This is a genomic window from Salinicola sp. CPA57 (assembly GCF_003206035.1).
GTDB classification, from domain to species: domain Bacteria; phylum Pseudomonadota; class Gammaproteobacteria; order Pseudomonadales; family Halomonadaceae; genus Salinicola; species Salinicola socius.
Genome location: NZ_PZJR01000010.1, coordinates 1 through 115,343, shown reverse-complemented (window position 1 = coordinate 115,343; position 115,343 = coordinate 1). Strand labels below are relative to the sequence as shown.

The following is a 115,343-nucleotide window of genomic DNA, read 5'->3' as shown; positions in this document are numbered from 1 at the left end:
TGTTGTCGAACGCCTCGTCCATGCCGTAATCGCTCACGGCGCCTTCGGGACCGATGCGAATACCGGTCCATGCCTCTTTCTCCGGATCTTTCTCCTGGCAGTAGAGAATGGCTTCTCCGGCGTCGCGGCCGGGCAGTAACAACAGCAGGGCGTCGGGTTCGGGAAATCCACAGAGATAGTGAAAATCGCTGTTCTGGCGAAAGGTGTATTCGCTGTCGTGATTGCGCGTCTTGAGCGCGGCTCCCGGCAGCAGCACGGCGCTGCCTTCCGGCAATTCGGCCATCAGACGCTCGCGGCGGGCGGCAAACTCTTCCGCCGAGATGGGGGCTGGGCGCGGTAACGGCTCGGGTAACATGCCTCTCTCCTTGAGCGAGGCGCCTCGAGAGTCGAAAGAGACGCCTGGGATATTGGCGATTCGCGTCGCGTCCGGTGGCTTTCGGCCCCGAGACGCGAGCGGCTTCAATGCAGCGACGACGGCTTTTCAGCGTCATTGGCGGCGGGATCACCGCTCTCGGCCTGTTCGCCCTCGGGCTGTTCTACCTGGGGCTGGCCGGGATGTTGCTCGGTGTAGAGCAGCATCGCCGCCATGCGGGCGTGCTCGGTCAACGCGAACAGGTCATTTTCGTTCTCGGGGTCGTCGGTGATCTCGACATCGATCGCCGACAGCTGGCCCAGATCCTCCAGCGCCTCTTTCAGGGGCGACGACCAGTTCCCGTAGGTTTCGCCGTCCACTTCGTTGACGATCTCGAGAAAACCGTGGGTCCACTCCTTCAGGCCCTGGGCCCGCTCGGAGAGCGAGAACAGCTCGTCCGGCAACAGCGGCTCGAAGTTGAGCTCGGCAGCTGACAAGGCGTCCAGCGTCTGGCGACGCCAGCCCAGCAGCACGTCGGCATCGTCACGGCTTTCCGGCTGTTCGACGTTGAGCGCCAGGCAGACTTCCTCCAGCCAGCCCTCGGCGCTTACGTCATGCAGGCCCAGCTCGGCACACAGACGACCGTCGAGAAACGCCGGTGACTGCAGACTGCCATGCACCAGGAAGACGTTGGCAACGGTGGAAAAATCGAGCTGGTCGTTGATGATCGACATGTCGGCATCCATGATTGGGTGATCGCGAGCGTTTGCGGACGAGCAGCGCGGCAGCCAAGGCTGCGCATCGCGTTGACCGCCCATAATCGGCTCTCTATAGTGACGGATCAATCGCGGCGGCGAGCGGCCCGGGCGTTGTCAGGTTGCCCAGCCTGGTCGATCACCGACCGCAGGCAGAGTGTCGAATCCAGGCGATGGCCGCTCGGCTCACGACGCGAATGCCTGCCATCTTACCGCATCGATCTTCACCGCCCACCCCGGAGCGACACCATGAGCGACACGTCTCGCCCGACGACCGAAGTCACCCTGCTGGGCAAACCCTACGTGATCGCCTGTCCACCCGAAGAGCAGGAGCAGTTGAAGCGCTCCGCCCGCTACCTGGACCGGGCCATGCACGGCATCCATTCCCGCGGCAAGGTGCTGGGTGCCGACAAGATCGCGATCATGGCTGCCCTCAATATCACCCATGAGCTGCTGACCGCGCTGGACTCCCATCGCGCCGGCGAACAGAGCCTGAACGACTTGAGCGAAAGACTCGAGCGCGCGCTGGCCCGGGTCGGCGAACCCGGCCAGAACACGCCTTCTTCCTGATTCCTTCAACGCATATCTCAATCCGTCATTGGGCATGCAGGGCCGCTCTGCTACGATGGTGGTGTTTCCTGGAGTGTGCGCCAGTCATTAAAGTCCCTCGAGCCTATGCGCAGTACCCAGGGGGCCAAATGCTAGGCAGGCCCGTGTGCATGTCCGCGCGACGGAAAGCCTGAAGGCCTGCCTGCGGCCACCCACCTTGAACCAGTAGGTTCAGGGCCAGAATGACAGCGGCACTCTGGGGAACTCTCTTGTCTTTCAACGAGACCACCGCAACGATCACCACCGAATCTGCCCGGGCCGCGACGGCATCGTCAATCGCCGTATCCGGCGTCGATGGCAGCTTCGATAGACGCGAACTTCGGCGAGAATTGCGCCGACGTCGACGCGCACTGACCCCGCATCAACGACGCCTGGCCTCCCGGGAACTCTGTCGCCGCCTCACGCGGTTGCCTGAACTTCAACGTGCCCGACGCGTGGCGCTCTATCTGCCGAATGATGGCGAGATCGATCCCCGACCGCTGATCGACTGGCTGACGGCGCGTCGTGCCCAGGTCTATCTGCCGGTATTGCGGCCTCTTTCCGAGAACCGGCTGTGGTTCGTGCGCTATCACGCCGGCACCCGAATGACGCACAACCGTTTCGGCATTGCCGAGCCGGACACCCGATTCGGCGCCCGACGAGCCAACCGGCTGCCGGCCTGGGCGCTGGATACCGTGCTGATGCCATTGGTAGGGTTCGACGATGACGGTCAGCGGATCGGCATGGGTGGCGGTTTCTACGACCGGACCTTTGCCTTCGCCCGGCGCCGTCGCCCCAGGCCGGCACTGATCGGGCTTGCCCACGACTGCCAGCGCGTCGAGGCGCTGCCCGTGGCCAGCTGGGACGTGCCGCTGGATGCGATCGTCAGCGACCGGCGAGTCATCCAGCCACGACGCTAATGACCGCTGACGCCATAACGCCAGCCCGCGCCGGAAATGGAGTCCGAAACGACGACGGCCGGCAGCGTTTCCGCTACCGGCCGTCGTCAGCCACACCCCATTGGCTTTTCACTCTCTTCGCCACTCCCTGATCTCACGTCTGTCACCAGCCGGTGGATGCGGAGTGTTCGCGGGCCTCAGGCGCCCAGCAATGTCTGCGCGTAGCCCGTGGCCACCACGCCGACACCAAAGATCAATACCAATGCCATTACCAAGTCGGGCTTGCGTTTCATGTCGACTCCGCTGCGTTGGGTTCGGCCGCTGCCCCCCGCAGCGACGCGCACGACTATAGGGTCAGGCCAAAAACTTGACAAGAGCGTTTCCGGCCCAGATGACACCTTTTTCGTTACCCGATAGTATCGGCATTTACACAAAAAGATTTAAGTCGGTTTCAGACACTTTTACAGCCTATTTCACACTTTTGTAACCGCTATCGTACGCTGCTAGGCCATGAACAGCCGATACGCCATATTGTCGGTCTCCTTCCAATAACGGTAGCCGATGCGATCGAAATGCTCCTCGGCATGGGCGCGATCGCCATTGGGCATCTGCAGCCCGACCAGCACGCGCCCGTAGGCAGCGCCATGGTTGCGATAGTGGAACAGCGAGATGTTCCAGTCCGCCGGCAGGTGGGTGAGGAAGTTCATCAGCGCACCGGGCCGCTCGGGGAACTCGAAACGATAGACCTCTTCCTCGAAACGCTCCCGCGGTCGTCCACCGCCCAGGTGGCGAATGTGCAGCTTGGCCAGTTCGTTATCGGTGAGATCCTCGACCGGATAGTCCGCGTCGCGTAGCCGGCGAATGACCTCTTCGCGATCTTCGCCGCCCGGCTTGACCTGTACACCGACGAAGATATGCGCGCCGTCAGGGTCGGCGTAGCGGTAGTTGAACTCGGTCACCATTCGCCGCCCGATCACCCGGCAGAACTGCTTGAAGCTGCCCGGCCGTTCGGGAATCTGCACCGCCAGGATCGCTTCGCGCTGTTCGCCCAGCTCGGTGCGTTCGGCAATATGCTGCAGGCGGTCGAAATTGATATTGGCGCCGGAGTTGATGCACATCAGCGTCTGATCATGTGCCCCGGTCTGCTGGATATACTTCTTCAGCCCCGCCAGCGACAGCGCGCCGGACGTCTCCGCCATCGCCCGCGTGTCGTCGAAGGTATCCTTGACCGCGGCGCACATTTCATCGGTATTGACGGTGATGACACCGTCGACGTGATGGCGCAGGATCTCGAACGGCGCTTCGCCAACCTGAGCGACCGCGACCCCTTCCGCAAACACGCCGACCTGATCCAGCGTCACCCGTTCGCCCGCCTCCAGCGCCGCCTTGAGACACGCGGAGTCTTCGGCCTCGACGCCGAACACCTTGATCTCCGGGCGCAGATACTTGACGTAAGCAGCGATACCCGCCAGCAGGCCGCCGCCACCCACCGGCACGAAGATCGCATCGAGCGGACCGGTGTGCTGACGGAGGATTTCCATGGCCACGGTGCCTTGACCGGCGATCACGTCAAAATCGTCATAGGGCGGAATGTAGGTGTAACCGTGCTCGGCGATCAGCTCCCGGGCGTGGCTCAAGGCCTCACCGAAGGCATCGCCTTTCAATACGACCTTGGCACCCCAGCCACGCACCGCAGATACCTTGATATCCGGTGTGACCCGCGGCATCACGATCACCGCCTTGACCCCCATCTGCTTGGCCGCCATCGCCAGACCCTGGGCATGGTTGCCGGCGGAGGCCGCAATCACGCCGTTGGCCTTCTGTTCCTCGCTCAGCTGCGCCATCTTGTTGTAGGCGCCGCGAATCTTGAACGAGAAGACCGGCTGCAGGTCTTCGCGCTTGATCAGGATGCGATTGGAGAAACGACGGGAAAGCGCGGGCAGCGGGGAGATCGGCGTCTCCCGGGCCGCCTCGTAGACGCGGGCCTGGAGGATCTTCTTGACGATGTCTTCGAGTTGCATTCGGGTATGTCCTGGCGAACAGCTGGGGCGCAGCGCTCCCGCCTCGGAATCGGCGGGCACGAGAACGGTGGGTAATAATAGTGGACCCGTATTGTTAGCAGACCCCGACCCCGAGCGTCCAGCGCCATCGGCAGCGCGCCTCGCTTACTCTATACTGGCCGCACCTCGTGAAAATCCACATCTGTCTCCTCTTTCAGCCTGCCGGAACCGACATGACCCAGGACGATCTCAAACGCGCCGTCGCCGCCGCAGCCCTCGATGACATCGACAATCTACTGACACCGGACGCGGTGATCGGCGTGGGCACAGGTTCCACGGCCAATCATTTCATCGACCTGCTGGCCGCTCGCCGACACGATTTCCGCGGTGCGGTGGCCAGTTCCGATGCGACCGAAGCGCGGTTGAAATCCCATGGTATCGATGTGCTAGAGCTCAATCATGTCGGCACGGTACCGGTCTATGTCGATGGCGCCGATGAAATCGATGCCAGACTGCGCATGATCAAGGGCGGTGGCGCGGCGCTGACGCGCGAAAAGATCGTGGCGGCCTGCGCCGAGCGCTTCATCTGCATCGCCGATGCCAGCAAGCGTGTCGAGATACTGGGCGGATTCCCGCTGCCGATCGAGGTGATTCCGATGGCGCGTTCCTACGTCGCCCGCGAAATGGTCAAACTCGGCATCACCCCGGTTTATCGGGATGGCGTGCTGACCGACAACGGCAACCGTATCCTCGATGGCTACGACAGGCTGTTCGACGATCCGGAAGCGATGGAAGCCGCGCTGGACGCCATCGTCGGCGTGGTCACCAACGGGCTTTTCGCCCGCCGCCCCGCCGACGTGCTGCTGCTGGGTACCGGCGGTGGCGTGGAGCGCATGACCCGCTGACCCGACCCGCTACAGCCGATTGGGGCACTCGATGCCTTCGGCGAAGGCCATCAGGTTGGCCCGGGTCACCTGGGCGATCTCGCGCAGCGCCTCGACGGTGAAGAAACCCTGGTGCCCGGTGATCAGCACATTGGGGAAACTCGCCAGGCGCGCGAACACGTCATCGTCGATGATCTCCGCCGAGTGGTCGCGGAAGAACAGTTCGCTCTCCTGCTCGTAGACGTCGATGGCCAGCGCCCCCAACTGACGTGATTTCAGCGCACCGATGACCGCGGGGGTATCGATCAGCGCCCCTCGCGAGGTATTGACCAGCATGGCGCCCGGCTTCATCGCCGCCAGGGTCCCGTCATCGATCAGGTGATGGGTCTGCTCGGTCAGCGGACAGTGCAGCGAGACGATATCGGAGCGTGCCAGCAGCGCCTCGAGCGGGACCGCTTCCCCGTAGGCCTGGAACGCGTCGGCAGGATAGGGATCGTAGCCCAGCACATCGCAGCCGAGTCCCTTCAGGATACGTGCCATGCACAGTCCGATCCGCCCCGTCCCGATCACGCCTGCCGTCTTGCCATGCAGCGTGACCCCCAGCAGCCCATCGAGCGCGAAGTTGCCCTCGCGCACGCGGTTGAAGGCCCGGTGAGTCTTGCGGTTCAGGGTCATGATCATCGCCAGCGCGTGTTCGGCCACCGCCTCCGGCGAGTAGGCCGGCACCCGCGCCACGAACAGCCCGAGCCGATGGGCAGCCGCGAGATCGATGTTGTTGAAACCGGCGCAGCGCAACACGATCGCGCGGATCCCGAGGGCGGCCAGCATGTCGAGCACGGCGGCGTCGAGGCAGTCGTTGACGAATACGCAGACCGCATCACTGCCCGCCGCCAGCGCTACGGTGCCGGCATCGAGACTGGCCTCCTGATAGTGCCACTCGATGTCGTCATCGGCATCTTGCACGACAGCGAGTTCGTCGAAAAAGCGGCGATCATAGGGCTGGGCACTGAAAACGGTAACTCGCATGGCGAAAAACTCGCGGCATCGGGAGACATCTCCCAGCGTAGTGCCCCCTGGCACCGCCGCCAGGGACCAATTGCCGCGGCCCGGCAGCAACGGCGCTTCCATCGACCCAGCGGAGATCACTCGAGCGTGCTACCCATCGTTCATCACCCGGGCTACAGCATCGACTGGCCCGAGCGTCATCCGTTTCCCATGGCGAAATTCCGCGCCCTGCGGGAGCGCCTGTCGGCGCTGGGCTTCGACGACCGTGACGACGTTTGCTGGATCACCCCTGCCCCGGCCACGAGCCAAGCGCTGCTGCGTGGGCACACCGCCGACTACCTGCAGCGTTTCTACCTGGGCGAGATCGCGGCCACGCGGCGTACGCCGAGCGGCTTCCCCTGGTCGCCGGCGCTGGTCGAACGCACCCTGCTGGAAGTCGGCGGGACACTCGTCGCGGTGGACAGCGCCATGCAGACCGGGCTGGCACTCAACACCGCCGGCGGCACCCATCATGCCTATGCCGATCGTGCCAGTGGCTACTGCCTGCTCAACGATCTGGCGGTCGCGACGCATTACCTGCTGGCCGAACATCGTCTCGAGCGAATTCTGATCGTCGACTGCGATGTCCATCAGGGCGATGGTACCGCCTGGATCTTCCGCCACGAGCCGCGAGTCTTCACATTCTCGATCCATGGCGAGGCCAATTTTCCCTTCGAGAAAGTCCGGGGCGATCGCGACGTCGCACTACCCAGAGGGACTGACGACGACGCCTACCTGCGCTGTCTCGCCCGGGAACTCGATCCGATCCTGAGCGACTTCCGACCGCAGTTCGTGCTGTTCGACGCCGGCGCCGACGTGCATGCCGGTGATCGGCTGGGGCATTTCTCGCTGAGTACCGCGGGGCTCTACCACCGGGATCGCTTCGTCCTCGCACGGTGTCGCGACCTCGGCATTCCCGTCGCGGGGGTCATCGGCGGGGGTTACGACCGCGATCTCCAGGCACTGGCGGATCGTCACGCCCAGTTGTTTCTCGCCGCACTGGCGCTGAATCCCGAGTGCTGCCGCAGCGGCAAAGGCTGAGCCGCAAGCTGACCGGACAGCACGAAGTACTTGTGCATCACCAGCAGTGAAATCAGCCGTTCGCGACGCCCATCGAGAAACTGCGCCACGTGAGAGTTGGCATTGCGAACGATCGCTTCCGCCTCCTCGGGATGAGCGGTGTAGTAGTCCATCTTGGCCTCCAGATCGCTGCAGTCATCGGCCAGCGGTACGTAGTGGACATAGGGCTCGAGCGTTCCTTCCATGAACCAGGTCTCGTAACGCGGCGTCGGCATCAGGCAAAGCGAATTCGACGACAGGATCCACTTCAGGTTGGTGGCGACATCCTTGCCTTCGAGACTGAGCACGAACTGGTACTGCAACTGCTCCTCGATCGAGAGATACGGCCGGTAATCGGGTTGATGGCGGCGCTTGGCGTGGCTCTGGCCGATATTCATGCGCGGATGATGGCGATACTCACGCAGCACCGCCGCGCGATGCTCGTGGAAACACTTGCCGCGCCAGACGACCGCCGGTTTCTTGTCGGCGAATGCGAGTTGATCGTCGACGAAATGGAAGTGGCGAACGCTGTTGAGTTTCAGCAGCAGGTTGTTGGCGTTCCGGGGCCGTGTTGACTGGCTGGGCAGCATCGACCGACCGGGCCGCGCCTCGCGGCAGATCGGGCGGCTCTTGACGACCGTCGGCGTGTCGGCCACCCAGGTCACGTCGCCAAAGCGATAGGCAAAGCGCAGATCGGGATCGAAATGGCGCATCACCTGCTTGGCGTCGAGATAGTAGGCGCTCCGCTTCTCGTAGCGGAAATCGTCGATGCGCACGGCAGTCTCGCAGGGATCGAAGGGGCTCGCCAGCCGGTTGTAATAGTCGACCCGCGCCAGAACGGCGTTCATCTCCTCGATAGACAGCGAGGCCATCAATCGATCCAGGCGTCGGCGATAGAGGCCATCGGGAACGAGCAGGCTGGCGATGCCGCCAGCGTAAAATCGCAGCTTGCGAGTCTTGAATCGAAGATCCATACGGGAATGTCCAGCAGCCAAAAGGTCCGTGCCCTGAGAAGAGTGTCGCAGTCATTTCTGACACTTCTCTGACAGGCCGAGCTTTCGATCATTCCGTTGACGACGTTACGAATCGTTCAGCAGTGCAGCGACCTGTTCACGGGTCCGCGCCAGCGCACCGCGGTTGGCGGCAACGACCGCGCGCCCCGCTTCACCCAGCGCATGGCGGCGCTCGTCATCGCCCAGCAAGGCCACGAGAATCTCGCCCAGCGATCGACCATCGCCGACCTCAATCCGCGCATCGCTCTGCGCCAGCGTATCGGCTATTTCGCGCAGGTTATCGAGATGGGGGCCACTGACCACCGCGACGCCGAGCGCCGCCGGCTCGAGCAGGTTATGCCCCCCGATCGGCGTGAGCGAACCGCCGACAAAAGCGACATCGGCACAGCCGTAGAGGCGCATCAGATCGCCCATGGTATCGCCCAGCAACAGCGTCGTTGCATCGGTCAGCGTTGGCTTGGCGCTCAATCGCAGAACCTGCTCCCCGGCGTCGAGACAGCGGGCGTAGACCTCGTCGAAGCGCTGCGGATGACGCGGCACCAGGATCAGCAGCGCATCGGGAATATGGCGTCTGAGCGCAGCGTGCGCGGCGAGTACCTGCTCGTCTTCCCCCGGATGGGTGGAACCGGCGATCCAGACCGGCCGCCCGCCCCAGCTCGCCCGCAGTCGCCGACTGGCCTGGCGCGTGGCGTCGTCCACATCGAGATCGAACTTCAACGCTCCGGTCATCGCCACCCGCGCCGCCGGTGCGCCCAGCGAGATGAACCGCTCGGCATCCACCGGCGACTTGGCCCCGATCCAGCTGATCGTCTCGAGCATGCCGCGGCTCAGGGCTCCGAAACGCTGATAGAGGCGAAAGGCGCCAGCGCTAAGACGCCCGTTGGCCACCACCACCGGCACGTTTCTTCGCCGACAGGTCGCCAGCAGATTGGGCCAGAGTTCGGTCTCGGTGATGATCGCCAGGCGCGGATTCAGCCGGGCGATGAAACGCCGTGCACTACCGGGGAAATCCAGCGGAAGGAAATGGTGGGAGACGCGGTCGCCGAAGGTCTGGCGCACGCGTTCGGCCCCGGTGGCGGTCATGGTGGTGACAACGAGATCGTGATCGGGGTGATCGTCGAGCAGGGCTCGGATCAACGAGGTCGCCGTGACGACTTCCCCCACCGAGGCCGCATGTAGCCAAAGCCGGGGGCGATCTCCGCTGGCCCGGATGAGGCCGAGTCGCTCAAGCCGCGGGTGAGTGGGTGCCCACTCACGCCACACGCGCCACCAGATCAGGGGCGACAGCAGGTAGATCGCCAGCGAGTAGAGCCAGCGCGCGAGGCGCGACGATAGTCCAGGTCGGGCACGCACCGTCGGTCAGCGCTCGCGGTCGAGAATGGTATCGATCATGGTGGTGGTCGACACGCCATCCTCGAAGCCCAGCACCAGAACTTCACCGCCGTTGGCGATGACCGCCTCGCCGCCGGCGATATCCTCGGGCCGGTAATCGCCGCCCTTGACCAGCCGGTCCGGCAGAATCGCCTCGATCAGCCGCGCCGGCGTGTCTTCGCAGAACGGGACGACCCAGTCGACGGCCGCCAACCCGGCCAGCACCTGCGACCGTCGCGCCAAGGTGTTGATCGGCCGCTTGGGACCCTTGAGCCGCGCCACCGAGGCGTCGTCGTTGACCGCGACGATCAGGCGATCGCCGAGGCGCTTGGCCTGCTCCAGATACGCCACGTGACCGGCGTGCAGAATATCGAAGCAGCCGTTGGTCATCACCACGCGTTCGCCGCGGGCCTGCGCCGCACGCACCGCCGCGATGAGCGCACCTTCCTCGATGACGCCGTACTCGGCCAGGCTGTCGCCGTGAAGCGCGGTGTAGAGCTCAGCCACCGAGAGCACGGCCGTGCCGGGCTTGGCCACCACCAGGCCGGCGGCCAGGTTGGCCAGCATCACCGCCTCGCCAAAGCCGTGGCCGGCCGCCAGCGCCAGACCCAGCACACCGATCACGGTATCGCCGGCCCCGGTGACGTCGAACACCTCGCGGGCGTGGGTCGGCAGATGCAGCGGGGCGTGATTCTCACGGATCAGCGTCATGCCGCGTTCGCTGCGCGTGACCAGCAATGCTTCGAGCTCCAGCGCCGCCCGCAGCGTCTCGCCCTTTTCGGCGAGCTCGGCATCATCCGCGCATGGGCCGACGATCGCCTCGAATTCGGTCAGATTGGGGGTGATCACGCTGGCACCACGATAACGGCTGAAATCGCTGCCCTTGGGATCGACCAGCACTCGCTTGCCGGCGGCGCGAGCGGCGGCGATCAGCGTCTCGACCCGGTTGAGGCTCCCCTTGCCATAATCGGAAAGGATCACGACGTCCGCGTCGCCCAATGCCGCCTGAACCTTCTCGATCAGTGGCGCGGTGTCGACGTTCCACAGCGGCGATTCGAAATCGAGGCGGATCAGCTGCTGATTGCGACTCATGACCCGCAGCTTGGTGATCGTCGGTATATCGGGGCTGTGCTGAAAGTGAGCACTCACATTGGCCGCTTCCAGCGCGCGCTCGAGATGGCCGGCGTTGTCATCCTCCCCGACCACGCCGGCCAGGCTGGCCCGACCGCCCAGCGAGGCGATATTGAGCGCCACGTTGGCCGCCCCGCCCGGACGATCATCGGCGTCTTCCACCTTGACCACCGGTACCGGCGCCTCGGGGGAAATCCGTGACGTCGCGCCGTGCCAGTATCGGTCGAGCATGACATCACCCACCACCAGCAGACGGGCATGCTCCAACTGCGAAAGATCAACCTTCATGCGACGGCTCCGTTGCGTCTTCGGCCAGGGCGGTATCGTCCGTCGCGGCCATCAGTCTGTCCAGGTGGTCGACCACGTCGTTCAGCGTGATCAGCGCCATGGCGTCGGCGTGTCGCACGCGCGTGCCCCAGCTGACGGTCTCGACGGTTTTCTTCAGATAGCGGCGTACGGCGTCAGGGTAGCGATTGACCACCTGATTGCGCCAGCAGTACGGCGCCGCACGATCCGGGTTGGTGGTAGCGTAGAGCCCGAGCGTCGGTGTACCCAGCGCGTTGGCCATGTGAACCGGGCCGGAATCCGGCGCGATCACGACGCGGGCCCGATCGAGCAAGGCCAGCAGCCCCTTGAGAGAAGTTCGGCCGATGGCGTCGATGATCTCGATGTCGGGGCACAGCCGTCGTATCTGCTCGCCCATGTCACGTTCCAGGGGGCTACCGCCGCCACTCATGACGGTCTTCAAGCCGTGGCGCTGCCAGGCATGCTCGATGATCGCCGCATAACCTTCCGCCGACCAGTTGCGAAAGTTGCGCAGGCGCGGGTTGGCACAGGGGCTGATGACCAGGTAGGGCTGATCGCCGGTCAACTGGCGGGCCTCTTCATAGGCGGCTTCCGGTACCGGCAGCGACCAGTCGAGACGCGTATCCTCGACGCCCAGCAGCCGCGCGAAATCCATGAAGGATTCGAGCACGTGGGCACGCGGATGCGGGGCCAGCTGGCGATGCGTGAACCAGTGCTGCCAATCCTTGGCCCGCGCCTTGTCGTAACCCACCCGGACGTTGCACTTGAGACCCAGCGACAGCACGCTGGCCCGCAGCGCCTGCTGCATGTGCAGCAGCACGTCGAAACGCACGTCCTCGAATTGACGCCATATCGCGCGCATGCCCTTGAGCCCGGTGGCCTTGTCGTAGACCACCAGGTCGACGCCATCGAGTCCATCCAGCAGGCTGTATTCCGCCTTGCCGACGATCCAGGTGATTCGTGCTTCGGGCCACTGGCGCTGCAACGCCCGTACCGTGGGGACCAGATTACAGACATCGCCCAGCGCCGAGAGGCGCAGGATGCCGATATGGCGCGGGCACGCTGGCAGAGAGTGCTTCATGGGCTTGACTGAATTCCCATTGGATAAAACGCGTAGTCTACCGGAACAGCAGGGGGATTTCGTCCAACGCTCGGCTCAGCCTACAACGACCATCGAGCCAACCGCCCGGCTGGCTAAGTCTGCTTTTTAGGAAACACCTCGATCATTTCCGGATTCAATCGCGCCGTCATTTGGCGCTCGAACGCCCAGGCATGACCATACCACTGCCGGCCACCGCCGCCGTCGGTGAAACCGATCAGCGTCATGGAAAAGTCTAGACCCAGCGCCGTTTTCAGCTCCGCCAACAAGGCGATCATGTAAAAACCCGTGGAGGCACCGCCTCGCTCGGGCAGAGTATCGAACGGATAGTTTTCCAACAAAGAAAGCTTTCCAAGCATAGGGATACCGTAAACGTGCTTGCCATCGGCAGGCTCTGCCTGCCCATCCAACAGTAACGTGGTGGTATCTCTAGCGAAGCGTTCGAACAGGCGAACTCTCAATTTATGGGGATAACCAAAATAGTGCTTGTCCCTGACGCCGTAACGATGAACTAAATAGTGACTGGTATCGAAAGGCAGCTTGTGTAGCTGACGACACTTGTTGAAGCTAAAAACCAGGGACCGGGGAGTTATCTGTGCCTGGCGAATATGGCGTCTGGTGATATTGGGATTACTCGCCACCAGCACGACGCGGTCAGTCGCCTTGAGCCTGGCGATCAAGCTCTCGGGAACTCCGAGCGATTCGGCAAGCGCATCCGTCGTCTTCATGATCTATCCACACTTATGTCTCGAAAGAGGGAATACGCAGATCTGCCGACTCCCGGACGAACGATGAGATGGCGACATCGATCAAACATCATCCTACCGAGCGCCTCAACGCATCGAACGAGTCCCGCAGCTTTTCGGTTTGGCGTCGATAGGAGTAGTCAGTCACCAGGGTAGAGAGATTCGATCCCAGGGCACCGAGACTATCGTCGTTCAACATCGTTTCCAGACGTTCGATCCAGGCAAGGGTATCGCGACTACCCAGAATCAGGTCGGCATGATTCGACTCGAGCAATTCGGCCGCGCCAGTGGTCGATGACAACACCACCGGCGTCCCGCAGGCCATCGCCTCGAGACAGACGCGCCCGAACTCCTCGATATGGGCTGGCAGCACGAACAGATCCAGCGCGCCGTAGAGCGTTTCGACATCGGCGACCGTCGTTTTCCAGATGAAGCTTTCGGCGATATCGGCCTGTTCGGCCTGGCGCTGGTAAGGCGAGAAATCATCCTTGCCCACGACCAGAAAGCGACACTTGCCGGGCAGGCGTTTTTCCACACCGACGGCGATGTCGACGAACCCGGCCACGTTGCGCTTGGTGAAGTTGCCGGACGTGATCAGGCCGATCAAGCGGGTATCGTCATCGACGCCGAGTTCGCGCCGACGCGCCTCTCGGCCTGCCGCGGCCCGTTCGAGATTGAAGATGTGCGGGTCATAGCCGGGATAACTGATTTCGATTGTGGACTCGTCGATGCCGTAGCGATCCCGGAAATCTTCCGCCATCATGCGCGAATTGACCGCCACTCGGCGGAATTTCCCGCTTTTGAGCACCTGGTCGTGAATGGCCGCGACTTCGTGGCCCGCGGGCAGATCCCGGCCGTGGATGCGCTGGCTGGCGAGGTGCACGCAGTTGTGCATGTAGACGACGTCAGGCGTCTCCACATCGCCGTGGCTGACCAGCATGGCGGGGTGATGGCGCCGACACCAGGCCTGCACCCGACGGTTGAACCAGAAGCGCCGGAAGGGACCCTTGAACGGCCAGCGTTTCAGCCGAACCAACTTGGCGCCGGCGGCTTCCGCGAGTTCGTGTCGCCCCCGCTCGGCCAGGATCGCCACCCGATAGCCAAGCGATTTCAGCGCCGCGGCCTGTTCGAAGGCGTTGCGACTGGCACCGGTGCTCTTCTCCACTTGGCGAATGGCAATCACGGCCAACGGTGCTTGCAAATCTTCGGTCACGACAGCTTCCTTGCGGTTAACGATGAATGCCGAGCGGTGAGTAGTGCCCGCATGCGGTGATGGGCTCGCCCGGTTACAATGCGATCCGGCGATCATCACCGTACGCCATGCCTCATTTGTCAGCCAGCACAGGCGGCGCAATCTGGCACAGCCCAATGTAAGGATCGGTCAATGTCGCTCACGACCTACCATCATCGGAACGCGCATATCTTATATGATCCTGCGCGTCTCGCTCAGCTCGACCTGCCGGTTCTGCCGGCGTTCGGTGAAGCGTGGCTCGATCCGGAAGCCTGGGACGAACGGGGCCTGGTAGTCGGCTCCGCACCCGGTCGCGGCGCCAGCCAGTTTCTCACGATCGATGCGCATCAGTGGGTGCTGAGGCCCTATCGTCGCGGCGGCATGGCCGCCAAGGTCAGTCAGGCTGATTATCTCTGGACCGGGCTCGAGCGTACCCGTGGCTTCCGCGAGATGCGTCTGACGCGAACCCTGTTCGAGCGAGGCCTGCCGGTACCGGCGCCAGTCGCGACCATCGTCGTGCGTCACGGCCTCACCTATCGCGCGGCACTGATCACCGAGCGCCTCGCGAGTAGCCAGGCACTGGCAGAACGCCTAGCCGACGCGACGCCACGATTGCTCGCCGATGTCGGCGCCACCATCCGGCGATTCCACGATGCAGGACTCGATCATGTCGACCTCAACGCGCGTAACCTCCTCGTTTCAGCCGACGATAAGGTTTGGCTGATAGATTTCGACCGCTGTCGGCTGCGCCCTCCCGGCGACTGGCGTCAGCGCAACCTGTCACGACTCAAGCGCTCTTTCGTTCGCTTCTCGCCTGCGAGTGCCCAACACAACTATGATCTCGTCGTCGAGGGATATCACGACGCGCCCAACACTCATCCACGCTGAGGCTCTTCCTGTTCATGCATGACACGTTGAAGCGCCGTTGGCGCAGCACTCTGCTATTTGCCCTATTCCAACTGCCGCTCGTCTGGCTGATCGCCTTGCGCTACACGCCTTACCTGGCAATGCCGCACGATGCCATGGGGATCGCCTATCTGATCCTGACCTGGATCGGCCATTTCGGCATGCTGGTCCTGCTTGGCTGGCTACCGCTCGCCCTTCTGGCGCTGGTGATCAAGGCGCGCTGGCTTTGGCTGCCGGCAACACTGCTCGGTGCGCTAGGGCTGAGCGCGCTGCTGCTGGATACGGTGGTCTACGCCCAGTACCGCTTCCACGTGAATGCCTTCATGATCTCGCTGTTCCTGAGCGACAAGAACGGCGAGATTTTCAGCTTTGCCCCCACGACCTGGCTGATTGTCGTCGGTTGCGTGATCGCCGCCCTGGCACTCGAAGGCTGGCTGGCGCGCCGCCTCATCGTGGGCGGCAAGGGACGACATCTACCGGCAGGTATCGCCTGCGGCGTCATTTTGGTGATGCTGATTGCCAGCCATGCGCTGCATATCGTCGCCGATGCCCGCTATCAGCGCAGCGTGACCCAGCAGGTCGGCATCTATCCGCTGCTGTTCCCGGCGACGGCCAAGGACTTCATGGAGGAGCACGGCTGGCTCGACCCCCGCGCCGCCCGCGCCGAACGTGCCGATATCGATGCCAAGCAGGCGCAGAATCTCGACTGGCCCAAGAATCCGCTCAGCTGCCAGGCCGACGACGCCCCCAATGTCATGGTGGTGCTGATCGACTCCTGGCGTGCCGACGAGTACGGCCCCGAAAACACTCCGAATCTCTATGCCGCCCTCAACGCAAGCGGACGTCGCTATCTCGATCACTACAGCGGCGGCAATGCCACGCGCAACGGCACCATGAGCCTGTTCTACGGCCTCACCGGCAACTACTACGCCTATCTGGACAACACCCAGACTCCGCCCCTGTTGATCACCCAGCTGCAGAAGCAGGACTACGCGATGGGCATCTTCTCGTCGGCCAGCCTCGACGGCGTCGGCTTCGATCGCACGATTTTCTCGTCGGTCGACCCGCTGCGATTGAGCACGCCGGGTGACTCGCCAGCGGGCCGGGATCAAAAGATGACCGAGGACTGGCTGAGCTGGCTCGATCGGCAGGAGCAGAAGGACGACGCCCCCTGGTTCGGCATGCTGTTCTACGACGCGCCCCACGGCTACGACGTGCCGGACGGGGCGGAGCAGCCCTATCAGCCGTCGGTCCAGAGAATGGACTATCTCGATCTGGGACCCGATACCGACCCGGTACCCTACGCCAATCGCCATCGCAATGCCGTGCATTACGACGACGTCCTGCTCGGTCGCGTGATCGACGATCTCAAGGCCAAGGGTGAGTGGGATAACACCATGCTGATCGTGACCGCCGATCACGGCCAGTCGTTCAACGATTTCGGCAAGAACTACTGGGGCCACAACAGCAACTTCGCCTCGCCTCAGACCCACGTGCCGATGATCGTCAACGGCCCCGGTGTCGAACCCGAGCGCGTCGAGGGCATGACCAGCCATCTCGACGTCGCACCGATGCTGATGCGTCATGCGCTGGGCTGCAGCAATCCGCTCTCCGACTACGCCCAGGGCGAGGATCTGCTGACACCGGGGATCGATCACCCCTGGGTCCAGTCCAGCAGCTACATCGACTACGGTATCATCGAACCGGATCGAATCACCGTGGTCGACGGCACCGGCCAATGGGATATCGTCGATCGCCAGCTCGATCCGATCGAAGGTGCCGAGTTCTCGCCGGCGGTGTTCGAGGCCATGCAGTGGTTTCGACAGTTTTATCAATAAGCCGACTCGACCCCGGCATGCTTTGCTTCGGTGTTCCGTTCGGGGCCGGGATTTTCGACTTCGTCGAATCTCCCGGCCCCGAAGATCATCGATCGAATGACACCTCGGGGAATCGCTTCTGAAAGTTTCGCAGCGCGATCCTGTAGGCGAGAACACCACTGAAACTACGTTTCCACCGATTGCGCGGTAGCTTTCTCCAAGGTTTTTCCGCGCCATGGTAGTGGACTATCCTTGCCGGCTCCCGCTTGACCTCATCTCCCGAGTACCCCAGTTCTCGAGTCCAGCTGACCTGCTGCTTCTGACGCCCCCAGGACGCGTTCCACGATGGATTGAGATGCAAGATACGTCCTTTGAACAGCTCGTTGATGTAGTCCTGATCCACCAGCGGGTATCGATCGGCATATTCGAAGTCGAGCATCGCCTCCGCCAGGCCTCTCTCGCGTCGAATAGCGCCACAATCGATGAGCAACACACCCGAATTGATATAGCTTTCGACCGGAAGGGGCGCCACGATATCGCCCACCCGCGCGCGATCGACCCAAGACCGACCGGACTGGAATTTGACTTCCTTCTTCAACGTCGAAAAATCCCTGACGCCGGCGATGCAATGGCCATTCATCGACATGCGAAACGCGTCGCCGACATCGCGACGAACCAGCGTGTCGCCATCGATATAAAGGACGCGCCCATCGACGAGCTGAGGCAGATAAAGACGAGCCAACGCGGCGTTGGGAACGTGGCTTCCCTTGGCACCAACGCCTGCGAAGGCAGACTCGTTGATGGCATGAAACCGAATCGGGACCTCTCTATTTTCGGCAACGCGACGGAGAATCGATTCGGCGTTGGCGGTCAGGGATACACCCAGGATCTCGATCTGCGAGATAGCGGTCGTCCGCAGGGCGGAATCCAACGCCAGAGCCGTGGGCGCCAGCAATCCCATATCGGTACCAAAGGCAATTCGGGCGTCATCGTTTAGCACAAGGGTTTCTTCCAAAGTTGACCATGAATGCGATGTCGTGGCGTCTATCGACGCCGTGAGCGAATTCGCCGACGAGAACCTCGGCCATGGACGCTAAGACCGTTAGGTGGTCCAATTGATTCAAAGTCATGTGACACCGCCTTCCTCCGTCCATAAGAGAATCCAAGCGTACCTCGACATGTCACAAATTAGCGGCGTGGTGATCACGCTCGACGAAGCCGATAACATCGAAGCCTGCCTGACTTCGCTCGCCCGAGTCTGCGAGGAATTGATCGTGGTAGACTCCGGCTCCAGCGACGATACCGTGGTCATCGCCGAGAGATTCGGCGCCCGCGTGATCCATCAGCCCTATCTGGGCGATGGGCCGCAGAAGAACGTCGGTCCGCAGGCCGCCAGCCATCGCTGGGTGCTGTCGCTGGATGCCGATGAACGGCTCACCGATGGCGCCGTGGCGGCCATTCAGGCGCTCGACCTGGATGCCGCCGCCAACGGAGAGCGCAGCCACGACGCTTATGCGCTGCGGCGACGCAATTTTGTCGGCAGCCGCTGGATCCGTCACTGCGGCTGGTATCCGGACTACTGCATTCGCCTTTTCGATCGCGAACGGACCGGATTCTCCGACAGCCGCCAGCATGCCTCCGTGCAGGCGCAAACCGCCAAGCGCCTCGATGCCGATCTGGAACACTACTCGTTCGCCAATCTGGGGGAGCTCTTCGGCAAGGCCAGCGGGCGCTTTTCGAATCGCGCGGCCAAGATCATGTATCTCAAGGGCAAACGCGCCAATGCCTTCTCGCCGTTTTTGCACGGCGCCAACGCGTTCGTGCGCAAGTACGTTTTCCAGCGCGGCTTTCTCGGCGGGCTCGACGGCGTCTCCGTGGCACTCTCGGCAGCCGTCAACGCTTACCTGAAGTACGCCAAGCTGCTCGAGCTTCAACGCGACCCCAAGGTTCGCGACGCTGAAGATTTCGACCGGATCTGGTGAAACGACGAAGGGTCGCCCGATGCATATTCGACACGTCAATCTGGCCCGCGGCTTTCGGGGCGGCGAGCGCCAGACGCTGCTGCTGATCGAGGCGCTGGCACGACTGGGAGAACCCCAGGGTGGTATCGATCAGAGCCTGGTGTGTCGGCGCGATTCGCCGATGCGCGCGGCGCTGGCGGGGACGGATGTCGAATTGATCGATGCCGACCATGCGCTGGCCGGGCATGGTCACCGCACCAGGGCGACGTTGACTCACGCTCATGAAGCCAAGGCGGTGCACTGGGCCTGGGTCGAACGCCGCCTGCATGGCACGCCCTACATCCTGACGCGTCGCGTCCCCCAGCCGGTCAAGGACAAGCGCTTCAATCGATTGACCTATCGTGGCGCCGCGACTGCCGTGGCGATCTCGTCGGTGATCGAAACCCATCTTCGTGATCGGCGCTGGTGCCCCGTCGTCCGCATCCCGAGCGTGCTTTCCGGCCAGCCGAGCGATCCGACCCAGGTCGCGGCGCTACGCGAGCGCTTTGCCGGGCGTCGTGTGGTCGGTCATATCGGCGCACTGGTGGATCGCCACAAGGGCCAGCGAGTGCTGCTTGCGGCAGCCCGACGGCTGCGCGAGACGCATCCGGACGTCTGCTTCCTGTTGCTGGGAGAAGGTGAGGACGGCGAGACACTGAAGGCCGAGAGCGCCGGGCTGGACAACGTGATCTGGGAGGGGTTTCGGCCCAACGTCGGCGACTATCTCGAGATCATGACGCTGTTCGCGTTCCCCTCGCGCAACGAGGGGCTGGGCTCGACGCTGCTCGACGCCATGGATCATGGCGTACCGATCGTGGCCAGCGACGTCGACGGCATTCCCGATCTGATCGAGCACGATGTCAGTGGGCTGCTGGTACCGACGGGCGATCCCGAGGCGCTGGCTGCGGCGCTTGCCGCCCTGCTGGACGGTCCAGCGCACCGACAGCGGCTGGTCGCCGCCGCCAGACGACAGCTGGAAGCCTTCACGCCCGCGGCCATGGCGGAGGCCTACCTTGCCCTCTACCGCGGACTCCTCGACCGCTGAGCCACCGGGCGGAAGCGCCGGACACCTCGGCGGCGCCCGGCCCCGGCCAGCGAATGCCGTCAGGATCCGGCGGTTTCGAGGCAATACTTGCATGGCGTGAACGTGGCATCATGACGCCCGATGAGCCGCACCCGAGCGGCGTCGAGATCGTAAGCGAAGTGGAGCAGAACTATGAGCAAGATTCGGGTTGGCGTCATCTGTGGCGGCAAATCGGCGGAGCACGAGGTGTCGTTGCAGTCGGCCAGAAATATCGTCGATGCGCTGGATCGCGAACGTTTCGAGGTCACGGTCATCGGGATCGACAAACAGGGCCAGTGGCACGTCAACGATGCCGACAACTTTCTGGTTCATGCCGACGATCCCCGGCGTATCGCCCTCAATCCTTCCGATGGTGACATCGCCCTCGTGCCCGGTCGTGAACAGCGCCAGCTGATCGCCACCGAGACGTCTCAGGGGACCCTGGGCCAGTTGGACGTGGTTTTCCCCATCGTCCACGGCACCCTGGGCGAAGATGGTTCGCTACAGGGGCTGCTGCGCATGGCCAATCTGCCCTTCGTCGGCTCCGGCGTGCTCGGTTCGGCCGCCGGCATGGACAAGGATGTCGCCAAGCGCCTGCTGCGCGATGCCGGCATCCCGGTGGCGCCTTTCGTCACTCTGACCCGCCGCACGGCAGCCAGCGCCGACTTCGAGGCCCTGCGTGCGGAGCTCGGCACGCCGCTGTTCGTCAAGCCGGCCAACCAGGGCTCCTCGGTCGGTGTCAGTCGGGTGGAGAGCGCCGCCGAATTTCATCAGGCGCTGACACTGGCCCTGACGTTCGACCATAAGGTGCTGATCGAATCCGCCGTCGTCGGGCGCGAGATCGAGTGTGCAGTGCTGGGCAACGATAGCCCGGAAGCGAGCGTCTGCGGCGAGATCGTGGTCGAGAACGGTTTCTACTCCTACGACACCAAATATATCGACGACGAGGCGGCCACCGTTGCCGTTCCGGCCGCTATCGACGCCAGCGCCAGCGAGGCGATTCGCGACATCGCGGTTCGCACATTCCAGGTACTGGAGTGCGCCGGCCTGGCGCGTGTCGATGTCTTCCTCACGGCCGAGGGAAAGGTCGTCGTCAACGAGATCAACACCCTGCCTGGGTTCACCCGTATCAGCATGTATCCCAAGCTGTGGCAAGCCAGCGGCCTGACCTACTCGGCACTGGTGACGCGCCTGATCGAACTCGCGATGGCACGCCACGCCGAAGACCTGGGCTTGCGACATTCCCGCTAGTCCCCGGGAACTCGGCAGTAACCTGCTTGTCTTGGATTCGTCATGATAGAGTCATAACCACTCTTCATGCGGTGCCCGGAATTGGCACCGGTAGAACACGACGTTCACGGATCGAAGCACGGCATGCCCATTTCTCTCAATACTCGACGTTGGTGCGCACTCACTTACATCGGCCTCTGTATCGGCTACGCCATCATGGTGGTCTGGGTGCTGCCATGGTGGACCCCCATCGTGACCACCCTCGCCTGGCTGGCCGTCGGCTACCACTTCCACTGGGGCCATCCGTCGCAACGTGCCACGAAGCGCAAGGCGTGGCCCTGGTCGCTGGTGCCGTTGATCCTGTGGTGGGTCTACATCTATCTCGACGACAGCTTCGGCCAGCTCGATCTGGGGGCGGTGATCTTTCATCTGCAGGCCGGTATCGAGGAGAACGGCAGCACCGACCGCCAGATCGCCGGCGTGATCTACACCGTGGCCGCGATCGTGATGCTGATGGCGGTGACGTGGCTGGTCCGGGCGGATCACCGCTGGCGTTTGTGGGAGCGGGTCCTGAGCCTGTTTCTGCTCGCTTTCAACCCGCTGCTGTTCGGACTGTCATTGCGCGGCGCTTCGGTGATCGACGATGACGAGGCCTGGCTCAACGACCGCTATCGGCCACCGGAGATCGTGGCGGCGCCGCGTCGGCCGCCTAATCTGATCTATCTCTACATGGAGAGCACCGAGCGTACCTACAGCGACACCCGCCGCTTCGGTGACGCCTACGAGGATCTGGCTCAGTTGGGCAAGGAAGGCGTGGTCCTCCAGGGCGTCCAGCAGCTCGACAACACCGGTTGGACGATGGCCGGCATGGTGGCCAGCCAGTGCGGGGTGCCGTTGATGCCGGCGGGCCTGATGCACGACAACCAGTTCGAGCCGCTCTCGGACGTGCTCCCCGGCGTCAACTGCCTCGGCGATCTGCTGCACGAACGCGGTTACGATCTCACCTACATGGGCGGCGCCAGCACGAAATTCGCCGGCAAGGCGAAGTTCTACCGCGGTCATGGCTTCGATACCGTGCTCGGTCGCGATGAGCTGGAAGACAAGGCACCGGCCGGCTATCTCAACGACTGGGGACTCTACGACGATACGCTGTTCGGTCTTGCCGAGAAGCGAATCCGCCAGCTGCATGCCAGTGACAAGCCCTACGCCTTCTTCGGCCTGACGCTGGCGGCACACCCGCCCTTCGGCCATCCATCGCAATCTTGTATCGACAATCAGGGCCCGTTCGATGGCACCGATATTCTCTACTCGGTCAAATGTACCGGCTGGCTGGTGAAGAATTTCGTGGAACGCCTTCGCGCCGAGGGGCTGCTGGACAACACCCTGGTGGTGGTGGCCAGCGACCATCTCTCGATGAAGAACTCGGCGTGGGAGGATCTGATCGCCGAAGACCGCGAAAACACGCTGATGATGCTGGGCAACGGGCTGCGCCCCCGCGTCATCGAGCAGCCGGCGAGCATGGTGGACGTGCTTCCGACCTTGCTGGAGGCAATGGGCTACACCATCCCCGATCATCGGGCAGGACTGGGCGTGTCGCTACTCTCCGCGAAGCCGACGCTGGTCGAGCGCCACTCGCTCGAGGAGATGAACCAGCGCATGCGCAGCGAGAATGTCCTGCAGGAGCGACTCTGGAACGGCGTCAACTGAACCGCCAGACGTGGCCAGTGGCGAACTAACGCGGTGCCGGCCACTCGATGGGCCCCAGATCCTCGCCCGGATCCAGCTCACCCGGCAGGGTTTCCGGGGTGGTGTACCGCAGCGCGTCGGCTACCCGCGCCAGGGCAGCCTCACCTCTTGCCTTCTCGACTACGCGCGCCCACCACTGCCGGTGCACGGCGCGAACGACCACGGGTATCGAGCGCAGGCCCAGCCGTTGTGCCATCGCCAGGCGATGCAGGCCACGATTGATCTTGAGCAGATGCCCGTCGCGCGTGACGGCGACGCCGAGATCGTCCTTGCCCAGTTCGGCATCGAAACCCCGAGTCGCCATATCGTCGAGGAAGCCGAGATAGGTTCGCAGGTAGGCAAGTATCTTCTCTTCCGTATCCAGCAGAATACCCTGCTGGTACGAAGACCAGGGATGCCCGGACTCGAGCCGGGAGCGGTACTGGCGAAAGCGCTCGGTCTGAGTGAGATCGTCTCTATGCTCGTCGAGATCGCTGATGAAACGATAACGCGAGCCGCGGCGCAGATCACCGCGACTCCGGTCCCAATCGCCATCCCAGATGAAAGCAGAGGACGATGGGCGTTTGCCATCGATGCCCTTGGCATTGAGATCGCGGATCAACGCACGCGGATCGACCTGCACGACCAGCGCACGCCCTAACCGCGCCTCGATAGAACGCCGAGGCAGGCCGTGACGCTCGGCCCATTGGCCGCCCGCTTTCTCATGAGCCCAGCGCCGATAGAGCGCCTCTTCCAGGGGCATACCCACGCCACGTTGAAACCCGTCGCGCAGACTCGTCTGCCAGAGCGCACGCCGAATCCCCCATTTCATGCGGGAATCGAGCAGTTCGCTGAACGCCTCATCCTCGGCGGGCAAGCGCAAAGAGGCAGGCGACTGGGGATGTGAAGCGCGCGCCATGGGGAACCTACACATGGGAGTTCAGGAAAAGCGAAGTTATCAAACGCTGTTCGGATTCAACATAGCATAGCACATTAATGAGCATGCTATACAGTTTACCATCAACGGCTGCTGCCACTGACTCCTCTGTCCCCCGTTGACTCTTGTCTTGCAGTTCCTTGTCTCGCAGTCCCGCGTCTAGATCGTTGGCAGGTCGAGAAACTGCTGCATGATGCGTGTATCCCGAAACCGTTCAATCAACTCCGGGTCGGCTTCCAATCGCGGCGGATGCGCCAGTCCTTCGCGAATCTTCTGCGAAAGGCCGGATATGGAATTCTCGGCGATCAGCCGCGCCTGATCGTTGATCAGGACATTGCGAACGCCACCGGGGCAATCGACAGCGGCACAGGGCGTGCCACAGATCATGCTCTCCGCCAGCACGATTCCAAAGGCTTCGCTACGCGAGCTCAGCACGAAAAGACGGCCATGTTTCATCCATGGGTAGGGGTTGGGCCGGCTACCGATGAAGTGAATGCGCCCTCGGGCCCCCAGCTCGTTGACGAGCTGCTCCAGACTTTCACGCTTGGGACCGTCGCCGACGATGACCAGATCCTCGTCGATTTTCGCTTCGAGATACGCGCGAATCAGCCATTCCTGACGCTTGACGTCGGAAAGCCGGGAGACGTGAACGATGAAAGGCTTGGCGGGCAGTTCGACGGGCTCATCAGCCTGGCGGCGGATGGCGTCGATATCGCACGGGTTCATGATGGTTGCCCACTGACGGGGCCGAATCCCATGGTGGTCGAGCTGCTTCTCCAGCTGGGCGCGGACGTTGGGCGTATTGCAGATGACCTGCTTGCCCTCGTAGAGGCGCTTGAGATAGACGCCCTTCAGCCGCCCCCCGTACTCACCGGGCCAGGATACCGTCACCTGCCACAGACGCGGATCCTGCCAGGACCAGACCGTTTCGAACGCGCCCTGTCCGCGCATGATGACGCGGTCGATCGGGCCGCGTTCGCGTTCGAGCCTGGCCACGAAACGCTCGAGATAGCGGCCGCCGTACCAGCCTCGCCACAGGAAGCCGGAACCCGGCAGCAACGGCTTCAATAGCGCCCGCGTGAAGAGGTCGTACACCAACCCCAGGCCCGTCTTGCGAAAGGCCTTGTCGAAATCCACCCGGTGGACCGTAACGCCAGGATCCGGTGCCAGCTCTTCCCCTCCCTTGAGTACCAGCACGTGAACCTCGTGGCCTTCTCGCGCCAGCACGTTGGCAAGGTTCACCGTCACTCGCTCGATGCCGCCGATACTCAGCTTGCGTACGACCAGCAATACTCTCTGGGTCATGAAGTCATCATCCGTGTCATGTCGTTCACTCGCGCTCCGGTGGCCCACCGAAGATCAGCGGCTTGAGCTCGGGATAGCGGGCGAGACAGTTGGCGAACTGCACGTCGTTACCGCCGCGCTTGATATTGTCTTCGTGCAGCGCCGACTCCCCCGCTGCCGGGGTCGGCAGAAAGTCGACGTTACGCGGGTTGATTCTGACGCAGCGCGTGCCGGCCTTGAGAGAGGCCATCTTGAACCAGATGTCGTCGGCGTTGGGCGCCAGCGCCCGAAAGGCCTCGACGTCGAAGACCATGGGGTTCAGTGCGCCAGGCGGGTACAGCACGCCTCCGCTTCCGGTGGGCATCAGCGCGAAGTTGGGATGGATGGCACCGGGGTCGCGACGACTCTTGACCATCTGATAGGAAATTTCCCCCGAGCCCGGCGCACTCTCGCAGAGCATATGACCGCGGTGGCAGACGATACAGCCGGGAAATCGGGTCGCGCCGTCGACCAGCCGCCGCGCCCAATTCGGGGGATAAAGCATATCGTCGTCGGCGGTGATGATCGTGGCTTCCGGAAAAGCCTTCAGCGCGTGCACCAACTTGTCGTAGGAGCGGTAGTCTTCCTCGGTCACGACAATTCTCACTCCCCGTCGCACCAAACGCTGCAGCGATCCTGGCAGGCTACCGATCGCCTCTCTGTCGCGCCGGGAAAGATAAAGGTGGATGTCGAAGGCGTCGAGATCCTGTTCGCAGAGGGATTCCAGTGTAGCGAAGACCTGACGAATACGCGGCGGGTGGGTGGTCAATGAAATGATGAGCCGGTCACCGCTGGAAGGGACGCGGCGAGAGGACCATGGATTCTTCATTCGATAGTGCAGGAAACGAAGCGCTGATCGCAGTTTGCGTTTTCGCTTGGCAGTCAGTAGCGGCATGCTCGCTCTCGATAGATATGGCGGAGGATCGACATCACGGACAGTGGCTAGCCGACCGGCTGCCGCTCTCTTCGTCAGCCCTGGATCGCCTGCTGAATGCTTGCAGGCGACAGCTGCTTGAGACAATTTCGATGCCCCAGTGGGCAGGTGCGTTCGAAACAGGGCGAGCATGACAGCGCCAGATAGTGGATATCGGCGTTGTCGGTCAGCGGCGGTGTATAAGCCGGCGAGGAGGAGCCATAGAGCGCCTGAATCCGCGTTCCGACCGCAGCAGCCACGTGCATCAGCCCGGAGTCGTTGGTGACCACTTGCTCACAGGCAGCGAGCAGGTCGACGGCGTCTGCCAGACGGGTCTTGCCGCACAGGTTATGGGCATGCGCCAGCCCTTCGGCGATGACATCGCCCGCGGCGGCATCCTTGGGGCCTCCGAGAACCCAGACGGCGTGGCCGCGGGCGATCAGCGTCGCGGCCAGCTCACGAAAATACTCGAGCGGCCACTGCTTGGCCGGACCGTACTCCGCTCCCGGCATCATCCCGATGGCGGGTCGCTCGCCCAGAGAAAGCTCGGCACGCAGCGCGTCCTGACGCGCTGCGTCGACACGGAGCCGCGGATGAGGCGTGATCAGCTCGCCGCCGACTTCCTCGTCGGCATCCAGGCCCAGCGCGACGAAGCGCTTCACGGTCTGATCGAACACCGTCTTGTCGAGTTTGCGCCGATCGTTGAGCAGCACGTAGCGCTGTTCGCCGGTAAAACCGGTGCGGTGCGGGATGCCGGCGAGAAACGGCACCAGCGCCGACTTCAGCGAGCGTGGCAGAACGATGGCCCGATCGAAGCGACCTTTCAGCGAACGCCCAACATCGCGCCGGGTTTTCCAGCCGAACTCGCCATGTTTCACGTCCAGTGCAATGGCCTCGTCGACTTCCGGCATGCGCTCGAGAATCGGCAGCGACCAGCCCGGCGCCAGCACGCCGATCCTCGCGCCCGGATGACGTCGCTTGAGCGTGATGAACAGGCTCTGCGCCATGACCATATCGCCGACCCAGGAGGGGCCGACGACGAGGATACGTGGCGTGTTCCTTGCCGCGGTATCGCCCCGCTTGGCTTCACCCATTCAACCATTCCAGATAGGCCGAAACACCCTCGCGCACCGTCTTGAACTCGGCGGTGTAGCCCGCCTCTCGAAGTCGACCGATATCGGCGCGGGTATAGCTCTGATAGCGCCCCTTGAGCTCGTCGGGAAAGTCGATGTACTCGATCCCGACCTCTGCCCCATCCTTGTCGGAATAGAAATCGATGGCGGTCTCGGCGATCGCCTTGAACGGCTCGGCACGTCCGGTGCCCAGGTTGAAGATGCCGGAAACCTCGGGGTTGTCGAGAAACCACAGATTGACGTCGACCACGTCACCGACATAGACGAAATCGCGGCTCTGCATGCCGGCGTCATAGCCATCCCAGGCACCGAACAGCTTGGGGTTCTCGCCACGCTTGACCTGAGTGTGGTGGTGATAGGCGACGCTTGCCATCTTGCCCTTGTGCTGCTCGCGCGGGCCGTAGACGTTGAAGTATCGAAAGCCGACGACCTGGCTGTCGAAATCATCCCAGCGCGCGCGTACATACTGGTCGAACAGCAGTTTGGAGTAACCGTAGACGTTGAGCGGCTTCTCATGCGCGGGGTCCTCGACGAAGACTTCGCTACCGCCATAGGTAGCGGCGGAAGAGGCATAGAGAAATGGAATGCGCCTGGCCTGGCAGTACTCGAGCAGCACCTTGGAGTATTCGAAGTTGTTTTCCAGCATGAAGCGTCCGTCCCATTCGGTAGTATCCGAGCAGGCGCCTTCATGGAAAATGGCGTCGATCGTGGGCAGACCGCCGAGTTCGCCGCGCAGCTCCGCTTTCACCCGGGCCAGAAAATCGTCCTTGTCGAGATAGTCGCCCAGCGTGCAGTCCGCCAGGTTGACGAATTTGGTGCCATCGCTGAGATCGTCGACCACCATGACGTCCTGATGGCCGCGTGCGTTGAGTGCCTTGACCAGATTGGCCCCGATGAAGCCGGCCCCGCCAGTGACAACGATCATGTCGTAACTCCTGTTTGATCGACTCGGTTATCTTGTGGCGCTTACGACCGTGCGACGCATCCGGTGTTCGCTGACTCTTTAAAACAAGCCGGAGCGATGGTCGACGGTGCCTATAACCGATTGAGCGCTAATTGTATACTTGGCGGCTCACGAATTCATGGGCAACGGTGCGCAGTCAATGACAGTCTCGACGGCAGATGCGAAAACCTTTCAGGGGCTGATACTGGCCCTTCAGCAATACTGGGCGGAAAAAGGCTGTGTCGTGCTGCAGCCACTCGACATGGAAGTGGGCGCCGGCACCTTCCATCCGGCGACTTTCCTGCGCTCGATCGGCCCGGAGAGCTGGAACGCCGCCTACGTCCAGCCGTCGCGTCGACCCACCGATGGTCGCTACGGGGAAAACCCCAATCGCCTGCAGCACTACTATCAGTTTCAGGTGGTGATGAAGCCCTCGCCGAAAGACCTGCAGGATCTCTACCTCGGCTCGCTGGAGCGTCTCGGCATCAATCCACGGATTCACGATATCCGCTTCGTCGAGGACAACTGGGAATCGCCGACGCTCGGCGCCTGGGGGCTCGGCTGGGAAGTCTGGCTGAACGGCATGGAGGTGACCCAGTTCACCTACTTCCAGCAGGCGGGCGGGATCGAATGCTTCCCGGTGACCGGCGAGCTCACCTACGGCCTCGAGCGTATCGCCATGTACCTGCAGGACGTCGACAGCGTCTACGATCTGGTGTGGACGATCGCGCCGGACGGTAGCCGCATCACCTATGGTGATGTCTACCTGCAGAACGAGCGCGAGCAGTCGACCTACAACTTCGAACACGCCGACGTGCCCTATCTGTTCGAAGCCTTCGACCACTGCGAGAGCGAATGCAACAAGCTGCTCGAGGCCAACCTGCCGTTGCCCGCCTACGAGCAGGTGCTCAAGGCCTCCCACACTTTCAACTTGCTGGATGCGCGCCACGCGATCTCGGTCACCGAACGTCAGCGCTACATCTTGAGAGTGCGCACGCTGGCGCGAGAGGTCGCTCACGCTTACTACGCGTCACGCGAAGCTGCCGGCTTTCCGCTGGCGCCGGAAGCGCTGCGCCGCGAGCTGTTGCAGAAAACGCCAGAAACCCATTCAGGAGACGCATGAGCATGGCAGCCAACACCCTACTGATCGAACTGGGCGTCGAAGAGCTGCCGCCGGGCGCCCTTTCCAGTCTCGCCTTTGCGCTACGCGACGGTGTCGTCAAGGGGCTCGTCGATGCCGAGGTGCCCCATGGCGAAGCCTACGCACTCGCCTCTCCGCGCCGTCTCGCCGTTCGCATCGAGGCACTGGCAGACAAGCAGCCGGACCGTGAAGTCGAAAAGCGCGGCCCGGCCCTGGCCGCCGCCTTCAAGGAAGGCCAGCCCACCAAGGCGGCCGAAGGCTTCGCCCGCTCCTGCGGCGTGACGGTGGAAGAGCTGATCCATCTGGAAACCGACAAGGGTACCTGGCTTGGCTATCGTGAACGGCAGTCGGGAGAAACGGTCGAGACGCTGCTGCCGGCGATCCTCAACGCTGCCATCAACGCCCTGCCCGTGCCCAAGAACATGCGCTGGGGTGCCTCGCGCATCGAGTTCTCACGTCCGGTTCACTGGCTGGTGCTGCTTTACGGCGATCAGGTCGTGCCGGCCAGCGTGCTCGGCCTGGCATCCGGTCGTACGACGCTGGGCCATCGCTTTCATGCCCCGACGCCGATCGAACTCCGTCACGCCGACGACTACGAGGCCGCGCTCGAAGACGCCTATGTGCTGGTGGATCTCGAGCGCCGTCGTGAGCGCATTCGTGAACAGGTCCTGGCCGAGGCGGAAGTCCATGACGCCCGGGCGGTCATCGATGAAGACTTGCTGGAAGAGGTCAACGGGCTGGTCGAATGGCCGGTGGCGCTGACCGGCACATTCGATGAACGCTTCCTCGAGGTGCCCGCCGAGTGCCTGATCTCCTCGATGAAGGCCAATCAGAAGTACTTCCACCTGCTCGATGCCGACGGCAAGCTCAAGCCGCAGTTCATCACCCTGGCCAACATCGACAGCGAAGATCCTCAGCAGGTCATTTACGGCAACGAAAAGGTCATTCGTCCACGACTTGCCGATGCCGCCTTCTTTTTCGAGACCGACCGCAAGCAGACGCTGGAAGCGCGTCGTGAATCGCTGGCCAGCGTGGTGTTTCAGCGCGAGCTGGGGTCGCTCGCCGACAAGGCCGCCCGCAGCGAAGTCGTTGCCCGCTTCATTGCCGGCAAGATCGGCGGTGACTCCCAGGCGGCCGGGCGTGCGGCCCAACTGGCGAAATGCGATCTGGTCACCGAGATGGTGCTCGAATTCCCCGAGCTTCAGGGCATCATGGGCACCTACTATGCCCGCCACGACGGTGAACCGGAATCGGTAGCGGAAGCCATTCACGAACAGTATCTACCCCGCTTCGCCGCTGACGAGATTCCTCGGACGCCCACCGGCCAGGCGCTCGCTCTGGCTGACCGGCTGGATACCCTGACCGGTATCTTCGGCATCGGCCAGCGCCCGACCGGCGCCAAGGATCCGTTCGCCCTGCGGCGCGCCACCATCGGCGTACTCAACATCCTGATCAAGGGTGAACTGGATCTCGACCTGCGCGAACTGCTGGAGCTAGCGGCGTCCCAGCATCGGGAGCTGCCCAAGTCGGAGGGCCTGGTCGATGATGTCCTGACCTATATGCTGGACCGCTTCCGTGCCTGGGCTCAAGACGAGGGCCTGCCGGTCGACGTCTACCTGGCGGTGCGAGCGCGTCCGGTAACGCGACCGCTCGACTTCGCCCGGCGTCTGCGCGCCGTCCATCGCTTCAGTCAGCGCGAGGAAGCCAGCGCCCTGGCTGCCGCCAACAAGCGCGTATCGAACATCCTGGCCAAGCAGCAGCATGATGGCGGCACCGAAGTGAACAGCGATCGACTCATCGAAGACGCGGAAGTCGCCCTGGCAAACGCCGTTTCGGATTGTCGCGATCAGGTCGAGCCATTGTTCCGCGAGGCCGAGTATGCGCAGGCGCTGGACATCCTGGCGACACTGCGTGGGCCCGTGGACCACTTCTTCGATGAAGTCATGGTCGCGGTCGAGAACGATGCCATTCGGGCCAATCGCCTGGCGCTGCTCGCCAGCCTGCAGTCGCTGTTCCTCGAAGTGGCGGACATTGCCGAACTCCAGTCCTGATCGACAGGCACGTTTCACGTGAAACACTAGCCCGGCCATGGAGCCGGGCTTTTTTGTGCCTTTCAAAGCCTGTTAACTTTTAGCCTTCTTGCAATGCAATTTACCGTCACGAGCATGTTCCACGTGAAACATCGTCGGCTTTGCGTCCCTTGCGATGACGTTCGATAATCAGGCACGACTCTTTTTTTTGGAATTCCCTCCATGGCCAAGCTCATCATTCTCGATCGCGACGGCGTGATCAACCGGGACTCCGATGCCTACATCAAGTCGCTGTCGGAATGGGAGCCCTACCCTGACGCGATCGCCGCGATCGCCCAGCTCCACCAGAACGGCTGGACCATTGCCATTGCCACGAATCAGTCCGGCATCGGGCGCGGCTACTATGACACTCGCACTCTCGAGCAAATTCATTGCCGGTTGCGATCACTGGTCAGTGAAGCGGGCGGCGAGATTGCGATCATCGAATACTGTCCTCACTTGCCTGCCGACAACTGTGATTGCCGAAAGCCCCGAGCAGGAATGTTAATACGGATACGCAAGAGCCTGAACATCCCGACTCTCGACGGATGCTGGATGGTCGGAGATAGCCTTCGCGACATACAAGCAGGAATCGCGGGCGGATGCCGCACGGCACTGGTTCTCACCGGAAAGGGGCAGCGTACTCGACGCGAGCTGGACGAGGCGTATAGCGACACCTGGATCTGTGATGACCTCGAGGCGTTCAGCAAACGCCTTCTGAGCCTGGACGTGTGAGCAACGTCACCCAATAACGTGACGCCGACCCGACCTCTCATGTTTCACGTGAAACACGAGAACCCTTCCAATCACTACGATCGGTCACCACCCTGGCGCTCCGCTTGGACTACCCTTGGAGAGTCACTCCAAGGACGGGAACCGGGCCATGACATTGGGAAAGAAAATTGCGCTATGGGTGGTGGCGATCGTCTTGTTGCTGATGATCGCCCTCATCATCATCGTTGCGACATTCGATTGGAATCGACTCAAGCCCACCATCAATGAACGAGTCTCGAATGCGATTCACAGACCCTTCGCCATCGACGGAGATCTGACCGTCTCGTGGGAATCGCCGCAGGGCGAGTCCGGGTGGCGCAGCTGGGTGCCATGGCCTCACGTTCACGCCGAGGACATTCACCTGGGCAGCCCGAAAGCCGTCACTGACAGGGATTTACTCGAGCTCGCTTCCTTGGATGTGAAGCTGTCGCTGATACCGCTCATGGGCAAGACGGTCTCCATTCCTCATATCGAATTTTCGGGAGCCAAGGCGGCACTGGTGCGTCTCGAAGACGGCAAGAACAACTGGACGTTCGATCTCGGAAAAGGAAGCCAGGGCGCAGACGAGCCGGTGGACGACGGCAGTGGCTGGACGATCGATGTCGGGGACATCGCCTTCGATCCGGTCGACGTCCATTATGAAGACGCCCCCTTGGCTGCCAATATCGATGCCACGATCGCGCTTCTCGGCAAGCCGATCGCGTTCAGCGAGCTCACCGAGAATGAAGGCGCCGCCGAACAGGCCGTCCACGACCAGGACATCGCTGATTACGCATTTGGCTGGAAAGCCGAGGGTGAGTACCAGCGCCAGAATGTTGATGGAGAAGGTAAGCTCGGCGGCCTGGCCGCCCTGAGACGTCGCGGTGCACCCTATCCGATCCAGGCTTCGGTGGAAGCCGGCGCAACCCGGGTTTCCGTCAGTGGCACCTTGGTAGACCCCCTGGCACCCAAAAAGATCGACATGGATCTGAGCTTTTCGGGTCAGAACCTGGGCGATCTCTATGACATCATCGGTGTCACGCTGCCTGATACCCCACCCTACTCCACACAGGGTCATCTAACGGCCAATCTGGATACCCAAGAAGCACTTTCCTTTCGCTACCGGAATTTTGATGGCCGTATTGGTGACAGCGATATCCATGGCGATCTCACTTATCGGATGGGTGAACCACGACCTTTGCTCAAGGGCGAAGTCGTCTCGCAGCAGTTGCGCTTCGCCGACCTCGCCCCATTGATAGGCGCTGACTCGAATGCGGAAAAAAGCGACCGGGGTGAAGCCAGTCGTCAGCCAGAAGACAAGTTGCTGCCGGTCGAGGAATTCGATACGGCTCAATGGAAAACGATGGACGCCGACGTCAAGTTCACCGCACAACGCATCGAACACGGTGACTCCCTTCCCCTGGAAGACATCTATACGCATGTCACGCTGAATGACGGGGAGATCCTGCTGGACCCGCTGAGGTTCGGCGTTGCAGGCGGCAGTCTGAATACGACACTACGTCTCGACGGCAGCCAGAGCCCGATGCAGAGCCGGATCGATATGCATATCCGCCACTTGATGCTGAGCCGTCTGTTTCCCGATGTGGAGCTGATGCAAAACAGCCGAGGAGAACTCAACGGAGACGCCACGCTGAGCGGCACCGGCAACTCGGTAGCCAGCATGCTGGGGACGAGTGACGGCAATCTTCAAATGCTGATCAATGATGGCCTCATCAGCCAGAACCTGATGGAGCTCGCCGGTCTCAATGTCGGTAACTATCTGGTTGGCAAGCTGTTCGGAGACGAGCAGGTCAAGATCAACTGTGCAGCCACCAATCTGGAAGTCACCGATGGGTTGGCCAGTACTCGCTTCTTCCTGATCGATACGGAAAACGCTCTGATCAAGATCGATGGTACCGTCAACTTCGCCAACGAAGCGCTGGACCTGACCATCGAACCGGAAAGCAAGGGCGCGCGCGTGTTCACCTTGCGCTCGCCGCTCTACGTGGAAGGCACCTTCAAGAACCCTTCGCCTGGTGTCGATACGGGGTCATTGCTCGCTCGGGGCGCGATTGGCGCTTTCCTCGGGACCGTTGCGACTCCCGCCGCGGCGCTACTGGCACTGGTTTCCCCTAGCGCCGATGAGACGACGCCATGCAATGACTTTCTGAGCCAGATTCAGACGGGCAACCAATGAGAAGTCATGTTTCACGTGAAACGACACGGTAGATTGTTTCACGTGGAACATTGTCCGCAAACACTGCGCCCACAAACACCACTGTCCGCAGACACTGTCGCGCTGGCAAGAATAAGCTGTGTTCGCCCACGTGGCACCATGCGAAATGGCAAGTACCGGAATCAAAAAGCATTTGACCCCGATGCGCCAGTCATGCGGTATCGGGGTCAAGGTAGTAAGAGGAAAGAGAGAAGGGATACCTAGGCTATGTCTGAACAGTACTACGCTTGCCCCTACGGGGTTAAAAATCGGCGGGTGCGGCCCGGTCCGTCTTCGCCGATTTTTGCCTTAGTTACGCGTCCCGGTCTTGCCTTTGCTCGTCGACTTCTCAGACACAGCCTAGCGCGCACCCCGTTTGTACTGCTCGCCAAGTGATTCCAGAGCGCCGATAAGCTTTTCGATTTCAGCATCAAAGCGCTGCTGCTGCTGGGAGTAAAAGTGACGGGTGTATGAAGCGCCTTTGTGCTTGTTGACCAGGTTGGAGAATTGCGACTCAAGCTGCTCGGTGTGATAACGCAGGCGTTCGGTCAAAAACGCCGCATGCCCCTGATGACAAGCCACATCCATCAGTGCCCTGACCTGCACCGTCAGCAGGTAGAGCTGAAGAACGTTGCGCTCCTGCACTTCCTTCTGCGTAGAGACACTGTCGTCCAGCAGGTTGATCGAACTCATCTGACAGCAACCGCTATCGTCGGTCATTGGGCGATTGTGAGCCGTTTCTTCTCGAGTCTGCCACATGATCAGGCCCTCCTTGTTTGATCGCTGATCTCTAGACCCATCGCTGATCTCTAAATTCATAGTAGCACTGCGGTTTTTGGTGACTGTTCGCCATTGGTCGAAGCTCGGTAGATCCCTGAGTGCGGGGTCGCCTAAAGCGTAATGGCGGGGGCGTGTCGGAGAGCGCAGATTGGTGGGGAAATCCAGCGATCGGGCATCGATCCATCAGGAGGTATCATCATGCGTTACGCCAACCCGAACACCTCGGACGCCATTACCCAGTTCGAGAAACGCTACGACAACTACATCGGTGGGGAATGGATACCGCCGGTCGAGGGAAGATACTTCGAAAACATCACGCCGGTGACCGGTGAAGTATTCTGCGAAGTCGCACGTTCCAGTGAGAAAGATATCGATCTGGCGCTCGATGCGGCCCACAAGGCAGCACCCGCGTGGGGCAGGACATCCGTCCAGGAGCGCTCGACACTGCTGCTGAAAATCGCCGACCGTCTGGAACAGAATCTGGAAATGCTGGCCGTCGCCGAAACCTGGGACAACGGCAAGGCGGTGCGCGAAACGCTCGCCGCCGACATCCCGCTGGCGATCGACCATTTCCGATACTTTGCGGGCTGTATCCGCGCCCAGGAAGGCTCGACTGCCGAGATCGACGAAAACACGGTGGCTTATCACTTCCACGAGCCTCTGGGCGTGGTCGGCCAGATCATTCCCTGGAACTTTCCGATCCTGATGGCGACCTGGAAGCTGGCGCCAGCGCTGGCGGCTGGCAACTGCGTCGTGCTCAAGCCCGCCGAACAGACGCCGGTCTCGATCTTCAAGGTCATCGAGGTCATTCACGACCTGCTGCCCAAAGGCGTCATCAACATCGTCAACGGATATGGCGAGGAGGCGGGTCAGGCGCTTGCCACCAGCAAACGCATCGCCAAGATCGCGTTCACCGGCTCCACTCCCATCGGTTCGCACATCATGAAATGCGCAGCCGAAAATATCATTCCCTCGACGGTAGAGCTTGGCGGCAAGTCACCGAACATCTATTTCGAGGATGTGATGTCCGCCGAACCGGCGTTCATCGACAAATGCGCCGAAGGCCTGGTGATGGGCTTCCTCAACCAGGGCGAAGTCTGTACCTGCCCCTCCCGAGCCCTGGTTCAGGAGAGCATCTACGACGAGTTCATGGCGCGTGTCATCGAGCGAATCAAGAAGATCAAACGGGGTCATCCGCTGGATACCGACACCCAGGTTGGCGCCCAGGCCTCGCAGGAGCAGTTCGACAAGATCATGTCCTACATGGATGTGGCCCGGGATGAAGGCGCCGAGTTCCTCTCCGGGGGGAAACGGGAGTCCCTTGGCGATGATCTATCCCGCGGTTATTACATCCAGCCAACCCTGCTCAAGGGCAACAACAAGATGCGGGTCTTCCAGGAGGAAATCTTCGGCCCCGTGGTCTCGGTCACGACGTTCAAGGATGAAGAGGAAGCCTTGGCCATTGCCAACGATACCGAGTTCGGCCTGGGGGCCGGCGTCTGGACTCGCGACATCAATCGCGCCTATCGCATGGGCCGCGGCATTCAGGCCGGCCGCGTGTGGACCAACTGCTATCACGCCTATCCGGCGCACGCCGCATTCGGGGGTTACAAGAAGTCCGGCGTCGGTCGCGAGACGCACAAGATGGCACTGGAGCACTACCAGCAGACCAAGAATCTGCTGATCAGCTACGACATCAATCCCATGGGGTTTTTCTAATCCCCTGACCAGGCGTTCCGAGGCTATCGGAACGCCTGGGGTCGACGGCGACAGCATCGGTCATCGCCGTGGGCATTGTCCCGAGAATATCGACGTCAGGCGTGTCCGCCGCCTCGCGCTGCCAGTCACATGGCCGGTAAGGGGCAGTCAGCGGTGTATTTCATGCGGATTGCCCTCCGCGCTCTGGATCAGCTCGGCAAACCGGTTCAGGTCGACATTCCCCCCGGACAGAATGATTCCGACTCGACGCCCCTCGATTGCCACTTGCCCACTCAGGGCGGCAGCCGCCGCCAGACAACCGGTGGGCTCGACGAACTGCTTCATCCGCCCGGCCAGGAAACTCATGGCGTTGACGAGCTCGCCATCGCTCACCGTGACGATCTCGTCGACGTACTCGCGAAGCACCGGAAACGTCAGACTGCCCAGGGCCTGGGTCTGGGCGCCATCGGCGATGGTACGCGGCGTGGCAATAGAGACGATCTCGCCGCTGGCAAGGCTTCTCTGGGCATCGTTGCCGGCCTCCGGCTCGACCCCGACCACGCGGCAACGCGGATAACGCGCTTTGGCAACCGTGGCACAGCCGGAGAGCAGGCCACCGCCGCCCACCGGCACGAGCAGCAGATCGAGTTCGCCGACATCATCGAAAAGCTCCTTGGCCGCCGTTCCCTGACCCGCCATCACATGCGGATGGTTGAAGGGCGGGATCAGGGTCAGCCCTTCGGCCACGGCCAGTTCCCGGCCCAGCGCCTCACGATCCTGCGTATAGCGATCATAGAGCACCACCTCGGCGCCATAACCCCGAGTAGCGGCAATCTTGATGGCTGGCGCATCCTCCGGCATCACGATGACGGCACGGATGCCATGTAGCCTGGCCGAGAGCGCGATCGCCTGAGCATGATTGCCCGAGGAAAAGGCGATGACCCCGCCCGCTTTCTGTTTGGCGTCGAACTGGTTGATGGCGTTGTAGCCGCCGCGGAACTTGAACGCGCCGATGCGCTGAAGATGCTCGGCCTTGAAGTGAAGGCTCGCACCGGTGCGTTCGTCCGCCGTCGCCGAACGCAGCACCGGCGTGTGATGAGCGATGCCCTCGAGCCGTCGGTGCGCCGCTACCACGTCGTCGTAATCGATTGCCAGAGTGCTCATGCCGTCATCGTTCTCCCGTTGTCATGGCGTCATTGTCGCGGTTATCGCTTCCAGCGCTACATTGAAAGCCCTTCACAATGCTTAAATGAAGCCCTTGGACAGGGCTTCGATCATGATGGCTGAATGGCCGCGAGGAAAGAGACAGATGGCATCATACGACTGGATATGGCAGACGGGCCCCGAACTCGATCCTGCCGAACTTTATGCGCTGCTCTCGCTGCGGGAGGCCGTGTTCGTGGTAGAACAGCAGTGCCCCTATCAGGAACTGGATGGCCGCGACCTGTCGGCATCGACACATCACTTGCAGGTTCGGGCGGCGGGCCAACTGGCGGCCACCCTGCGGCTACTGGTACCGGAGCAGCCTGACCAGCCGGTCTCCATCGGCCGCGTGGTCATTCATCCCGATCACCGCGGTGGCGGTCTCGGCCATGAACTGCTGCGAGCCGCGCTGAGGCGCATCGAATCGCTGTGGCCCGGCCGCGACGCCCGGCTGTCGGCCCAGGCCCACCTCCAGGGCTATTACGGTCACCACGGCTTCGAAGCGGTCTCACGGGTTTATGTCGAGGACGGCATCCCGCATATCGACATGCAGCGCGAATCCAGCCTCGAGCGCCAGTAATCATTGTCGATCCAATAAAAAGCCGACGCTGATTCGCAGCGTCGGCTTGTCGTTGGCGTGTCTACCCGCCAAGCGGGGAAGAGATCATTCCGATCAGGCGCCGAATTCGCTCAGCATCTTCTCGATCAGGTCGAGCCCCTCTTCGAGCACCTCGTCACTGATAGTGACCGGCATCAAAAAGCGGATCGTGTTGGCATAAAGACCGCAGGAGAGCAGAATCAGGCCGCGCTCGCGAGCGGTCTTGCAGAGCTTGCCCGCCAGTTCGGCATTGGGCACGCCGCTCTTCTTGTCAGTGACCAGATCGAAGGCCGCCATGGCGCCCAGATTGCGCACGTTGGCAACGCCAGCGTAATCCTGCTGCCACTTGTCGAAGCGCACCCGGAGTTTCTCGCCCAGCGCCTGGCTCTTTTCCAGAATGCGCTCTTCCTCGAACACCTCCAGCACGGCCAGCACCGCGGCACACGAAACCGGGCTACCGGTGTAGGTCCCGCCCAGCGAATTGCCGCCGGAGGCGTCCATGACCTTGTCGGTCCCTACCACGGCCGAGATCGGCATGCCGTCGGCCATGCTCTTGGCCATGGTGATGATGTCCGGTTCGACGCCGCTGTGTTCGATCGCGAACAGCTTGCCGGTTCGCCCGAAGCCGGACTGCACCTCGTCGGCGATCAGCAAGATGCCGTGCTCGTCGCAGATCTCGCGCAGCGCCTTGAGAAAGCTTGCCGGCGCGGCGTGGAAACCGCCCTCACCCAGCACCGGCTCGATCACGATCGCCGCGGTGTCATTGGGATTGGCATCGGTCTTCAGCGTCATCTTCAAGTGGCGAAGCGCCTCGTCCTCGCTGACACCGATGGACGGCACCGGATAGGGCGCGCGATAGACCTGACCGGGCATCGGGCCGAAATCGTTGCGGTACGGCGCCACCTTGCCGTTCATCGCCATGGTCATGAAGGTGCGGCCGTGATAGCCGCCGGTAAAGCAGATCACGCTGGAACGCCCGGTGGCGGCGCGCGCCACCTTGACCGCGTTCTCCAACGCCTCGGCACCGGAATTGGCCAGCATCACCTTGGCGTGGCCGCGCACCGGCGTCACCTCGCTGAGCTTCTGCGCCACGCGCACGTAGCCCTCGTAGGGCATGACGGTCTGGCAGGTGTGCATCACCTTGTCGAGCTGGGCCTTGACCGCTTCGACCACCTTGGGGTGGCGGTGACCGATGTTGAGCACGCCGATCCCGCCGGCGAAATCGATGAAGCGCTTGCCGTCCTCGTCCCAGAGCTCGGCGTTCTCCGCCCGCGCGGCGAACTCGACCGCCGGGCTTGCCGCACCGTTGGCGACGTAGCGCTGCTTGAGTTCGTTGAGTTCTGCATTGGTCATGGATGCATTAGCCATGGAACACTCCTGCTGGCGCGGCACCGGGTGCCGCTAACGTGGATCGCGCGTCGTCGTCGAGTTCGGCAGGCGGCGCGCCATGAAATCGCGATCAGGATTTTTCGTAGGCAGCCCGAATGAGGCGATCGCCCATCTCTCGACCGTAGTGCCGTCGAGCCCATCCGTACAGTGCCAATCCGGCGATCATCCAGCCACCGAAGATGGACCACTCGATGGGCGTCAGCGCCGACGGGCTGCCGGGCAGGTATAGACAGGTCATGCCCAGCGACAGCAGCACCGCCAGCACGCCAACCAGTTTGCCGGCACCGACATGATAGGGGCGCGGCATGTCGGGTTCGCGATAGCGCAGAATGACGAACGACAGCGCCACGAACAGATAAGCGAGCACGATGCCCAGCCCACCGGCATCGACCAGCCATACCAGCGCCGGGCGTCCGAAGAATGGCGCCGCGGTGGAGAGTACGCCGATCAGGATGATCGCGTTGGTCGGCGTCTTGTAACGCGGGTGCAGCTTGCCGAGGAAAGCCGGCAGCATGCCGGAATGGGCCAGCGCATAGATTGCGCGCGACCCGCCGATGTAGAACGCATTCCAGCTGGTGATGATCCCGGCGATGCCCGCCAGTACCATCAGATCGCCGGCCCAGGATGCATCGAAGACCGCGGTCATCGCATCCGGCACGCTGAGCGAGCTGCCCTGCAATGCCTGGTTGTCGAGCATCAGGCTGGTGCCGAGAATGATCAGGGTATACCAGCAAACCGCCATGATCACCGAGAGCACCAGCACCTTGCCAATGTCCCGGAACGGCAGATTGATCTCCTCTGCCGCCTGAGGAATGACATCGAAGCCGACGAACAGGAACGGGACCAGCACCAGTACCGCCACGATACCGCCGAAAGCACCCTGCTCGCCGCTGGCGAACAGTGGCTGCATGTTGGCGCCGTCACCGGTGAACAACGCGCCGGTCACGAACATCACCCCGGCCACCAGAATCAATCCGGTAACGACTTTCTGCAGCAACGCGGCAGTGGAGATACCCAGGTAGTTGACTGCCATCATCACGATCGAGCCGGCCACGCCGACAGCGACCCAGGTCGCCTTGACGTCCCAGCCGGCGATAGTCCATAGATCGCCGACGGCGTAGCCGGGGAACAGATGCTCGACCACCGTCGGCAGTGCCACGGCTTCGAACGATGCGACACTGACATAGCCCAGCACGATGCTCCAGGTGCAGACGAACGAGGCAAAATGGCCAAGCGCACGGTAGCTGTAGACATGCTCGCCACCCACCTGCGGCATTGCCGAGGCCAGTTCGGCGTAAGTCAGGCCCACCAGCAGTACGGCAATGCCACCGATGACGAACGCGAGGATCGCGCCCACGCTGCCACCGTCGAGAATGGCACTGCCGGTCAGGACGATCCAGCCCCAGCCGATCATGGCGCCAAAGGCCAGGGCGAGGACATCCGCCCGTGCAAGGACGCGCACGAACTCCGGAGGTTGAGAGGGGTTCGACATAGGGGATTCTCTTCAGGTTGTTGTTGATAAGCCGAGATCGTCGCCAGTGCATCGCGGGGCTCGGCCCTGATACCACGCTATCACTCCAACACGGCGTCGGGGCTAGACCACTTCCCTCTGACTGTAGACCACTCGATGAGCCCAACGCATAATCCGTGGATTCCCGCTACGTCTCTTGTGAGGTAGGCCATGGACGACCGTCGCCAGACGCTGGAGCGGATCGAACGGGGCTATCAGGCCCAACCCGACCATTTAACCAAGCGTTGCCGCCTGGAACAGACCCTGCTGACGCTGATCGCGCAGCAGTGGCAGGACGGCCAACGACTGCCCGGTCATCGAGCGCTATGCGTCACGCTCGGCGTGGCCCGCAACACGCTGGCCGGCGTTATCGAGAGCCTGACCCGACAGGGGCACCTGATCACCGATCACGGCCGGGGTACCTGGGTGTGCAAGCGCTTACTCTCGCGTCAGCGCGAGATTGCCGATATCGGACCGATATCGCGCCGTGCGGTCGGCCTGCTGGCCGACGTTGGCGCCAGCCCGCTGCAGAGCGGCGCCTTCGTCCCGGGCGTGCCCGATATCGTGCACTTCCCGATCGCCCGCTGGCGCCAGCTCTACTCGCGTATCACCGTGCCCCACAATACGCTGCTGCTCTCCTACGCCTCTGGCGGCTATGGGCCATTGAAACGAGCCATCGCCGGCTATCTGGCCCGGTGGCGAGGTATCGACTGCTCACTGGACCAGATCGTGATTACCGAAGGTGCCCACCACGGCCTGCAGCTGTGCGCCCTGACACTGGCCGATACCGGCGACCGCGTGGTCATGGATTCCCCGTTTTACTGGGGTGCGCGCAACGTCTTTCACGCCGGCGGCCTCGAGATCGAGCACGCTATCTGGGAACCGCAAGCCGGCTACGCGGGAACGCTGCCACGAACGCATCCCAGATTGCTCTACTTTACTGGCGCTCACCATTATCCGTTGGGCGTCAGGTCAGTAAGCGCCCACAAGCAATCGCTCGTTCGGGAGCTCGAACCGGATTGGATACTGGAAGACGACTACGAATTCGGTGACGGCTGCCACCGAGAGCTGGCGTTCGACCCCGACGCCGGCAACCGGATCCTGATCGGCTCGTTTTCCAAGCTCATGTTTCCCGGTTTGCGTCTGGGCTATCTGGTGGTACCGCGGGGCCTGAGCGACGCGATCAATCGGGTACGCACCGGTGTCTTTCGCGAAGGTCGGCTGCTCGACCAGGCGGTACTCGCGGCATTCATCGATGATGGCGATCTGGATGAATGGTGTCGTCGCATGGCGAACGCCTATCTCCAGCGCCAGCAGCGGCTGCATGACCTGCTCATCGGGACCCCCGGCGTCATCGCCATCTCGCCGCCGGCCGGCAATATCAGTCTGAGTCTGGCGCTCTCGCCGACACTGGACGACGAGCGGCTGTCACAGGTCCTGCTGAACCGGTATCAGCTGATCGCCCGCCCGCTGAGCCGGGTTTGCAGCAAGGGCGATCACCGGCGCGGCCTGATACTGGGCGTCGGCATGGTCGAAGGCGAGACACTGGAGCGGCAAGGCCGCCGTCTGGCCGAGGGGATCGGCCAGTTCGTCGAGCAGCAGCGCTGACCCAACGCCTCGCGAAGCGACAGGCGTGACTCAGGCCGTCGCTTCCAGCGACGCGACGTCGGCAGTGTATGCGTCGCGGATTCGCTGCTCTGACTCGGGGTCGAACACCACCATGCGCGAGACGTCGAAGGCGAACCGGGTTCGCTCGCCCGTGCGTAACGGCGTGCCGGGGCGCATGCGGGCGTTGACGTTGGTCCCGCCCAGCGACGTCACGACATACAGATCCGCCCCGGTCGGCTCGACCAGCGCGACCGGCAGCTCCGCCTCATGAATATTGCCCTCGCCATGATTGGCACTGGCCGGGTCGGTGATCGCCTCGGGCCGAAGCCCCAGGATGACATCGCGGTCGCACCAGCCGCGCAGTGCGTCACGGTCGCGCACGATGGGCAGTGTCAGAGTGGCCCCATCCGTCGCCACCTGAGCCACCGGCAGTCCGCCCTGTTCGACGATCCGTGCCTTGACCAGGTTCATCGACGGCGAGCCCATGAAACCGGCGACGAACAGGTTGTTGGGGTCGTCGTAGACCGCCTGTGGCGTCCCCAGCTGCTGCAGCTCGCCGCCGCGCATGACGGCGATTCGCGATGCCAGGGTCATGGCCTCGATCTGATCGTGGGTAACGTAGACGATCGTGGTTCCCAGCCGCTGGTGAAGCTGCTTGATCTCGGTGCGCATGTCGACGCGCAGCTTGGCATCCAGGTTCGATAGCGGTTCGTCGAACAGGAACAGTTGCGGATCGCGCACCAGCGCCCGCCCCATCGCCACGCGCTGGCGCTGTCCACCGGAAAGCTGCCCCGGCTTGCGCTCGAGCAGATTCTCGATCTGCAGCAGCCTGGCGACCCGGTCGACCGCCTCGCGGCGTTCCTTGCGCGGGACCTTGCGCATCTCCAGCCCGAAACCGATGTTGCCGGCCACGGTCATGCTCGGATACAGCGCATAGGACTGGAACACCATGGCAATGTCGCGCCGCGAAGGATGGACGTCGTTGATACATCGACCATCGAGCAGCAGCTCGCCCTCGCTGATCGAGTCGAGCCCGGCGATCATGTTCAGGAGTGTCGACTTGCCGCAGCCCGACGGTCCTACCAGCACCAGAAAGTCGCCCTGCTCGATCGCGATATCGATGCCCTTCAGGACATGGGTCTCGCCGAAGCGCTTGTGAACGTTGTTGATATGCAGAAAGCTCATGTGATTCTCAGCCCTTGACCGATCCCGACATCAACCCGCGCAGGAAATACTTGCCCGCGAGGATGTAGACGATGAGCGTCGGCACGGCCGCCACCATCGCTGCCGCCATGTTGACGTTATAGGCCTTCACCCCGGTGGAGCTATTGACCAGATTATTGAGTGCCACCGTGATCGGCGCACTGTCGCCGGAGGCGAACGAGACCCCGAACAGGAAGTCGTTCCAGACATTAGTGAACTGCCAGATGATCGTGACCACGATGATCGGTATCGACGCCGGCAGCAGAATCCGGAAGAAGATGACGAAGAAACCCGCCCCATCGAGCTGCGCCGCCCGCACCAGCTCATCCGGAAAGCTGGCGTAGAAGTTGCGAAAGAACAGCGTGGTAAACCCGATACCGTAGACGATGTGGACCAGCACCAGGCCCCATGTACTGTTGGCCAGATGCAGGATCCCCAGTACCCGAGCCATCGGCAGCAGAATGATCTGGAATGGAATGAAGCAACTGAACAGTATCAGTCCGAACACGATCTTGTGGCCGCGGAACTTCCATTTGGTCAGTACATAGCCGTTGAAAGCGCCCAACAGACCGGAGATCAATACCGCTGGCACCACGATCTTGATGCTGTTGAAGAAGTAGCCGTGCACGCCGTTGCACTCGAGACCGATACAGGCGCTGCCCCAGGCTTCCCGCCAGGGGGCCAGCGTCCAGTCGACGGGCAGCGCCAGCATGTTGCCCTGATGAATCTCCTCCAGCGTCTTGAACGAGGTGGTCAGCATCACGTAGAGCGGCATCAGATAGATGACCGCGAACACCAGCAGGATGGCGTAGAGCAGCGCACGCGTGGCAACGCCGCGACGTACGGTGGGAGGTGCGACACTCATGATCGGGACTCCCGCAGCTCGGAGTAGAGATAGGGGATGATCAGCGCCGCGATCACCGCCAGCATGAATACCGCGCTGGCCGCGGCAATACCCATCTCGTTGCGCGAGAAGGCATAGGAGTACATGAAGGTCGCCGGCACCGCGGTGGCGTTGCCCGGACCGCCGCCGGTCATCGCCACGATCAGATCGAAGCTCTTGATCGCCAGATGCGCCAGTACCACGACCGCGCTCAGGAAGACCGGCCGCAGCTGGGGAATGATGATCCGCACGTAGATCTTCCAGACCGGCGCCCCGTCGATCTGCGCCGCCTTGATCATTTCGCCGTCGATGCCCCGCAGACCGGCCAGAAACATCGCCATGACGAAACCGGTCGCCTGCCACACCGCGGCAATGATGACCGTGTAGATCGCCATGTCGGAATCGATCAGCCAGTTGAAGCTGAAGCCCTGCCAGCCCAGGTCGTGCATGGTCTTCTCCAACCCCAGGCCGGGGTTGAGAAACCACTGCCAGGCGGTGCCGGTGACGATGAAGGAGAGTGCCATCGGGTAGAGGTAGATGGTGCGCAGCACGCCTTCGGCCCGAATGCGCTGATCGAGCAGAATCGCCAGCAACAGGCCCAGCACGATGCAGGAGACGATGTAGAGGAGCCCGAAGACCCAGATGTTGTGAAGCGCAATTCCCCAGGTCCAGGAAGTCCACAGCCGGGACCACTGATGCAACCCGACCCAGGTGTAATCCGGCATCATGCCGGAGTCGCTGAACGAGATGTAGCTGGTCCAGGCGATGAAACCATAGACGAAGAACAGAACCAGGACGCAGGACGGCGACAACACCAGCTTCGGCAGCCAGCGTTGAAGGCGCTCCCGCGCTCCACCGTCCCGATCCGGAGAAGCATTGGACATCGGATCACTCTCGATTCGTGAATGAGAAGCCCCGCCGACGGGCGGGGCCGATCATCAGGACGTGGCGCCCTGCACCGCCGCTGCCAGCTGTTCGGCGGCGACATCGCTGGGCATGTCACTGTTGACGAAGGAGGAAATGATGTCGAAGACGGCGTTCTTGACCGACGCCGGCGCGGCGTAGCCATGGGCCATACTGCCCATCAGCGTGTGGTTCTTCGCGGCCGACTTGACCTGCTCGTAACCGCTCTGGGCACAGGCATCCAGCTTGTCTGCAGAGAGGTCCATGCGTGCCGGCACCGAACCCTTGAACTGACTGAAGGTAATCTGGAACTCGGGTGAGCCGATGATCTTGGCCATGGTCTGCTGCATCTGCTGCTGCTGGGCGTCATCGGTATCGAACATGATCATCAGATCACTGTTGAAAGTCACGGCATCCTGCGTTCCCGGGGTGCGGAAGCACATGAAGTCGGTGCCCGGCTTGAGGTTGGCATTGAGGAACTCGCCCTTCGCCCAGTCACCCATGATCTGATAGAGCGCCTTGCCGTTGATCACCATCGCCGTGGCCAGGTTCCAGTCACGTCCGGGGGAGTTGTCATCCTTGTACTTCAACAGTTCGCGCAGATGATCGAACACCTGGGTCATGGTGGCGGAATCGAGCGCTTCGGGATCGAGCTCGATCAACGCCTTGCGGTAGAAGTCGGCACCGCCGGTGGCCAGTACCACGTTCTCGAACACGGTGGTGTCCTGCCACGGCTGGCCGCCGTAAGCCAGACCGGTGTAGCCGGCATCCTTGGCTTTCTTCAATGAGGCAATGAAATCGTCCCAGGTCTTGGGCTGCTCGATGCCCAATTCATCCATCAGCGATTTATTGGCCCAGACCCAGTTGGTCGAATGAATCTCGAACGGTGCCCCGATCCAGTGCCCCTCGTACTTGGCGAACTGCTGAAGCGGCTGCGGGAAGACCTCGTCCCATTTTCCGGCCTTGGCCACCTCGTCGAGCGAACTCAAGCCATCGCGTTCGGCCCAGTCCTGGGCATCGTAACCGAGTACCTGGGCCGCCGTCGGCGGATTACCCGAGGTGATGCGAGAGCGCAGAACGGCCATCGCATTGGTGCCGGCGCCTCCGGCTACCGGCATGTTTTTCCAGCCGATACCCTGATCCGACAGCTCGTCTTTAAGTGCGCCCAGCGCTTTGGCCTCACCGCCCGAAGTCCACCAGTTGAGCACCTCGACCTCGCCATCGGGGGCAGTGTCGGCAGCCAGCGTGTTCGTGGATAGCGCCAGGGCAAATGGTAGTAAAGCCAGCCCCAAACGATTGATGACGGTCTTATTTCGATTGGCGTGCATCCCTTCGATCCTCTTCTTGTTGGGGGAGCGACATCTAGTTCTTTTACGAAACGACCCACATCGTTCGACGCTTCCGTGGGCTGATCGCGACTATTACCCAACCGCTTTTACCTAACAATACAACCATGGACGCACATCCACTTACTTCGAATCGGGTACCAGGAACTCGTTACACAGCTGGCGCGGGCTGGCGCTGAATCACGCTTGTGTCTAACCACTAAGTCGCATCGACCAATGGGCAATGTATCGATGACTTATCTACCGCCCACTTGCCTGCCAATCACGGGATAATTGATCATTGACAACTAATCATTGATAAACAATAGCTAGTCGAGGTGCTGATAATGATGCCGATAGTGAAATAGCAGGGACCGATAGTGGGTGCTGGTAGTGGGTGCTGGTAGTGGGTGCTGATAGTTGATGCGAATAGTTGATGCGGATAGTTAAATTTGATGCGGAGAGTTGGTGCGGATAGTTAAATTTGATGCGGAGAGTTGGTGCGGATAACAAATAGCCGGTGTTGTAGAAACTCGCATGTTCCGCTCGATGAGCGGCATACAAAAACGGCCCATCCAAAAGGATGAGCCGCTGGCTTCGTCAAGCCTTTCGCCGAACCTGTCCTATCCCGTCGAAGGGAATCAAACGTCAGCGTCGCCTTCCGTTTCGCGCCCCGTCCTACACGTCGAGATTGGCCACCAAGGCAAAACGCTCGATGAAATCGCGTCGCGGTTCGACTTCGTCGCCCATCAGGGTGTTGAACATCTGATCGGCGGCGACGGCGTCTTCGATGGTGACGCGCAGCATCCGACGTGACTGCGGATCCATTGTCGTGTCCCAGAGCTGATCCGGGTTCATCTCGCCAAGCCCCTTGTAGCGTTGAATGCTGAGACCTCGCTGCGCCTCGAGCATCAGCCACTCCAGCGCATCATAGAAGCTTTCGACCGGTTTCTGACGTTCGCCGCGAGCGATGTAGGCGCCCTCTTCGATCAGACCATCCAGCGTCTCGCCCAGACTGGCCAGGGCGCGGTAGTCGACGCTACGGAAGAAATCGATGCTCCAGACGTAGTCCGAGGTCACGCCGTGGGCCTTCAGCGCCACGCTCGGTAACCACAGGCCACGTTCGGTATCCTCGTGAAGCTCGAAGACGTAGCGCGGGCCGCCTTCGTGGGCGATCAGCGAGTCCATCTCTCTCTGCAGCGCGTCGATCCAGGTCTGCATGGTATCGCGATTGCCGAGATCGCTCTCGTCGAGCTTGGTGGCATGGACCATCTTGCGCAGCACGGCGTTGGGGTAGACCCGCGACAGCCGGTCGATACGCTTCATCACGTCGCGATACTGGTTGACCAGCGACTCCAGATGTTCACCGGCAATACCCGGCGCGTCGGCGTTGACGTAGAGACGTCCGCCATCCAGCGCCGTGGCGGTGAGATAGTCGGTCATCGCCTGCTCGTCCTTGAGATACATCTCCTGCTTGCCGCGCTTGATCTTGTAGAGCGGCGGCTGGGCGATGAACACATGGCCACGCTCGATCAGTTCGGCCATCTGGCGGAAGAAGAACGTCAGCAGCAGCGTCCGGATGTGCGAGCCGTCGACGTCGGCATCGGTCATGATGATGATCGAGTGATAACGCAGCTTGTCCGGATTGAACTCCTCGCGTCCGATCCCGCAGCCCAGCGCGGTGATCAGCGTTCCCACCTCGGCTGACGACAGCATCTTGTCGAAGCGCGCCTTCTCGACGTTGAGGATCTTGCCCTTCAACGGCAGGATCGCCTGGGTGCGTCGATCGCGGCCCTGCTTGGCACTGCCACCGGCCGAATCGCCCTCGACCAGGTAGAGTTCGGAGAGGCTCGGATCCTTCTCCTGGCAGTCGGCCAGCTTGCCCGGCAGCCCGGCGATATCCAGCGCGCCCTTACGCCGCGTCATGTCGCGAGCCTTGCGTGCCGCTTCACGCGCACGTGCGGCGTCGATCATCTTGCTGACGATCGCCTTGGCCTCGCTGGGGTGCTCGATCAGATAGTCGGAGAACTGCCGGCTCAGTTCCTGATCGACGGCGGTCTTGACCTCGGAAGAGACCAGCTTGTCCTTGGTCTGCGAGGAGAACTTGGGATCCGGCACCTTGACCGAGATGATCGCCGTCAGGCCTTCGCGGGCATCGTCACCGGCCGTCGCGACCTTGGCCTTCTTCTGGATGTCTTCCGCTTCGATGTAGCTGTTCAGCGTTCGCGTCAGCGCCGCGCGGAAACCCGCCATGTGGGTACCGCCGTCGCGCTGCGGAATGTTGTTGGTGTAGCAGAAGACGTTCTCGGAGAACGTGTCGTTCCACTGCATCGCCACTTCGACACTGATGCCGTCTTCGCGCTGCGTCTCGAAGTGAAAGACCGGGTTGAGCGCCGTGCGATTGATGTTGAGGTGATCGACGAACGCCTTGAGACCGCCTTCGTAATGGAACAGCTCTTCCCGACCGTCGCGTTCGTCGACGAGGCGAATGGCCACGCCGGAATTCAGAAACGAGAGCTCGCGCAGGCGCTTGGCGAGAATGTCGTAATGAAACTCGATATTGGCGAAAGTGTCGCTCGACGGCTTGAAGCTGATCTGGGTGCCGGATTTCTCGGTATCGCCGACGATCGCCAGCGGCGCCTGCGGCACGCCATGGTGATAGACCTGCTCGTGAACCTGGTTGTTACGCCAGATGACCAGCTTGAGCTGCTCGGAAAGGGCGTTGACCACCGAAATGCCGACACCGTGCAAACCGCCGGATACCTTGTAGGAGTTGTCGTCGAACTTACCGCCCGCGTGCAGTACGGTCATGATGACTTCCGCCGCCGACACGCCTTCGGCATGGATGTCGGTGGGAATGCCGCGCCCATCGTCGGAGACGGTAATCGACTCGTCCGGATGGATGACGATCCGGATTTCGCTGCAATGACCGGCCAGCGCTTCGTCGATGGAGTTGTCGACGACCTCGAACACCATGTGGTGCAGCCCGGTGCCGTCATCGGTATCGCCGATGTACATGCCGGGACGCTTGCGCACCGCGTCCAACCCCTTGAGGACCTTGATGCTCGATGAATCGTAGGCCTGTTCGCTCATTGCTCACTCCATGGTGAAATCATTCCGAATGCAGCCGTCCGCCGGCAAGTTGCGATGCCACCACATCCGTGCTTGGCTGCCACACGTCGGCCAGCGCCTCGTGATCGACGCTGGTGATGAAGACCTGACAATTGAGCTGTTCGAGCCACTGGCAGAAGATCCGCCGATGGTTGCCGTCGAGCTCTGCCGGCAGATCATCGATCAAGTAAAGGCAGGTGCGTCCCGTCAACTGCTCGAGCAGGCGCCCCTGGGCCAGTTTCAGCGCGCTGACCACCAGTTTCTGCTGGCCCCGCGACAGCACCTCCACCGCCGGATGACGACCGAGGCGGATGCGCAGATCGGCGCGCTGCGGCCCCTGCTGCGTGAAGCCCATCTGGCGATCGGTCTCGCGCCCGGTCTCGAATACCTCCAGCAGCGCCCGCTGGCGATCCCACCCCCGCGAGTAGCGCAAAGTCAGATCCGGCAACGGTAACAGCGCCGCCAGAGTCTCTTCGAACACCGGCGCGAAACGTGCCATGTAGCGTTCCCGCAAGCCATCCAGCAGCTCGCTCCAGTGGGCGAGTTCACGCTCCCAGACGCGTATCGACTGAACGTCGATTCTATCATGCCTGAGCAGCGCATTCCGATGTTTCAGGGCCCTTCTGACCCGCTTCCAGTTATCCAGGAAGTCCCGCTCGGCGTGGAACACGCCCCAATCGAGAAACTCGCGGCGGGCGGCCGGTGAGCCCTCGAGAAGACGGAAAGCATCAGGGTTGATCAACTGCAACGGCAGCGCTTCGGCCAACTGGGTAATCCGCGCGGCGCGCTCCCCGTTGACGCGAATATCGAGCTCGGCGCTATCGCGGCGACGGCGAACGCCCAGCGGCAGCGGCGGCTCGCCGCCGAGGCGGCCAAACAGCGTGACCTCATCGCTGTCGTGGTCGATCAGCGACTTGAGCTTCTGGGTCCGGAAGGAGCGCGCCATGCCGAGGACGTGGATCCCCTCCAGCAGCGACGTCTTGCCGCTGCCGTTGGCACCGCTGATCAGATTGATATGCGGCCCCGGCGCCATTTCCAGGACATCCAGATTGCGCAGGCCGTGGAAACTCAACCGATCAAGCGGCATGGCACGTGACAACTCATGGCAAGAGACGAGAGGAAACGCCCGACCACCGCGGAAGACGTTGGCGAGCGATGATCGGCCACACCGCCGCTGGCGGGTAATCGGCGAGCGCGATGAAGCGCGCGACGCAGGCCGCCCGAAAAGCGAGACATAACAACGGGGTTAGGCGAGCTTGACGGGCGGCGTGCAACAACGCGATTCGCGCGCGCAGCCATTACCGATTGTCAAAGGCGCATCGGCATGACGACGTACCGCGCATCCCCACCACCCGGCTCTTCCATCAGCGCACTGCTGTTGGAATCCGACAACGTCATCTGCATGCGGTCGGCATCCAGCACGTTGAGCACGTCTATCAGGTAGCCGACGTTGAAGCCGATCTCCAGCGCGTCGCCCGAGTATTCGATGCTGACGTTCTCTTCGGCCTCTTCCTGCTCGGGGTTGTTGGCCATCACCTTGAGGTTGTTCTCCTCGAGATGAAGCCGCACGCCACGGTACTTCTCGTTGGAGAGAATCGCGGTACGCGCAAGGTTCTGACGCAATTCGCCACGTTCGGCGATGAACACCTTGTCGCCACCCTTGGGGATGACCCGGTCGTAATCGGGGAACTTGCCGTCGACCAGCTTGGAGGTAAACGTGAATTCGCCGGTATTGGCCCGAATGTGGTTGGAGCCCAGCATCAGTTCGACCGGCTCGTCGCTGCCGTCGAGCAGACGGGTCAGTTCCAGCACGCCCTTGCGCGGCACGATCAGCTTGCGCGAGGTTTCCATCTCGATGTCGGCGCTGCGCTCGCAGACTGCCAGACGGTGGCCATCGGTCGCCACCGTGCGTACCAGGTGGTTGGCCAGCTCCAGCAGCATGCCGTTGAGATAGTAGCGCACGTCCTGCTGCGCCATGGCGAACGAGGTCGCGTCGATCAGATACTTCAGCGTGCCGCGCGGCAGCGACAGCGTAGTGTCGTTCTGACCGTCCTCGATGTTGGGGAACTCGGCTACCGGCAGCGTCGAGAGCGTGAAGCGAGAACGTCCCGCTCGCAGCACGACCCGACCATCTTCCAGCGAAAAACTGATATCCGACTGATCCGGCAGCGACTTGCAGATATCCATCAGCTTGCGCGCCGGCACCGTCACCGACCCGGGTTCGTCGACCAACGCCGGCGTCGCGCGACCGATCAGTTCCACCTCGAGATCGGTACCGGTCAACGCCAGCTGCTCGTTCTGCACTTCGATCAGTACGTTGGAGAGCACCGGCAGCGTCTGGCGGCGCTCGACCACCCCGGCCACCAGCGTCAGCGGGCGCAGCAAGGCTTCGCGAGAGATGGAAAATTTCATTGGGGCTCCGTAGTTGGAATGAATCTAAGCTGGACCAATAAGCCTAGGCACTGTCTGAAAGGTACTACGCTCGCCCATGCGGCGTTAAAAATCGGCTGGTGCGCCAGCCCGGTCCGCTTTCGCCGATTTTTGCCTTGCCTGGCCTTCGCTCGTCGACTTTTCAGACAGCACCTAAGCTGAGTCAATAAAACTGAGTCAATAAACCAAAATCGTCGGATCAATAGACCCGAGCCGGACTGGTGACGAAAGCTGCCGGATCGCACCATCCCATTCTTGCCTCGGCAGGCGCCGCCCGCAATCCCTGTGGTTGCGGAAATGACGCGATAGCGACTCAGCTCGTCAACAGGCGCATCAAATTCTTGTAGTCCTCGCGGATATCCGCACTCTCTTCTTTCAGCGCCACGACCTTGCGGCAGGCATGCAGCACGGTCGTGTGATCGCGCCCGCCGAAGGCGTCGCCGATCTCCGGCAGGCTGTGATTGGTCAGCTCCTTGGCCAGCGCCATCGCCACCTGGCGGGGACGTGCCACCGAACGCGAGCGGCGCTTGGAGAGCAGATCGGCAAGTTTGATCTTGTAGTATTCCGCCACCGTGCGCTGGATGTTTTCGATCCCGACCTGCTTGTCCTGCAGCGCCAGCAGATCCTTGAGCGACTCGCGGATGAAGTCCTGGGTGATCGGCTTGCCCATGAAGTGCGAGTCGGCAATCACCTTCTTGAGCGCCCCTTCCAGCTCGCGCACGTTGGAGCGAATCTTCTGGGCGATGAAGAACGCCGCGTCGTGCGGAAGATCGACTTCGGCCTGGTCGGCCTTCTTCATCAGAATCGCCACGCGGGTCTCGAGCTCCGGCGGTTCGATCGCCACCGTCAGGCCCCAGCCGAAGCGCGATTTCAGGCGCTCCTCGACACCGCTGATCTCCTTCGGATAGCGATCCGAGGTCAGAATCATCTGCTGGCCGCCCTCGAGCAACGCGTTGAACGTGTGGAAGAACTCTTCCTGGGAACGCTCCTTGCCGGCAAAGAACTGGATATCGTCGATCAGCAGGGCATCGACGCTGCGGTAGAAGCGCTTGAAATCGTTGATGGCATTGAGCTGCAGCGCCTTGACCATGTCGGCGACGAAACGCTCGGAGTGGAGATAGACGATCTTGGCGTTGTCGCGAAGCCCCGCCAGATGATTGCCCACCGCATGCATCAGGTGGGTCTTGCCCAGACCCACGCCACCGTAGAGAAACAGCGGATTGTAGGCACCGCCGGGATTCTCCGATACCTGACGGGAGGCGGCGCGCGCCAGCTGGTTCGACTTACCCTCGACGAAGGTCTCAAACGTGAAGTTGGGATTGAGACCGCTGCCATGCTTGAGGCTCCCCTCGACCTGGACCTGGCGCTGGCCGCCACGCCGCCCACTCTCTTCCCGTTCGCGCGATCGATCGATATGCCTTTCCTCGGCTGCATCGTTGGAGCGCGAAGACGTCTGCACACTGGGCGACGATGGCCGTTGCGGTGGCCGGCTGGGGGCGGACACGGGCGCCCCCAGATCTCGTGGGGAAACCGCCGCGGCCCGACGACTACCCACCGTCAGCCGAACCTTGGGAGGCTTGTTGCTGGAGGCGACGTCCCGCAACAGTTCGTTGATCCGTTTCAGATACTTGTCGCTGACCCAGTCGCGGACAAAACGGTTGGGCGCCAATAGACAGAGTTCGTCCACTTCGCCGTCCTCTGCCTGCAGGGGACGAATCCAGGTATTGAATTGCTGAGAGCTCAACTCATCCTGCAGCGAGTTCAGACATTGTTGCCAGAGAGCGACCGACACACGACCTCACCGAACGTTGAGAGAAGAATGGAAAAACGGGCGCACAGTGTAGCGTCGACCCACGAGGTTATCCACACGGGGATAAAATCGAAAAATTGTGGATAACTGAGTGCGGAGCAGGCTCATCAAACTGTGGATTTCTTGGTGACAGCCTGGGATAACCTGTATCGAGCGGCCCATTCCCGCGCCCATCGTACCCAGTCTGTACACCGGTCACGCGCAACTTCCCCACAACCTTAAAATTACTATAAGACAATGTTTATAAAGGATTTAAATGGATTATACACAAAGGTTATCCCCATCGTTAACCACATGGTGTGATTGACACCGTCAGTGAACTGCGATCTCACCTCGGGATTCGACCGCTGTCCGTTCCACGCGAGCCAGCGGGAATTCGGCACTCCCTCAGCATCCCACAAGATTCGTTTCGGCCGGCGACAGCCCCCGAACAGGGTGTGGATAATTCAAGGAAAAATTGCACCGGAACCGCGGATTCACTAGAATTCCCGCTCTTGAGTCGAGCGAGCCCGCTTCCCGCAAACGTATCGGGCATCCCGTTTCAACCCGTTTTCTTTAGAAATCAACTAATTGGGAATCAGCAGCTATGAAACGTACTTTCCAGCCTAGCGTTCTGAAGCGTAAGCGCGTCCACGGTTTTCGCGCCCGCATGGCCACCAAAAACGGCCGTCAGGTGATTGCTCGTCGTCGCGCCAAAGGTCGTAAGCGTCTTAGCGCCTGATCGGATACCGGGTGTCTGATCAGCGTTTTCCCCGGCAGCTTCGCTTGCTGAACGCCGGGGACTACAAGCACGTTTTCGACCACGCGCCTTACAAGGTCCATGGTAAAGGATTGCTCGCGTTGGCCCGACCCAACGCTCTGGGCCATCCGCGGATCGGGTTGATCTTCAGCAGAAAGAACGTGCGCCGTGCCGTCGACCGCAACCGTCTCAAACGCCTCGTGCGCGAATCCATTCGCCATCAACAGCATCGTTTACCGGCAGTGGACATCGTCATCCTCGCTCGACGAGGGGTACACGAGTTGGACAACGCCAGCTTCTCTCGCCAGCTCAATGGCATGTGGAAGCGCCTGGAAAAGTCCGCCCGTCAGACGCGCCAAGACGCCTCGTCATCCTGATCGGACCTCCCTGCGCCGAAGGCCAGGACGCATCGGCGAGCTCCGCCGGTCGACCGTCGATGCCCGGCGCCCACTGACCCACTCCCTTACCGGGCAGACCTCTATATGGATTTGAAACGACTCCTTTTCGTGATTCCGCTGGCCGTACTGGCCTATCTGCTGATCATGCAGTGGAATCAGGACTACGGTCAGAACGTCGTGAACAACCCGGCGCCGGAGATGGCGGCCTCTGCGGGTAACAGCGACAGCAGCGAAGGCGGAACGCTTTCCGTACCGACGGACAGTGACGGCAACGCCAAACCGATTCAGGACGACATGCCCGCTGACGCCGATCCGGCTCAGGGCAGCAATCTGATCCAGGTCCAGAGCGACGTGCTGGATCTGCGCATCAATCCCAACGGCGGCGATATCGTCTACGCAGCGCTGTTCGGTCATGATCAGGCCCTCGACTCCAATACCCCTTTCGTGCTGCTCAGCGACAACAACGTGCGCAGCTACGTGGCCAAGTCCGGGCTGCAGATTGAAGGGCATTCGGGTCGCATTCCGTTCACCGCCGACCAGAACAGCTACCAGCTCAGCGAAGGTGAGGACTCGATCAATGTCGACCTGCATGGCAGCGTCAACGGCGTCGATATCATCAAGCGCTTCGTCATCAAGCGTGACGACTATGCGGTCAAGGTCGAATACCTGATCGACAACGAGAGCCAGCAACCGGTCACCGCCCGCTTCATCGGCCAGTTGGCACGCGACCAGAGCCCCGATCCGACCAGCGGCCAGGGCGTCGGCATGCACTCGTTCCTGGGCACCGCATTTTCTTCGCCTGAAGAGAAATACAGCAAGGTCGACTTCGAGGATATCCGCAAGGGCAACTTCCAGAACCGCGACGTGAAAGGCGGCTGGGTCGCGATGATCCAGCACTACTTCACTTCCGCCTGGGTGCCGAATCCCGACCAGCAGAACCTCTACTACGGCAACGTCGACAACCGCGATCGCACGGTTGCCGCATTTGCCGGCCCCAACCGGACCATCGAACCCGGCCAGCAGGCGACGCTCGCTGCCACCCTGTTCGTGGGCCCGAAAGTGCAGGATCGTCTCGAGGCCGTGGCACCCAACCTGGAGCTGACCGTTGACTTCGGCTGGCTGTGGTTCCTGGCCAATCCGCTGTTCTGGCTGCTGGAGAAGATCCATGGCCTGATCGGCAACTGGGGCTGGTCCATCGTCCTGCTGACCGTCTGCGTCAAGATCGTGCTGTTCCCGCTCGCCGCCAAGGCTTACAAGTCGATGGCGCGGATGCGCAAGATGGGCCCGGAGATGAAACGGCTCAAGGAGCAGTACGGAGATGATCGCCAGCGCATGTCGCAGGAGATGATGAAGTTCTACCAGAAGGAGAAGATCAATCCTCTGGGCGGCTGCCTGCCGATGGTCATTCAGATGCCGGTGTTCATCGCGCTCTACTGGATGCTGATGGAGTCGGTCGAACTGCGCCATGCACCGTTCATGTTGTGGATCAACGATCTGTCGGCCAAGGATCCGTACTTCATCCTGCCGATCATCATGGGCGGCACAATGCTGCTGCAGCAGTTCCTGAACCCGACGCCGCCGGACCCGATGCAGGCGAAGATCATGAAGATGCTGCCGGTTGTCTTCACCTTCTTCTTCCTGTGGTTCCCGGCCGGCCTGGTGATCTACTGGATCGTGAACAACAGCATCTCGATCCTCCAGCAGTGGTTCATCACCAACAAGGTGTTGAAGGAAGATGCCGGCGACAGCGGCAAGGCCGCGAAAGCCAAAGGCTGATATCGAGCTTGCCTGTGCTACTCCCAGACCCCCGCCCCGGCGGGGGTCTGGCGTTTCAACACCTGACCACGGACACTGTTTCGGCGAGATCGCAAAGCGGCATGACCCTGCCGCCCTGAACCCGCACCCCGAAGTCACCGACCGGAGATTGCCATGAACGCGCCGCTTTATCGTCAGGACACCATCGCTGCCCTGGCCACGCCGCCCGGGCGCGGCGGCGTCGGCATCGTGCGCGTCTCGGGGCCGTCGGCGAGAACGCTGGCGGCGACCATTCTCGGCCACCAGCCGACGCCACGCTACGCCCACTACGGGGCGTTTCACGGTGACACCAACGTCATCGATGAAGGGATCGCGCTCTATTTCCCCGGCCCCCACTCCTTTACCGGCGAAGACGTACTCGAACTTCAGGGCCATGGCGGTCCGGTGCTGATGGACATGCTGCTGGAACGCTGTGTGCAGTTGGGGGCACGGCTGGCGCGTCCAGGAGAATTTTCCGAGCGCGCCTTTCTCAACGACAAGCTCGACCTGGCCCAGGCCGAGGCGATCGCCGATCTGATCGATGCCAGCTCCCGCGCCGCGGCTGAAAACGCGCTGCGCTCACTGCAGGGCGAGTTCTCGCAACGCGTGTCGCAGCTGGTCAGCGAGCTGATTCAGCTGCGCCTCTACGTCGAAGCCGCCATCGATTTTCCCGAGGAGGAGATCGATTTTCTCGCCGACGGCGTGGTTGCCGCCAGGCTGGCAACGCTGCGGCAGACGCTGGAAACCGTCCGTGCCGCCGCCAATCAGGGCTCGCTGATGCGCGAAGGCATGAACGTGGTGATCGCCGGGCGGCCCAATGCCGGCAAGTCGAGTCTGCTCAATCGCCTGACCGAGCGTGACAGCGCCATCGTCACCGAGATCGAAGGCACCACTCGCGATGTGTTGCGCGAACATATTCATCTCGACGGCATGCCGCTGCACGTCATCGATACCGCCGGACTGCGCGACACGCCGGATGCGGTGGAGAGGATCGGCGTTCAGCGTGCCTGGGCGGAGATCGAGAAGGCGGATCGCGTACTGCTGCTGGTCGACGGGCGCGAGACGTCGTCACTCGATCCCGCGGAGATCTGGCCGGAATTCGTCGAACGCTTGCCCGACCTCGGCCGGCTGACGCTGGTGCGCAACAAGATCGACCAGAGCAACGAAGGCAGCGACTTCGATTTATCCACAACGCCTCCGGTGATCCGAATCTCGGCAGAGACCGGTGCGGGTGTGGATAACCTGAAGACGCATCTCAAGGCGGTAATGGGTTTCGATGCCACTACCGAAGGCCGTTTCTCGGCCCGCCGGCGCCATCTCGATGCGCTGGAGCGCGCCGCCCGGACGCTCGACAGCGGCGCGGCGCAGCTCGAAGGCGCCGCTGCCGGCGAACTGCTTGCCGAGGATCTACGCGAGGCCCAGCACGCTCTCAACGAGATCACCGGCGAATTCACCGCCGATGACCTTCTCGGCGAAATCTTCGGCAGCTTCTGCATCGGCAAGTGACTCGAGAATGAGCCGAATAGGATTTCTATTCGGCTCATTTTCTGAGCCGAATATGCTATGCTTTCGGCTCATCGAATAAGCGAGCAGCGCCATGATCGCTCCCTCAGCACCTTCATCGCCAACCTGGATTTGGCAACAACCGCAGTGGCCAACATTCCACTGGCAGTCAGAAATCGTAGCGCCAGTGCTGCGTAGAACCACGCTGCGCCAAGGAGAGCTGCTGGGTTTGAATCACCCCGCTGATCCAGCGCATCCGGCACAAGACCTAGACACACTGCTGACCAATATCGTCAATTCTTCTGCCATCGAAGGCGAAAGGCTCAACGTACAATCGTTACGGTCCTCGCTGGCCAGACGATTGGGAGTGAGCGATGGATCGACTTATCCCGTCTCGCAGCGTTCCGAGGGACTCGCAGAGCTGATGATCGAGGCGGTTACCGCTCTGCAAAAGCCAATGACACTCGACACGCTACTGCGCTGGCACGCGCTGCTATTCCCGGAACCTGGGCTGTTGCAGCCTATCGCCGCTGGGCAATTACGCCAGGATGACGACGGACCCATGCAGGTGGTTTCGGGACGTATCGATCAGCCTAGAGTTCACGTCGAAGCGCCGCCGGCCTCGAGCCTCGGGACAGAATTGACGCACTTCGTCGAGTGGTTCAATACCAGTCTCGGCGACGACGCCCTGGATCCCCTGATACGCGCCGGGTTGTGCCACCTCCACCTGATCACCCTGCACCCGTTCGAGGACGGCAATGGCCGCCTGACCCGGGCGCTGACCGACCGTGCCCTGGCCCAGGCCGAGGCCCAGAGCATCAGGCTTTACGCTATGTCCGAAGCGATCATGGCCAGGCGCAGCGACTACTACACCGTGCTGGAGTCCACCCAGCGTGATGGTCTGGATATCACCGAGTGGTTGGTCTGGTTCCTGGAAACCCTGGAAACCGCGATGCGCGAGGCCATCGCCAAGATCGAACGCACGCTCCAGCGTCAGCGATTCTGGCAACGACACGCCAAGACAGCGCTGTCGGATGCCCAGATCAAAGTACTCGAACGCCTGCTGGAAGGCGGCGAATGTGGCTTCGAAAATGGTATCAGTGCTTCTCAGTACCAGAAGGTTGCCAAGGTCAGTAAAGCTACCGCCACGCGCCACCTTCAGGATCTAGTCGAGAAGGGCTGCCTGGAACCGATGCCCGGTGGGGGGCGTAGTACGCGGTATCGAATCAATGGCGGAAAGCGAAGTGAGTAGATACCAACCCGCCAGTCGCCGTGGTGTGGTTAGGGCTGGTGATCTCGGTACTGGCACAGCTTCTGCTCTACCGCATGATCCGGCAGGGCAACCTGGTCAACGTCTCCAGCCTGTTCTATCTGGTGCCGATCGTCACCGCAGTGCTGGACTATCTGCTGCTGGGCAACGCGCTCTCGCCGCTGGCCATCCTCGGCATGGCCGCGATCCTCGGCGGCGTGGCGCTGGTGTTCCGCACGCGTTAGCCGCCCCCAGGGTACCGTGGTCTGCGTACCGCGTTCATACTGAACGCCACCGCATACCGGAGATCCACGATGACCACGCGTACCCTGCTCTGCTACGGCGACTCCAACACCCACGGTACCGAACCGGTCAGGGCGCTGGGGCCGCTTTCACGCTACCCCTTCGAGACACGCTGGACCGGGGTGGTGGCCGCGGCCCTCGGCAGCGAGTGGCGGGTGATCGAGGAGGGGCTACCGGCACGCACCACCCTGCACGACGACCCCATCGAAGGGGTGCATCTCAACGGTCTGCGCTACCTGCGCCCGTGTCTGCTCAGCCAGCTACCGCTGGACGTGATGACGCTGATGCTGGGCACCAACGATCTCAAGGCGCGTTTTTCCGTCACCCCCGACGATATTGCCCTGAGCATTCAGCGGCTGTTGTGGGAGATCGACACCGTCAGCACCCAGTTCGGCGTGGCTGCCCCCAAGGTGCTGCTGATCGCGCCGGCGCCGATCCGTGAGATCGGTCCCCTGGCCGGTATCTTCGCCGGCGGCGAGCGCAAGTCGCGCCAGTTGGCGAGCCGCTACCGCAAGATGGCGCGGGAGGCGGGGGTCGGCTTCATCGACGCCGGCACCCTGATCCAGGTTAGTGAAGTCGACGGCGTGCACTTCGAACCCGATCAGCAGCGTCTGCTGGGCGAAGCAATCGCCGCCGAAGTGACTCGCCTGATCGACTGAGCGCCAAGATCGGGCGCGGCAACCGAGCGGCCTGATCGAGGGCATAGGATCAGGCCGTCTCCGGCCGTGCGACGTCGGCCCGCTGCGCCAGCATCTCCGTCACACGCCGCCCCACGCGCATCACCGCATGGGCGATCTCGGCATCGAACACGGCGTGGTTCAAGCGCAGGCAGTGGCGGTACTTGCCGGTGGCGGAGAACATCACGCCGGGGGCGATACGAATCTCCTCCGCCATCAGCCGCTCGTTGAGCGCGACGGTGTCGATATCCCCCTCGCACTGCAGCCATAGCATGAAGCCCCCGGCCGGGTAGCTGACCCGGGTCGAGGCCGGAAAGGCGTCGGCGATCACGTCCAGCATCAGGTTGCGATTGCGCTGATACTGGGCCCGCATCCGGCGCAGGTGCGGATCGTGGTGCCCCTCGCGGATGAACTCCGCCACCGCCATCTGCCCGTGGGTGGCGGTGGCGCCGGTACCGACGTACTTCATGTGCAGCGCCCGCTCGTGATAGCGGCCTGGCACGATCCAACCGATGCGCAGCCCCGGGGCCAGGGTCTTGGAAAACGAACTGCACAACAGCACCCGGCCATCCTCGTCGAACGACTTGATCGTCGCCGGCCGTGGAAAGGCGTAGCTGAGATCGCCGTAGACGTCGTCTTCGATGATCGCCACATCGAAGCGCTGCGCCAGGGCGTAGAGGGCCCGCTTGCGTTCGAGCGACAGCGTATAGCCCAACGGATTGTTGCAGGTCGGCGTCACCTGGATGGCGCGGATCGGCCACTGCTCCAGGGCCAGCTCCAGCGCCTCCAGGCTGATCCCGGTGTCGGGATCGGTGGGGATCTCCATCGCCTTCATGCCGTAGGCACGAATCGACTGCAGCGCACCATAGAAGCTCGGCGAATCCACCGCGATGATGCCGCCGGGTTCGCACACCGCGCGCATGGCGATCGAGATCGCCTCGTGACAGCCGGTGGTGACCACGATGTCGTCGGGGTGCAGCCGGCAGCCGTGACCGGTCGCGAGTCGCGCGATCTGCTCGCGCAGTTCGGGACGGCCATGCAGCGTATCGTAGTTGAGCCCGATCAGATCCTGACGCCGGCTGACGCGGGACAGCGCCCGCAGCAGCGGCTTGAGTGTCGGCGCATCGATGTCCGGCATCCCGCGGCCCAGATTGTGCATGCTGGCATCCGGCAGCACGCAGGTGCCCTCACGGACCTGCTCCCACTGCGAGACTTCCACTGGCCGCTGCGCCGTTCGACCGGCCGGTGGCAGCAGCGGCCGCTCCCGCTGTGGCGAGACGAAGTAGCCCGACTTGGGCCGCGCCTCGATCAGTTGGGCATCTTCCAACTGGTGGTAGGCGTGCTGCACGGTGGATAGGCTGACGCCATGCGAAGCCGCCAGCGCCCGGACCGAGGGCAACCGATCAGCGGGTCGGTAATAGCCCGTCTGGATACGCTCGCGCAGATGATCGGCCAATCGTTCGTAGCGGTGCATGAGACATCTCCGTCAATCCGTGACTTCATTGTGTATGCCGGAAATCTCCAACACACGATACAGATCACGCGCAGATTCAGCATACAGAAGCCCAGTGGGCCAATCTGTATCATCGAATCTCGGTATTCTTGAATCTGTATGACCCAAGCGCGCCTCCGTAATCTGAACCCATCGTTCAGCGATCGGAGTTCCGTCATGCGCCTTGCTCTTCTCTCCTCACTCTCCCTGACTTTCGCCCGGTGGAAGCCGACACGGTGCGATTCGAGCGTCAGTCCAGACATGGCACCGCCCATCGAACGTCGCAGCTATCGCCTGGGCCCTTGGCAGCGCTGGCGCACACGCCAGCAGCTGGCACAATTGGATGAACGGCAGTTGAAGGATATCGGCCTGACGCGCGCCCAGGTCGATAGAGAGATCCATCAAGCCTTCTGGCGCTGATTGGCGGAAGCACGCGCACAAGTATCACTCGTCTCGACCGCCGACCGACACTTCCCGTCATCCGCGAGCGCTATACTGGCGCTGAAAATGTCCAGGTCAAGGTGCGGTAATGTCGGAATTATCCAACGGTGGTGGCAGCCTCTGCCACGGTGAATACAAGGTGCCGGGTGGCAAATTGCTGGTGGCGGATGTCATCGTCCGCGATGAACGGCTGGCCTCGGTGCAGCTGTCCGGGGATTTCTTCCTCGAGCCCGACGACGCGCTGGAAGCGATCGATCGCGCCCTGGAGGGCGCCCCGGTCGATACAGACGCCGACACCCTGATCGCGCGTATCCAGGCGGCACTCCCTCCCCGGACAGAGATGGTCGGGCTTTCGGTGCGCGCCATCGCCACCGTGATTCGCCGTGCCCTCTCTCGAACCTCGGATTGGCGCGATCATCGCTTCGGCCTGATTCATCGGACACCGGAGCCCCCTCATCTACACATGGCACTGGATGAAGTGCTGACACGGGAGGTGGCGGCGGGACGGCGCGGCCCGACGCTGCGCGTGTGGGAATGGGATCGTGCGGCGATCATCATCGGCGTATTCCAGTCGCTGGCCAACGAAGTCGATGGCGAGGCCGCCCGCAACGCCGGTATCGAGGTCGTACGCCGCATCAGCGGCGGCGGCGCCATGTTCGTCGAACCGGGCAACACCATCACCTGGTCGCTGATCGTGCCGGAAACCCTGGTCCAGGGGCTCACCTTCGTCGAAAGCTATGCCTTTCTCGATGACTGGGTCATCCAGGCGCTGGGCGACATGGGTATCAAGGCATGGTACGTGCCGATCAACGACATCACTTCCCCCGGCGGCAAGATCGCCGGCGCCGCCCAGAAACGGATCAACGGCGCGGTGCTGCATCACGTCACCATGGCCTACGACATCGACGCCGACAAGCTCACCCGGGTGCTGAGGATCGGCCGCGAGAAGCTCTCCGACAAGGGCACCGCCAGTGCCGGCAAGCGCGTCGACCCGCTCAAACGTCAGACCGGGCTCGCACGCGAGGCGATCATTCAGCGCATGATCGAATCGTTTGCCGCACGTTTCAAGCTGGATCCGGATTCTCTCAGCCAGGACGAGCTGGCCGCCGCCGAGACACTGGCGAAGGAGAAATTCGCCAGCGAAGCTTGGCTACGGCGGGTGCCTTGATTTCTGGCGGCAGCATGGCATTTGGCTGCTAAGCTGAATCGGGTCAGCCTGACTGCACCTCCAGAGTGCAAGCATAGAATAACCTTGATTATGGTTATGCTTAAGAAACGATAATATCATCTTATAATAATGGCGGTTTTTCCGAATGCCAGGGGCTTCGGCACGCTTACTGCATGAATGAATTCAAGCCATGGCAAGGAGAAAGCTATGTGGTCGTTGTTACGACCCATTCGTGCGTTGCTGGGCAGCGTGGCGTTGCTGCTGCTCGGCAATGGTCTGATCAATACGTTGTTGACACTGCGCGGCGCCGACGAGGGTTTCTCGACCAGCCTGATCGGTCTCATCATGTCCGGGTATTTCATCGGGTTCATCGGCGGTACCTGGATCAGCGGCCGGCTGATCAAGCGCATGGGACACATTCGTACCTTTGCGTTCTGTGCCGGGCTCTGTGCCTCTGCCGCTCTGCTTCACCTGATCTTCATCAATCCCTGGGTGTGGCTGGGTCTTCGCGTGATCTACGGCCTCTCGTTCATTACCCTGATGACGGTGATCGAAAGCTGGCTCAACAGTCAGGCTGCCAGCCACCAGCGAGGCCGGGTTTTCGCGATCTACATGGTGGTCAACCTGGGGGCGCTGGCGATCGCCCAGCAGATCCTGCGGCTGGACAGCCCCGATGGCTTTCTGCTGTTCGCGCTCGCGTCGATTCTGATCAGCTGGGCGCTGTTGCCGATCACGATCACCAAACGCAGCCAGCCGGTCATCCCCGCCCGCCCCAAGAGCAGTCTCAAGGCGCTGTTGGGCTTCGCCCCGTTGGCGGTTGCCGCGTCGGCGATGTCCGGCCTCGCCATGGGCGCGTTCTGGACCCTGACACCGGTCTACGCGCGCAGCGTCGGGTTCGACGTCGCCGGCGTCGGCGTGGTGATGAGCTGCGCCATCATTGGCGGTGCGCTGCTGCAGATACCGATCGGCCGATTCTCCGATACCCACGATCGTCCCCGTGTCATGACCTACGTGGTGATTCTGGCCGCGATCGCTGCCGCCGCCATGCCGTTCGCGCCCAACCCGTTGACGCTGCTCGGACTGTATTTCCTGTGGGGCGGCTTGTCGTTCTCGATCTATCCAATTGCCGTGGCCCAGTTGATCGATCAGTTGCATCCCGACGAAATCGTTGCCGGCTCAGCTGATATGCTGGTCGTTCAAGGCGCCGGCAGTGCCGTCGCGCCGATTCTGGCCGGGGTGATCATGCACAGCGTCGGCGATCAGGGATTACCGCTCTACATCGCCGTGGTGATGGCGCTGCTCGCCGGCTACGCGATCTACCGCCGGCGTCACGTATCGGTCCTGGTCAGCGGCGATACGGCCCATTTCGAGCCCATGACGCCGACCAGTAGCCAGGCCCTGGAGATGATGTACGACGACGTTCAGAAGGATCTGTTCGCCGACCCCAGTTTCTATGAAGAGCACGAGCGCCAGCGAATCGTCGAGATGGCCGGCAAGGCTTGAGCCTGAATCCGAAGCCAAAGTCATTCGACGAACGCGCCAACCGCTCGCGCAGGGAAAATCGCGCCGGTCCTCAGAGGCCGGGCAGGAGGAACCACACATGCTACTTGCCACCGATCTCGACGGCACCTTTCTCGGCGGCGACGCCGAAGCCCGCCTCAGTCTCTATCAGACCATCGCCGCCCATCCGGATATCAAGCTGGCCTACATCAGCGGTCGCAGCCTGGAGGCGATCCTGCCGCTACTGTCCGATCCCACGCTACCGCAGCCGGACTATATCGTGGCCGACGTGGGTGCCAGCCTCTATCTCGGCGATACGCTGCAGCCGATCCAACCGCTGCAGAACGAGATCGACACGAGCTGGCCGGGCGAGTCCCGCATTGCTTCCGCCCTGCAACGTTTTCCGGACGTGGTTCGGCAGGACGAGCCACAGCTGCGACGCTGCTCCTATTACTGCCCGCCCGAGCGGGCCCAGGATGACGCGCTGATCACGCTGGCCAGGGAGCTGGATTGCGAGATGCTCTACTCGGCAGGACGCTATCTGGACTTCCTGCCCAAGGGCGTCAACAAGGGCAGCAGTCTGAAGAAGCTGGTCGAGTGGCTCGAGATCGACAGCGAAGAGGTGCTGGTCGCCGGTGACACCATGAACGACCTCGCTATGCTCACCGCCGGTTTCAAGTCGGTCTGCGTCGGCGGATCGGAGCCGGCTCTGCTCGAGCAGACCCAGAACCAGACCCGAGTGATGCACGCCGAGAAGACCGGCTGCGCCGGCATCATCGAGGCGTTCGCCCATTTCGGCTTTCTCGGCGCCCACGGTGTCGCCGCCGAGAATCGCCGTGACGAGACGCAGACCGGCAAGGCCGAGCTGGTGATGGTCTATCACCGGCTGCCCTACGAAGAGTATCGGGTCGATGGCAAGATCCAGCGCCGCCGCCCGACCTCCCCCAACGGCATCATTCCGACGCTATTGAGCTTCTTTGCCGACCAGCGCGGTTCGTGGATCGCGTGGTCGATCCATGAAGAGGACGACGAAGAGGATTTCGTTACCCATACCAGTGTCGACGCCAAGCAGTATCCGCTGCTGACCGCCGCCCGGGTGCCGCTGACCAAGGTTCAGGTCGATACCTTCTACAAGCGCTTCTCCAAGGAAGCGTTCTGGCCGACGCTGCACACCTTCTGGGAGCGCGCGCATTTCCGCGAGGAAGACTGGATCGTCTACTGCGAGGTCAACCGCGCCTTTGCCGAACGCACCGCCGAAGAGGCCGCCGAAGGCGCGCTGATCTGGATTCACGACTACAACCTGTGGATGGTCCCGGCCTATCTCCGGGAGATGCGCCCCGATCTGCGGATCGCCTTCTTCCACCACACCTATTTCCCTTCGGCGGACGTGTTCAACGTGCTGCCGTGGCGACGCGAGATCATCGGCAGTCTGTTGCAGTGCGACTACGTCGCTTTCCATATCCCGCGTCAGGTCGAGAACTTCGTCGATGTGGCCCGTGGCGTGGTGCCGCTGACCACGCTATCCAGACAGAGCTGCGCGCCGCGGTTTCTGACCTATGGCTGCGCCGTCGGCCTCGAGACCATGACCACGGCCGTGGATACCGGTTCTCGCGTGGTGCGTCTGGGCGCCCATCCGGTCGGGCTGGATCTCGCTCGGATCCGTAACGCGCTCGATCAGGAAGGTGCCAGCTCGCGCATGGCCGAGCTGCGACAGGAGTTCGGCGGGGTCAAGCTGATCCTGTCGGTCGAAAGACTCGATTACACCAAGGGCATTCTCGAGAAACTTCAGGCCTATGAACTGCTGCTCGACGAGAACCCCGAGCTGCGCGGCAAGGTGACCCTGGTCAGCATCTGCGTGCCTGCGGCACGCGAAATGACCATCTACAACGAGCTGCAGACCCAGATCGAGCAGACCATCGGCCACATCAACGGTCGCTTCGCCGATGTCGGCTGGACACCGGTGCAGTTCTATTTCCGCGGTTTTCCGTTCGAGGAAGTCGTCGCCTGGTACGCCATGGCCGACGTGATGTGGATCACGCCGCTGCGAGACGGCCTCAATCTGGTGGCCAAGGAGTTCGCCGCCACCCAAGGCATGACCCAGGGCTGTGGCGTGCTGGTGCTGTCGGAATTCGCCGGCGCGGCCGCCGAACTGAAAGGCGCCATCCTGACCAACCCGCACGATCTCCACGATCTGGCCCGAACCTGCTATCTGGGGCTCAACCTGCCTCGCGCAGAAGCCGAGGCGCGGCTACGTCAGTTGAACGATATCGTCAGCTACAACGACATCCGGCGCTGGGGCGACGAGTTCATCGCCGCCATTCGGGGCGAGGAAACCGAAGGCACCGAAAGCCCGGCCAATCCCACCTCCAACCTGGTCTAGCAACCGCGAGGCGTGATGGCGATGTTTGCCATCACGCCTCGCCGGTCCACCACTCACTGCGATGCGTCGCGCCCTCGGCCAGCATCGGCGCCAGCGCGGAAAAGACCTGATCGAGCTCGCGATCGAGCTGCCACGGCGGGTTCATCACCAGCAGACCACTGCCGTACATCCCCCGGTCGGCAATCGGCTCGCGGATCTGCAGCTCGCTGCGCCACAGCTTGGGAACGCCGGCGGCCCGCAGCGTTTCCAGCATCCTCCGGTGGCGATCTGCCGGCAGTAGCGGATACCACACCAGAACCACCGCATGACGCACCTTGCGCGAAACCTGACGCAGCGTTTCGGCGACCTCTTCGTATTCGGCCTTGCGCTCGTAGCTGGGGTCGATCAATACGCAGAGTCGCGGCGTGGATACCGGTACCAGTTTGGATAGACCCTTGAGGCCATCCGCATGCCGCCGCTGCACGGCGCTCTCCGCCGAAAAGGCCTGATCGACGAGATGCCGATGCTCGGCCGGGTGCAACTCGAACAGCGTCAGCCGGTCCTGGGGCCGAAGTGCCGAACCCAGCCACCAGGGCGAGCCGGGATAGCGACTCAGCTCGGCACCGGCTTGCAACGTCGCCAGCGCCGCCAGCCACTCGCCAATGGGAGAATCGGCGGAGAGACCGCGACGACGCTGCCACAGACGCTCGACACCCTGATGATACTCGCCCAGTTTCTGCGTTTCCGCCGCGGCCAGCGGATAGAGTCCGCGACCGGCGTGGGTATCGACGAAACTGATCGCGGAAGATTTTCCCATCATGGCCTGGACGAGCCGCCTCAAGCCAAGGTGCTTGTGGACATCGGCAAAATTGCCGGCATGGTAAGCGTGCTGGTAGGCAAGCATGAACGTGTATCCCTCTGCGGGAGCGCGACTATCGAAACCGCACGGTTATCAAAAAGCCCGACCATCAAAAAGGGCGTGACCCCTAGGTCACGCCCGCTCGAGATCGGCTTGCCGATCAAACCAACCTCAGGACTGCTGCGTCGGCGTCAGCGTAATTTCGACGCGACGATTCTGGGCGCGACCCGCATCGGTGTCGTTGCTGGCGACCGGATTCGTCTCGCCATAGCCGACGGCGTTGATCCGCCCGGCCTCGACGCCACCCTGCTCGAGGTAGGTCGCCACCGACTGTGCGCGGCGCTCGGAAAGCTTCTGGTTGTAGCTATCCGCGCCAGTGCTGTCGGTGTAACCAGCCACGTTGATTCGGGTTTCCGGATAGGCGCGCAGCACCGCATTGACGTCATTGAGAGCCTGGCGCGCCGGCGTCTGCAGATCGCTGGCATCGACATCGAACGTGACGCTGCTCGGCATGTTGAGGATCAGGTTATTACCATCACGCTCGACGCCGATACCCGTGCCATCCAGGCTTTTTCGCAGCTCTTTCTCCTGGGAGTCCATGTAGGCACCGATACCGCCACCGGCGGCCGCGCCGGCGGCTGCACCGATCAGCGCACGGTCCCGCGTGCTGCTGCCACCATCGCCGGTCAACGCACCGGCAACCGCACCAGCCACGGCACCGATGCCGGCACCGCTCCAGGCTTTGGTGTTGCCGCCACCCTGCTGCTGATTATCGGCACCATTGGAAGCACAGCCGGTCATACCGACCGCCATGGCAACCGGAATGGACAACCAGAACGTTTTTTTCATCATCTTCATGCTCGAGAAGCTCCTTGCTTGCGAGTCGCCACGCCTGTGCCGGGACACGGGCTGGTGACGACGAATCCATCACTGTCCGGCTGTCGCGCGAGGTTCGACATCGTTTCTCGAATCCTCGTCATCCAACAGCGCGAGCAGATCATTCAAGAATAACAGCCCTTGGGGGGTCGCTTGCAGACGTGACGACGTGGTCATCAACAGACCTTGCTGTCGCGCCCGTTCCAGACGAGGCGTCAGTTCAGACAACGCCTGACCGGTATGGTTTTCCCAGTCATCGGTTCTTACACCTTCGGTCAGGCGCAAGGCATTCATCAGGAACTCCAACGGCAGCGCCCGGTCGCTCACTTCCTGACCACCGCCGATAAAGCCACGGGGGTCATTCAGACGACGCAGGTAAGCGTCGGGCTGGCGTGTCTTCCAGCGCCGCTCGATGCCCCATTGACCTGGCGAATCGATCCGGGACAGCTTGCCATGGGCACCGGCGCCGATGCCGAGATAGTCGCCGAAACGCCAATAGTTGAGGTTATGGCGCGCCTGTCGCCCCGGCCGGGCGTAGGCGGAAATCTCGTAGCGCACGAACCCGGCCGATTCGAGCCGTGCATGGCCGGCATCCTGAATATCCCACAGCCGCTCCTCGTCGGGCAGCAGCGGCGGGTGGGAGAAGAATTCGGTGTTGGGCTCCAGCGTCAGCTGATACCAAGACAGATGCGTGGGCTCGAGCGCCAGCGCCTGCTCGATATCCTCAAGCGCCGTCGCCAGCGTCTGCCCCGGCAGACCGTGCATCAGATCCAGATTGACGTTGTCGAAACCGGCGTTCCGGGCGCTACGCATCGCGCGTACCGCCTCTTCGCCACTATGGATGCGTCCCAGCGCTTCGAGCTGCTCGGAGGCAAAGCTCTGCACGCCGATGGATAGCCGATTGATGCCAGCCTGGCGATAGCCTTCGAAGCGGCTCTGTTCCACCGTGCCGGGATTGGCTTCCAGCGTGATCTCGATGTCCGGGGCAAAGTCGAGTCGTTGGCGCAGCCCTTTGAACAAGCGCTGATACGCCGCTGCGGAAAACAGACTTGGCGTGCCGCCGCCAATGAAGATGCTGACGATCTCCCGCCCCTGAACGGCGGCGAGATCCTGATCGAGATCCGCCAGTAGCGCATCGACATAGCGGGATTCCGGCAGCTCCGCGCCATGGCCCACGCCATGAGAGTTGAAGTCGCAATAGGGGCATTTACGCACGCACCAGGGCACGTGGATGTAGAGCGCCAGCGGCGGCAAGGCCATCATGGGGTGAGCTGCCCCAATTCCTCGAGCTGGGCGGCCAACGTCTGCAGCGCCCGACCTCGATGGCTCAGTCGATTTTTCTCCTCGGCACTGAGCTCGGCGACGCTCATGCCGCATTCGGGCACCCAGAAAAGCGGATCGTAGCCGAAGCCGCCCTCACCCCTTGGATAAGCCAGAATGTCGCCCTTCCAGTCGCACTGAACGATCAGCGGCACGGGATCGTCGGCATGACGCAGGTAAACCAGAACGCACCAGTAACGCGCCGTACGCTGCCCCTCGGGAATGTCCCTGAGCGCGGCCAGCAGTTTGGCGTTATTGGCCTTGTCCCGGGACTTGCCATCTCCGGACGCCCCGGCGTAGCGGGCTGAGTAGATACCCGGCGCCCCGCCCAGCGCATCGACCGCCAGACCGGAATCATCGGCCAATGCCGGCAAGCCGCTGGCTGTGGCCGCGGCGCGCGCCTTGAGAATGGCATTTTCGACGAACGTCAGCCCGGTCTCTTCCACATCGGTCACGCCAAAGTCCGACTGCGGCTGGACGCGAAGGCCCAAGGAACCCACAAGCTGCTGAAATTCAGCCAGTTTTCCGCGGTTGCCACTGGCAATGACCAGGTTATCCATTTGCACGCTCATAGGGTTCCTGCCAAAAAACGTTCATTCTACGGGGCGTGGCGGTGGGGGCAAACTAAACCCTGTCAGTGAGACCATGAATATCTCACTACCGAACATGATGAGAAAACCCAACTATTCGCCTACTGGAAATTCTGGCGTCGAGAACAAGAAAGCGTGCTTTTTCTGGGAAGGGAAACGGTGTTCTTTAATTTGACCTCGAAATTTCCTTTTCAACCGTATGATTTTCCAGGATTATATTAAAATCTTACAGATTCCTTAAGTTTCCCGGACATGTGACGGTTTGAAAACCTGAACACGCTATATTTACAACGCATGGGTTTTATTAACACTATTGAGCTCCAACAAGCGAGGACAGGCAGTAGATTATCCAGCTGGGGATGGCAACGAAAATCTTAAAAGACTAATTAAAATCCTTCGAAGGGATCAGACCATGAACACCGAACACACCGACATCGTACTGGTTACGGATTGTAACTCCCAGTCCGTGCTATTTTTGGACTACATTCACCAGAAGACGGGGTGCCGCGTCTCGGCGCTCAGCCCGCAGGAGCGGTTTCCCGTGGCAGAAGGGCGCCGCGTCCTCGTACTGCTGGATGGGGACCACGTTCAGGAAAAGGACCTGCTTTCCTGGAACACCCGAGCCGAAGAAAACGACGCAATCATCCTGTCAGCCTTCAACGTTCGCGACAACAAACAGGTGATGGAACTGCTGATCGGCATTCACCTGCGCGGGGTGTTCTATCGCCAGGACAATCTCGAACTGATCTGCAAGGGTATCGTCAAACTGCTGGGCGGTGAGCTGTGGATTTCCCGACCGCTCTCCGCGATGTTGATCGACTTCTACCGACGTCAGCAGGTCAATACCTATCGCCCGGTATGCGGTTTGACTCGACGAGAGCTGGAGATCGTCACGCTGCTGGTTTCCGGTGCCAGCAACACGGAAATTGCGGAAAAGCTGTTCGTGAGCGAGCACACGGTCAAGTCTCATCTCTACAACCTGTTCCGCAAGATCAACGTCCACAACCGCATCCAAGCCACCAACTGGGCGCGACAGAATCTGGGCACGATTCCCGTCATGGCGTCCCGTTACGCCAGCGGACGCCGCTGAGACCAGCCAAAGGTCGGTCGGCAACCCCTGATTCGATCCCCGGGAAAACCGCTGGAACGCGGTTTCCCCGGGGATTCTCAGTTAAGACGCATCCGTTCCTGAATCAACGATGCCAGCGTCAGATTGGCATCCGGCGCCGTGGTGTCCAGATGCACCAGATGCGTCGTCTCGTCGCTGGCGAACGGCTCGAAGCGCGCCAGTTGCTGCTCCAGAATCGACAGACTCCGCTCCGAAGGCTCCCCACTGCGCCTGGCACGTTTGACGATGCGGGCTCGCAGTGTCGCCCGGTCCGCTTCGAAACTGACGATCAACACCGGAAGCCCACGTTTTTCGGCCTCGAACCGAAGTCGCTTGCGCTGCTCCCGCAACAGCGAGGTCGCATCGATGCAAGCCGGTAAACCCGCTTCGAGGACGGTACCCGTCAACTCGGCGAGACGGCGATAGGTCTGGTCGGTAGCCTGTTCGCTATAGACGGCATCGGCTTCGTCGGGCGCTGCCGTGAAGTCGAAGAGCCGTTTCCGTTCGACATCGGAGCGAATCCGTACGCCACCCAGACGGCGCACGATCTCCTCGGTGAATCGGCTCTTGCCACTGCCGGAAACGCCGACCGCCAGAATCAGATAGGGGAAGCGGAATTCACTGTACGCCTGAGCCAGGCTCAGATAACGGCGGAAGACCTCGATCGGCTCGCCCCCGGGCAGGTCGTCGATGACCCCCGCGTCATGATCCCTGACCAGTTCGATCCTGGCGCGCAGCAGGGCACGATAACGCTTGTAGAAATTGAGCAGACGAACCGCCTGATAATCCCCGGAAAGCTCGAGATATCGGTTGAGCGCGTAATGGGCAAACTCGTGTTCGCCACGGGCTTCCAGATCCATGATCAGAAAGGCGAGTTCGCAGGCGACGTCGCACCAGCGCAGGCGATCGTTGAACTCGATACCGTTGAACAGCGTCGCCTTGCCTTCGAAGCGCACGGCATTGCCGAGATGAATGTCACCGTGACTCTCGCGGATGAAACCGCCTTTCCAACGTTCTTCGAGAAGCGGTTCGAGGCGAGCGAAGCTCTCCAGCGTCAGCGTTCTGACCTGGGCCAGTTGCTCCCGGTCCTGCGGCGCTTCCAGTAGCGGTTCGATCGTATCGAACTCGTCGACCAGCATGTCGCGAATGCTCGGCGGCGAACCCAGCGGATTATCGCCGGAAGCACTGGCAGCCGACTCGTGCAGCGCCACGAGCTGATCGATCAAGTCGTCGATCAGCTCGGCCGAGAGCTCGCCGCTGGCCTGCAGCGAACTCAACAGATGGCGGCTGCTGAACTGGCGCATCTTGACGGCATACTCGATCGGCGCGCTGTCGTCATTGACCCGCGGCGACGTCTCGGACCCCGAGATCGCCACGTAGCCTAGGTAGAGCGCTGGCGCGACACGCCGATTCAGCGCGACTTCCTGCTCGCAAAGGCGACGCCGTTTCTCCAGGGTCGAGAAATCGAGAAAGCTGCCGTAATCCAGCGCCTTCTTGATCTTGTAGGCGTAGTCACCCGTCGATACCACCCACGAAATGGGGGTTTCGAACACTTCGACGGCGCCCACCGGATGATCGAACCCGTCACCCTCCTTGAGCGCCTGTATCAGCGTTCGGCTCATGCGTCGTCTCCCTGTCAGTCGCGTTCGTGTTTCATTGCTGACGCATGGCGGCGAACGCGCGTTCGCTGGCCAGTAAGGTCGTCTGAATATCGTCATGCGTGTGCGCGCTCGACATGAATCCGGCTTCGAACGCGGAAGGTGCCAGGTAAACGCCGGATTCCAGCATGTGCGCGAAGAAATCGCGAAAGGCCTGCGCGTCGCAGGCCATGGTCTGGGCGAAATTGTCGACCCGCTGCTGGGCGGTGAAGAATAGCCCGAACATGCCACCGGCACGCTGCGTGATCAAGTCGATACCGGCCTCGTGAGCCCTCGCCTCGAGGCCCGCGCACAGGGTTTCCACGCGAGTGGAGAGCGCCGCATGGAAACCGGGCTGGCGTATCTTGCCGAGCAGGGTGATACCCGCGGCCATGGCCAGCGGATTGCCCGATAGCGTGCCGGCCTGGTACACCGGACCGAGCGGCGAGATCTGCTCCATGATGTCGCGCTTGCCGCCGAAGGCGCCCACCGGCATGCCGCCACCGACGATCTTGCCCAGGCAGGTCAGATCCGGCGTGATGGCGTAATGCGCCTGGGCCCCGCCCAGTGCCACGCGGAAACCGGTCATGACCTCATCGAAGATCAGCACGCTGCCGTGGCCATCGCACACCTCGCGCAGCGCCTCCAGGAAGCCGGGCTGCGGCGGAATGCAGTTCATGTTGCCGGCGACCGGTTCGACGATGATACAGGCGATCTGCTCGCCCATGGCCTCGAAGCATTCGTGCACGGCTTCGATGTCGTTGTAGGCCAGCGTGATGGTGTGCTCCGCCAGCGAGGCAGGCACGCCGGGGGAACTGGGCTCGCCGTGAGTCAGCGCCCCGGAGCCCGCTTTCACCAGCAGCGAGTCTGAATGACCGTGATAGTTGCCTTCGAATTTGACGATCTTGTCGCGGCCGGTATAGCCGCGTGCCAGACGGATCGCCGACATCGTTGCCTCGGTGCCGGAATTGACCATTCGCACCATGTCGATGGAGGGAATGATGTCGCAGATCAGATCGGCCATGGTGGTCTCGATCGCCGTCGGCGTGCCGAAGGAGAGGCCGTTGTCCAGTCGCTCGCGAACCGCGTTCAATACCTCAGGATCGGCGTGACCGGTAATCATCGGTCCCCAGGAACCCACGTAGTCGATGTAGCGCTTGCCCTCGACGTCGAACAGATAAGCGCCTTGCGCACGCTCGACGAAGACCGGCGGCTGCAACATGCCCTTGAAGGCACGGACCGGGGAATTGACGCCGCCGGGAATATGTCGGCAGGCGCGTTCGAACAGTTCGGCGGATGTCGTCATGGTGTTCTCTCTAGCATGGATCGATGACAGATGTGCCATCGATGGCAGAATTCGAGTGGGATGCGTCGGCAACAATGCCATTGAGCTCACGCACCGCCCGGGCGATATCCGGCATACCGAAAATAGCATGGACCACCGCCAGCATCTCGGCACCCGCGGCGCGAGCCCGACCCGCGGTGGTGGCGTCGATACCGCCGATCGCCACTCGGGGTAGCCCCAACGGCGCTGCCGCATCGAGTATCGTCAACGACGCCGGCGGCGCCCCCGGTTTGGTTCGCGAGGCGAAAAAACGCCCGAACGCCAGATAACTGGCACCGGCGTCGGCCGCCGCATTCGCCAGGGCCAAGGCGTCATGACAGGTGGCACCGATGATGGCACCTTCGCCCAGACGGTGTCTCGCGGTCGCCAACGACACGTCATCCTGCCCGACATGCAGGCCGATGATCTCGCCCCAGCGCTGCTGCAGTCGCAACGCCAGTTCGAGGTCATCGTTGACGATCAACGGCACCGCATGGCGTTGGCAGAGCGCCGCCAGCGCATCCCCCTGGCGCCAACGACGGTCCGCGTCCGAGGACTTGTCGCGATACTGCAACAGCACGATACCGGCTTCCAGCGCCGTTTCGCAGGCCCCGAGCAGGGTTCGATCATCCGGCAGCAGGTGGTTGTCGGTGATCGCGTAAAGTCCCTGATTCATAAGCCGTTGCATCATTCCAGCGTGGCATCGAAGTCGGGCGCACGCCAGACCCGGTCCGGCAGGTACTGGCCCTGACCCAGCGCCAGACCGTTGTCGAGAGTATCCCAGGTAAATCGCTGAGCCTGGGCACAGGCCGCGGCCAGCCCTTCGCCAACGGCCAGCCGAGTGGCCAGCGCCGATGCCAGCGTGCATCCCGAGCCATGATAGTCGGCTGGCAACCGGGGCCACTGCCACTGACGATTGAGCTCCGGGGTATGCAAGGTATGCACCACGTTACCCGACATCGACTCATCGTCCAGCGGGTCGGTGCCGGTGACCAGCACGGCAGCGCAACCCAGTGACATCACCTCGACCACCTTCGCCACTTCGTCGGTATCGCCGATGGCGGCAAGCAGCGTCAACTCGCGTCGATTGGGCGTCAGGATATCCACAAGGGGTAGCAGACGAAGACGAATGGGTTCGAGCAATCCGGGTGTGGATAACTCGGAGCCACCGCCGCTCTGGAGAACCGGGTCGACGATCAACGGCGTGCCCGGACTCATGCGCGCGACATCGATCACCGCCTCCAGCACCTCGAGATTGGGAATCAGCCCGACCTTGATCGCGGCAATGCGGAAATCGTCGAACAGGGCTCGCGCAGCCCGACGAATGAAATCCCCACGGGAAGGCTCGACGCTGATCACGTCGCGGGTCGACTGCACGGTCATCGCGGTAGGCACGGTCACCGGCCAGCCGCCGCAACCTCGAACGGCCTCGGCATCCGCGACCAGTCCCGCACCGCCAGTGGGGTCGTGGCCTGCCAGAACCATTACCACGGGCTTGTCGGCATAGCGAATCATGCTCCCCTCCCCGGGACGTCTGTCTCCGCCAGGGGCCTTGTGGCGAGGTAGCCGGTCATTTCTCGCATGGAAGCTCTCCTCGTCGATCGCTCGGTATGACGTCCGGTTCGGCCTGCAGAGTCGCTGCACGACGTGCATTCGGACGTCGCATCTGTGCGGCTGGAGCGTTGACGTCGATATCAACGCTTACGTCTATATCAACGCTTACGTCGATAATAGTTCTCGATCGCCTCGCGAGTGATGATACCGGAAATCTTGCGGATCATCGGCGCCGTGGTGTGCTCGACGTAGAGCGCGTCGAGGCCGGATTCATTGAGCGTGTCGTAGGCCTCGGATAGCGTCGCTTCCAGATGAACCGGCGCCAGATCGAGGCGCTGACCCGGAACCTCCTCGAGATCGATCTGCTCGTGCTCGGCAAGCCATGCGTCGTCGTGCAGCACCCGTGCCAGATGGGCGGCCTTCATCGCCAGCGGCGGCTTGTCCTTGCCCTCCTGGATGATCACCAGCCAGGTCGGCTTGGAATCGAGCAGCGCCTTGGCCCGGTCGTGATCGATGACTCGCGGTGTACGCACCAGATTGCGCTCCATCACGGCCGGCACGGCGACTCGTGACAGCGCCTGCATCAATGGCTGCTGCAGCGGGTGAAGTCCCTGCTGATTGAGGCTGGACAGGAAAAATCCCTGGCAACGACAGAGCTGACGCGCCGTGAGTACCGCCACCACCACCGCCAGCATGCCGGGGAGCATGATCGCCGAATTACGGGTCAGTTCCAGCAGCGCCAGCAACGCGGCCAACGGTGCCTGCAATGCCGCTCCCATCATCGCGGCCATGCCGAGCACGGCATACAGGTCCGGCGTCGTGACCACGCTTGGCAGCAGCGTTCCGCCGATCATCCCCATCACCGCCCCCACGGCGGCGCCGGAGACCAGCATCGGTCCGATCACGCCCACCGGCACGCCGCCCGCCATGCAGAGCCCGGTCAGCGCCAGCTTGCCCACCGCCAGCACCAGCAGCACATCCAGCGCCATCGGTCCGTTGAGCATCTGTTCCAGGCTGTCGTAGCCGATACCCTGAACCTGGGGATACCACCACGCCACGGCGCCGGTCAGCAGACCGATGATCGCCAGGCGCAGGGCAAAAGGAATCCGAACGATCGCTGGATGCCCCCGCGAAAGACGAACGAATCCGCCGGCCAGCATGCCCACCACCAGCGCGGTCAGCACGATCCAGGGCAGATCCAGCAGCGAGTTGAGCTGCAGCGGCGGCACGCTGAACGCCGGCTCGGCCCCGTAGACCGCCCACGAGACCAGCGCACCCATGGTGGCGGCGAGAATCACCGGCAGGAATCCGGCAATGGTGTATTCCATCATCACCACTTCCATGGCGAAGATGACGCCGGCGATCGGGGTATTGAACGAGGCAGAAATGCCCGCCGCGGTACCGCACGCCACCAGCACGCGAAGACTGTTATGAGGCAGACGCAGGCGCGATCCGATCCAGCTCGAGGCCGCCGAACCGAGATGGATCGCCGGCCCTTCACGCCCGGCCGACAGCCCACCGATCACCGAGATCACCCCGACCCACCACTGATTGATCCAGTTGCGCAGCGGCATCTTGCCCTGATGGTAGGCCAGCCGCTCGATGACATGGCCGATTCCCATCTTCAGCGCGCGGCTGGGTTGCGGCCATAGCCAGATACCGATCAGGGTGACGGCGACCAGCGGCAATGCCGCACGAAACGCGGGCGACAGGGTCTCGAAGGCTTCCGGATTGTCGCCGGGGATGAAAAACAGCGCGCCGAATTCCAGCAACAGCCGGAAGACGACCATGACGGTGCCGGTCAGAATACCGGCAAGAATACCCAGCAGGCACAGCTGCGGCATGGCATCGACGCTCGCCAGCTGACGCCGAAAGCGTTCGAGGCTGGGACGTCGGGGGATGAACCGCGGCACGCGTGACAAACCCATCTCCTTGCCCGATCCGGATCGCTCGTCTTTCGTGCGCGATACATCGCCATGTCGTCCTTCGTGCACGACAGCCATCCAGACGGATAGCCATACCGTTCGAGCGGTTAACGGGAATGTCATCATACACCGATCGGGGTCGGGCGTTGCCAGGCGGGACTGGCAAGACGGGAACGCAGGAACGATGAAAACGGCACTACCGAAACGACACTCGCCGTCAGGCAAGCGATTAGTTGACCCTTTTACTCGGTATTAACGATAATGGTCGCCAACCGGGTGGATTTCCGCCCCATGTCATTTTCGACAGATCGGTCGCATTCCAGGGCCGGCACGCACGGGAGCGTGACGATGAGCACAGTGGAGTCTTTCGCTCCAACCCCGATGTTCTTCACCGACGCCGCCGCCAGGCGGGTCAAGGCATTGATTGCCGAAGAGAACAATTCGAGCCTCAAGCTGCGGGTCTACGTCACCGGCGGTGGCTGTTCGGGATTTCAGTACGGCTTCGATCTCGGCGACCAAGCCGCCGAAGACGACACCGTGATCGACAACGACGGCGTCAGCCTGGTGGTGGACTCGCTCTCCTACCAGTATCTGGTCGGCTCGACGGTGGATTTCGAAGAAGGCCTGGCCGGGGCCAGATTCATCATCAAGAATCCCAACGCCCAGTCCACCTGTGGCTGCGGGGCCTCGTTCTCGGTCTAGGCACTGTCTGAAAACTGCCTGAGTTCGCCCATACGGGGTTAAAAATCAGCGTCAACGAGGGGTAAATGCGCCTCTCGAGTCGGTTGCCGACGCGATCTGGCCGGGCGCAGGCATTGTCGAACGAAACCTAGGTCGACTTGACGTTCAGTAACAAGATTCCTCAAGGTAGTCGTCGATTGTCCTAATCGATCAGAGATCTGAGGAACTTATGAAAAACAACATCACCCTGAGCCATTGGCTCGCCATTCCCGCCCTCGCCCTCTCCCTGGGCGCTTCGAGCCTGGCCTTTGCCCAGGACACCACGCTCAAGGCCGTCACCGATCCCAGCTTCGTGCCGTTCGAAATGATGGATCAGGACAGTGGCGAGATGGTCGGCTTCGATATGGACATCCTCCACGAGATCGCCGACCGCGCCGGCTTCAAGGTCGACCTCAACACCATGGACTTCAACGGCATCATCCCGGCGGTGCAGACCGGCAACGTCGATCTGGCCATTGCCGGCATCACCATCACCGACGAACGTCAGGAGATCGTCGATTTCAGCGATCCCTACTACGATTCCGGTCTTCGCATTCTGGTATCCGATGGCAGCGACGTCGCCTCGCTGGATGATCTCGAAGGCAAGCGCATCGCCACCAAGATCGGTTCCACCAGCTACGACTACCTGCAGGAGAAGCTGGGCGACGACGCCGAGATCACGCCATACCCGGGCAGCTCCGACATGTACATGGCTCTGATGGGCGGTAGTGCCGATGCCGTCTTCTACGATGCGCCCAACGTCGGCTACTTTGCCCAGACCAAGGGCCAGGGCAAGGTCAAGACCGTCGGCCCGCTGTATGAAGGCCAGCAGTACGGTATCGCCTTCGCCAAGGGCAGCGAATGGGTCGAGCCTGCCAACAAGGCGCTGGAAGCCATGCACGAGGATGGCACCTACGACGAGATCCACGAGAAGTGGTTCGGCGCGGCGCCGGACGCCGAATGATCGATCATGTCTGATCGGGGGCCGGCGCCATCAGCGTCGGCCCCTGATGTTTTTGGATACCTTGACGGCAAAAACCGTCATGAAAGACCTCGGCGCGCGGCACTGAGGTCTTTGCTCTCGTTGCCAACGGAGACACCTCGTGGAGTTCAACTTCCAGTTCGACTGGCAGGCGGCGATCGACTCGCTGCCTTTTCTTCTCAAGGGCCTGCCCTACACCCTGCTCATCTCCTTCGCCGGCCTGGCCATCGGCTTTGTCGTCGGCATCGTCTTCGGATTGATGCGGATCAGCCCGACACGCTGGCTGCGATTCCCCGCCGTGGTCTATATCGAAGTATTCCGCGGTACGCCGGTGCTGGTCCAGGTGCTGTTCATCTTCTATGGCCTGCCCACGCTGCTCGGTGGCCCCATCAACGCGCTGACCGCCGGTATCGCGGCCATTGCACTCAATGCCGGCGCCTACATCTCCGAAATCGTGCGCGGTGGCGTACAGTCGATCGAGCGTGGCCAGCGCGAAGCCGGCCTGTCGCTGGGGCTGTCCCCGCCCCAGACCTTTCGCTACGTGATCTGGCCACAGGCGCTGCGCCGCATGATCCCGGCACTCGGCAATCAAGGCATCGTCAGCATCAAGGATACCTCGCTGTTCTCGGTGATCGGCGTCGGTGAGCTGGTACGCCAGGGTCAGGTCTATATCGCCAATACCTTCACCGCGCTGGAGGTCTATTTCATGATCGCGCTGCTCTATCTGGCGATCACTCTGAGTCTGTCACTGGCTCTGAGTCTGCTCGAACGCAAGGGGTTGGTGGGATGAACGATCGCGTAAGCAACCAGGGCACCGCTCAGACGGCCGAGGCATCGCCGATCGTGCGGCTCGACAGGGTCAACAAGCACTTCGGTAACCTGCACGTGATGAAGGAGATCGATCTCAGCGTCGCCCAGGGCGAGGTGGTCGTGATCATCGGTGCCAGCGGCTCGGGAAAATCGACGCTGATTCGCTGCGTCAACGGACTCGAGCCGTTCCAGTCCGGCCGCATCGAGGTCGACGGCAAGACGCTGATGCCCAATGGCGCCAGCGGCAAATCGCTGCAGGCCGTGCGCACCGAAGTCGGCATGGTGTTCCAACAGTTCAATCTGTTCCCGCATCTGTCGATCCGCGACAACGTCACCCTGGCGCCCCGCAAGGTCCGTGGCATGACGCGTCAGCAGGCCGAGGTCACCGCCGACAAGCTACTCGAAAGGGTCGGCATCTCCGATCAGGCCGACAAGTATCCGACGCAGCTCTCCGGGGGCCAGCAGCAGCGCGTGGCGCTCGCCAGGGCGCTGGCGATGGAGCCGCGGCTGATGCTGTTCGACGAGCCGACCTCGGCGCTGGATCCGGAGATGATCGGCGAGGTTCTCGACGCCATGCGCGAACTGGTCAATGACGGCATGACCATGATGATCGTCACCCACGAGATGGGCTTTGCCCGGGAAGTCGCCGACCGCGTGGTCTTCGTGCATGAAGGCCAGATCGTCGAACAGGGGCCGCCCGATCGACTGTTCGATCAGCCCCAGCATGAACGCACTCAAGCGTTCCTCTCACGGGTTCTCAAGCACTAATCGATTAACCGGGCCGTGCGCGGCTTGAGGGTTCTCTTCAAGCCGCCTGCCCGCTGTACGCTGTACGCTGTACGCTGTTTGATGGATCGATCCTTCCATCGAGTTCCGCGAATACCTATTTGACGACCGAGTCACGACCGCTGCCTGCTCGCCGCAACGCTGCCTGTCTCGCTTCTCGCGCTCGCCTTTCCCTGGCGCTTTTCTCAGCGCCGTCCCCTGATGTCGGTCGCCCTTCCGTTCCGTTTGCAGTCCGATTCGGACTCGAACCATTTTCCGTTCACATTTCCGTCTTTTCCTTCGACTGTCCGACTCGCCGTTCTTCATCGATTGGGCCGATTCTGGACCTTCCAGCCAACCCGGGATGCTCATTCCCGCTTTCCAGAACCAGAAAATCCGTTCGGAAAGATCGATATTTGTCGTTTCAGGTTATCCAGAACGGCTTTTTCTGCCTGTGGATAGTTTTTTTGACGATCTTGCTGCAGCCCCGACTCACGCGACGCTGGCGAACGATCGGGGGGGGTGTTGACCACCGCGGTAACAGGTAACGTACGCAGCGGTGGATAACACGTGTGCAGACCGGGCTGTGCACAAAGCGAGCGTCTGTCCACAGGAATCAACGCCTCTGTCAGCAGCATGCCCCATGCTTGTCAAGCAATCGAATAACAATGCAAGCTTTCGGAATCTATAGAGTATTTCGACTTATCCACTGAAAATGTCCACACCATTAGTTACTACCACAACAGAACTTCTTTATATATTTCTCATTTATTAATAATGACTCTGTCGACCAGTGGCTCACAGCCAATCGGGTGTGGAAAACCCCTGACGGTTACCCACAGGAGGTTTATACTGGGCGGCTTTTCGAGATCCATTCCCTGTCGGGTGCCAGTTCGAGCTAATCGTTTCAGCACCTCGTGAGGTAAAACGTGGAATATCCAGACCGTTTTCAGGTCATCGTGATCGGCGGTGGTCACGCTGGCACCGAAGCCGCTCTGGCAGCGGCCCGCGGCGGCGCCCGCACCCTGCTGTTGACGCACAACATCGAGACGCTGGGCCAGATGTCCTGCAACCCCGCCATCGGCGGGATCGGCAAGAGCCATCTGGTCAAGGAGATCGACGCCCTGGGTGGCGCCATGGCTCAGGCAACCGATCTGGCCGGTATCCAGTTTCGCGTGCTCAATTCACGCAAGGGACCGGCGGTTCGTGCCACTCGAGCCCAGGCCGATCGGGTTCGTTACAAGGCCGCCATTCGCGGCATGCTGGAAAACCAGCCCAATCTCACGCTGTTCCAGCAGGGTGTCGACGATCTGGTTGTGGAAAACGAGACCGTCGTTGGCGTCAGGACCCAGACCGGGATTCGCTTCATGGCGGATACCGTGGTGCTGTGCACGGGAACTTTCCTGGGTGGCGTGATCCACATCGGACTGGATCATCATGCGGGTGGCAGAGCCGGCGATCCGCCGGCCAATGCGCTGGCAAACCGGCTGCGGGCAATGCCGTTCCGGGTCGATCGGCTGAAGACCGGGACGCCGCCGCGGATCGATGCCAAGAGCGTCGATTTCTCCAAGCTCGAACGCCAGCCTGGCGATACGCCTTTGCCGGTGATGTCGTATCTGGGCAGCCGCGACCAGCATCCGCGTCAGGTCGATTGCCATATCGCCCATACCAACGAACGCACCCACGAGATCATCTTCGCCAATCTCGACCGTTCGCCGATGTATTCCGGCGTGATCGAAGGCGTCGGGCCGCGTTACTGCCCGTCGATCGAGGACAAGGTTCACCGCTTTGCCGACAAGACCAGCCATCAGGTCTTCGTCGAGCCGGAGGGCCTGGATACCCACGAGCTTTACCCGAACGGGATTTCCACGTCGCTGCCGTTCGACGTCCAGCTGCAGGTCGTGCGTTCGATCGTCGGTCTGGAAAATGCCCATATCACGCGGCCCGGCTATGCCATCGAATACGATTATTTCGATCCGCGCGATCTCAAGCACTCGCTGGAAACCAAATTTATCCACAACCTGTTTTTCGCCGGTCAGATCAATGGCACCACAGGCTACGAGGAAGCCGGTGCCCAGGGGCTGCTGGCGGGACTCAACGCCGCTCGGCGGGCGCTGGGTGAGGATGCCTGGTGGCCGCGCCGCGACGAGGCCTATCTCGGTGTGCTGGTCGACGATCTGATCACCATGGGCACGCAGGAGCCCTATCGGATGTTCACCTCGCGCGCCGAATATCGCCTGCTGCTGCGCGAGGACAACGCCGATCTGCGGCTGACGCCGACCGGTCGCGAACTGGGTCTGGTCGACGATCATCGCTGGTCGGCCTTCGCCACCAAGCGAGACAGGATCGAGCAGGAGAGCGCGCGACTGCGTTCGACCTGGATTCAGCCGAAGACGCCGGCAGGAGAGCGCGTGGCCGAGAAGCTCGGCCAGCCGCTGTCGCATGAGTACAGCCTGATGGAGCTGCTCAAGCGTCCCGAGCTTACCTACGCCGAAGTGGCATCGCTCAAGGGCGAGCCCGTCAGCGAGGAACCGGTTGCCGAACAGGTCCAGATCGAAGCCAAGTACGAGGGTTATATCGCGCGTCAGCAGGATGAGATCGACCGCCTGCGGCGCCACGAAGCGACACCGCTGCCGGCATCGCTGGATTATGCCAAGGTCGATGGGCTCTCCAACGAGATCCGTCAGAAGTTCGAACAGGTGCGACCGCAGACGCTCGGTCAGGCCGGGCGGATTTCCGGCGTGACCCCGGCTGCCGTCTCGATTCTGCTGATCCACCTCAAGAAGCGGCGGCTGATCGACGACAGCCAGGCATTGCGCGCATGACGCCGATCTGCGAACGCCTGCTGGACGAGGGTCTGGCGACGCTGAACGTCGATGTCGAGCGCCAGCAGCGTGAGCGGTTGCTTGCGCTGCTCGCGCTGTTGCACAAGTGGAATCGCGCCTATAACCTCACCGCAGTGCGCTCGCCCGAGGCGATGGTCAGCCGCCATCTGCTGGACAGTGCCAGCGTCGCGTTTGCGGTAACAGGGCCCACCTTGCTGGACGTGGGTGCCGGGCCGGGTTTTCCGGGCCTGGTGTTGGCGATTCTCGACCCCGAACTTCAGGTCACGCTGCTGGACAGCAATGGCAAGAAAGTCCGTTTCCAGCGTCAGGCGGTAATGGAACTGGGGCTCGACAACGTGCGCTGCGAGCAGGTTCGGGTCGAATCTTTCGATGCCTCGTTCGATCAGATCATCTCGCGCGCTTTCGCGGCACTCGGCGACTTCATCGGACTCACCGAGCCGTTGCTGGCCAGAGGCGGTGAGTGGCTGGCGATGAAAGGGGGGCTCGAAGCCCGCGAGCTCGAATCGCTGCCGGCCGCCGTCGTGGTCCATCAACGGCTCGCGTTGGCGGTACCCGGTGTCGATGACGTCGAACGTCAGTTGCTTCGCCTCGGGCGGGTCGATGATGCGGAGTATCGGCAGTAGGCTCGGCTTGGCACGCTCGTCACCCGCAAAGGGGTGATGAACCGCGGCGGCGTCGACGCCATGCCGGATTAGCGCTAGCGGATCGCTCGCGATCCACAGGATCAGTCTCGACGAAGGGAGTCGCCAGTGACCAGAATCATCGCATTGACCAATCAGAAGGGCGGCGTGGGCAAGACCACGACCGCGGTCAATCTGGCGGCTTGCCTGGCGGCACTCGATCGCCGCGTGCTGCTGATCGATCTCGATCCGCAGGGCCATGCCACCATGGGCAGTGGCGTCGACAAGCATGATCTCGACGGCAGCGTGCTTGATGTGCTGCTTGGCGACAAGAGCGCCGCCGAGGTGATCGTCGACTGCGCCGTGGCCGGTTACGCGCTGTTGCCGGGCAACGGCGATCTGACCGCCGCCGAGGTCGATCTGCTCGATCGCGATGGCCGCGAGCGGGTGCTGCAGAGCGCGATCGAAAGCGTCGCCGACGATTACGACGTGGTCATGATCGACTGCCCGCCCTCGCTCAACATGTTGACGGTCAACGCCCTGACTGCCGCTCATGGGGTGCTGATTCCGGTGCAGTGCGAGTTCTATGCGCTCGAAGGGCTGTCGGCGCTGCTCGATACCGTCGAACAGATTCAGGAGAGCGTGAATCCTGCGCTCGAGATCTTCGGCATCGTGCGAACCATGTACGACCCGCGCAACAGCCTGACTCGAGACGTCAGCAAGCAGCTCGGTCAGTATTTCGGCGATTCCCTGCTCAAGACCACCATCCCGCGCAACGTTCGCGTGGCGGAAGCGCCCAGTCACGGCGTGCCGGTGACCAAGTATGCGCGACTCTCGCGCGGCAGCCAGGCGCATCGCGTACTGGCCAAGGAACTGATTCGCCGGCTGGCGCTGTAATGACGATGACTGCTGCGAGGAACACCCCATGACGACGCGCAAACGCCCCCTGGGTCGCGGCCTCGATGCCTTGATCGGTTCCAGTGCCCGTCGCCGCGACAGCCTGTCGTCGGAAGCCGGTTCGACGACGCCGTCACCTGCCCAGGTTCCCCCGGAATCCCAAGCTGCCGAAGAGCGGCTCGAACGCCTGCCATTGCGTCAGTTGACTCGAGGCAAGTATCAGCCGCGACGCGATATCCAGCCCGAAGCGCTGGAAGAACTGGCCGATTCGATCCGGGCGCAGGGCGTCATGCAGCCGATCGTGGTGCGACAAATTGGCGCAGAGCGTTACGAGATCATCGCCGGCGAAAGGCGCTGGCGAGCGTCGCAGCTGGCCGAGCTCGAGACGATCCCGGCGGTCATCCGCGACGTCAGCGACGAGGTCGCATTGGCGCTGGCCCTGATCGAAAACATCCAGCGCGAGAATCTCAATCCGGTCGAAGAGTCGATGGCGCTCAAGCGTCTTCTCGACGAGTTCGAACTGACCCAGCAGCAGGTCGCCGACGCAGTGGGGCGGTCGCGTGCCCAGGTCGCCAACCTGCTGCGCCTGCTGGCGCTGGATCCGCAGGTGCTGACCCTGCTCGAACGCGGTGACCTGGATATGGGGCACGCCCGCGCCCTGCTCAGCCTGCCGGCCCCCAAGCAGCGCCATGCCGCGCATGAAGTCGTGGCCCGAGAACTCACCGTTCGCCAGACCGAGGCACTGGTCAAGCAGATTGCCAGCGGCCAGAACCGGGCTGAAGGCAAGCGGCCGCCGGCGGATGTCGGACGGCTCGAGAATCGCCTGGCCGATCTGCTCGGTGCGCCGGTCAAGATTCATCACAACTCGTCCGGCAAAGGGCGCGTCACCATTCGTTACACCAGTCTCGACGAGTTGGATGGCATACTCGGCCACATTCGTTGAATCACCACTGACCGTTGGCGTTTCGAGCTGTCAAAACATTTAGCGCGTTAACGGAATTTACGCGCTTTTCGTGATCGTTTGCTCGAAAAGACGCTTCAGTTCGGTGCAGGTTCGGTTGAAGCGACATGACCGCTTCTCTATAATCCGCCGAGATTTGCCTGGCTGACGCCAAACGCAGACATCGAATTAGCAACGACAAGAACGTTCCAGGAATCAACGGCGAGACCGACGCCATGCAACCAGCGGCACCGGCCAAGCTTCCAAGACCGCGAATCGCGGGGTTGATCCTGTTACAGTGCGGCGTGGTGATGGGGCTGACCCTCATCGGCTGGGGTGTCTGGGATCGAGGAACGGCGTTTTCCGCCGTGACCGGTGGCCTTGTTGCCGCTATCCCCAACGCCTTCTTTGCCTGGCGTGCCTTTCGCTATCAGGGTGCGGCGCAGGCCAGATACATCGTCAAGAGTTTCTACCACGCCGAGGCCGGCAAGTTCGGTTTGACGGCGGTACTGTTCACGCTGGTGTTCGTGGCCGTGCCCCCCTCAAACCCCGCTTTCTTCTTTGGCGCTTATGTGGTGACGCTGCTGGCGCATTGGATGGGGCCTTTGCTCCTGCGCCGTCCGTCACACATTCAATCTCGAGGCTGAACCATGGCTGGCAACAACATGACGAGTACGGAGTACATCCAGCACCATTTGCAGAACATGACGTTCGGTCTGCATCCGGAGAGTGGCTGGTCGATGGCTCATTCCGCTGCCGATGCCAAGGCGATGGGGTTCTGGGCCATCCACGTCGATACCATGTTGTGGTCGATCGGACTCGGGGTCGTATTCCTGTGGCTGTTCCGCTCGGTAGCCAAGCGTGCCTCCACCGGTGTTCCTACCGGGCTGCAGAACTTCGTCGAGATGATGGTCGAATTCGTCGACGGCTCCGTGCGCGAGACGTTCCACGGCAAGAGCCGCCTGATCGCGCCGCTGTCGCTGACGATCTTCTGCTGGATCTTCCTGATGAACATCATGGATCTGGTGCCGGTGGACTTTCTGCCGATGCTGGCGCAGAAAGTCGGTGCCTGGTTCGGCGCCGATCCGGCGCATGTCTATTTCAAGGTCGTGCCGACTACCGACATCAACGCCACGCTTGGCATGTCGCTGTCGGTTTTCGCACTGATTCTCTTCTATTCCATTCGTTCCAAGGGCCTGTCCGGTTTTATCGCGGAGTTGACGCTGCACCCGTTCAATACGCCCAACAAATTCGCCCAGATCTTGTTGATTCCGGTCAATTTACTGCTTGAACTCGTTACCTTGTTGGCCAAACCGGTTTCGCTGGCGTTGCGACTGTTCGGCAACCTCTATGCCGGCGAACTGATCTTCATCCTGATAGCCATGGTCGGACTGTGGCAGCTCCCGCTGCACTTCCCGTGGGCGGTGTTCCACATCCTGATCATCACGCTGCAGGCCTTCATCTTCATGATGCTCACCATCGTCTACCTGAGTATGGCGACGGAAGAGCAGCATTGAGTAGCGTTTCCCGTTAACCCCTGACCCTTGTAAAACTCGACTGAGCAAGACTCGACTGAAACTGGAGAGAACCATGGAAGCACAAGTTCTGGGCATGACCGCAATTGCCGTTTCTCTGCTGATCGGCCTGGGTGCCCTCGGCACCGCCATCGGCTTCGGTATCCTCGGTGGCAAATTCCTGGAAGGCGCTGCGCGTCAGCCGGAAATGATTCCGCAGCTGCAGGTCAAGATGTTCATCGTCGCCGGCCTGCTCGACGCCGTGACCATGATCGGTGTCGGTATCGCTCTGTTCTTCACCTTCGCCAATCCGTTTGTCGGTTAACGTCGCCTCCCGGCCCGCGTGGCCTCCGGTGACCCTAACCCCAAACCCGTGACGCGAGAGGTGCTGGCGTGAATCTGAACCTTACACTGATTGGTCAGGCCATTGCCTTTGCAGTCTTCGTCTGGTTCTGCATGAAGTATGTATGGCCGCCGGTCATGCAGGCCCTGCAGGAACGACAGAAGAAGATTGCCGATGGACTGGATGCAGCCAGCCGTGCGACCCGTGATCTCGAACTGGCTCAGGAAAAAGCCGACGAGACACTGCGGGAAAGCAAGGAGCAGGCGCAGCAGATCCTGGAACAGGCCAACAAGCGGGCCAATCAGATCGTCGAAGAAGCCCGTGACAACGCACGAGCCGAAGGCGAGCGCCTCATTGCAGGCGCTCGCAGCGAAATCGATCAGGAGATCAATCGCGCGAAGGAAGAGCTGCGTGCCCAGGTGTCGCTGCTGGCCGTGGCCGGCGCCGAGCGCATCCTGGAGTCCTCCATCGACGAAGCCAAGCATCGTGAGCTCGTCGACAAGCTCGCTGCCGAGCTCTAAGGAGGCGCACCATGGCTGAATCGTCTACCGTCGCTCGACCCTACGCCAAAGCGGCGTTCGAGTTCGCGCGCGATCAAAAGGCGCTCCAAGCGTGGTCCCAGAGTCTGTCGCTGGTTGCCCAGGTGGCCGGTGACATCGATGTCCGTGAACGCATTCTCGGCAACCCGCGGCTGACGGCTGACGACAAGACGCGTCTGCTGCTGGAAGTCTGCGGTGACGAACCCTTCGACGAGGGAGTAGGGAACTTCCTGCACCTCGTCGGCGAAAAGGGACGTCTGGCTGCGTTGCCTGACATCTATGACGAGTTCGAGGCGCTGCGCGCCCAGGAAGAGAAGCGGGTCGATGTCACCATCGTTTCCGCCTTCGAACTGGATGACGCGCAGCAGAACGTCCTCGTCGAGGCTCTGAAGAAGCGCCTGAATCGTGAAATCTCCATTACCACTCAAGTGGACCGCGAGCTGCTAGGCGGCGTGATCCTGCGTACCGGCGACACCGTCATCGACGGGTCGGTACGCGGTCGATTGCAACGTCTGCGCGAAGCGCTCACCGCTTGAGTTCGAGGGACATGGCATGCAGCAACTGAATCCTTCCGAGATCAGCGACATCATCAAACAGCGTATCGAAAAGCTGGATGTCGCGTCCGAAGCCCGTAATCAGGGCACCGTCGTCAGCGTCGCTGACGGCATCGTTCGCATCCACGGCCTGGCCGATGCGATGCTGGGCGAAATGATCGAGTTTCCCGGTGGCGTCTTCGGCATGGCGCTCAACCTCGAGCGCGACAGCGTCGGCGCCGTGGTCCTGGGCGACTATCTGGAGCTCGAAGAGGGCATGACCGCGCAGTGTACCGGTCGTATCCTCGAAGTTCCGGTAGGCCCGGAGCTGATCGGCCGTGTGGTCGATGCGCTGGGTAATCCGATCGACGGCAAGGGCGACATCGACACCAAGATGACCGATGCGATCGAGAAAGTCGCACCGGGCGTCATCACGCGTCAATCCGTCGACCAGCCGATCCAGACCGGCCTCAAGTCGATCGACGCCATGGTGCCGATCGGCCGCGGTCAGCGCGAGCTGATCATCGGCGACCGCCAGATCGGCAAGTCCGCGGTGGCGCTCGACGCGATCATCAACCAGAAGGGCAAGGGCGTCACCTGTATCTACGTCGCCATTGGCCAGAAGCAGTCGACCATCGCCAACGTGGTGCGCAAGCTCGAACAGCACGGCGCCATGGAGCACACCATCGTGGTGGCCGCCGGCGCTGCCGATCCGGCCTCGATGCAGTATCTGGCGCCGTATGCCGGCTGCACCATGGGCGAGTATTTCCGCGACCGCGGCGAAGACGCGATGATCGTCTACGACGACCTTTCCAAGCAGGCCGTCGCCTATCGTCAGATCTCGCTGCTGCTGCGTCGTCCGCCGGGTCGTGAAGCCTATCCGGGTGATGTGTTCTATCTCCACTCGCGTCTGCTCGAGCGTGCGGCCCGCGTCAATCCCGACTATGTCGAGAAGTTCACCAATGGTGAAGTGAAAGGCAAGACCGGTTCGCTGACCGCCCTGCCGATCATCGAGACCCAGGGTGGCGACGTCTCCGCGTTCGTTCCGACCAACGTGATCTCGATCACCGACGGTCAGATCTTTCTCGAGACCAGCCTGTTCAACTCCGGCATCCGTCCGGCGATCAACGCCGGTCTGTCGGTATCGCGTGTCGGTGGTTCGGCGCAGACCAAGATCATCAAGAAGCTGGGTGGCGGTGTCCGTCTGGCCCTCGCCCAGTATCGCGAGCTGGCGGCGTTCTCGCAGTTCGCGTCCGATCTCGACGAGGCGACCCGCAAGCAGCTCGAGCACGGTCAGCGCGTTACCGAACTGATGAAGCAGAAACAGTACTCGCCGTTGTCCGTGGCCGAGATGGGCGTCACGCTTTACGCCGCCAACGAAGGCTTCCTGGACGATGTCGCGGTCGACAAGGTGCTGGACTTCGAACGTGCGCTGCACGACTACATGAAGTCCGAGCACGCCGATCTGCTCGACAAGATCAACCAGAGCGGCGGCTACGACGACGAGATCCAGAAAGGTCTCAAGTCGGGTCTCGAGTCGTTCAAGTCCACTCAGACCTGGTAAGCGGCGCGACCCGTTCTTTCGCGATGCGATGTGAGCGGGTCGCCGTGCTCGACTGAGTGGCATGAATCAGGGTGATCCGAGATGGCAGCTGGAAAAGAGATCAAGTCCCAGATTGGGAGCATCAAGAACACGCAGAAAATCACCAGCGCCATGGAAATGGTCGCTGCGTCGAAAATGCGTCGGGCTCAGGAGCGCATGGCGGCCAGTCAGCCCTATGCCAAACTGATCCGCCGGGTGGTCGGCCACGTCGCCAAGGCCAACCCGGAATACCGTCACGACTACATGATCGAGCGCGACGTCAAGCGCGTCGGTTATATCGTCGTTTCCAGTGACCGCGGGTTGGCCGGCGGCTTGAACGTCAACATGTTCAAGGCGGTGGTCAAGCATGCGCGGGACTGGGACCAGAAGGGCGTCGGTGCTGACTTCGCGGCCATCGGCAGCAAGGCCGGTGGTTTCTTTCGCAAGCGCGGTGGCAATCTGCTGGCAGCCAAGAAAGGTCTCGGCGATGCGCCGGAAGCCCAGGATCTGGTCGGTAGCGTCAAGGTGATGCTCGACGCCTTCGATGAAGGCAGTCTGGATCGGCTTTACGTGGTGTACAACGAATTCGTCAACACCATGAGCCAGAAACCCGTCGTGCGTCAGTTGCTGCCTCTCGAGGCAGTCGCGGACGAGGGCGACGGGGAAGAACAACCGAGTCCCGGTGATACGCACAAGAGCTGGGACTACCTGTATGAGCCGGATGCCAAGACCCTGCTCGACCATCTGCTGGTTCGCTACGTCGAATCCCAGGTGTATCAGGCCGTGGTGGAGAACGCGGCCTGTGAGCAGGCCGCGCGCATGATCGCGATGAAGAACGCGACCGACAACGCCGGCGATCTGATTGACGATCTTCAACTGGTGTACAACAAGGCGCGTCAGGCGGCCATTACCCAGGAAATTTCGGAAATCGTCGGTGGTGCCGCTGCGGTATGACGACCTCGTCGCCCGAGCGGCGGCGGTCTCGAGTACGGCTTGGCCAGGCGTTGCGCGAATGAAGTCACTTCACGCGGCGTCGTACAGGTTTCATTTGCAGGTATACGAGGAACCACTATGAGCGGACGTATCGTACAAATCATCGGCGCGGTGGTTGACGTAGAATTTCCGCGGGACAACGTTCCCAAGGTCTACGACGCGCTGACGGTCTCGGGTAGAGAGGCCGTTCTCGAAGTGCAACAGCAGCTCGGCGACGGCGTGGTTCGCGCCATCGTCATGGGCTCCAGTGAAGGGCTTCAGCGTGGCATCGAGGTGGTGAACACCGGTGCTGCCATCTCCGTGCCGGTCGGCACGCAGACGCTGGGCCGTATCATGAACGTGCTGGGCGAGCCGATCGACGAAGCCGGCCCCATTGGTGGAGACGGGGGCGCCGATGCCGTGCGCATGCCGATTCACCGTCAGGCGCCCGGCTACGCGGATCAGGCCGCTTCCAGCGATCTGCTGGAGACCGGCATCAAGGTCATCGACCTGGTCTGCCCGTTCGCCAAGGGCGGCAAGGTCGGTCTGTTCGGCGGTGCCGGTGTCGGCAAGACCGTCAACATGATGGAACTGATCCGTAACATCGCCACCGAGCACAGCGGTTATTCCGTGTTCGCCGGTGTCGGCGAGCGTACTCGTGAAGGTAACGACTTCTATCACGAGATGAAGGAGTCCAACGTTCTCGACAAGGTCGCGCTGGTCTACGGCCAGATGAACGAGCCGCCGGGCAACCGTCTGCGTGTCGCCCTGACCGGTTTGACCATCGCCGAGAACTTCCGTGACGAAGGTCGCGACGTGCTGCTGTTCGTCGACAACATCTACCGCTATACCCTGGCCGGTACCGAAGTGTCGGCGCTGCTGGGTCGTATGCCGTCGGCGGTAGGCTATCAGCCGACGCTGGCGGAAGAGATGGGCGCCCTGCAGGAGCGCATCACCTCGACCAAGACCGGCTCGATCACTTCCGTCCAGGCCGTCTACGTGCCGGCGGATGACTTGACCGACCCGTCGCCGGCGACCACCTTCGCCCACCTGGATTCGACCGTGACGCTGTCGCGTTCGATCGCCGAGCTGGGGATCTACCCGGCCGTCGATCCACTCGACTCCACCTCGCGTCAGCTGGATCCGCTGGTCGTCGGTGACGAGCACTACAACACCGCCCGCGGTGTCCAGAACGTGCTCCAGCGCTACAAGGAACTCAAGGACATCATCGCCATCCTGGGGATGGACGAGCTGTCCGACGAGGACAAGCTGGCCGTGGCACGAGCGCGTAAGATCCAGCGCTTCCTGTCGCAGCCGTTCTTCGTCGCCGAGGTCTTCACCGGCGCGCCCGGCAAGTACGTGTCGCTGCAGGAAACCATTCGTGGCTTCCAGGGCATTCTCAACGGCGACTACGACGACATGCCGGAACAGGCCTTCTACATGGTCGGCACCATCGACGAAGCCGTCGAGAAAGCCAAGAACATGAAGTAAGCCTGCAGACTCCCGGGAGATATCGCTATGGCCACATTTCAGTGTGACATCGTCAGTGCCGAGAAGGAGATCTTCTCGGGCAGCGTCGAGCAGCTTATCGCTGCCGGCGTGGCCGGCGATCTGGGTATCCTGCGCGGTCACGCGCCGCTGCTGACCGAGCTCAAGCCCGGTCCGGTGCGCGTGATTCAGGAAAACGGTGAAGAAGAGCTCTACTACGTCACCGGCGGCTTCCTCGAGGTGCAGCCGGACGTGGTCTCGGTGCTGGCGGATACCGCCACCCGAGCCAGCGATCTCGATGAAGCGGAAGCCGAGCAGGCACGTCAGCATGCGCTGGCCTCGCTCAACGAGAAGCAGACCGAGCTCGACTACGCGCGAGCCTCGGCGGAGCTTGCCGAAGCCACCGCTCAGCTGCGCACGCTGCAGCAATTGCGTCGCAAGGGCGGTCGCGGCTAACGGCATCGCCGTGCAAGACCCGAAAGGCGACTCTCCGGAGTCGCCTTTTTTATGGTCGTCAGGAAAGCGCGTTCGAGGGATCTGTCCGTGACCTCCTCGCGCGCTAGAATGACGTCCGGTTTTCATTGATCAAAAGGATAAACGCCATGACCCTCGACGTCGTGATACTGGCCGCCGGCCAAGGCACCCGCATGCGCTCGAAGACGCCGAAGGTGCTGCACAAGCTGGCGGGCCGCCCGCTGGTTCGACACGTCGTCGACACGGCGGCGGGGCTGGAGAATGCCCGGCTGCACGTGGTGGTCGGCCACGGCGGCGAGACGGTGCGCGAGGCGCTTTCGAACGCCACCGGCCCCGGCCGGCAGCTGGGTTTCTGCGAGCAGGCCGAACAGAAGGGCACCGGCCATGCGGTAGCCCAGGCGCTCGACGGACTCGGTGACGGCAAGGTGCTGGTGCTCTACGGCGATGTGCCGCTGATTCAGGCACGAACCCTCGAGATGCTGCTGGACGGCGTCGACGATACGCACATGGCGCTGTTGACGGTGACGCTCGACGACCCCACCGGCTACGGTCGGATCGTACGCAATGACAAGGACGCCGTTGTCGCTATCGTCGAGCAAAAGGACGCCGACGCCGGCCAGCGTGCCATCCGCGAGTGCAACACCGGCATCATGGCGATGACGGCCGAGCGGCTGCGTCGCTGGCTGCCCGAGCTTTCCTCCGAGAACGCCCAGGGCGAGTACTACCTGACCGACGTGATCGCCATGGCCGCGGCCGATGGCATCGAGGTCAAGGCGACTCAGCCGAGCTCGCCGGTCGAGGTCGAAGGGATCAACGACCGGCGCCAGCTGGCGGCACTCGAGCGCGCCTATCAACGGCGCCAGGCCGAGCGTTTGATGACCGCGGGCGTCAGTCTGGCGGATCCGGCACGTTTCGATCTGCGCGGCGACGTCACTGTCGGTCGGGACATCCAGATCGACGTCAACGTGATTCTGGAAGGGCAGGTGACGCTGGAAGACGATGTCGTGATCGGCCCCAACTGCGTGATCAAGGACTCTATCCTGCGCCGCGGCGCGGTGGTGAAGGCCAACAGTCATCTGGAAGGCGCGGAGATGGGAGAGGGCAGCGACTGCGGCCCGTTCGCCCGACTGCGCCCCGGTACTCGCTTAGGCGCCAGAGCCCATGTGGGCAACTTCGTCGAGACCAAGAACGCCATCCTAAGTGACGGGGTCAAGGCCGGACATCTGAGCTATCTCGGCGATACCGAGATCGGCCGCGACACCAACATCGGCGCCGGTACCATTACCTGCAATTACGATGGCGCCAACAAGCATCGCACCCTGATCGGCGAGGCCGTCTTTATCGGCTCCAACAGCTCGCTGGTCGCGCCGGTCACCATCGGCAACGGCGCGACCATCGCCGCGGGTTCGACGATCACGCGCGAGGTGAAAGACGACGAGCTGGCCATCGGGCGGAGTCGTCAGGTCGTCAAGCAGGGCTGGCAGCGGCCAGTGAAGATGCCGAAGTCTTGATTCATTGTCTTTGGCGCTCATTCGAGTGAAAAGAGCTCACGACTGACGAGATCCTTACGACCCTTGTCGTCGTTATTGCGAGGGGCAAGCCCCTCGCGCTCCCCTTTTTCGCGCCACAGGCTCAAGAAATCCCGAGCGATTTTCGTCAGCGCTTCGGGTCGGCGCGCAAGGACGTCCCTGTCCCGGCGCGCCTCTAGCGACATCCATGTCGCTAGACCCGGCTCGCCGAAGATCGCTCGGGTTGAGCCTGGAAGGCGCTATCGGGTGGTTTCTTTCCGGCGACTGGAGAAACTTGCCGTTCAGAATTCAAATATTGGACATCAACGCCTCATACACTGCTGCCAGCGGTCGTCGACCCGCTTGGCGAACCACGCCGTGGTCAGGTTGCGGGTGATCTTGGGGCTCTCGAGCTTGATTCCCGGCAGGCGCGCGTAGGGAATCGGCTGATTTTCCTGCCGAGCCGCCAATGAACGGATTTTCTCGTAGAGGGCGGTCCGTTCGAAGTCGAGGGCATCCTCTTTCTCCAGCGCATCGCGAATCTCGCCGTCGTCCATATTCAGTTGACGCTTCAAGGTGCGCACCGCCAGTTCGGTCTGACCGGCCTCGCGCGAGCCGGGAATGATCAGGTCGCCGTCGAGCGCCAGCGGAATGCCGGAAAGCTGGGTCACTGCGGCCTGGAACGCGGCGTTGCGGCTGGCATACCAGCCGGCGTTGAAGTCGGCGAAACGGTAGATTGGCTCGTCGTAATTCGCGGGATAGCCGAGCAGATGGGCGATGCCGAAATAGAGTCCGCCGCGCCGGGTGAACACCTCGTGACGGATTGAGCCGTCGATCGGGTAGGGATAGCTGTCGGCGTGTTTTCTGACATAGTCTTCGGCAAAATCGACGCTGACCTGCATCGGGCCGCCGGTGTGCACCGGGTTGAGGCTGCCGAAAAGCTGTCGGCCCAGCGGCGCCATATCGATGAAATCCTCGAAGATCTCGCTCATCTCGCGCTCGGTGGTGAGGTGATCGAGGCGCTCCTCGTAGGTCTCGCCGGTGGGCGATTCGAGGTTCAGGCCGGCATCGACCAAAAAGCCCGGAATATGCAGCGCACTGGCGCGACGCTCGATCTCTTCCCGGGCGATGGTCGAAAGATTCGCCACGCTGGGATCGGCACGGTAAGTCGACTCCTGCTCGATCACCGCCAGCACCGAACAGAGATTGTCCCGGGTTGCGGGCAGATTCTGGGCCGAAAACGCGGCGGTGATATCCGTCGCCCAGCCGTCACGGTCCTCGGCGCTCGCCGGAATGAGTGTCACCAGCTCGCTTTTCACGCTCGCCGGGCGCTGCTCGAAGCCGGGCTGCGGTGCCTGGGTGCTACAGCCGACCAGCAGCGCCAGGCCCAATACCGGCGCCCAGCGAAGTCTGGCAATCATCGTGAATGTCCTCATGCGCTCAGATGCTCCACCAGCCGCTGCATCATCGCGTCGCAACGCTCGAGCTGTTCGATGGCGATGAACTCGTCCGGCTTGTGGCCCTGGTCCATGCAGCCCGGACCGCAGACCACGGTGGGGATGCCGGCTTCGTGAAACAGCCCGCCCTCGGTACCGTAGGGGACGGTGCCGAAGTCATCGCGGTCCGCCAGGATGGCAATCAAGCGCGCCACTTCGCTCAAGGCCTCGGTGGTCAACCCCGGATAGGCTTGCAGCGGTTCGAACACGATATCGGTGTTCGCCTCGACCGCGCGCATGCGGGGGAGCAACTCGCTGTCGGCGTAGTCACGCATTTCGCGCTCTACCTCGCCGGCATCAAAGCCCGGTAGCGAGCGCACTTCCCAGTCGAAGCGGCACTCCGACGGCACGATGTTGAGCGCGCGACCGCCCTCTATCACCCCGGTCTGAACGGTCGAGAACGGCGGATAGAAGCGCTCGTCGTGATGGGCGGGATCGGCCAGGCGCTCGCCGATCTGGGTGAGCCTGGTGATCATCTTCGCCGCGGTCTCGATGGCATTGACCCCCTCCGGCGCGTAGGCGGAGTGGCAGGGCGCACCATGCACGCGGCAGCGCACGCCGAGCTTGCCCTTGTGACCCAGTACCGGCTTGAGCTCGGTGGGTTCGCCGATGATGCAGGCCAGCGGCTTGTGCGGTCTGTCCTCCAGCATCGAGATGATCGAGCGTACGCCGAGACAGCCCACCTCTTCGTCATAGGAGAACGCCAGGTGTACAGGCGTCTCGAGTTCGGCCGCTTTGAGGCTCGGCACCGCCGCCAGCACGCAGGCAAGATAGCCTTTCATGTCGGTCGTGCCGCGACCGTAGAGCTTGCCGTCGCGCTCGGTCATCTCGAATGCAGGCACTGTCCACGGCTGGCCGTCCACCGGCACCACGTCGGTGTGGCCGGAGAGCACCACGCCGCCACGGTCGGTCGGGCCAATGGTTGCCCAAAGATTGGCCTTGCTGCCCTCGTCGTTATGAATCAGTTCGCTGTCGACGCCGTGCTGGCTCAAGTAATCGCGGACGAATTCGATCAGCGCGAGATTGGACTCGCGGCTGACGGTATCGAAGCTGACGAGTTTCCCGAGAAGTTCCTGACTGGTCATGATGCGGTCGGCCCACCTGTCACCGGATTGTCGTTGTCGCTGAGAGGGTGTTTACAAAATGTCTGCGCTCGACAATACGGCGTTGAAATCGACATCAAAATGCTCATTTACCCCTGGTAAACTCCGCTTTTTCAGCCGATTTCGCCTTGTCTTGCCTTCGCTCGCCGAATTTGTAAATACCCTCTGAATACGTGCTCATCGTGATGATGCCGACCCCCACCGCGCAATGCCACTACCGCCGTCTTTGATTTCCGCTTTTACGTTTTCTTTACGTCTTCGCGCGAATTTCCGCATCGCATTTTTACGCCCCTCGACTCGACACTGAGTGCCTCTCGAACGAGGAGGTGACTCATGTCCTACCTGATGCTGGCGATCGCCCTGGTGACCGCCGTCTACTTGCTGGCAACACTGTGCTGGCCGGAGCGATTCTAGCCATGAATGCGATGATGCTCTGCTATGCCCTGCTGATCGGATTGGCGCTGCCTCTGGGTCTCTACATGGGCCGCGCGCTGGATACGGATCGATCCACCGTGATGGATCGTCTCTTCGGGCCGGTGGAATCGGTCCTGATGCGCCTGGCCGGCGTCGACCGACGGGCGTCGATGACGTGGTCGGCCTATCTGCTGGCCGTGTTGAAACTTCACCTGCTGCTGATCGGGCTTGCCTGGATCGTCTTCATGAGCCAGGGCTTGCTGCCGCTCAACCCCGATGGCATCCCCGGCATGAACTGGGATACGGCGCTGCACACCGCGGTCTCGTTCGCCACCAATACCAATCAGCAGCACTATTCGGGCCAGGCACAGCTCTCCTACCTGAGCCAGACGCTTGCCATCGTCACGCTGCAGTTTCTGACCCCGGCGACCGGCCTGGCGGTGTTGCTCGCCATCACGCGCACGCTGCTCAAGCGCCAGACCACCAACCCGATCGTTGGCACAAACACGACCGTTAGCACCAACACGTCCACAACGTCCGCCGGGCGCGGGATGGGACGCGACTCGGTCGGCAACTGCTCGGTCGGTAATTACTCGGTCGGTAACTACTATGTCGACCTCACGCGGATCGTGGTGCGGGTGCTGCTGCCGCTATCGCTGGTGGTGGCGCTGGTCCTGGTGTGGCAGGGCGTGCCGGCCACCTATCAGGGAGCGCAGAGCGTGACGATGCTCGATGGAGGCGCGGCACAGGTCATTCCGCGCGGCCCGGTGGCGCCGATGGTGGCGATCAAGCAATTGGGCACCAACGGTGGCGGCTGGTATGGCCCCAATTCGACCGTGCCGCTGGAGAATCCGACCGGATTGGCGAATCTCGTCGAGACGATCGCGCTGCTGCTGATTCCGGTGGCAACGCTGATCGCCGTCGGCGTCATCAGCGGCCGTCGCCGGCTGATGATGGGTATCGGCGCGGTGATGATCGCGTTCTCGTTGATCACCACCACCCTGATCGTGGTGTCGGAACGCCAGCCCAACGCCGCGCTGGCCGGACTCGCCGTCGCCGGCAGTCCCAATCTCGAAGGCAAGGAGGTGCGTTTCGGCAGCGATCTCTCTGCCCTTTGGGGCAGCTGGACGACGCAGACCTCCAACGGGTCCGTCAATGCCATGCATGACAGCTTCAATCCGTTGGGCGGGCTGGGCCTGCTGATGGACATGTTCGTCAATGTCACCTTCGGCGGCATCGGGGTGGGGATGATCGGCTACCTGCTCTATCTGATGCTGGCGGCGTTCATCGGGTCGCTGATGATCGGCCGCGCGCCGGAGCTGTTCGGCAAGCCGCTGGAGACCCGCGAGATGCGCTGGATCTCGCTGGCGATTCTGGCGCAACCCCTGATCATCCTCGGATTGACCGCCATCACCGTGGCGTTTCCCGCGCTGACCGGCAATTCCAATCCTGGCTTTCATGGGCTCTCGCAGGTGCTCTACGAATACACCTCGGCATTCGCCAACAACGGCTCCGGCTTCGAGGGACTCGGCGACGGTACACCATGGTGGAACCTGGCCTGCGTGCTGGCGCTGGCGGTCGGCCGTTTCCTGCCGATGCTGGTGCCGCTGGCGGTGGCCGGATGGTTGATGGAAAAACGCACGGCGCCACAAGGGCGCGGCACCCTGTCGCTGGAGGGTGGTGCGTTCGTCGGCCTGACCGCGGGTGTCATCGTCATCGTCAACCTGCTCGGTTTCCTGCCCGCGCTGGTGCTGGGTCCGATCGCCGAGCAGTTGACCCTGCCCTGATGAATCGCGTCGACGGAAACGGAATTGACGGAGCGGGACTGGTGGAAACGGGATCGAGGAAAGAGACATGGCAATGATGCAAACACACGAAGCCTCCCAAGGTCTGCGCGTTCGACCGCTGACCCTGCTGGGAGAATCCCTGCGCCGGTTGAACCCGCGCAGCCTGGCGCGCAATCCGGTGATGGCGGTGGTCGCCATCGGCACCCTGGTTTGCGCGCTCTATACCGGCATGGCGTTTGCCGAGGATGGCGGTCAGGGAACGTTCGCGCTGATCGTGACCCTGGTCCTGCTGGCGACGGTGCTGTTCGCCAACGCGGCCGAAGCGATGGCCGAAGCGCGCGGCAAGGCCCACGCCGGTAGCCTGCGCGCCACCCGCGGTGAATTGAAGGCACGGCGTGTGACCAAGAACGGCGAAGAGACGGTCGCCGCCGATCAGCTGCGCCGGGGCGATCGGATCCGGGTGATCGCCGGAGAGCTGATTCCTGCCGACGGTGAAATCATCCAGGGTGCCGGTTCGATCAACGAGTCCGCCGTCACCGGCGAGTCGGCACCGGTACTGCGTGAGGGGGGCACCGATAACAGCGGCGTCAGCGCCGGCACCAAACTGCTCTCCGACGAGCTGATCGTCGAGGTCAGCGTCGACCCCGGCGAGTCGCTGCTCGACCGCATGATCGCGCTGGTGGAAGGCGCCAGCCGCCAGAAGACACCCAGCGAACTGGCACTCTCCGTGCTGCTGTCGACGCTGACGCTGATATTCCTGATCGTCGTGGTCACGCTGGTACCGATGGCGCTGTTCGTGGGGATCGAGACTTCGACGGTGATGCTGGTGGCGCTGCTGGTGTGTCTCATCCCCACCACCATTGGCGGGCTGCTGCCGGCCATCGGCATCGCCGGCATGGAGCGTGCCATGCGTGCCAATCTGGTCGCCAAATCGGGCAAGGCGGTGGAGATTGCCGGCAGCATCGACACGCTGCTGCTCGACAAGACCGGCACGATCACGCTCGGCGACCGTCGTGCCACCGAATTCGCACCGTGTCAGGGGGTCGACCTGACACGACTGCGGGAGATCGCCGGTGTCTGCTCGCTGCAGGATCCGACCCCGGAAGGGCGCTCCATCGTCGTGCTGGCGCGCGATCAGGGCGCGACACTGGATTCGCCGCAGAACGCCGAGGTCGTGCCGTTTTCCGCGATGAGTCGGGTGTCCGGTCTCGACTTCGCCGATGGTCGATGCTGGCGCAAGGGCGCGCCCAACGCCATCGCCCGGCTGGTACAGGAAGCGGGAGGCCGCGTGCCGGGGGATTTCGAGGCGCTGGTCGAACGCATCTCGCGACATGGTGCCACGCCGCTGGCGGTGTTGGAGGGCAACGTGTTGCTGGGCGTGATCGCGCTGTCGGATGTGATCAAGACGGGGATCGCCGAGCGGTTCCAGCAACTGCGCGAGATGGGCGTGAAGACGGTGATGATCACCGGCGACAACCCGATCACCGCCGCCGCGATTGCCGCCGAAGCCGGCGTCGACGACTACATCGCCGAAGCGACGCCGGAGCGCAAGCTCGAACTGATCCGTGAGGAGCAGGCCGCCGGTCGGCTGGTGGCGATGATGGGTGACGGCACCAACGATGCCCCGGCGCTGGCCCAGGCCGATCTGGGGCTGGCGATGAACTCCGGCACCCAGGCAGCGCGGGAAGCGGCCAACATGGTCGATCTCGATTCCGACCCCGGCAAGCTGCTCAGCGCAGTGGAGATCGGCAAGCAGCTGCTGATCACCCGCGGGGCGTTGACCACCTTCTCGCTGGCCAACGACGTCGCCAAGTATTTCGCGATTCTGCCGGCGATCTTCGCCGCCAGCGTGCCGGCGCTAGGCGGTCTCGACGTGCTCCACCTGCACTCGCCGCAGTCCGCGGTGTTGTCGGCGGTCATTTTCAATGCGCTGGTGATACCCGCGCTGATTCCGTTCGCCCTGCGTGGCGTTCGCGTCCACGCGGCATCCGCCAGCGCCATGCTGCGACGCAACCTGCTGATCTACGGTCTCGGTGGCTTGTTGCTGCCGTTCCCCGCCATCAAGCTGATCGATCTGCTCATCGGTCCGCTGTTCTGAGATTTCTGGAGACTTGCCATGTCAGTCACTGATTCCCGTCACGACATTTCCGCTCATGGTGCCCAGGGTGATCCCCATGAGGCCTCTCACGCTACCCAACGGTCCGCCGGCAACGGCAGCTGGCTGACGGCAGTCCGCTTCAGCCTGCTCATGGCAGTGGTGCTTGGTCTGCTCTATCCGCTGGTGGTGGTCGGATTGGGCCAGTTGGGGTTTTCGCATCAGGCCAACGGCAGTCTGCTGGCCGATGCGGAGGGTCGGGTCATCGGCTCGTCGCTGGTGGGGCAGCGATTCACCAGCGAACGCTATTTCCAGGGTCGGCCTTCGGCGGTGGATTACGCGGCCGGCGCGGTTGGCGGTTCCAACCTGGCGCCGAGCAACCCGGCATTGCGGGAACGCGCCGAGGCCGACGCCGGGCAGATCACCGCCCGCGACGGCGTCGAGCCGGGCCGGATACCGGTGGACCTGCTGACCGCTTCTGGCTCAGGCATCGACCCGGCCATCAGCCCAGAAGCGGCAGCCATCCAGGTCGATCGTGTGGCGCGCGCGCGCGGCCTGTCCCCTTCGGCTGTCACGGCGCTGGTCGAGCGCTATAGTGACAGCGGCGGCTGGCTCGGTCAGCCGACCGTCAACGTGCTGGCACTCAATCTGGCACTGGACGCTATCGAATGAGGTCGAGACGCGTCCGCTACCCTGAAGCGGATTGTCGGAGATCGAAACCGTGAATCATTCCCGCGAGGTGCAGCGCCCCGATCCGGACGCCCTGTTGGCAACGACGCGGGCCGGTCATGACGGATCGCTGCGAATCTTTCTCGGCGCTGCCCCCGGCGTGGGCAAGACGAGTGCCATGTTGCGCACCGCGCGGGAACGTTTCGACGCCGGGGGCGACGTGCTGCTGGGCGTCATCGAAGCACACGGCCGCAATGAGACCGAACGCCTGTGCGACGGGCTGCCGAGTCTGGCGCTGACGCCCAGGGAACGTCATGGGCGCACCTTCCATGAATTCGACCTAGACGCTGCGCTGGCGCGTCGACCGCAGATCCTGCTGGTCGACGAACTGGCCCATCGCAATATTCCCGGCGGTCGTCATGCCCGGCGCTGGCAGGATATCGAAGAGCTGCTCGATGCAGGTATCGATGTCTGGACCACGCTCAACGTCCAGCATGTCGACAGTCTCAACGACGACGTGGCGCGGATTACCGGTATTCGGATGCGCGAAACCGTACCCGATCGGCTGATCGCTCGAGCCCGGGACATTTCGTTGATCGATCTCACGCCGCAGGAGCTGATCGAGCGCCTGCAGCAGGGCAAGGTCTACGTGCCGGAACAGGCGCGGACGGCGCTGGAGCACTATTTTTCGCCTGGCAACCTCACCGCGCTGCGTGAACTGGCGCTACGGGTGATGTCGGATCGCCTCGACAGCGACGTGCGCCAGGTCATGGATGCCAGCGGCGTGGCGGGCCCCTGGCCGGTGCGGGCAAAACTGTTGGTGGCGGTGAAAGGCAAGCGTAGCGATCACGGACTGCTGCGGGCTGCCAGCCGCTGGGCCCAGCGTCACCAGGCACCCTGGCAGGCCGTGCAGGTCACGCCGCTTCGCGATGTCGATCCCGCCACGGCCAGCGAGTCGAGCAATCTGCGCCAGCAGGCCGAGCAGTTGGGCGGGCGTTGGGAAACTCTCAGCGGTGACGACCCGCTGGCGGAGCTGTTGGACCACGCGGCACGCCACAACATCACCGCCTTGATGATCGGGCGGGCGACTTCACGGCGACAGGCGTGGTGGCAACCCGTTTGGTGGCGATCGGGATGGCGACGACCGCTGGTCGACCGGCTGCTTTCGCGGCGCCCGCCGTTCGATCTGATCGTGCTGGCCGACGAAGAGGCGATGACGCGGCCCTCTCGCCCCCGCTGGCGACCACCATTGGCGCGGGAGTGGCTGTGGCCGCTGGTGGGCACAGCGCTGGCGGCGCTGGCAGCCCAACTGCTCTCGACCCAGGTCGAACTGGCCAATCTGTCGCTGATCTTCCTGGCTGCCGTCCTGGCCAGTGCGCTGCGCGCGGGCACGCGCTCGGCGATGCTGGCGGTGGTTTTCAGCGCTCTGGTCTACAACTTCCTGTTCACCGAGCCGCGGTTCACGCTGGCCATGATCCATCAGGATCAGGTCCTGACGGTGCTGATCTTCTGCCTGGTAGCGGTGGTCGCGGGCCAGCTGGCGGGCAAGGTGCGGCGGCAGTTGAGCGAACTTCGGCAAAGTCGCCATCGGATCCAGGAGATGCTGTCAATCTCACGCTCGTTGGCGAGTGCGGCCGATCACGCCCGCGTTCGCGACATTGCGGTCAAGGCGCTGGCCGACACGCTCGGGCTGCCCTGCGTGTTCGTCGAGGGCGACGATGCTGCCGGGCCGCCCCGGGTCACGGCCTCCCACCCGGGACAGATTGCGCTCGAACCCCCTGCGCTGCAGGCGTCGCGATGGACGCATCAGCATGCGCGGCCGAGCGGTCACGGTACCCAGACCCTGAGCGCGCAGCGCTGGCGGTTCGTGCCTGTCGTCGGAAACGACACGCTACGCGGCGTGCTGGGGCTGGCGCTGGGGGATCGCGAGCGTCCGCTCGATGCCGCCGAAGAGGCGCTGATCGACAATCTGGTCAACCAGCTGGGCAGCGCGCTGGCCCGCACCCGGCTGGTCGCCGATCTCGGCACCGCGCGGCTGGCCGAAGAGAACGAACGTCTGCGCTCGGCACTGCTGTCGTCGGTCTCCCACGATCTGCGCACGCCGCTGGCCTCGATCATCGGCTCCGCCAGTTCGTTGCGGGAGCTCTGGTCGCAGCTGGCCGAAACCGACCGCCAGGAACTGCTCGACGGCATTCTCAGTGAAAGCGAACGACTCAATCGCTACATTCAGAACCTGCTAGACATGACCCGGCTGGGTCATGGCGGACTGAAGCTCGAGCGAGACTGGGTCGCGCTATCGGATATCATCGCCTCCGCCCTCAAGCGTCTGAAATCCGTGGTCGAACCGCTGACGGTGGAGCGTCATCTTGGCGCCGACCTGCCACTGCTATACGTCCATCCGGCGCTGATCGAACAGGCATTGATCAACGTGATCGAGAACGCCGCGCGATTCTCACCCCAGGGTGGGCGATTGCGCATCTCCGGTGCCAGGGAGGCCGATCAGGTGGTGATCCATGTCACCGACCAGGGGCCGGGTATCGACGAGGCGCTGCGAGAACGCATCTTCGACATGTTCTTCAGCGGTGGCGAGGGCGACCGCGGCCCACAGGGCAGCGGTCTCGGACTCGCGATCTGTCGGGGCATGGTCGGTGCCCACGGTGGCGAGATCAGCGCCGGCCCGGCGGACTGGGGGCAGGGCACCGATATCCAGATCCGGTTGCCGATCTGGGAACCTCCCACCAGCGAGGTGCCCGCGGAGGGGCAGCATCAGCCTTCGGGGAATGCAGTGGAGAATGACGTGACGGCGATAGAGAATGGCGGCAACGCGGTCGAGAGGAGCAGGAATGAGTGATTCGGCGATGGGAGAACGCGGGCCGCGCATTCTGCTGATCGAGGATGAGCGTCAGATCCGTCGTTTCATGCGAATCAGCCTGACCTCTCAGGGGTTCGAGGTGATCGAGACGGAAGACGGCAATACAGGCATGGCGGCGTTCAATCATCAGCGCCCCGATCTGGTGCTTCTCGACCTGGGGCTGCCGGACGTGGATGGCATGGAAGTGCTCGATGCGCTGCGTGCCCAGAGCGAGGTGCCGGTGCTGGTGGTATCGGCACGTGCCAGCGAAGCGGAGAAGGTGGCCGCGCTGGATGCCGGCGCCAATGACTACATCACCAAACCGTTCGGCATTCAGGAACTGCTGGCGCGGGTACGGGCCGCGCTACGCACGACCACACCCGGCACCCTCGGCGAGGGACTGAAGCTCGGCGAGCTGACCATCGATCTGGCTCGACACCGGATCGTTCGGGGCGAAGAGGCCGTCCATCTCACGCCACGCGAGTTCAGCGTGCTGGCGATGCTGGCACGCCAACCCGATCGTGTCGTCACTCAGCATCAGCTGCTGGCGGATATCTGGGGTCCGGTTCACGTCCACGACACCCACTACCTGCGTATCGTCGTCAGCCGTCTGCGCCAGAAGCTGGGCGACGATCCCGACGCGCCACGGCTGATCCAGACCGAAGCCGGCATCGGCTATCGACTCGGTTCGTTCGGTTAGGTCGATTTCACTTCATCTCCTTCACGAGCCCGGACTCGACCAGCGCCGGGCTGCGGCTTTCGATCAGCTTTCCGTTCTGATCCTCTCGAATGAACAACACCGCCAGATGTTGCTGGCGCGCCACCTGCATGCCCGCCTGCTGCCCCAGACACAGCATGGCGGTCGCCCAGGCGTCGCCGACGCGCGGATCGGTTCCGATCACGCTGGCGGAGACCAGATCGTGGCTGACCGGTGATCCGGTACGGGCATCGAGGATGTGCGAATAGCGATGGCCTTGCGCATCGAAAAAATGGTGGTACGTCCCTGAGGTATTGATGGAAACGCCATCCTCGCCGGTTATCTCCAGCACTTTCTGTACCGCGAGGTTGCCCGGCGATGGGCGTTCTATCGCGACCTTCCAGCGGCTGCCATCCGGTTTGTGGCCCTTGATCAGCGTGTCACCGCCGAACTCGATCAGGTAATCGTGAACGCCGGCGTTTTCCAGTACGCGCTGCAGGCGCCAGAGGGTATAACCCTCGCCGATGGATGACATATCGATGGAGAGTGCCGGCAGCGTCTTGCGTATTCGGCTACCGCCTTCATCCAGCGTGACGTGGTCATAGCCAGTCTCGGCAAGCGTCGCATCGATCTGCTGTCGGTCGGGAGGCTGGAATTCGTCCGCCCGGAAACCCCACAGGTCGAACAGCGGCGCGATCGTCGGATCGTAGCATCCCCGGGAATCGCGATGGACGGTCCGGGCGATCGCCAGCAGCTGCGTTACCTCCGGCGGCAAATCCTGCCAGTCGGTGGAGCGACTGCGATTGAAGCGCGCGATCAGCGAGTCATCGCGATAGTTGGAGATCCACAGGTCGATCTGCTCCAGAGCCTGGTCAAAGGCTTGCTTCACCCGATCGCCGTCGACATCACCCTCGGTCCACCAACTGATATGAAAGGAGGTGCCTTCGGCATCACCCTGATACTTCTGGATGTCGGGTGGCCGCGAACATCCTCCGATGACGATCAGCACGAAAGTCAAAACAACGGCGTGGAAACAACGCATCGTGAACATTCCTGGCGGGGCGATCAACTTCAGGGAGGGGCCATTTTCGCAGATCTGCGGTTCAAGGACGCTCTGGCGCTTACCGATTTCCTTGACAAAATCTGCCGGTGGAGTTTCGATGTGATCGAATTATCTTACGAAGTGAAAGAATGCCGAAACGCGACACCGCTCAGCGCCGCCATGCCATTCTCGCCTACGTCAACGAACACGGGGAAACCCCGGTCGAGACGTTGGCGAGCCGCTTCGCGATCTCAGAAGTCACCGTCCGCAAGGATCTCAACACGCTCGAGCGCAGCGGCCTGCTGCTGCGGCGCTACGGCGGCGCGGCGCCTCTGCCCCAGGAGATGCTGAGCGAACCGGCGCAGTCGCTGTCGCCGTTCAAGCAGGCGATTGCCCGGGCGGCGCGAGCGCGCATCCGCGAGCACAACCGAATCATCGTCGACAGCGGCACCACCACCGCCGCGTTGATCGGCGAACTGGGCGGGCTGCGCGGTCTGGTGGTGATGACCAACTCGCTCGCCGTGGCCGGTGCGCTGCGCGAGCTGGAGTCCGAACCGGCGCTGCTGATGACCGGCGGCACCTGGGACCCGCATTCGGAATCCTTCCAGGGCCAGGTCGCCGAGCAGGTGCTGCGGGCCTACGACTTCGACCAGCTCTTCGTCGGTGCCGACGGCATCGATCTCGAACGCGGCACCACCACCTACAACGAGTTGTTCGGCCTCACCCGGGTGATGGCCGAGATCGCCCGCGAGGTGGTGGTGATGGTGGAGGCCGACAAGATCGGCCGCCGTATCCCCAATCTGGAACTGCCCTGGGCACGCATCGACACGCTGGTCACCGACTGGCGACTCGACGACGTCTCGGCGACCGCCATCGAATGCCAGGACGTGGCGCTGGTGGTCGCCGAACGGCCCGCGGATCAGTAAAGCGAATCAGTAAGACCGTCAACGAATTCTGAAAGGTATCGACTATGTGTGGAATCGTCGCCGCGCTGGCTGCGCGCAACGTGCAGGGCATCCTGCTGGAAGGGCTGAAGCGACTCGAGTACCGCGGCTACGACAGCGCCGGGATGGCAGTGCTGGAGAACGGGACACTCGTGCGCCAACGCGCCAACGGCAAGGTCGCGGCGCTTGAGGAGAAGCTGACCCAGCGGGCGCTGAAGGGCAGCATCGGTATCGCCCACACCCGCTGGGCGACTCACGGCAAGCCCTCCGAAGTGAACGCTCACCCACATCTGGCGCGTGAGCGGTTGGCGATCGTCCACAACGGCATCATCGAGAACTTCGAGCCGCTCAAGGGTATATTGGAAGCCGATGGCGTGACGTTCGAATCGGAGACCGACACCGAGGTCGTCGCCCACCTGATCGATCGCGCCTTTCGCCGTCAGAACAGGCCCAATCAGGACGGTGGCGAGACCGGCGATCTGCTGGCGGCGGTACAGGCCACCCTCGACCGTATCGACGGCGCCTACGCGCTGGCGGTGATGCACGCCGATGCGCCGCGAGAAATCGTTGGCGCCCGCAAGGGCAGCCCGCTGGTGGTGGGCGTGGGGATCGACGAGAACTTCCTCGCCTCCGATGCGCTGGCGCTTTTGCAGGTCACCGACCGCTTCATTTATTTGCAGGAGGGCGACGTGGTCCGCCTGTCCGATGCCCACGGCATCGAGATTTTCGCCGCCGACGGCCAGCCGGTCGAACGCCCGGTGCACACCTTCGAGCACGGTGACAGCGCCGCCAGCCGCGGCGAGTATCGTCATTTCATGCTCAAGGAGATTCACGAGCAGCCGACGGTGATCGCCGCCACGCTGGAAGGCCGGTTGAGCGGTTCCCACGTGCTCGAGAGCAGCTTCGGTGTCGGCGCCAGGGCGCTGTTCGAGCGGGTCAAGCAGGTACATATCGTTGCCTGCGGCACCAGCTACCACGCTGGCATGGTGGCACGCTACTGGCTCGAGAAGCTCGCCGGCCTGCCAACCACGGTCGAAGTCGCCTCCGAGTATCGCTACCGCGAAGTCGTCGTGCCGGAAAACACCCTGTTCGTCACGCTCTCCCAGTCCGGCGAGACCGCCGATACCCTGGCGGCGCTGCGCTATGCCAAGAGCCGTGCCAAGAGCCGTGACAAAACACCGGGTTATCTGGGGACGCTGGCGATCTGCAACGTGCCCGGCAGCTCGCTGACGCGGGAATCCGATCTGGCGCTGATGACCCAGGCCGGCCCGGAGATCGGCGTCGCCTCCACCAAGGCATTCACCACCCAGCTCGTCGCCCTGATGCTGCTGACGCTCTCGCTACGCAAGTCTCGCGGCGATGAACGCGAAGCGGCTCTGGTTCAGGCGCTACGCGGCCTGCCGGCGGTTCTCGACAGCGCGCTGGCCATGGATGGCCCGATCGCCGAACTGTCGGAAGCCTTCGCCGAGAAGCACCATGCGCTGTTCCTGGGTCGCGGCACCCAGTTTCCGATCGCCCTGGAAGGTGCGCTCAAGTTGAAGGAGATCTCCTATATCCACGCCGAGGCGTACCCGGCCGGCGAGCTCAAGCACGGGCCGCTGGCGCTGGTCGACGCCGACATGCCGGTGGTCGCTGTCGCGCCCAACGACGAACTGCTGGAAAAGCTCAAGTCCAACCTGCAGGAAGTCCGCGCCCGGGGCGGCGAGCTGTTCGTGTTCGCCGACGAAGGCGTGGCGCTGACCGCCGCCGACAACCTGCGCGTGCTCCACGTACCGCCTGTGGATGAATTGCTCGCCCCCATCGTCTACACCATTCCGCTGCAGCTGCTCTCCTACCATGTCGCCGTGCTCAAGGGCACCGACGTCGACCAGCCGCGCAACCTGGCCAAGAGCGTGACGGTGGAGTGAGGCATGACGGTGGAGCCAGCGATGCTGTTCCACGATAACCCATCAGGTCGGTCGCCGAGGTTCGCTCGACCACGCCGCGCCGGTCAACTTACACGACACTTCCCATAGCCGATCTTCCACAGCCCGGTCCCTGGCTGCCTTGCTGCGGAAGGCGCGTTTGGGTGCGCCACGGGTCTCGCTGAAGCCGTCGGGGCCGAAGTAGTCACCGGGGCGCACATCGTCCCCGAGCGCGGCGTGAAGCGTAGGCCTGGCGCCTTCGGCGGCGGATTGGCTGATCAGCGGCATCACCAATTTGAAGGCCTGGCCGATCAGCGCGCGGCTTTTTACGCCGGCATCGAACAGGGCTGTGCGGGAAAGCCCGGGATGCGCGGCGACGCTGAGAATGTCCCAGCCGTGCTGATCGCTCTGTTTCTGGAGTGCCTGCGCGAACAGCAGCATGGCGAGCTTGGACTGGCGATAGGCGTGCCAGGGATCGTAGTGCTTGCCGCCGTCGAGATCGTCGAAAGCGATCCTGCCGCTGCGGTGCGCCAGGCTCGAGAGCTGGACGACGCGTGGCGGCTCGGACTTCGAATCCGACGACGTCGCTGCAACCAGCATTGGCAGCAGTAGGCTGGTGAGCAAAAAGTGGCCTAGATAATTGACGCCGAACTGACGTTCGAAGCCGTCCGCCGTGCGCTCGCGCCGGGGCAGCGCCATGATGCCGGCGTTGTTGATCAGCAGGCGCAGCTCGGTTTCGCTTCCGCGCAGGCGCGCAGCGAACTGGCGCACCGATTCGAGGCTGTCGAGATCGAGCAACTCGAAGCGAACCTCGGCGCCGGGTCGATGGGCGCGTACCGCGTGGCAGGCGAGCTTGCCCTTCTCGGGATTGCGCCCGGCGACGATGACGCGATACCCGGCGTCTGCCAGGCCCTTGGCGGTTTCCAATCCTAGCCCGGCAGTGGCCCCGGTCACGATGGCCAGTGGCGGTTGCGTCGTGATGTCGTTCATCGAAGTCCTTACTGTCAGCGTCTATGATTACTCACAGCCGATCGTTTCCAATGCACCGATACCCCTCGTATTGCATTCATCGTTACCCGTTCATCAACCTCAGGGAGTGCCTGATGACCAACATCTCGAGAAGCCTGATCGGGCGAAGCTGGTGGATTCTGATGGCGTTCGGCGTCATTGCCATCCTCTTCGGTCTGCTGGCGATATTCCAGCCCCTGAAGGCGGTCGCTGCGCTGACCTGGATCATGGGTATCATGGCGCTGGCGGAAGGGGTCACAACGCTGTTCACGACGGCCACGGCCTATCGGGGGCCGGGCAAGGGCTGGCTGATCTTCTACGGCGGGTTCTCGGTTGTGTTCGGATTGATCGCCATTTTCGATCCGCTCTCGATGGCCAGCGCATTGCTGGTGCTGGTCGGGATCTGGCTGGTCATCGCCGGTGTCTATCGCTTGATGATGGGGCTGCGCGTTCGCCGCCCGGTGCCCGGCCAGGGTTTCACCGCGCCCGGCGAGGGCTGGACCGTGCTCAGCGGTATTCTGGCCCTGCTGCTGGGTATTCTTTTGGTGGCCAGCCCGCTCAGCGGTCTGATCGTCACGGCGCTATGGATCGGTATCGTGGTGCTGCTCTATGGCATCGTTCAGGTGATCGCGGCACTACGCGTGCGTAAGGCATTCTCACCAAGCTGATATCCCCGACCTGACACCCTCGAACGCCCCCAGACGCCTCATGTGCGACGAGCGCAGCCGGTTGGCTATTATTTAGGCATCAGCACCCACATCTCGCCCTTCTGCTTCATTCGGCTGGCGGCTTCGCCGGCGGCGTCGCCGTGACCCCAGTAGAAGTCCGCGCGCACTGCGCCCTTCACCGCGCTGCCGGTATCCTGCGCCACCATCAATCGCTGCAGCGGCTGGTTGGAAAGCGGTTGGGTGGTGGAGAGAAATACCGGCGCGCCGAGGGGAATTTCGTCCGGGTCGACCGCGATGCTGCGCTCCGAGGTCAATGGCACGCCGAGAGCGCCCACCGGGCCGCTGGTATCGGCCAGGGCTTCGCTGCCCTTCAATTCACGGAAGAACACCATGCGCGGATTGACGTTGAGCATGTCTTCGACCTGGCCCGGATGCCGACGCGCCCAGTCACGCACGCCGGGCAGTGTGGCTTCGGCGGGCGTGATCTCGCCGCGGTCGATCAAGCGCCGGGCGAAGGACTGGAACGGCTGATTGTTGGTGCCGGCATAGGCGACGCGCATGGTGGTGCCATCGGTCATTTCCACCCGGCCGGAGCCCTGAATCTGCAGATAGGCCGCTTCCACCGGATCGTCGACCCACACCAGCTCGGTGCCGTCGAGATCGCCGCTGCGCATCAGTTCGGCGCGGGTCGGGCCGACGTGGGTGTGGCGCTTCCAGTACTTCGGATACTGGTAGAGCGGCGTCTGGTATGGCCCGCCGCGCACGCGGGAGCCGCGCAGAATCGGCTCGTAGTAGCCGGTGATCAGGCCGGTGGCGCTGCCGTCGCTGTTGGTCACGCGGTAGGGCGTGAAGCGGCTCTCGAAGAAGTTCTGGATCGCCTGAGCATTGAGCGGGTCGACCGACTGGGCATCGTGGCAGACGCCTTTCCACGCCGCCTTACGCTTGAGCCGTGTGCAGCTCTCCCGGAACGCGCTCCATGCCGCCATCGGCTGATCCCGGCTCCAGCCCGGCAGATGGCCCCAGTTGGTCTTGCGCGCCGTCTGTTCGACCCGTGCCTCCGGACTTCCGCTGGGGGAAGTGGTCATGACCGGACCGCTGGAACAGCCGGCCACCAGCAGGGCGAAGAAGAGGCAGGCCAGCAGCGGCAGAACACGGCGAGAGGGCACGAACGGGCGCGGGACGCTGGAAAGCATGCAGAGTCGATCCTTGAACACGATGC

Annotated in this window: 99 protein-coding genes and 1 other RNA gene (1 of these 100 running past the window's edge); 57 read left to right on the top strand and 43 right to left on the bottom strand. The window is 62.4% G+C overall.

The window, feature by feature from the left end:
• Both pepP and DOM36_RS12095 read right to left on the bottom strand, forming a co-directional pair.
• A protein-coding gene (gene pepP, locus DOM36_RS12100) for a Xaa-Pro aminopeptidase (RefSeq protein ID WP_110643232.1) crosses the window boundary here: on the bottom strand, positions 1-355 show its 5' portion. Its footprint begins 983 nt before the window's first position; only the first 355 of its 1,338 coding nucleotides appear in the window; it begins with the start codon at positions 353-355; its stop codon lies beyond the left edge, outside the window.
• 104 nt (positions 356-459) lie between these two features.
• A complete protein-coding gene (locus tag DOM36_RS12095) occupies positions 460-1,086 on the bottom strand; it encodes a UPF0149 family protein (protein ID WP_110643257.1) in 627 nt (208 codons plus the stop codon).
• A gap of 270 nt (positions 1,087-1,356) precedes the next feature.
• Here DOM36_RS12095 and DOM36_RS12090 point away from each other — a divergent pair, with 270 nt between their 5' ends.
• From DOM36_RS12090 to DOM36_RS12080, 3 genes are all read left to right on the top strand, one after another.
• Complete coding sequence (locus DOM36_RS12090) at positions 1,357-1,677, top strand: cell division protein ZapA (protein ID WP_075570101.1); 321 nt, start codon at positions 1,357-1,359, stop codon at positions 1,675-1,677.
• Positions 1,678-1,739: 62 nt separating this feature from the next.
• Positions 1,740-1,923: non-coding RNA, 6S RNA (gene ssrS, locus DOM36_RS12085), on the top strand.
• A gap of 68 nt (positions 1,924-1,991) precedes the next feature.
• The gene (locus DOM36_RS12080) at positions 1,992-2,615 is read left to right on the top strand and encodes a 5-formyltetrahydrofolate cyclo-ligase (RefSeq protein WP_075570131.1); all 624 of its coding nucleotides are present in this window, start codon (positions 1,992-1,994) and stop codon (positions 2,613-2,615) included.
• Positions 2,616-3,097: 482 nt separating this feature from the next.
• Here DOM36_RS12080 and ilvA read toward each other — a convergent pair whose 3' ends face one another.
• Entirely contained in the window at positions 3,098-4,615 is a 1,518-nt protein-coding gene (gene ilvA / locus DOM36_RS12075; protein ID WP_075570100.1) for a threonine ammonia-lyase, biosynthetic, read from the bottom strand.
• 212 nt (positions 4,616-4,827) lie between these two features.
• Here ilvA and rpiA point away from each other — a divergent pair, with 212 nt between their 5' ends.
• Positions 4,828-5,499, top strand: coding sequence for a ribose-5-phosphate isomerase RpiA (rpiA, locus tag DOM36_RS12070; protein WP_110643231.1), 672 nt, complete (start codon positions 4,828-4,830; stop codon positions 5,497-5,499).
• A 9-nt stretch (positions 5,500-5,508) separates the two neighbouring features.
• Here rpiA and DOM36_RS12065 read toward each other — a convergent pair whose 3' ends face one another.
• Positions 5,509-6,504: a 2-hydroxyacid dehydrogenase gene (locus DOM36_RS12065; RefSeq protein WP_075570130.1), complete on the bottom strand. Its 996-nt coding sequence runs from the start codon at positions 6,502-6,504 to the stop codon at positions 5,509-5,511.
• A 126-nt stretch (positions 6,505-6,630) separates the two neighbouring features.
• On the opposite strand from DOM36_RS12065, the gene DOM36_RS12060 reads away from it, so the two are divergent.
• Positions 6,631-7,563: a histone deacetylase gene (locus DOM36_RS12060; RefSeq protein WP_232823814.1), complete on the top strand. Its 933-nt coding sequence runs from the start codon at positions 6,631-6,633 to the stop codon at positions 7,561-7,563.
• Here DOM36_RS12060 and DOM36_RS12055 read toward each other — a convergent pair.
• The 6 genes from DOM36_RS12055 to DOM36_RS12030 all read right to left on the bottom strand — a co-directional run bounded on the left by DOM36_RS12055 (position 7,497) and on the right by DOM36_RS12030 (position 14,460).
• The gene (locus DOM36_RS12055; protein ID WP_110643230.1) at positions 7,497-8,555 is read right to left on the bottom strand and encodes a glycosyl transferase family 90; all 1,059 of its coding nucleotides are present in this window, start codon (positions 8,553-8,555) and stop codon (positions 7,497-7,499) included. The two genes, DOM36_RS12060 and DOM36_RS12055, sit on opposite strands and share 67 nt — an antisense overlap.
• A 105-nt stretch (positions 8,556-8,660) precedes the next feature.
• Positions 8,661-9,947, bottom strand: a complete 1,287-nt coding sequence (gene waaA, locus DOM36_RS12050; protein ID WP_110643229.1) for a lipid IV(A) 3-deoxy-D-manno-octulosonic acid transferase — start codon at positions 9,945-9,947, stop codon at positions 8,661-8,663.
• 6 nt (positions 9,948-9,953) lie between these two features.
• Positions 9,954-11,384: a bifunctional D-glycero-beta-D-manno-heptose-7-phosphate kinase/D-glycero-beta-D-manno-heptose 1-phosphate adenylyltransferase HldE gene (gene hldE, locus DOM36_RS12045; RefSeq protein WP_110643228.1), complete on the bottom strand. Its 1,431-nt coding sequence runs from the start codon at positions 11,382-11,384 to the stop codon at positions 9,954-9,956.
• Entirely contained in the window at positions 11,374-12,483 is a 1,110-nt protein-coding gene (locus DOM36_RS12040) for a glycosyltransferase family 9 protein (protein WP_110643227.1), read from the bottom strand. Before DOM36_RS12040 ends, hldE begins: the two co-directional genes overlap by 11 nt.
• A gap of 113 nt (positions 12,484-12,596) precedes the next feature.
• Positions 12,597-13,229 carry a hypothetical protein gene (locus tag DOM36_RS12035; RefSeq protein WP_110643226.1) on the bottom strand — a complete coding sequence of 211 codons (633 nt, stop codon included), beginning with the start codon at positions 13,227-13,229 and terminating at the stop codon, positions 12,597-12,599.
• 88 nt (positions 13,230-13,317) lie between these two features.
• Positions 13,318-14,460 (bottom strand): glycosyltransferase family 4 protein, encoded by a 1,143-nt coding sequence (locus tag DOM36_RS12030; protein WP_232823813.1) that lies wholly within the window; start codon positions 14,458-14,460, stop codon positions 13,318-13,320.
• 171 nt (positions 14,461-14,631) lie between these two features.
• Between DOM36_RS12030 and DOM36_RS12025 the strand changes: the two genes are divergently transcribed.
• The 7 genes from DOM36_RS12025 to DOM36_RS11995 all read left to right on the top strand — a co-directional run bounded on the left by DOM36_RS12025 (position 14,632) and on the right by DOM36_RS11995 (position 23,201).
• A complete protein-coding gene (locus DOM36_RS12025; protein WP_110643224.1) occupies positions 14,632-15,366 on the top strand; it encodes a 3-deoxy-D-manno-octulosonic acid kinase in 735 nt (244 codons plus the stop codon).
• A 14-nt stretch (positions 15,367-15,380) separates the two neighbouring features.
• The gene (locus DOM36_RS12020) at positions 15,381-17,222 is read left to right on the top strand and encodes a DUF3413 domain-containing protein (protein ID WP_110643223.1); all 1,842 of its coding nucleotides are present in this window, start codon (positions 15,381-15,383) and stop codon (positions 17,220-17,222) included.
• Positions 17,223-17,556: 334 nt separating this feature from the next.
• Positions 17,557-18,198 (top strand): hypothetical protein, encoded by a 642-nt coding sequence (locus tag DOM36_RS20485; RefSeq protein ID WP_232823812.1) that lies wholly within the window; start codon positions 17,557-17,559, stop codon positions 18,196-18,198.
• Positions 18,199-18,379: 181 nt separating this feature from the next.
• Entirely contained in the window at positions 18,380-19,183 is an 804-nt protein-coding gene (locus tag DOM36_RS12010) for a glycosyltransferase family 2 protein (protein ID WP_075570088.1), read from the top strand.
• 19 nt (positions 19,184-19,202) lie between these two features.
• Positions 19,203-20,246, top strand: a complete 1,044-nt coding sequence (locus DOM36_RS12005) for a glycosyltransferase (protein WP_110643222.1) — start codon at positions 19,203-19,205, stop codon at positions 20,244-20,246.
• Positions 20,247-20,417: 171 nt separating this feature from the next.
• The gene (gene ddlA, locus DOM36_RS12000; protein WP_075570086.1) at positions 20,418-21,515 is read left to right on the top strand and encodes a D-alanine--D-alanine ligase; all 1,098 of its coding nucleotides are present in this window, start codon (positions 20,418-20,420) and stop codon (positions 21,513-21,515) included.
• A 123-nt stretch (positions 21,516-21,638) separates the two neighbouring features.
• Complete coding sequence (locus DOM36_RS11995) at positions 21,639-23,201, top strand: sulfatase-like hydrolase/transferase (protein WP_110643221.1); 1,563 nt, start codon at positions 21,639-21,641, stop codon at positions 23,199-23,201.
• A gap of 25 nt (positions 23,202-23,226) precedes the next feature.
• Here DOM36_RS11995 and DOM36_RS11990 read toward each other — a convergent pair whose 3' ends face one another.
• The 5 genes from DOM36_RS11990 to rfaD all read right to left on the bottom strand — a co-directional run bounded on the left by DOM36_RS11990 (position 23,227) and on the right by rfaD (position 28,450).
• A complete protein-coding gene (locus DOM36_RS11990; RefSeq protein WP_232823811.1) occupies positions 23,227-24,138 on the bottom strand; it encodes a hypothetical protein in 912 nt (303 codons plus the stop codon).
• 177 nt (positions 24,139-24,315) lie between these two features.
• Positions 24,316-25,461 carry a glycosyltransferase gene (locus tag DOM36_RS11985; protein ID WP_110643220.1) on the bottom strand — a complete coding sequence of 382 codons (1,146 nt, stop codon included), beginning with the start codon at positions 25,459-25,461 and terminating at the stop codon, positions 24,316-24,318.
• Between the two features lie 25 nt (positions 25,462-25,486).
• The gene (locus tag DOM36_RS11980) at positions 25,487-26,374 is read right to left on the bottom strand and encodes a glycosyltransferase family A protein (protein WP_110643219.1); all 888 of its coding nucleotides are present in this window, start codon (positions 26,372-26,374) and stop codon (positions 25,487-25,489) included.
• A 74-nt stretch (positions 26,375-26,448) separates the two neighbouring features.
• Positions 26,449-27,486, bottom strand: a complete 1,038-nt coding sequence (gene waaF, locus DOM36_RS11975) for a lipopolysaccharide heptosyltransferase II (protein WP_110643218.1) — start codon at positions 27,484-27,486, stop codon at positions 26,449-26,451.
• The gene (gene rfaD, locus DOM36_RS11970) at positions 27,479-28,450 is read right to left on the bottom strand and encodes an ADP-glyceromanno-heptose 6-epimerase (RefSeq protein WP_075570080.1); all 972 of its coding nucleotides are present in this window, start codon (positions 28,448-28,450) and stop codon (positions 27,479-27,481) included. Before rfaD ends, waaF begins: the two co-directional genes overlap by 8 nt.
• A 178-nt stretch (positions 28,451-28,628) precedes the next feature.
• Here rfaD and glyQ point away from each other — a divergent pair, with 178 nt between their 5' ends.
• From glyQ to DOM36_RS11950, 4 genes are all read left to right on the top strand, one after another.
• A complete protein-coding gene (glyQ, locus tag DOM36_RS11965; protein ID WP_110643255.1) occupies positions 28,629-29,591 on the top strand; it encodes a glycine--tRNA ligase subunit alpha in 963 nt (320 codons plus the stop codon).
• Positions 29,592-29,593: 2 nt separating this feature from the next.
• Complete coding sequence (glyS, locus tag DOM36_RS11960) at positions 29,594-31,660, top strand: glycine--tRNA ligase subunit beta (protein ID WP_110643217.1); 2,067 nt, start codon at positions 29,594-29,596, stop codon at positions 31,658-31,660.
• Positions 31,661-31,861: 201 nt separating this feature from the next.
• Positions 31,862-32,413 carry a D-glycero-beta-D-manno-heptose 1,7-bisphosphate 7-phosphatase gene (gene gmhB, locus DOM36_RS11955; protein WP_110643216.1) on the top strand — a complete coding sequence of 184 codons (552 nt, stop codon included), beginning with the start codon at positions 31,862-31,864 and terminating at the stop codon, positions 32,411-32,413.
• Between the two features lie 148 nt (positions 32,414-32,561).
• Positions 32,562-34,628 (top strand): AsmA family protein, encoded by a 2,067-nt coding sequence (locus tag DOM36_RS11950; RefSeq protein WP_110643215.1) that lies wholly within the window; start codon positions 32,562-32,564, stop codon positions 34,626-34,628.
• A gap of 378 nt (positions 34,629-35,006) precedes the next feature.
• Here the strand turns inward: DOM36_RS11950 and DOM36_RS11945 are convergent, their stop codons facing one another.
• Entirely contained in the window at positions 35,007-35,405 is a 399-nt protein-coding gene (locus DOM36_RS11945) for a hypothetical protein (protein ID WP_075570076.1), read from the bottom strand.
• A 219-nt stretch (positions 35,406-35,624) separates the two neighbouring features.
• On the opposite strand from DOM36_RS11945, the gene DOM36_RS11940 reads away from it, so the two are divergent.
• Positions 35,625-37,145: an aldehyde dehydrogenase family protein gene (locus DOM36_RS11940; RefSeq protein ID WP_075570075.1), complete on the top strand. Its 1,521-nt coding sequence runs from the start codon at positions 35,625-35,627 to the stop codon at positions 37,143-37,145.
• 147 nt (positions 37,146-37,292) lie between these two features.
• Here the strand turns inward: DOM36_RS11940 and DOM36_RS11935 are convergent, their stop codons facing one another.
• The gene (locus tag DOM36_RS11935) at positions 37,293-38,288 is read right to left on the bottom strand and encodes a threo-3-hydroxy-L-aspartate ammonia-lyase (RefSeq protein WP_110643214.1); all 996 of its coding nucleotides are present in this window, start codon (positions 38,286-38,288) and stop codon (positions 37,293-37,295) included.
• A 145-nt stretch (positions 38,289-38,433) separates the two neighbouring features.
• Here DOM36_RS11935 and DOM36_RS11930 point away from each other — a divergent pair, with 145 nt between their 5' ends.
• On the top strand, positions 38,434-38,907 hold the full coding sequence (locus DOM36_RS11930) for a GNAT family N-acetyltransferase (protein ID WP_075570073.1): 474 nt from the start codon (positions 38,434-38,436) through the stop codon (positions 38,905-38,907).
• Positions 38,908-39,000: 93 nt separating this feature from the next.
• Here DOM36_RS11930 and gabT read toward each other — a convergent pair whose 3' ends face one another.
• Both gabT and DOM36_RS11920 read right to left on the bottom strand, forming a co-directional pair.
• Complete coding sequence (gene gabT / locus DOM36_RS11925) at positions 39,001-40,278, bottom strand: 4-aminobutyrate--2-oxoglutarate transaminase (protein WP_075570128.1); 1,278 nt, start codon at positions 40,276-40,278, stop codon at positions 39,001-39,003.
• 106 nt (positions 40,279-40,384) lie between these two features.
• Entirely contained in the window at positions 40,385-41,806 is a 1,422-nt protein-coding gene (locus tag DOM36_RS11920; protein ID WP_110643213.1) for an APC family permease, read from the bottom strand.
• Between the two features lie 189 nt (positions 41,807-41,995).
• Between DOM36_RS11920 and DOM36_RS11915 the strand changes: the two genes are divergently transcribed.
• Positions 41,996-43,432 carry a PLP-dependent aminotransferase family protein gene (locus DOM36_RS11915; protein ID WP_110643212.1) on the top strand — a complete coding sequence of 479 codons (1,437 nt, stop codon included), beginning with the start codon at positions 41,996-41,998 and terminating at the stop codon, positions 43,430-43,432.
• A 30-nt stretch (positions 43,433-43,462) separates the two neighbouring features.
• Here DOM36_RS11915 and DOM36_RS11910 read toward each other — a convergent pair whose 3' ends face one another.
• From DOM36_RS11910 to dnaA, 8 genes are all read right to left on the bottom strand, one after another.
• Positions 43,463-44,617 carry an ABC transporter ATP-binding protein gene (locus DOM36_RS11910; RefSeq protein WP_110643211.1) on the bottom strand — a complete coding sequence of 385 codons (1,155 nt, stop codon included), beginning with the start codon at positions 44,615-44,617 and terminating at the stop codon, positions 43,463-43,465.
• 7 nt (positions 44,618-44,624) lie between these two features.
• Positions 44,625-45,500 (bottom strand): carbohydrate ABC transporter permease, encoded by an 876-nt coding sequence (locus DOM36_RS11905; RefSeq protein ID WP_110643210.1) that lies wholly within the window; start codon positions 45,498-45,500, stop codon positions 44,625-44,627.
• Positions 45,497-46,402: a sugar ABC transporter permease gene (locus tag DOM36_RS11900; RefSeq protein WP_110643209.1), complete on the bottom strand. Its 906-nt coding sequence runs from the start codon at positions 46,400-46,402 to the stop codon at positions 45,497-45,499. The genes DOM36_RS11905 and DOM36_RS11900 overlap by 4 nt, the downstream gene beginning before the upstream one ends.
• Before the next feature lie 54 nt (positions 46,403-46,456).
• Positions 46,457-47,749 (bottom strand): ABC transporter substrate-binding protein, encoded by a 1,293-nt coding sequence (locus tag DOM36_RS11895; RefSeq protein WP_110643208.1) that lies wholly within the window; start codon positions 47,747-47,749, stop codon positions 46,457-46,459.
• 675 nt (positions 47,750-48,424) lie between these two features.
• A complete protein-coding gene (gene gyrB, locus DOM36_RS11890) occupies positions 48,425-50,839 on the bottom strand; it encodes a DNA topoisomerase (ATP-hydrolyzing) subunit B (protein WP_075570066.1) in 2,415 nt (804 codons plus the stop codon).
• Positions 50,840-50,858: 19 nt separating this feature from the next.
• Positions 50,859-51,944: a DNA replication/repair protein RecF gene (gene recF, locus DOM36_RS11885; RefSeq protein ID WP_075570065.1), complete on the bottom strand. Its 1,086-nt coding sequence runs from the start codon at positions 51,942-51,944 to the stop codon at positions 50,859-50,861.
• 221 nt (positions 51,945-52,165) lie between these two features.
• Positions 52,166-53,269, bottom strand: coding sequence for a DNA polymerase III subunit beta (gene dnaN, locus DOM36_RS11880; RefSeq protein ID WP_075570064.1), 1,104 nt, complete (start codon positions 53,267-53,269; stop codon positions 52,166-52,168).
• A gap of 331 nt (positions 53,270-53,600) precedes the next feature.
• Entirely contained in the window at positions 53,601-55,079 is a 1,479-nt protein-coding gene (dnaA, locus tag DOM36_RS11875) for a chromosomal replication initiator protein DnaA (protein WP_110643207.1), read from the bottom strand.
• Positions 55,080-55,683: 604 nt separating this feature from the next.
• Here dnaA and rpmH point away from each other — a divergent pair.
• The 7 genes from rpmH to DOM36_RS11840 all read left to right on the top strand — a co-directional run bounded on the left by rpmH (position 55,684) and on the right by DOM36_RS11840 (position 61,742).
• Positions 55,684-55,818, top strand: a complete 135-nt coding sequence (gene rpmH, locus DOM36_RS11870; RefSeq protein ID WP_019019264.1) for a 50S ribosomal protein L34 — start codon at positions 55,684-55,686, stop codon at positions 55,816-55,818.
• Between the two features lie 11 nt (positions 55,819-55,829).
• Positions 55,830-56,213 carry a ribonuclease P protein component gene (rnpA, locus tag DOM36_RS11865; RefSeq protein ID WP_110643206.1) on the top strand — a complete coding sequence of 128 codons (384 nt, stop codon included), beginning with the start codon at positions 55,830-55,832 and terminating at the stop codon, positions 56,211-56,213.
• Between the two features lie 105 nt (positions 56,214-56,318).
• The gene (gene yidC / locus DOM36_RS11860; RefSeq protein WP_110643205.1) at positions 56,319-58,010 is read left to right on the top strand and encodes a membrane protein insertase YidC; all 1,692 of its coding nucleotides are present in this window, start codon (positions 56,319-56,321) and stop codon (positions 58,008-58,010) included.
• 153 nt (positions 58,011-58,163) lie between these two features.
• Positions 58,164-59,534 carry a tRNA uridine-5-carboxymethylaminomethyl(34) synthesis GTPase MnmE gene (mnmE, locus tag DOM36_RS11855; RefSeq protein ID WP_110643204.1) on the top strand — a complete coding sequence of 457 codons (1,371 nt, stop codon included), beginning with the start codon at positions 58,164-58,166 and terminating at the stop codon, positions 59,532-59,534.
• Between the two features lie 91 nt (positions 59,535-59,625).
• Positions 59,626-60,783 (top strand): Fic family protein, encoded by a 1,158-nt coding sequence (locus DOM36_RS11850; protein WP_110643203.1) that lies wholly within the window; start codon positions 59,626-59,628, stop codon positions 60,781-60,783.
• A gap of 20 nt (positions 60,784-60,803) precedes the next feature.
• Entirely contained in the window at positions 60,804-61,025 is a 222-nt protein-coding gene (locus tag DOM36_RS11845; protein WP_232823810.1) for a DMT family transporter, read from the top strand.
• A gap of 69 nt (positions 61,026-61,094) precedes the next feature.
• On the top strand, positions 61,095-61,742 hold the full coding sequence (locus tag DOM36_RS11840; protein ID WP_110643202.1) for an SGNH/GDSL hydrolase family protein: 648 nt from the start codon (positions 61,095-61,097) through the stop codon (positions 61,740-61,742).
• A gap of 49 nt (positions 61,743-61,791) precedes the next feature.
• Here DOM36_RS11840 and DOM36_RS11835 read toward each other — a convergent pair whose 3' ends face one another.
• Positions 61,792-63,234, bottom strand: coding sequence for a PLP-dependent aminotransferase family protein (locus DOM36_RS11835; protein ID WP_110643201.1), 1,443 nt, complete (start codon positions 63,232-63,234; stop codon positions 61,792-61,794).
• A gap of 195 nt (positions 63,235-63,429) precedes the next feature.
• Here DOM36_RS11835 and DOM36_RS11830 point away from each other — a divergent pair, with 195 nt between their 5' ends.
• The 4 genes from DOM36_RS11830 (at position 63,430) to ggpS (ending at position 68,741) form a co-directional block, all read left to right on the top strand.
• Positions 63,430-63,672 (top strand): DUF1127 domain-containing protein, encoded by a 243-nt coding sequence (locus DOM36_RS11830; protein ID WP_232823809.1) that lies wholly within the window; start codon positions 63,430-63,432, stop codon positions 63,670-63,672.
• A 109-nt stretch (positions 63,673-63,781) separates the two neighbouring features.
• On the top strand, positions 63,782-64,861 hold the full coding sequence (locus DOM36_RS11825) for a biotin/lipoate A/B protein ligase family protein (protein ID WP_110643199.1): 1,080 nt from the start codon (positions 63,782-63,784) through the stop codon (positions 64,859-64,861).
• 207 nt (positions 64,862-65,068) lie between these two features.
• Positions 65,069-66,364: an MFS transporter gene (locus tag DOM36_RS11820; RefSeq protein ID WP_075570055.1), complete on the top strand. Its 1,296-nt coding sequence runs from the start codon at positions 65,069-65,071 to the stop codon at positions 66,362-66,364.
• A 97-nt stretch (positions 66,365-66,461) separates the two neighbouring features.
• Positions 66,462-68,741, top strand: a complete 2,280-nt coding sequence (gene ggpS, locus DOM36_RS11815) for a glucosylglycerol-phosphate synthase (RefSeq protein WP_110643198.1) — start codon at positions 66,462-66,464, stop codon at positions 68,739-68,741.
• Positions 68,742-68,772: 31 nt separating this feature from the next.
• On the opposite strand, the gene rlmJ is transcribed toward ggpS, so the two are convergent.
• From rlmJ to rdgB, 4 genes are all read right to left on the bottom strand, one after another.
• Positions 68,773-69,624 carry a 23S rRNA (adenine(2030)-N(6))-methyltransferase RlmJ gene (gene rlmJ / locus DOM36_RS11810; RefSeq protein ID WP_110643197.1) on the bottom strand — a complete coding sequence of 284 codons (852 nt, stop codon included), beginning with the start codon at positions 69,622-69,624 and terminating at the stop codon, positions 68,773-68,775.
• A 126-nt stretch (positions 69,625-69,750) separates the two neighbouring features.
• Positions 69,751-70,428 carry an OmpA family protein gene (locus tag DOM36_RS20580; RefSeq protein ID WP_075570127.1) on the bottom strand — a complete coding sequence of 226 codons (678 nt, stop codon included), beginning with the start codon at positions 70,426-70,428 and terminating at the stop codon, positions 69,751-69,753.
• A 78-nt stretch (positions 70,429-70,506) separates the two neighbouring features.
• Entirely contained in the window at positions 70,507-71,715 is a 1,209-nt protein-coding gene (gene hemW, locus DOM36_RS11800) for a radical SAM family heme chaperone HemW (RefSeq protein ID WP_110643253.1), read from the bottom strand.
• Positions 71,715-72,347 (bottom strand): RdgB/HAM1 family non-canonical purine NTP pyrophosphatase, encoded by a 633-nt coding sequence (rdgB, locus tag DOM36_RS11795; RefSeq protein WP_157958633.1) that lies wholly within the window; start codon positions 72,345-72,347, stop codon positions 71,715-71,717. The genes hemW and rdgB overlap by 1 nt, the downstream gene beginning before the upstream one ends.
• A 430-nt stretch (positions 72,348-72,777) precedes the next feature.
• Here rdgB and DOM36_RS11790 point away from each other — a divergent pair, with 430 nt between their 5' ends.
• Positions 72,778-73,455 (top strand): LuxR C-terminal-related transcriptional regulator, encoded by a 678-nt coding sequence (locus tag DOM36_RS11790; protein ID WP_075570051.1) that lies wholly within the window; start codon positions 72,778-72,780, stop codon positions 73,453-73,455.
• Between the two features lie 77 nt (positions 73,456-73,532).
• Here DOM36_RS11790 and DOM36_RS11785 read toward each other — a convergent pair whose 3' ends face one another.
• From DOM36_RS11785 to DOM36_RS11765, 5 genes are all read right to left on the bottom strand, one after another.
• Positions 73,533-75,095 (bottom strand): bifunctional aminoglycoside phosphotransferase/ATP-binding protein, encoded by a 1,563-nt coding sequence (locus tag DOM36_RS11785; protein ID WP_110643196.1) that lies wholly within the window; start codon positions 75,093-75,095, stop codon positions 73,533-73,535.
• A gap of 31 nt (positions 75,096-75,126) precedes the next feature.
• Positions 75,127-76,416: a glutamate-1-semialdehyde 2,1-aminomutase gene (gene hemL / locus DOM36_RS11780; protein WP_110643195.1), complete on the bottom strand. Its 1,290-nt coding sequence runs from the start codon at positions 76,414-76,416 to the stop codon at positions 75,127-75,129.
• Positions 76,417-76,426: 10 nt separating this feature from the next.
• Positions 76,427-77,110 carry a thiamine phosphate synthase gene (gene thiE, locus DOM36_RS11775; RefSeq protein WP_232823808.1) on the bottom strand — a complete coding sequence of 228 codons (684 nt, stop codon included), beginning with the start codon at positions 77,108-77,110 and terminating at the stop codon, positions 76,427-76,429.
• Positions 77,111-77,121: 11 nt separating this feature from the next.
• On the bottom strand, positions 77,122-77,949 hold the full coding sequence (locus tag DOM36_RS11770; protein WP_110643193.1) for a hydroxymethylpyrimidine/phosphomethylpyrimidine kinase: 828 nt from the start codon (positions 77,947-77,949) through the stop codon (positions 77,122-77,124).
• 197 nt (positions 77,950-78,146) lie between these two features.
• Positions 78,147-79,916: a chloride channel protein gene (locus DOM36_RS11765; RefSeq protein ID WP_075570124.1), complete on the bottom strand. Its 1,770-nt coding sequence runs from the start codon at positions 79,914-79,916 to the stop codon at positions 78,147-78,149.
• Positions 79,917-80,261: 345 nt separating this feature from the next.
• Here DOM36_RS11765 and erpA point away from each other — a divergent pair, with 345 nt between their 5' ends.
• The 4 genes from erpA (at position 80,262) to DOM36_RS11745 (ending at position 83,193) form a co-directional block, all read left to right on the top strand.
• Positions 80,262-80,615 carry an iron-sulfur cluster insertion protein ErpA gene (gene erpA, locus DOM36_RS11760; RefSeq protein WP_075570046.1) on the top strand — a complete coding sequence of 118 codons (354 nt, stop codon included), beginning with the start codon at positions 80,262-80,264 and terminating at the stop codon, positions 80,613-80,615.
• A 208-nt stretch (positions 80,616-80,823) separates the two neighbouring features.
• A complete protein-coding gene (locus DOM36_RS11755; protein WP_075570045.1) occupies positions 80,824-81,597 on the top strand; it encodes a transporter substrate-binding domain-containing protein in 774 nt (257 codons plus the stop codon).
• A 139-nt stretch (positions 81,598-81,736) separates the two neighbouring features.
• Positions 81,737-82,405 carry an amino acid ABC transporter permease gene (locus tag DOM36_RS11750; protein ID WP_110643192.1) on the top strand — a complete coding sequence of 223 codons (669 nt, stop codon included), beginning with the start codon at positions 81,737-81,739 and terminating at the stop codon, positions 82,403-82,405.
• A complete protein-coding gene (locus tag DOM36_RS11745) occupies positions 82,402-83,193 on the top strand; it encodes an amino acid ABC transporter ATP-binding protein (RefSeq protein WP_075570043.1) in 792 nt (263 codons plus the stop codon). Before DOM36_RS11750 ends, DOM36_RS11745 begins: the two co-directional genes overlap by 4 nt.
• 365 nt (positions 83,194-83,558) lie before the next feature.
• Here DOM36_RS11745 and DOM36_RS20095 read toward each other — a convergent pair whose 3' ends face one another.
• Complete coding sequence (locus DOM36_RS20095) at positions 83,559-83,828, bottom strand: hypothetical protein (protein WP_157958632.1); 270 nt, start codon at positions 83,826-83,828, stop codon at positions 83,559-83,561.
• Between the two features lie 291 nt (positions 83,829-84,119).
• On the opposite strand from DOM36_RS20095, the gene mnmG reads away from it, so the two are divergent.
• From mnmG to glmU, 14 genes are all read left to right on the top strand, one after another.
• Positions 84,120-86,015, top strand: coding sequence for a tRNA uridine-5-carboxymethylaminomethyl(34) synthesis enzyme MnmG (mnmG, locus tag DOM36_RS11740; RefSeq protein WP_075570042.1), 1,896 nt, complete (start codon positions 84,120-84,122; stop codon positions 86,013-86,015).
• A complete protein-coding gene (rsmG, locus tag DOM36_RS11735; RefSeq protein ID WP_075570041.1) occupies positions 86,012-86,659 on the top strand; it encodes a 16S rRNA (guanine(527)-N(7))-methyltransferase RsmG in 648 nt (215 codons plus the stop codon). Before mnmG ends, rsmG begins: the two co-directional genes overlap by 4 nt.
• A gap of 126 nt (positions 86,660-86,785) precedes the next feature.
• A complete protein-coding gene (locus DOM36_RS11730; RefSeq protein ID WP_075570040.1) occupies positions 86,786-87,553 on the top strand; it encodes a ParA family protein in 768 nt (255 codons plus the stop codon).
• Between the two features lie 28 nt (positions 87,554-87,581).
• Positions 87,582-88,496 carry a ParB/RepB/Spo0J family partition protein gene (locus tag DOM36_RS11725; RefSeq protein ID WP_075570039.1) on the top strand — a complete coding sequence of 305 codons (915 nt, stop codon included), beginning with the start codon at positions 87,582-87,584 and terminating at the stop codon, positions 88,494-88,496.
• 233 nt (positions 88,497-88,729) lie between these two features.
• Positions 88,730-89,140: a F0F1 ATP synthase subunit I gene (locus DOM36_RS11720; protein ID WP_075570038.1), complete on the top strand. Its 411-nt coding sequence runs from the start codon at positions 88,730-88,732 to the stop codon at positions 89,138-89,140.
• 3 nt (positions 89,141-89,143) lie between these two features.
• Entirely contained in the window at positions 89,144-90,010 is an 867-nt protein-coding gene (atpB, locus tag DOM36_RS11715; protein WP_075570037.1) for a F0F1 ATP synthase subunit A, read from the top strand.
• A gap of 73 nt (positions 90,011-90,083) precedes the next feature.
• Positions 90,084-90,332 carry a F0F1 ATP synthase subunit C gene (gene atpE, locus DOM36_RS11710; RefSeq protein WP_011508579.1) on the top strand — a complete coding sequence of 83 codons (249 nt, stop codon included), beginning with the start codon at positions 90,084-90,086 and terminating at the stop codon, positions 90,330-90,332.
• A 68-nt stretch (positions 90,333-90,400) separates the two neighbouring features.
• Positions 90,401-90,871, top strand: a complete 471-nt coding sequence (locus DOM36_RS11705; protein ID WP_075570036.1) for a F0F1 ATP synthase subunit B — start codon at positions 90,401-90,403, stop codon at positions 90,869-90,871.
• Between the two features lie 11 nt (positions 90,872-90,882).
• A complete protein-coding gene (locus tag DOM36_RS11700; protein WP_075570035.1) occupies positions 90,883-91,425 on the top strand; it encodes a F0F1 ATP synthase subunit delta in 543 nt (180 codons plus the stop codon).
• 16 nt (positions 91,426-91,441) lie between these two features.
• The gene (gene atpA / locus DOM36_RS11695; protein WP_075570034.1) at positions 91,442-92,986 is read left to right on the top strand and encodes a F0F1 ATP synthase subunit alpha; all 1,545 of its coding nucleotides are present in this window, start codon (positions 91,442-91,444) and stop codon (positions 92,984-92,986) included.
• A gap of 81 nt (positions 92,987-93,067) precedes the next feature.
• Positions 93,068-93,958 carry a F0F1 ATP synthase subunit gamma gene (gene atpG, locus DOM36_RS11690; protein WP_075570033.1) on the top strand — a complete coding sequence of 297 codons (891 nt, stop codon included), beginning with the start codon at positions 93,068-93,070 and terminating at the stop codon, positions 93,956-93,958.
• A 117-nt stretch (positions 93,959-94,075) separates the two neighbouring features.
• On the top strand, positions 94,076-95,467 hold the full coding sequence (atpD, locus tag DOM36_RS11685; protein WP_075570032.1) for a F0F1 ATP synthase subunit beta: 1,392 nt from the start codon (positions 94,076-94,078) through the stop codon (positions 95,465-95,467).
• Between the two features lie 27 nt (positions 95,468-95,494).
• A complete protein-coding gene (locus DOM36_RS11680) occupies positions 95,495-95,920 on the top strand; it encodes a F0F1 ATP synthase subunit epsilon (RefSeq protein WP_075570031.1) in 426 nt (141 codons plus the stop codon).
• Between the two features lie 146 nt (positions 95,921-96,066).
• Positions 96,067-97,449 (top strand): bifunctional UDP-N-acetylglucosamine diphosphorylase/glucosamine-1-phosphate N-acetyltransferase GlmU, encoded by a 1,383-nt coding sequence (gene glmU / locus DOM36_RS11675; RefSeq protein ID WP_110643191.1) that lies wholly within the window; start codon positions 96,067-96,069, stop codon positions 97,447-97,449.
• A gap of 320 nt (positions 97,450-97,769) precedes the next feature.
• Here glmU and DOM36_RS11665 read toward each other — a convergent pair whose 3' ends face one another.
• Both DOM36_RS11665 and argE read right to left on the bottom strand, forming a co-directional pair.
• A complete protein-coding gene (locus DOM36_RS11665) occupies positions 97,770-98,867 on the bottom strand; it encodes a DUF1615 domain-containing protein (protein ID WP_110643189.1) in 1,098 nt (365 codons plus the stop codon).
• Positions 98,868-98,878: 11 nt separating this feature from the next.
• Positions 98,879-100,027: an acetylornithine deacetylase gene (argE, locus tag DOM36_RS11660; protein WP_110643188.1), complete on the bottom strand. Its 1,149-nt coding sequence runs from the start codon at positions 100,025-100,027 to the stop codon at positions 98,879-98,881.
• 434 nt (positions 100,028-100,461) lie between these two features.
• Between argE and kdpA the strand changes: the two genes are divergently transcribed.
• The 5 genes from kdpA (at position 100,462) to DOM36_RS11630 (ending at position 108,561) form a co-directional block, all read left to right on the top strand.
• Complete coding sequence (gene kdpA, locus DOM36_RS11650) at positions 100,462-102,246, top strand: potassium-transporting ATPase subunit KdpA (protein ID WP_110643186.1); 1,785 nt, start codon at positions 100,462-100,464, stop codon at positions 102,244-102,246.
• A 73-nt stretch (positions 102,247-102,319) separates the two neighbouring features.
• Positions 102,320-104,344 carry a potassium-transporting ATPase subunit KdpB gene (kdpB, locus tag DOM36_RS11645; protein WP_110643185.1) on the top strand — a complete coding sequence of 675 codons (2,025 nt, stop codon included), beginning with the start codon at positions 102,320-102,322 and terminating at the stop codon, positions 104,342-104,344.
• A gap of 18 nt (positions 104,345-104,362) precedes the next feature.
• A complete protein-coding gene (kdpC, locus tag DOM36_RS11640) occupies positions 104,363-105,013 on the top strand; it encodes a potassium-transporting ATPase subunit KdpC (RefSeq protein ID WP_110643184.1) in 651 nt (216 codons plus the stop codon).
• 49 nt (positions 105,014-105,062) lie between these two features.
• Positions 105,063-107,861 (top strand): sensor histidine kinase KdpD, encoded by a 2,799-nt coding sequence (locus DOM36_RS11635; RefSeq protein ID WP_110643252.1) that lies wholly within the window; start codon positions 105,063-105,065, stop codon positions 107,859-107,861.
• Positions 107,854-108,561, top strand: a complete 708-nt coding sequence (locus DOM36_RS11630) for a response regulator (protein WP_232823807.1) — start codon at positions 107,854-107,856, stop codon at positions 108,559-108,561. Before DOM36_RS11635 ends, DOM36_RS11630 begins: the two co-directional genes overlap by 8 nt.
• A 7-nt stretch (positions 108,562-108,568) precedes the next feature.
• On the opposite strand, the gene DOM36_RS11625 is transcribed toward DOM36_RS11630, so the two are convergent.
• Positions 108,569-109,600: an FAD:protein FMN transferase gene (locus DOM36_RS11625; RefSeq protein ID WP_157958631.1), complete on the bottom strand. Its 1,032-nt coding sequence runs from the start codon at positions 109,598-109,600 to the stop codon at positions 108,569-108,571.
• Between the two features lie 149 nt (positions 109,601-109,749).
• Between DOM36_RS11625 and DOM36_RS11620 the strand changes: the two genes are divergently transcribed.
• Positions 109,750-110,526, top strand: a complete 777-nt coding sequence (locus DOM36_RS11620; protein WP_110643182.1) for a DeoR family transcriptional regulator — start codon at positions 109,750-109,752, stop codon at positions 110,524-110,526.
• Between the two features lie 44 nt (positions 110,527-110,570).
• Positions 110,571-112,451, top strand: coding sequence for a glutamine--fructose-6-phosphate transaminase (isomerizing) (glmS, locus tag DOM36_RS11615; RefSeq protein ID WP_110643181.1), 1,881 nt, complete (start codon positions 110,571-110,573; stop codon positions 112,449-112,451).
• Positions 112,452-112,493: 42 nt separating this feature from the next.
• Here glmS and DOM36_RS11610 read toward each other — a convergent pair whose 3' ends face one another.
• Positions 112,494-113,438 (bottom strand): oxidoreductase, encoded by a 945-nt coding sequence (locus DOM36_RS11610; protein WP_110643180.1) that lies wholly within the window; start codon positions 113,436-113,438, stop codon positions 112,494-112,496.
• Between the two features lie 113 nt (positions 113,439-113,551).
• Between DOM36_RS11610 and DOM36_RS11605 the strand changes: the two genes are divergently transcribed.
• On the top strand, positions 113,552-114,124 hold the full coding sequence (locus tag DOM36_RS11605; RefSeq protein WP_158025889.1) for a DUF308 domain-containing protein: 573 nt from the start codon (positions 113,552-113,554) through the stop codon (positions 114,122-114,124).
• A gap of 68 nt (positions 114,125-114,192) precedes the next feature.
• On the opposite strand, the gene DOM36_RS11600 is transcribed toward DOM36_RS11605, so the two are convergent.
• A partial coding sequence (locus DOM36_RS11600) for an MltA domain-containing protein (protein WP_348626401.1) occupies positions 114,193-115,343 on the bottom strand: 1,151 nt, incomplete at its 5' end.

Bases quoted from the DNA above. Each gene is read 5' to 3' on its own strand.
- DOM36_RS12095 (WP_110643257.1), bottom strand. From the start codon at position 1,086: ATGTCGATCATCAACGACCAGCTCGATTTTTCCACCGTTGCCAACGTC.
- DOM36_RS12090 (WP_075570101.1), top strand. From the start codon at position 1,357: ATGAGCGACACGTCTCGCCCGACGACCGAAGTCACCCTGCTGGGCAAA.
- ilvA (WP_075570100.1), bottom strand. From the start codon at position 4,615: ATGCAACTCGAAGACATCGTCAAGAAGATCCTCCAGGCCCGCGTCTAC.
- rpiA (WP_110643231.1), top strand. From the start codon at position 4,828: ATGACCCAGGACGATCTCAAACGCGCCGTCGCCGCCGCAGCCCTCGAT.
- DOM36_RS12065 (WP_075570130.1), bottom strand. From the start codon at position 6,504: ATGCGAGTTACCGTTTTCAGTGCCCAGCCCTATGATCGCCGCTTTTTC.
- DOM36_RS12055 (WP_110643230.1), bottom strand. From the start codon at position 8,555: ATGGATCTTCGATTCAAGACTCGCAAGCTGCGATTTTACGCTGGCGGC.
- hldE (WP_110643228.1), bottom strand. From the start codon at position 11,384: ATGAAGGTTGATCTTTCGCAGTTGGAGCATGCCCGTCTGCTGGTGGTG.
- DOM36_RS12040 (WP_110643227.1), bottom strand. From the start codon at position 12,483: ATGAAGCACTCTCTGCCAGCGTGCCCGCGCCATATCGGCATCCTGCGC.
- DOM36_RS12035 (WP_110643226.1), bottom strand. From the start codon at position 13,229: ATGAAGACGACGGATGCGCTTGCCGAATCGCTCGGAGTTCCCGAGAGC.
- DOM36_RS12025 (WP_110643224.1), top strand. From the start codon at position 14,632: ATGTCGCTCACGACCTACCATCATCGGAACGCGCATATCTTATATGAT.
- DOM36_RS12020 (WP_110643223.1), top strand. From the start codon at position 15,381: ATGCATGACACGTTGAAGCGCCGTTGGCGCAGCACTCTGCTATTTGCC.
- DOM36_RS20485 (WP_232823812.1), top strand. From the start codon at position 17,557: ATGCAAGATACGTCCTTTGAACAGCTCGTTGATGTAGTCCTGATCCAC.
- DOM36_RS12010 (WP_075570088.1), top strand. From the start codon at position 18,380: ATGTCACAAATTAGCGGCGTGGTGATCACGCTCGACGAAGCCGATAAC.
- DOM36_RS12005 (WP_110643222.1), top strand. From the start codon at position 19,203: ATGCATATTCGACACGTCAATCTGGCCCGCGGCTTTCGGGGCGGCGAG.
- ddlA (WP_075570086.1), top strand. From the start codon at position 20,418: ATGAGCAAGATTCGGGTTGGCGTCATCTGTGGCGGCAAATCGGCGGAG.
- DOM36_RS11995 (WP_110643221.1), top strand. From the start codon at position 21,639: ATGCCCATTTCTCTCAATACTCGACGTTGGTGCGCACTCACTTACATC.
- DOM36_RS11990 (WP_232823811.1), bottom strand. From the start codon at position 24,138: ATGGCGCGCGCTTCACATCCCCAGTCGCCTGCCTCTTTGCGCTTGCCC.
- DOM36_RS11985 (WP_110643220.1), bottom strand. From the start codon at position 25,461: ATGACCCAGAGAGTATTGCTGGTCGTACGCAAGCTGAGTATCGGCGGC.
- DOM36_RS11980 (WP_110643219.1), bottom strand. From the start codon at position 26,374: ATGCCGCTACTGACTGCCAAGCGAAAACGCAAACTGCGATCAGCGCTT.
- waaF (WP_110643218.1), bottom strand. From the start codon at position 27,486: ATGGGTGAAGCCAAGCGGGGCGATACCGCGGCAAGGAACACGCCACGT.
- rfaD (WP_075570080.1), bottom strand. From the start codon at position 28,450: ATGATCGTTGTCACTGGCGGGGCCGGCTTCATCGGGGCCAATCTGGTC.
- glyQ (WP_110643255.1), top strand. From the start codon at position 28,629: ATGACAGTCTCGACGGCAGATGCGAAAACCTTTCAGGGGCTGATACTG.
- glyS (WP_110643217.1), top strand. From the start codon at position 29,594: ATGGCAGCCAACACCCTACTGATCGAACTGGGCGTCGAAGAGCTGCCG.
- gmhB (WP_110643216.1), top strand. From the start codon at position 31,862: ATGGCCAAGCTCATCATTCTCGATCGCGACGGCGTGATCAACCGGGAC.
- DOM36_RS11950 (WP_110643215.1), top strand. From the start codon at position 32,562: ATGACATTGGGAAAGAAAATTGCGCTATGGGTGGTGGCGATCGTCTTG.
- DOM36_RS11945 (WP_075570076.1), bottom strand. From the start codon at position 35,405: ATGTGGCAGACTCGAGAAGAAACGGCTCACAATCGCCCAATGACCGAC.
- DOM36_RS11940 (WP_075570075.1), top strand. From the start codon at position 35,625: ATGCGTTACGCCAACCCGAACACCTCGGACGCCATTACCCAGTTCGAG.
- DOM36_RS11935 (WP_110643214.1), bottom strand. From the start codon at position 38,288: ATGAGCACTCTGGCAATCGATTACGACGACGTGGTAGCGGCGCACCGA.
- DOM36_RS11930 (WP_075570073.1), top strand. From the start codon at position 38,434: ATGGCATCATACGACTGGATATGGCAGACGGGCCCCGAACTCGATCCT.
- gabT (WP_075570128.1), bottom strand. From the start codon at position 40,278: ATGACCAATGCAGAACTCAACGAACTCAAGCAGCGCTACGTCGCCAAC.
- DOM36_RS11920 (WP_110643213.1), bottom strand. From the start codon at position 41,806: ATGTCGAACCCCTCTCAACCTCCGGAGTTCGTGCGCGTCCTTGCACGG.
- DOM36_RS11915 (WP_110643212.1), top strand. From the start codon at position 41,996: ATGGACGACCGTCGCCAGACGCTGGAGCGGATCGAACGGGGCTATCAG.
- DOM36_RS11910 (WP_110643211.1), bottom strand. From the start codon at position 44,617: ATGAGCTTTCTGCATATCAACAACGTTCACAAGCGCTTCGGCGAGACC.
- DOM36_RS11905 (WP_110643210.1), bottom strand. From the start codon at position 45,500: ATGAGTGTCGCACCTCCCACCGTACGTCGCGGCGTTGCCACGCGTGCG.
- DOM36_RS11900 (WP_110643209.1), bottom strand. From the start codon at position 46,402: ATGTCCAATGCTTCTCCGGATCGGGACGGTGGAGCGCGGGAGCGCCTT.
- DOM36_RS11895 (WP_110643208.1), bottom strand. From the start codon at position 47,749: ATGCACGCCAATCGAAATAAGACCGTCATCAATCGTTTGGGGCTGGCT.
- gyrB (WP_075570066.1), bottom strand. From the start codon at position 50,839: ATGAGCGAACAGGCCTACGATTCATCGAGCATCAAGGTCCTCAAGGGG.
- recF (WP_075570065.1), bottom strand. From the start codon at position 51,944: ATGCCGCTTGATCGGTTGAGTTTCCACGGCCTGCGCAATCTGGATGTC.
- dnaN (WP_075570064.1), bottom strand. From the start codon at position 53,269: ATGAAATTTTCCATCTCTCGCGAAGCCTTGCTGCGCCCGCTGACGCTG.
- rpmH (WP_019019264.1), top strand. From the start codon at position 55,684: ATGAAACGTACTTTCCAGCCTAGCGTTCTGAAGCGTAAGCGCGTCCAC.
- yidC (WP_110643205.1), top strand. From the start codon at position 56,319: ATGGATTTGAAACGACTCCTTTTCGTGATTCCGCTGGCCGTACTGGCC.
- mnmE (WP_110643204.1), top strand. From the start codon at position 58,164: ATGAACGCGCCGCTTTATCGTCAGGACACCATCGCTGCCCTGGCCACG.
- DOM36_RS11850 (WP_110643203.1), top strand. From the start codon at position 59,626: ATGATCGCTCCCTCAGCACCTTCATCGCCAACCTGGATTTGGCAACAA.
- DOM36_RS11840 (WP_110643202.1), top strand. From the start codon at position 61,095: ATGACCACGCGTACCCTGCTCTGCTACGGCGACTCCAACACCCACGGT.
- DOM36_RS11835 (WP_110643201.1), bottom strand. From the start codon at position 63,234: ATGCACCGCTACGAACGATTGGCCGATCATCTGCGCGAGCGTATCCAG.
- DOM36_RS11830 (WP_232823809.1), top strand. From the start codon at position 63,430: ATGCGCCTTGCTCTTCTCTCCTCACTCTCCCTGACTTTCGCCCGGTGG.
- DOM36_RS11825 (WP_110643199.1), top strand. From the start codon at position 63,782: ATGTCGGAATTATCCAACGGTGGTGGCAGCCTCTGCCACGGTGAATAC.
- DOM36_RS11820 (WP_075570055.1), top strand. From the start codon at position 65,069: ATGTGGTCGTTGTTACGACCCATTCGTGCGTTGCTGGGCAGCGTGGCG.
- ggpS (WP_110643198.1), top strand. From the start codon at position 66,462: ATGCTACTTGCCACCGATCTCGACGGCACCTTTCTCGGCGGCGACGCC.
- rlmJ (WP_110643197.1), bottom strand. From the start codon at position 69,624: ATGCTTGCCTACCAGCACGCTTACCATGCCGGCAATTTTGCCGATGTC.
- DOM36_RS20580 (WP_075570127.1), bottom strand. From the start codon at position 70,428: ATGAAAAAAACGTTCTGGTTGTCCATTCCGGTTGCCATGGCGGTCGGT.
- hemW (WP_110643253.1), bottom strand. From the start codon at position 71,715: ATGGCCTTGCCGCCGCTGGCGCTCTACATCCACGTGCCCTGGTGCGTG.
- rdgB (WP_157958633.1), bottom strand. From the start codon at position 72,347: ATGAGCGTGCAAATGGATAACCTGGTCATTGCCAGTGGCAACCGCGGA.
- DOM36_RS11790 (WP_075570051.1), top strand. From the start codon at position 72,778: ATGAACACCGAACACACCGACATCGTACTGGTTACGGATTGTAACTCC.
- DOM36_RS11785 (WP_110643196.1), bottom strand. From the start codon at position 75,095: ATGAGCCGAACGCTGATACAGGCGCTCAAGGAGGGTGACGGGTTCGAT.
- hemL (WP_110643195.1), bottom strand. From the start codon at position 76,416: ATGACGACATCCGCCGAACTGTTCGAACGCGCCTGCCGACATATTCCC.
- thiE (WP_232823808.1), bottom strand. From the start codon at position 77,110: ATGAATCAGGGACTTTACGCGATCACCGACAACCACCTGCTGCCGGAT.
- DOM36_RS11770 (WP_110643193.1), bottom strand. From the start codon at position 77,949: ATGATTCGCTATGCCGACAAGCCCGTGGTAATGGTTCTGGCAGGCCAC.
- DOM36_RS11765 (WP_075570124.1), bottom strand. From the start codon at position 79,916: ATGGGTTTGTCACGCGTGCCGCGGTTCATCCCCCGACGTCCCAGCCTC.
- erpA (WP_075570046.1), top strand. From the start codon at position 80,262: ATGAGCACAGTGGAGTCTTTCGCTCCAACCCCGATGTTCTTCACCGAC.
- DOM36_RS11755 (WP_075570045.1), top strand. From the start codon at position 80,824: ATGAAAAACAACATCACCCTGAGCCATTGGCTCGCCATTCCCGCCCTC.
- DOM36_RS11745 (WP_075570043.1), top strand. From the start codon at position 82,402: ATGAACGATCGCGTAAGCAACCAGGGCACCGCTCAGACGGCCGAGGCA.
- DOM36_RS20095 (WP_157958632.1), bottom strand. From the start codon at position 83,828: ATGCTGCTGACAGAGGCGTTGATTCCTGTGGACAGACGCTCGCTTTGT.
- rsmG (WP_075570041.1), top strand. From the start codon at position 86,012: ATGACGCCGATCTGCGAACGCCTGCTGGACGAGGGTCTGGCGACGCTG.
- DOM36_RS11725 (WP_075570039.1), top strand. From the start codon at position 87,582: ATGACGACGCGCAAACGCCCCCTGGGTCGCGGCCTCGATGCCTTGATC.
- DOM36_RS11720 (WP_075570038.1), top strand. From the start codon at position 88,730: ATGCAACCAGCGGCACCGGCCAAGCTTCCAAGACCGCGAATCGCGGGG.
- atpB (WP_075570037.1), top strand. From the start codon at position 89,144: ATGGCTGGCAACAACATGACGAGTACGGAGTACATCCAGCACCATTTG.
- atpE (WP_011508579.1), top strand. From the start codon at position 90,084: ATGGAAGCACAAGTTCTGGGCATGACCGCAATTGCCGTTTCTCTGCTG.
- DOM36_RS11700 (WP_075570035.1), top strand. From the start codon at position 90,883: ATGGCTGAATCGTCTACCGTCGCTCGACCCTACGCCAAAGCGGCGTTC.
- atpA (WP_075570034.1), top strand. From the start codon at position 91,442: ATGCAGCAACTGAATCCTTCCGAGATCAGCGACATCATCAAACAGCGT.
- atpG (WP_075570033.1), top strand. From the start codon at position 93,068: ATGGCAGCTGGAAAAGAGATCAAGTCCCAGATTGGGAGCATCAAGAAC.
- atpD (WP_075570032.1), top strand. From the start codon at position 94,076: ATGAGCGGACGTATCGTACAAATCATCGGCGCGGTGGTTGACGTAGAA.
- DOM36_RS11680 (WP_075570031.1), top strand. From the start codon at position 95,495: ATGGCCACATTTCAGTGTGACATCGTCAGTGCCGAGAAGGAGATCTTC.
- glmU (WP_110643191.1), top strand. From the start codon at position 96,067: ATGACCCTCGACGTCGTGATACTGGCCGCCGGCCAAGGCACCCGCATG.
- DOM36_RS11665 (WP_110643189.1), bottom strand. From the start codon at position 98,867: ATGATTGCCAGACTTCGCTGGGCGCCGGTATTGGGCCTGGCGCTGCTG.
- argE (WP_110643188.1), bottom strand. From the start codon at position 100,027: ATGACCAGTCAGGAACTTCTCGGGAAACTCGTCAGCTTCGATACCGTC.
- kdpA (WP_110643186.1), top strand. From the start codon at position 100,462: ATGAATGCGATGATGCTCTGCTATGCCCTGCTGATCGGATTGGCGCTG.
- kdpB (WP_110643185.1), top strand. From the start codon at position 102,320: ATGATGCAAACACACGAAGCCTCCCAAGGTCTGCGCGTTCGACCGCTG.
- kdpC (WP_110643184.1), top strand. From the start codon at position 104,363: ATGTCAGTCACTGATTCCCGTCACGACATTTCCGCTCATGGTGCCCAG.
- DOM36_RS11630 (WP_232823807.1), top strand. From the start codon at position 107,854: ATGAGTGATTCGGCGATGGGAGAACGCGGGCCGCGCATTCTGCTGATC.
- DOM36_RS11625 (WP_157958631.1), bottom strand. From the start codon at position 109,600: ATGCGTTGTTTCCACGCCGTTGTTTTGACTTTCGTGCTGATCGTCATC.
- DOM36_RS11620 (WP_110643182.1), top strand. From the start codon at position 109,750: ATGCCGAAACGCGACACCGCTCAGCGCCGCCATGCCATTCTCGCCTAC.
- glmS (WP_110643181.1), top strand. From the start codon at position 110,571: ATGTGTGGAATCGTCGCCGCGCTGGCTGCGCGCAACGTGCAGGGCATC.
- DOM36_RS11610 (WP_110643180.1), bottom strand. From the start codon at position 113,438: ATGAACGACATCACGACGCAACCGCCACTGGCCATCGTGACCGGGGCC.
- DOM36_RS11605 (WP_158025889.1), top strand. From the start codon at position 113,552: ATGACCAACATCTCGAGAAGCCTGATCGGGCGAAGCTGGTGGATTCTG.